The 110,202-nt window shown below is 63.7% G+C and carries 108 protein-coding genes, 1 pseudogene and 1 riboswitch (1 of these 110 running past the window's edge); of the genes and pseudogenes, 46 read left to right on the top strand and 63 right to left on the bottom strand.

The genetic code is table 11. The features are described from left to right. A protein-coding gene (locus tag I6L38_RS17090; protein ID WP_216988768.1) for a penicillin-binding protein activator LpoB crosses the window boundary here: on the top strand, positions 1-490 show its 3' portion. It extends 92 nt beyond the left edge of the window; only the last 490 of its 582 coding nucleotides appear in the window; its start codon lies beyond the left edge, outside the window; its stop codon occupies positions 488-490. A gap of 79 nt (positions 491-569) precedes the next feature. Here the strand turns inward: I6L38_RS17090 and I6L38_RS17085 are convergent, their stop codons facing one another. Continuing rightward, complete coding sequence (locus I6L38_RS17085) at positions 570-986, bottom strand: N-acetyltransferase (RefSeq protein ID WP_208201060.1); 417 nt, start codon at positions 984-986, stop codon at positions 570-572. Positions 987-1,082: 96 nt separating this feature from the next. Beyond that, positions 1,083-1,400 carry a hypothetical protein gene (locus I6L38_RS17080; protein ID WP_005308203.1) on the bottom strand — a complete coding sequence of 106 codons (318 nt, stop codon included), beginning with the start codon at positions 1,398-1,400 and terminating at the stop codon, positions 1,083-1,085. A 330-nt stretch (positions 1,401-1,730) separates the two neighbouring features. Between I6L38_RS17080 and I6L38_RS17075 the strand changes: the two genes are divergently transcribed. After that, a complete protein-coding gene (locus I6L38_RS17075) occupies positions 1,731-2,660 on the top strand; it encodes a sensor domain-containing diguanylate cyclase (RefSeq protein ID WP_017783669.1) in 930 nt (309 codons plus the stop codon). A 436-nt stretch (positions 2,661-3,096) separates the two neighbouring features. Then, complete coding sequence (locus tag I6L38_RS17070; protein ID WP_216988767.1) at positions 3,097-4,371, top strand: amino acid permease; 1,275 nt, start codon at positions 3,097-3,099, stop codon at positions 4,369-4,371. Positions 4,372-4,434: 63 nt separating this feature from the next. Here I6L38_RS17070 and I6L38_RS17065 read toward each other — a convergent pair whose 3' ends face one another. Further along, positions 4,435-5,073, bottom strand: a complete 639-nt coding sequence (locus I6L38_RS17065; RefSeq protein ID WP_005308210.1) for an exopolysaccharide biosynthesis protein — start codon at positions 5,071-5,073, stop codon at positions 4,435-4,437. Positions 5,074-5,286: 213 nt separating this feature from the next. Between I6L38_RS17065 and I6L38_RS17060 the strand changes: the two genes are divergently transcribed. Continuing rightward, the gene (locus tag I6L38_RS17060; RefSeq protein WP_024942172.1) at positions 5,287-5,907 is read left to right on the top strand and encodes an outer membrane beta-barrel protein; all 621 of its coding nucleotides are present in this window, start codon (positions 5,287-5,289) and stop codon (positions 5,905-5,907) included. 5 nt (positions 5,908-5,912) lie between these two features. Then, the gene (locus tag I6L38_RS17055) at positions 5,913-6,458 is read left to right on the top strand and encodes a GNAT family N-acetyltransferase (protein ID WP_216989601.1); all 546 of its coding nucleotides are present in this window, start codon (positions 5,913-5,915) and stop codon (positions 6,456-6,458) included. On the opposite strand, the gene I6L38_RS17050 is transcribed toward I6L38_RS17055, so the two are convergent. Further along, the gene (locus I6L38_RS17050; protein WP_017764631.1) at positions 6,439-6,744 is read right to left on the bottom strand and encodes a monooxygenase; all 306 of its coding nucleotides are present in this window, start codon (positions 6,742-6,744) and stop codon (positions 6,439-6,441) included. The genes I6L38_RS17055 and I6L38_RS17050 overlap by 20 nt on opposite strands. A gap of 121 nt (positions 6,745-6,865) precedes the next feature. On the opposite strand from I6L38_RS17050, the gene I6L38_RS17045 reads away from it, so the two are divergent. Next, entirely contained in the window at positions 6,866-7,231 is a 366-nt protein-coding gene (locus tag I6L38_RS17045) for a helix-turn-helix domain-containing protein (RefSeq protein ID WP_216988766.1), read from the top strand. Here the strand turns inward: I6L38_RS17045 and I6L38_RS17040 are convergent. The 7 genes from I6L38_RS17040 to I6L38_RS17010 all read right to left on the bottom strand — a co-directional run bounded on the left by I6L38_RS17040 (position 7,228) and on the right by I6L38_RS17010 (position 14,751). Then, positions 7,228-7,662, bottom strand: a complete 435-nt coding sequence (locus I6L38_RS17040; protein ID WP_216988765.1) for an N-acetyltransferase — start codon at positions 7,660-7,662, stop codon at positions 7,228-7,230. The two genes, I6L38_RS17045 and I6L38_RS17040, sit on opposite strands and share 4 nt — an antisense overlap. Before the next feature lie 125 nt (positions 7,663-7,787). Beyond that, positions 7,788-8,360: a hypothetical protein gene (locus I6L38_RS17035; protein WP_005308223.1), complete on the bottom strand. Its 573-nt coding sequence runs from the start codon at positions 8,358-8,360 to the stop codon at positions 7,788-7,790. A gap of 127 nt (positions 8,361-8,487) precedes the next feature. Further along, positions 8,488-9,525, bottom strand: a complete 1,038-nt coding sequence (locus I6L38_RS17030) for an acyltransferase (protein ID WP_216988764.1) — start codon at positions 9,523-9,525, stop codon at positions 8,488-8,490. 176 nt (positions 9,526-9,701) lie between these two features. After that, positions 9,702-10,322, bottom strand: a complete 621-nt coding sequence (locus tag I6L38_RS17025; RefSeq protein ID WP_216988763.1) for a PepSY-associated TM helix domain-containing protein — start codon at positions 10,320-10,322, stop codon at positions 9,702-9,704. Between the two features lie 65 nt (positions 10,323-10,387). Then, positions 10,388-12,430 carry a TonB-dependent siderophore receptor gene (locus I6L38_RS17020; protein ID WP_216988762.1) on the bottom strand — a complete coding sequence of 681 codons (2,043 nt, stop codon included), beginning with the start codon at positions 12,428-12,430 and terminating at the stop codon, positions 10,388-10,390. Between the two features lie 227 nt (positions 12,431-12,657). Further along, entirely contained in the window at positions 12,658-13,569 is a 912-nt protein-coding gene (locus tag I6L38_RS17015; protein ID WP_005308231.1) for an ABC transporter substrate-binding protein, read from the bottom strand. 117 nt (positions 13,570-13,686) lie between these two features. Beyond that, on the bottom strand, positions 13,687-14,751 hold the full coding sequence (locus I6L38_RS17010) for a porin (protein ID WP_010635316.1): 1,065 nt from the start codon (positions 14,749-14,751) through the stop codon (positions 13,687-13,689). A gap of 220 nt (positions 14,752-14,971) precedes the next feature. Between I6L38_RS17010 and glpX the strand changes: the two genes are divergently transcribed. Next, complete coding sequence (glpX, locus tag I6L38_RS17005) at positions 14,972-15,982, top strand: class II fructose-bisphosphatase (RefSeq protein ID WP_005308234.1); 1,011 nt, start codon at positions 14,972-14,974, stop codon at positions 15,980-15,982. A gap of 170 nt (positions 15,983-16,152) precedes the next feature. After that, positions 16,153-16,404 carry a YkgJ family cysteine cluster protein gene (locus I6L38_RS17000; RefSeq protein ID WP_005308237.1) on the top strand — a complete coding sequence of 84 codons (252 nt, stop codon included), beginning with the start codon at positions 16,153-16,155 and terminating at the stop codon, positions 16,402-16,404. 184 nt (positions 16,405-16,588) lie between these two features. Here I6L38_RS17000 and I6L38_RS16995 read toward each other — a convergent pair whose 3' ends face one another. Genes I6L38_RS16995 through hemC form a run of 4 tightly spaced genes read right to left on the bottom strand, consistent with a single transcriptional unit; the run spans position 16,589 to position 20,546 of the window. After that, entirely contained in the window at positions 16,589-17,752 is a 1,164-nt protein-coding gene (locus I6L38_RS16995; RefSeq protein WP_005308239.1) for a heme biosynthesis HemY N-terminal domain-containing protein, read from the bottom strand. 10 nt (positions 17,753-17,762) lie between these two features. Beyond that, entirely contained in the window at positions 17,763-18,839 is a 1,077-nt protein-coding gene (locus tag I6L38_RS16990) for a uroporphyrinogen-III C-methyltransferase (RefSeq protein ID WP_043171497.1), read from the bottom strand. Further along, complete coding sequence (locus I6L38_RS16985; protein ID WP_043171517.1) at positions 18,836-19,570, bottom strand: uroporphyrinogen-III synthase; 735 nt, start codon at positions 19,568-19,570, stop codon at positions 18,836-18,838. The genes I6L38_RS16990 and I6L38_RS16985 overlap by 4 nt, the downstream gene beginning before the upstream one ends. 46 nt (positions 19,571-19,616) lie before the next feature. Next, positions 19,617-20,546 carry a hydroxymethylbilane synthase gene (gene hemC, locus I6L38_RS16980; RefSeq protein ID WP_155292470.1) on the bottom strand — a complete coding sequence of 310 codons (930 nt, stop codon included), beginning with the start codon at positions 20,544-20,546 and terminating at the stop codon, positions 19,617-19,619. 322 nt (positions 20,547-20,868) lie between these two features. On the opposite strand from hemC, the gene I6L38_RS16975 reads away from it, so the two are divergent. Further along, positions 20,869-23,403, top strand: a complete 2,535-nt coding sequence (locus tag I6L38_RS16975) for a class I adenylate cyclase (RefSeq protein WP_010635310.1) — start codon at positions 20,869-20,871, stop codon at positions 23,401-23,403. A 124-nt stretch (positions 23,404-23,527) separates the two neighbouring features. Here I6L38_RS16975 and I6L38_RS16970 read toward each other — a convergent pair whose 3' ends face one another. Together I6L38_RS16970 and cyaY are read right to left on the bottom strand one after the other, a co-directional pair. Continuing rightward, entirely contained in the window at positions 23,528-24,181 is a 654-nt protein-coding gene (locus tag I6L38_RS16970; RefSeq protein ID WP_043171498.1) for an alpha/beta hydrolase, read from the bottom strand. After that, the gene (cyaY, locus tag I6L38_RS16965) at positions 24,178-24,492 is read right to left on the bottom strand and encodes an iron donor protein CyaY (RefSeq protein ID WP_201882412.1); all 315 of its coding nucleotides are present in this window, start codon (positions 24,490-24,492) and stop codon (positions 24,178-24,180) included. Before cyaY ends, I6L38_RS16970 begins: the two co-directional genes overlap by 4 nt. A 73-nt stretch (positions 24,493-24,565) precedes the next feature. Here cyaY and I6L38_RS16960 point away from each other — a divergent pair, with 73 nt between their 5' ends. From I6L38_RS16960 to I6L38_RS16935, 6 genes are all read left to right on the top strand, one after another. After that, positions 24,566-24,742 carry a lipoprotein gene (locus I6L38_RS16960; protein WP_115599465.1) on the top strand — a complete coding sequence of 59 codons (177 nt, stop codon included), beginning with the start codon at positions 24,566-24,568 and terminating at the stop codon, positions 24,740-24,742. Between the two features lie 20 nt (positions 24,743-24,762). Next, positions 24,763-26,013: a diaminopimelate decarboxylase gene (lysA, locus tag I6L38_RS16955; RefSeq protein ID WP_005308254.1), complete on the top strand. Its 1,251-nt coding sequence runs from the start codon at positions 24,763-24,765 to the stop codon at positions 26,011-26,013. 65 nt (positions 26,014-26,078) lie between these two features. Then, complete coding sequence (gene dapF / locus I6L38_RS16950; protein WP_005308255.1) at positions 26,079-26,909, top strand: diaminopimelate epimerase; 831 nt, start codon at positions 26,079-26,081, stop codon at positions 26,907-26,909. 79 nt (positions 26,910-26,988) lie between these two features. Beyond that, complete coding sequence (locus I6L38_RS16945) at positions 26,989-27,669, top strand: DUF484 family protein (protein WP_017779784.1); 681 nt, start codon at positions 26,989-26,991, stop codon at positions 27,667-27,669. After that, on the top strand, positions 27,662-28,639 hold the full coding sequence (gene xerC / locus I6L38_RS16940) for a tyrosine recombinase XerC (RefSeq protein WP_302055687.1): 978 nt from the start codon (positions 27,662-27,664) through the stop codon (positions 28,637-28,639). Before I6L38_RS16945 ends, xerC begins: the two co-directional genes overlap by 8 nt. Before the next feature lie 38 nt (positions 28,640-28,677). After that, on the top strand, positions 28,678-29,388 hold the full coding sequence (locus I6L38_RS16935) for an HAD-IA family hydrolase (protein ID WP_043171500.1): 711 nt from the start codon (positions 28,678-28,680) through the stop codon (positions 29,386-29,388). A 98-nt stretch (positions 29,389-29,486) separates the two neighbouring features. On the opposite strand, the gene I6L38_RS16930 is transcribed toward I6L38_RS16935, so the two are convergent. Both I6L38_RS16930 and I6L38_RS16925 read right to left on the bottom strand, forming a co-directional pair. After that, the gene (locus I6L38_RS16930; RefSeq protein WP_043171502.1) at positions 29,487-29,888 is read right to left on the bottom strand and encodes an STY0301 family protein; all 402 of its coding nucleotides are present in this window, start codon (positions 29,886-29,888) and stop codon (positions 29,487-29,489) included. A gap of 41 nt (positions 29,889-29,929) precedes the next feature. Next, positions 29,930-31,456, bottom strand: coding sequence for a mechanosensitive ion channel family protein (locus I6L38_RS16925; RefSeq protein WP_043171504.1), 1,527 nt, complete (start codon positions 31,454-31,456; stop codon positions 29,930-29,932). A 115-nt stretch (positions 31,457-31,571) separates the two neighbouring features. Here I6L38_RS16925 and I6L38_RS16920 point away from each other — a divergent pair, with 115 nt between their 5' ends. After that, on the top strand, positions 31,572-31,985 hold the full coding sequence (locus I6L38_RS16920) for a hypothetical protein (RefSeq protein ID WP_017783688.1): 414 nt from the start codon (positions 31,572-31,574) through the stop codon (positions 31,983-31,985). A gap of 9 nt (positions 31,986-31,994) precedes the next feature. On the opposite strand, the gene I6L38_RS16915 is transcribed toward I6L38_RS16920, so the two are convergent. The 3 genes from I6L38_RS16915 to I6L38_RS16905 all read right to left on the bottom strand — a co-directional run bounded on the left by I6L38_RS16915 (position 31,995) and on the right by I6L38_RS16905 (position 35,718). Further along, positions 31,995-32,765, bottom strand: coding sequence for a gamma-glutamyl-gamma-aminobutyrate hydrolase family protein (locus tag I6L38_RS16915; RefSeq protein WP_206219338.1), 771 nt, complete (start codon positions 32,763-32,765; stop codon positions 31,995-31,997). Positions 32,766-33,126: 361 nt separating this feature from the next. Continuing rightward, positions 33,127-33,936: a sugar-phosphatase gene (yidA, locus tag I6L38_RS16910; RefSeq protein ID WP_216988761.1), complete on the bottom strand. Its 810-nt coding sequence runs from the start codon at positions 33,934-33,936 to the stop codon at positions 33,127-33,129. 111 nt (positions 33,937-34,047) lie between these two features. Beyond that, positions 34,048-35,718, bottom strand: a complete 1,671-nt coding sequence (locus I6L38_RS16905) for a DUF342 domain-containing protein (protein WP_017779778.1) — start codon at positions 35,716-35,718, stop codon at positions 34,048-34,050. 249 nt (positions 35,719-35,967) lie between these two features. Between I6L38_RS16905 and I6L38_RS16900 the strand changes: the two genes are divergently transcribed. The 3 genes from I6L38_RS16900 to I6L38_RS16890 all read left to right on the top strand — a co-directional run bounded on the left by I6L38_RS16900 (position 35,968) and on the right by I6L38_RS16890 (position 39,249). Further along, positions 35,968-36,942, top strand: coding sequence for an HlyD family secretion protein (locus I6L38_RS16900; RefSeq protein ID WP_082970161.1), 975 nt, complete (start codon positions 35,968-35,970; stop codon positions 36,940-36,942). Then, on the top strand, positions 36,935-37,864 hold the full coding sequence (locus I6L38_RS16895; protein WP_216988760.1) for an ABC transporter ATP-binding protein: 930 nt from the start codon (positions 36,935-36,937) through the stop codon (positions 37,862-37,864). The genes I6L38_RS16900 and I6L38_RS16895 overlap by 8 nt, the downstream gene beginning before the upstream one ends. A 290-nt stretch (positions 37,865-38,154) precedes the next feature. Then, positions 38,155-39,249 carry an ABC transporter permease gene (locus tag I6L38_RS16890; RefSeq protein ID WP_043171512.1) on the top strand — a complete coding sequence of 365 codons (1,095 nt, stop codon included), beginning with the start codon at positions 38,155-38,157 and terminating at the stop codon, positions 39,247-39,249. 91 nt (positions 39,250-39,340) lie between these two features. Here the strand turns inward: I6L38_RS16890 and I6L38_RS16885 are convergent, their stop codons facing one another. Both I6L38_RS16885 and I6L38_RS16880 read right to left on the bottom strand, forming a co-directional pair. Next, the gene (locus I6L38_RS16885; protein ID WP_201882422.1) at positions 39,341-40,486 is read right to left on the bottom strand and encodes a CinA family nicotinamide mononucleotide deamidase-related protein; all 1,146 of its coding nucleotides are present in this window, start codon (positions 40,484-40,486) and stop codon (positions 39,341-39,343) included. A gap of 58 nt (positions 40,487-40,544) precedes the next feature. Then, positions 40,545-41,783 (bottom strand): HD-GYP domain-containing protein, encoded by a 1,239-nt coding sequence (locus I6L38_RS16880; protein WP_005308285.1) that lies wholly within the window; start codon positions 41,781-41,783, stop codon positions 40,545-40,547. 144 nt (positions 41,784-41,927) lie between these two features. On the opposite strand from I6L38_RS16880, the gene metA reads away from it, so the two are divergent. Then, entirely contained in the window at positions 41,928-42,875 is a 948-nt protein-coding gene (gene metA / locus I6L38_RS16875; RefSeq protein ID WP_005308287.1) for a homoserine O-succinyltransferase, read from the top strand. Here the strand turns inward: metA and I6L38_RS16870 are convergent, their stop codons facing one another. Further along, positions 42,876-43,394, bottom strand: coding sequence for a cyclin-dependent kinase inhibitor 3 family protein (locus I6L38_RS16870; protein WP_216988759.1), 519 nt, complete (start codon positions 43,392-43,394; stop codon positions 42,876-42,878). It abuts the gene before it with no gap. 149 nt (positions 43,395-43,543) lie between these two features. Here I6L38_RS16870 and I6L38_RS16865 point away from each other — a divergent pair, with 149 nt between their 5' ends. Further along, positions 43,544-44,014: an Lrp/AsnC family transcriptional regulator gene (locus I6L38_RS16865; protein ID WP_005308292.1), complete on the top strand. Its 471-nt coding sequence runs from the start codon at positions 43,544-43,546 to the stop codon at positions 44,012-44,014. A gap of 57 nt (positions 44,015-44,071) precedes the next feature. Here I6L38_RS16865 and I6L38_RS16860 read toward each other — a convergent pair whose 3' ends face one another. Continuing rightward, positions 44,072-46,036 carry an LTA synthase family protein gene (locus I6L38_RS16860; RefSeq protein WP_201971520.1) on the bottom strand — a complete coding sequence of 655 codons (1,965 nt, stop codon included), beginning with the start codon at positions 46,034-46,036 and terminating at the stop codon, positions 44,072-44,074. 259 nt (positions 46,037-46,295) lie between these two features. Here I6L38_RS16860 and I6L38_RS16855 point away from each other — a divergent pair, with 259 nt between their 5' ends. The 3 genes from I6L38_RS16855 (at position 46,296) to I6L38_RS16845 (ending at position 50,511) form a co-directional block, all read left to right on the top strand. Beyond that, positions 46,296-46,553, top strand: coding sequence for a DUF2442 domain-containing protein (locus I6L38_RS16855; protein WP_010635292.1), 258 nt, complete (start codon positions 46,296-46,298; stop codon positions 46,551-46,553). Positions 46,554-46,798: 245 nt separating this feature from the next. Continuing rightward, positions 46,799-48,766 (top strand): TonB-dependent copper receptor, encoded by a 1,968-nt coding sequence (locus I6L38_RS16850; RefSeq protein WP_216988758.1) that lies wholly within the window; start codon positions 46,799-46,801, stop codon positions 48,764-48,766. A gap of 125 nt (positions 48,767-48,891) precedes the next feature. After that, complete coding sequence (locus tag I6L38_RS16845; RefSeq protein WP_216988757.1) at positions 48,892-50,511, top strand: alpha-amylase family protein; 1,620 nt, start codon at positions 48,892-48,894, stop codon at positions 50,509-50,511. Positions 50,512-50,561: 50 nt separating this feature from the next. On the opposite strand, the gene I6L38_RS16840 is transcribed toward I6L38_RS16845, so the two are convergent. Both I6L38_RS16840 and I6L38_RS16835 read right to left on the bottom strand, forming a co-directional pair. Continuing rightward, positions 50,562-51,095 carry an MgtC/SapB family protein gene (locus I6L38_RS16840; protein ID WP_216988756.1) on the bottom strand — a complete coding sequence of 178 codons (534 nt, stop codon included), beginning with the start codon at positions 51,093-51,095 and terminating at the stop codon, positions 50,562-50,564. A gap of 24 nt (positions 51,096-51,119) precedes the next feature. Then, positions 51,120-52,562: a RimK family protein gene (locus I6L38_RS16835; RefSeq protein WP_216988755.1), complete on the bottom strand. Its 1,443-nt coding sequence runs from the start codon at positions 52,560-52,562 to the stop codon at positions 51,120-51,122. Between the two features lie 186 nt (positions 52,563-52,748). Here I6L38_RS16835 and I6L38_RS16830 point away from each other — a divergent pair, with 186 nt between their 5' ends. The 3 genes from I6L38_RS16830 to I6L38_RS16820 are packed head-to-tail and all read left to right on the top strand — an operon-like array spanning position 52,749 to position 54,273. Continuing rightward, the gene (locus I6L38_RS16830; RefSeq protein ID WP_216988754.1) at positions 52,749-53,228 is read left to right on the top strand and encodes a GNAT family N-acetyltransferase; all 480 of its coding nucleotides are present in this window, start codon (positions 52,749-52,751) and stop codon (positions 53,226-53,228) included. Beyond that, positions 53,225-53,470 (top strand): DUF3624 domain-containing protein, encoded by a 246-nt coding sequence (locus I6L38_RS16825; RefSeq protein WP_216988753.1) that lies wholly within the window; start codon positions 53,225-53,227, stop codon positions 53,468-53,470. Before I6L38_RS16830 ends, I6L38_RS16825 begins: the two co-directional genes overlap by 4 nt. Positions 53,471-53,526: 56 nt before the next feature. Then, the gene (locus I6L38_RS16820; protein WP_216988752.1) at positions 53,527-54,273 is read left to right on the top strand and encodes an SDR family oxidoreductase; all 747 of its coding nucleotides are present in this window, start codon (positions 53,527-53,529) and stop codon (positions 54,271-54,273) included. Between the two features lie 60 nt (positions 54,274-54,333). Here the strand turns inward: I6L38_RS16820 and I6L38_RS16815 are convergent, their stop codons facing one another. Further along, positions 54,334-55,806 carry a C69 family dipeptidase gene (locus I6L38_RS16815; protein ID WP_216988751.1) on the bottom strand — a complete coding sequence of 491 codons (1,473 nt, stop codon included), beginning with the start codon at positions 55,804-55,806 and terminating at the stop codon, positions 54,334-54,336. A 465-nt stretch (positions 55,807-56,271) separates the two neighbouring features. Between I6L38_RS16815 and I6L38_RS16810 the strand changes: the two genes are divergently transcribed. Both I6L38_RS16810 and I6L38_RS16805 read left to right on the top strand, forming a co-directional pair. Beyond that, the gene (locus I6L38_RS16810) at positions 56,272-56,724 is read left to right on the top strand and encodes a hypothetical protein (RefSeq protein ID WP_005308316.1); all 453 of its coding nucleotides are present in this window, start codon (positions 56,272-56,274) and stop codon (positions 56,722-56,724) included. Between the two features lie 167 nt (positions 56,725-56,891). After that, positions 56,892-58,067 carry an iron-containing alcohol dehydrogenase gene (locus I6L38_RS16805; RefSeq protein WP_216988750.1) on the top strand — a complete coding sequence of 392 codons (1,176 nt, stop codon included), beginning with the start codon at positions 56,892-56,894 and terminating at the stop codon, positions 58,065-58,067. Between the two features lie 117 nt (positions 58,068-58,184). Here I6L38_RS16805 and I6L38_RS16800 read toward each other — a convergent pair whose 3' ends face one another. The 3 genes from I6L38_RS16800 to I6L38_RS16790 form a co-directional block, all read right to left on the bottom strand. Then, positions 58,185-58,814: a glutathione S-transferase family protein gene (locus I6L38_RS16800; protein WP_162518696.1), complete on the bottom strand. Its 630-nt coding sequence runs from the start codon at positions 58,812-58,814 to the stop codon at positions 58,185-58,187. A gap of 109 nt (positions 58,815-58,923) precedes the next feature. Further along, a complete protein-coding gene (locus I6L38_RS16795; protein ID WP_017781004.1) occupies positions 58,924-60,192 on the bottom strand; it encodes an O-acetylhomoserine aminocarboxypropyltransferase/cysteine synthase family protein in 1,269 nt (422 codons plus the stop codon). A gap of 130 nt (positions 60,193-60,322) precedes the next feature. Next, positions 60,323-60,499 (bottom strand): hypothetical protein, encoded by a 177-nt coding sequence (locus tag I6L38_RS16790; RefSeq protein WP_080760934.1) that lies wholly within the window; start codon positions 60,497-60,499, stop codon positions 60,323-60,325. Positions 60,500-60,599: 100 nt separating this feature from the next. On the opposite strand from I6L38_RS16790, the gene sgrR reads away from it, so the two are divergent. From sgrR to I6L38_RS16775, 3 genes are read left to right on the top strand one after another with little or no spacing between them, the layout of a single operon-like run. Further along, on the top strand, positions 60,600-62,333 hold the full coding sequence (gene sgrR / locus I6L38_RS16785; protein WP_216988749.1) for an HTH-type transcriptional regulator SgrR: 1,734 nt from the start codon (positions 60,600-60,602) through the stop codon (positions 62,331-62,333). Positions 62,334-62,368: 35 nt separating this feature from the next. Further along, complete coding sequence (locus I6L38_RS16780; RefSeq protein ID WP_005308329.1) at positions 62,369-62,764, top strand: thioesterase family protein; 396 nt, start codon at positions 62,369-62,371, stop codon at positions 62,762-62,764. Positions 62,765-62,795: 31 nt separating this feature from the next. After that, complete coding sequence (locus tag I6L38_RS16775) at positions 62,796-63,509, top strand: hypothetical protein (protein ID WP_043170985.1); 714 nt, start codon at positions 62,796-62,798, stop codon at positions 63,507-63,509. Positions 63,510-63,573: 64 nt separating this feature from the next. Here the strand turns inward: I6L38_RS16775 and I6L38_RS16770 are convergent, their stop codons facing one another. Further along, positions 63,574-64,317 carry a lipase secretion chaperone gene (locus I6L38_RS16770; protein ID WP_216988748.1) on the bottom strand — a complete coding sequence of 248 codons (744 nt, stop codon included), beginning with the start codon at positions 64,315-64,317 and terminating at the stop codon, positions 63,574-63,576. Beyond that, the gene (locus I6L38_RS16765; protein WP_005308335.1) at positions 64,314-65,225 is read right to left on the bottom strand and encodes a triacylglycerol lipase; all 912 of its coding nucleotides are present in this window, start codon (positions 65,223-65,225) and stop codon (positions 64,314-64,316) included. Before I6L38_RS16765 ends, I6L38_RS16770 begins: the two co-directional genes overlap by 4 nt. Positions 65,226-65,516: 291 nt before the next feature. Between I6L38_RS16765 and I6L38_RS16760 the strand changes: the two genes are divergently transcribed. Continuing rightward, positions 65,517-65,942 carry a hypothetical protein gene (locus tag I6L38_RS16760; protein ID WP_065018381.1) on the top strand — a complete coding sequence of 142 codons (426 nt, stop codon included), beginning with the start codon at positions 65,517-65,519 and terminating at the stop codon, positions 65,940-65,942. A 21-nt stretch (positions 65,943-65,963) separates the two neighbouring features. Beyond that, a complete protein-coding gene (locus tag I6L38_RS16755) occupies positions 65,964-66,578 on the top strand; it encodes a superoxide dismutase (RefSeq protein WP_201882446.1) in 615 nt (204 codons plus the stop codon). A gap of 53 nt (positions 66,579-66,631) precedes the next feature. Here I6L38_RS16755 and I6L38_RS16750 read toward each other — a convergent pair whose 3' ends face one another. From I6L38_RS16750 to I6L38_RS16740, 3 genes are all read right to left on the bottom strand, one after another. Then, a complete protein-coding gene (locus I6L38_RS16750; protein ID WP_201882448.1) occupies positions 66,632-67,555 on the bottom strand; it encodes a vancomycin high temperature exclusion protein in 924 nt (307 codons plus the stop codon). 166 nt (positions 67,556-67,721) lie between these two features. Further along, a complete protein-coding gene (locus tag I6L38_RS16745) occupies positions 67,722-70,469 on the bottom strand; it encodes a collagenase (RefSeq protein WP_201882451.1) in 2,748 nt (915 codons plus the stop codon). Positions 70,470-70,962: 493 nt separating this feature from the next. Next, on the bottom strand, positions 70,963-71,286 hold the full coding sequence (locus tag I6L38_RS16740) for a hypothetical protein (RefSeq protein ID WP_019841007.1): 324 nt from the start codon (positions 71,284-71,286) through the stop codon (positions 70,963-70,965). Positions 71,287-71,379: 93 nt separating this feature from the next. Beyond that, a riboswitch (cyclic di-GMP riboswitch) is annotated at positions 71,380-71,465 on the bottom strand. Positions 71,466-72,432: 967 nt separating this feature from the next. Between I6L38_RS16740 and I6L38_RS16735 the strand changes: the two genes are divergently transcribed. The 6 genes from I6L38_RS16735 to I6L38_RS16710 all read left to right on the top strand — a co-directional run bounded on the left by I6L38_RS16735 (position 72,433) and on the right by I6L38_RS16710 (position 78,408). Beyond that, on the top strand, positions 72,433-72,978 hold the full coding sequence (locus tag I6L38_RS16735; protein ID WP_139431249.1) for a fimbrial protein: 546 nt from the start codon (positions 72,433-72,435) through the stop codon (positions 72,976-72,978). A 99-nt stretch (positions 72,979-73,077) separates the two neighbouring features. Beyond that, the gene (locus I6L38_RS16730; RefSeq protein ID WP_043169438.1) at positions 73,078-73,467 is read left to right on the top strand and encodes a hypothetical protein; all 390 of its coding nucleotides are present in this window, start codon (positions 73,078-73,080) and stop codon (positions 73,465-73,467) included. 67 nt (positions 73,468-73,534) lie between these two features. Next, positions 73,535-76,069, top strand: a complete 2,535-nt coding sequence (locus tag I6L38_RS16725; RefSeq protein WP_201882465.1) for a fimbria/pilus outer membrane usher protein — start codon at positions 73,535-73,537, stop codon at positions 76,067-76,069. Between the two features lie 10 nt (positions 76,070-76,079). Then, positions 76,080-76,811: a molecular chaperone gene (locus tag I6L38_RS16720; protein WP_201882467.1), complete on the top strand. Its 732-nt coding sequence runs from the start codon at positions 76,080-76,082 to the stop codon at positions 76,809-76,811. A 5-nt stretch (positions 76,812-76,816) separates the two neighbouring features. Beyond that, positions 76,817-77,845 carry a fimbrial protein gene (locus I6L38_RS16715; RefSeq protein WP_005308359.1) on the top strand — a complete coding sequence of 343 codons (1,029 nt, stop codon included), beginning with the start codon at positions 76,817-76,819 and terminating at the stop codon, positions 77,843-77,845. 11 nt (positions 77,846-77,856) lie between these two features. After that, positions 77,857-78,408 (top strand): fimbrial protein, encoded by a 552-nt coding sequence (locus I6L38_RS16710; protein ID WP_017783618.1) that lies wholly within the window; start codon positions 77,857-77,859, stop codon positions 78,406-78,408. 2 nt (positions 78,409-78,410) lie between these two features. On the opposite strand, the gene I6L38_RS16705 is transcribed toward I6L38_RS16710, so the two are convergent. The 7 genes from I6L38_RS16705 to I6L38_RS16675 all read right to left on the bottom strand — a co-directional run bounded on the left by I6L38_RS16705 (position 78,411) and on the right by I6L38_RS16675 (position 87,017). Further along, the gene (locus I6L38_RS16705; RefSeq protein ID WP_005308366.1) at positions 78,411-79,646 is read right to left on the bottom strand and encodes a winged helix-turn-helix domain-containing protein; all 1,236 of its coding nucleotides are present in this window, start codon (positions 79,644-79,646) and stop codon (positions 78,411-78,413) included. Positions 79,647-79,947: 301 nt separating this feature from the next. After that, entirely contained in the window at positions 79,948-81,354 is a 1,407-nt protein-coding gene (gene menE, locus I6L38_RS16700) for an o-succinylbenzoate--CoA ligase (RefSeq protein ID WP_201885220.1), read from the bottom strand. A gap of 10 nt (positions 81,355-81,364) precedes the next feature. Beyond that, positions 81,365-82,294 carry an o-succinylbenzoate synthase gene (gene menC, locus I6L38_RS16695; protein ID WP_201882599.1) on the bottom strand — a complete coding sequence of 310 codons (930 nt, stop codon included), beginning with the start codon at positions 82,292-82,294 and terminating at the stop codon, positions 81,365-81,367. Next, positions 82,294-83,142, bottom strand: coding sequence for a 1,4-dihydroxy-2-naphthoyl-CoA synthase (menB, locus tag I6L38_RS16690; protein ID WP_019841092.1), 849 nt, complete (start codon positions 83,140-83,142; stop codon positions 82,294-82,296). Before menB ends, menC begins: the two co-directional genes overlap by 1 nt. Before the next feature lie 4 nt (positions 83,143-83,146). Beyond that, on the bottom strand, positions 83,147-83,917 hold the full coding sequence (menH, locus tag I6L38_RS16685) for a 2-succinyl-6-hydroxy-2,4-cyclohexadiene-1-carboxylate synthase (RefSeq protein WP_201882597.1): 771 nt from the start codon (positions 83,915-83,917) through the stop codon (positions 83,147-83,149). Further along, entirely contained in the window at positions 83,907-85,637 is a 1,731-nt protein-coding gene (gene menD / locus I6L38_RS16680) for a 2-succinyl-5-enolpyruvyl-6-hydroxy-3-cyclohexene-1-carboxylic-acid synthase (protein ID WP_201885219.1), read from the bottom strand. The genes menH and menD overlap by 11 nt, the downstream gene beginning before the upstream one ends. A gap of 33 nt (positions 85,638-85,670) precedes the next feature. Continuing rightward, entirely contained in the window at positions 85,671-87,017 is a 1,347-nt protein-coding gene (locus I6L38_RS16675; protein WP_201882594.1) for an isochorismate synthase MenF, read from the bottom strand. A 207-nt stretch (positions 87,018-87,224) separates the two neighbouring features. On the opposite strand from I6L38_RS16675, the gene I6L38_RS16670 reads away from it, so the two are divergent. Together I6L38_RS16670 and I6L38_RS16665 are read left to right on the top strand one after the other, a co-directional pair. Then, positions 87,225-88,130: a 1,4-dihydroxy-2-naphthoate polyprenyltransferase gene (locus I6L38_RS16670; protein WP_005308387.1), complete on the top strand. Its 906-nt coding sequence runs from the start codon at positions 87,225-87,227 to the stop codon at positions 88,128-88,130. Between the two features lie 99 nt (positions 88,131-88,229). Further along, complete coding sequence (locus I6L38_RS16665) at positions 88,230-88,445, top strand: DUF6500 family protein (protein WP_010635255.1); 216 nt, start codon at positions 88,230-88,232, stop codon at positions 88,443-88,445. Between the two features lie 68 nt (positions 88,446-88,513). Here I6L38_RS16665 and I6L38_RS16660 read toward each other — a convergent pair whose 3' ends face one another. Further along, positions 88,514-89,911 carry a PepSY domain-containing protein gene (locus I6L38_RS16660; RefSeq protein WP_043169425.1) on the bottom strand — a complete coding sequence of 466 codons (1,398 nt, stop codon included), beginning with the start codon at positions 89,909-89,911 and terminating at the stop codon, positions 88,514-88,516. 274 nt (positions 89,912-90,185) lie between these two features. Here I6L38_RS16660 and I6L38_RS16655 point away from each other — a divergent pair, with 274 nt between their 5' ends. Continuing rightward, positions 90,186-90,587 carry a hypothetical protein gene (locus I6L38_RS16655; RefSeq protein ID WP_043169424.1) on the top strand — a complete coding sequence of 134 codons (402 nt, stop codon included), beginning with the start codon at positions 90,186-90,188 and terminating at the stop codon, positions 90,585-90,587. A 120-nt stretch (positions 90,588-90,707) separates the two neighbouring features. On the opposite strand, the pseudogene I6L38_RS16650 reads toward I6L38_RS16655, so the two are convergent. The 4 genes and pseudogenes from I6L38_RS16650 to dbpA all read right to left on the bottom strand — a co-directional run. Further along, a pseudogene (locus I6L38_RS16650) lies at positions 90,708-90,830 on the bottom strand (YkgJ family cysteine cluster protein); the annotation flags it as partial. Positions 90,831-90,837: 7 nt separating this feature from the next. Beyond that, entirely contained in the window at positions 90,838-90,975 is a 138-nt protein-coding gene (locus I6L38_RS16645; protein ID WP_156141315.1) for a hypothetical protein, read from the bottom strand. Next, positions 90,972-91,253 (bottom strand): YkgJ family cysteine cluster protein, encoded by a 282-nt coding sequence (locus tag I6L38_RS16640; protein ID WP_017765205.1) that lies wholly within the window; start codon positions 91,251-91,253, stop codon positions 90,972-90,974. The genes I6L38_RS16645 and I6L38_RS16640 overlap by 4 nt, the downstream gene beginning before the upstream one ends. Before the next feature lie 72 nt (positions 91,254-91,325). Beyond that, positions 91,326-92,702 carry an ATP-dependent RNA helicase DbpA gene (gene dbpA / locus I6L38_RS16635; protein WP_017765206.1) on the bottom strand — a complete coding sequence of 459 codons (1,377 nt, stop codon included), beginning with the start codon at positions 92,700-92,702 and terminating at the stop codon, positions 91,326-91,328. A gap of 563 nt (positions 92,703-93,265) precedes the next feature. Between dbpA and I6L38_RS16630 the strand changes: the two genes are divergently transcribed. Next, positions 93,266-94,471 carry a NupC/NupG family nucleoside CNT transporter gene (locus tag I6L38_RS16630; protein ID WP_005308404.1) on the top strand — a complete coding sequence of 402 codons (1,206 nt, stop codon included), beginning with the start codon at positions 93,266-93,268 and terminating at the stop codon, positions 94,469-94,471. A gap of 70 nt (positions 94,472-94,541) precedes the next feature. Here the strand turns inward: I6L38_RS16630 and I6L38_RS16625 are convergent, their stop codons facing one another. From I6L38_RS16625 to I6L38_RS16610, 4 genes are all read right to left on the bottom strand, one after another. Continuing rightward, on the bottom strand, positions 94,542-95,042 hold the full coding sequence (locus tag I6L38_RS16625) for a metal-dependent hydrolase (protein WP_216988747.1): 501 nt from the start codon (positions 95,040-95,042) through the stop codon (positions 94,542-94,544). 91 nt (positions 95,043-95,133) lie between these two features. Next, positions 95,134-95,691 carry a cytochrome b/b6 domain-containing protein gene (locus I6L38_RS16620; protein WP_005308410.1) on the bottom strand — a complete coding sequence of 186 codons (558 nt, stop codon included), beginning with the start codon at positions 95,689-95,691 and terminating at the stop codon, positions 95,134-95,136. 48 nt (positions 95,692-95,739) lie between these two features. Next, the gene (locus I6L38_RS16615) at positions 95,740-96,009 is read right to left on the bottom strand and encodes a PepSY domain-containing protein (RefSeq protein ID WP_017785821.1); all 270 of its coding nucleotides are present in this window, start codon (positions 96,007-96,009) and stop codon (positions 95,740-95,742) included. Positions 96,010-96,128: 119 nt separating this feature from the next. Beyond that, positions 96,129-96,581, bottom strand: coding sequence for a YaiI/YqxD family protein (locus I6L38_RS16610; RefSeq protein ID WP_005308419.1), 453 nt, complete (start codon positions 96,579-96,581; stop codon positions 96,129-96,131). A gap of 105 nt (positions 96,582-96,686) precedes the next feature. On the opposite strand from I6L38_RS16610, the gene zntB reads away from it, so the two are divergent. Then, on the top strand, positions 96,687-97,679 hold the full coding sequence (gene zntB / locus I6L38_RS16605; protein ID WP_065018365.1) for a zinc transporter ZntB: 993 nt from the start codon (positions 96,687-96,689) through the stop codon (positions 97,677-97,679). 9 nt (positions 97,680-97,688) lie between these two features. Beyond that, complete coding sequence (locus I6L38_RS16600) at positions 97,689-98,207, top strand: mechanosensitive ion channel domain-containing protein (RefSeq protein WP_216988746.1); 519 nt, start codon at positions 97,689-97,691, stop codon at positions 98,205-98,207. A 42-nt stretch (positions 98,208-98,249) separates the two neighbouring features. Here the strand turns inward: I6L38_RS16600 and I6L38_RS16595 are convergent, their stop codons facing one another. From I6L38_RS16595 to I6L38_RS16550, 10 genes are all read right to left on the bottom strand, one after another. Further along, complete coding sequence (locus I6L38_RS16595; protein ID WP_005308429.1) at positions 98,250-98,498, bottom strand: hypothetical protein; 249 nt, start codon at positions 98,496-98,498, stop codon at positions 98,250-98,252. A gap of 63 nt (positions 98,499-98,561) precedes the next feature. Further along, entirely contained in the window at positions 98,562-99,143 is a 582-nt protein-coding gene (locus I6L38_RS16590) for a DNA-J related domain-containing protein (protein WP_216988745.1), read from the bottom strand. After that, on the bottom strand, positions 99,140-100,927 hold the full coding sequence (locus I6L38_RS16585) for a sodium:proton antiporter (RefSeq protein WP_010635247.1): 1,788 nt from the start codon (positions 100,925-100,927) through the stop codon (positions 99,140-99,142). Before I6L38_RS16585 ends, I6L38_RS16590 begins: the two co-directional genes overlap by 4 nt. Positions 100,928-101,095: 168 nt before the next feature. Then, positions 101,096-101,617 carry an MltR family transcriptional regulator gene (locus tag I6L38_RS16580; protein WP_005308438.1) on the bottom strand — a complete coding sequence of 174 codons (522 nt, stop codon included), beginning with the start codon at positions 101,615-101,617 and terminating at the stop codon, positions 101,096-101,098. A 113-nt stretch (positions 101,618-101,730) separates the two neighbouring features. Beyond that, on the bottom strand, positions 101,731-102,876 hold the full coding sequence (locus tag I6L38_RS16575; RefSeq protein ID WP_054544001.1) for a mannitol-1-phosphate 5-dehydrogenase: 1,146 nt from the start codon (positions 102,874-102,876) through the stop codon (positions 101,731-101,733). 37 nt (positions 102,877-102,913) lie between these two features. Continuing rightward, positions 102,914-104,836 (bottom strand): PTS mannitol transporter subunit IICBA, encoded by a 1,923-nt coding sequence (locus tag I6L38_RS16570; RefSeq protein WP_216988744.1) that lies wholly within the window; start codon positions 104,834-104,836, stop codon positions 102,914-102,916. A 454-nt stretch (positions 104,837-105,290) separates the two neighbouring features. Then, a complete protein-coding gene (locus tag I6L38_RS16565; protein ID WP_216988743.1) occupies positions 105,291-106,337 on the bottom strand; it encodes a DUF418 domain-containing protein in 1,047 nt (348 codons plus the stop codon). Between the two features lie 21 nt (positions 106,338-106,358). After that, positions 106,359-106,952 carry a TetR/AcrR family transcriptional regulator gene (locus I6L38_RS16560; protein ID WP_043169404.1) on the bottom strand — a complete coding sequence of 198 codons (594 nt, stop codon included), beginning with the start codon at positions 106,950-106,952 and terminating at the stop codon, positions 106,359-106,361. Between the two features lie 191 nt (positions 106,953-107,143). Further along, positions 107,144-109,165, bottom strand: coding sequence for an exoribonuclease II (locus I6L38_RS16555; protein ID WP_043169402.1), 2,022 nt, complete (start codon positions 109,163-109,165; stop codon positions 107,144-107,146). An 86-nt stretch (positions 109,166-109,251) separates the two neighbouring features. Next, positions 109,252-110,151, bottom strand: a complete 900-nt coding sequence (locus I6L38_RS16550) for a LysR family transcriptional regulator ArgP (protein ID WP_017765214.1) — start codon at positions 110,149-110,151, stop codon at positions 109,252-109,254. Between the last annotated feature and the right edge of the window lie 51 nt (positions 110,152-110,202).

Here is a 110,202-nt window from a genome sequence, read left to right as displayed (position 1 = left end):
GCCGGATGCCCCCGTGGTGCAGCCGGACAAGCCGGTGACCAAGCCGGATACCGGGGCGCCGCTGCCCAAGCCGGTGGCGCCGACCGGGCTGGCGCTGGCCATGGCCGATGCGTTTGTGCAGGCCCCCGAGGTGCGGGAGCTGGCGCAAACCGGTCAGCCAGTGCTGCTGCTCACTCCGCCCCAGAACGGCACCGGCGAGCCGGTTGATACCCGAGCCATGGCGGCGGCCATGAGCAAGCGCATCCAGAGCAAGAGCGGTTTTCGCTTTGTCGACCCGGGTCAGGTGGCGGCCATCACCGGCCAGCTTGAGTATCAGCAGGGCAGGATGAACCCGGCCTCCCTGGTGCGGCTCGGTCGCCAGACCGGCGCCGGTTACATGCTCTACGGGGATCTGGTGGCCGAGGGCAGCCGCTATCGGCTGTCGATGACCCTGATGGAGCTGCGCAGCGGCGAGCTGCTCTGGAGCGGCAGTCGCTCCGCCAGCCACTGATCAGCGAGCGACCGATCAAAAAGAGGGTTGAGTGCCTGTGCACTCAACCCTCTTCTTATTCCAGCCCTGCTGGCAGGGGTCAGGACTCCATCTTCCTCAAAAAATAGGTGGTATGCCCCGGCGGCATGTCCGGCAGTTCGCCAAAGACCTGGTAACCCTGCTTCTGGTAGAAGGGCAGTGCCTGGAAGCTGGTGGTTTCCAGATGAAAGTTGCTGATGCCCTTGCTGCGGGCGTACTGCTCCATGGTGGCGAGCAATCGACCGCCCCAGCCATCCTGGCGGATGCGCTCGTCAATCCAGAGCCAGTCCACGTGCAGCCAACCCCACTTGAGGTCGGCGGTGATGCCGCCGTGCACCTTGCCCGCTTCATCCTTGATAAAACTGGCGATGTGCTCGCGCAGGTGGGTGCCGGCCTGGCTGATGTTGTAGCCCGACAGGCCGATGCGCAGCGCGTCGACATCCTGCTCGGCAGGGGGTTGGGGTTGGGTCAGGTACATGGTCTCTCCAGAGCCGGGTAAAGGGCCTCTATCAATAACCGTTCAGACTCAATCTGGTCAAGCTATTACCCCTTCCCGGCTGCCGCCGGCCCGGCGTCACAGCTGCGGGAAGTAGCAGGCGGCCATGTCGACCGGGTGATCGGGGCTGCCGGGCAGGTAGAAGTGCCAGCCCGCATCGGTGAAGGCGCGCAGCTCGCTCTCCACGAACTTGAGGGCGAGGCTGAGGGCCTGCAGGGCATCGACGCCATAGATGAAGGTCTTGTTGCCAAGGCCGTCGAGCTTTACCTTGCAGCGCCAGTCGCCTCCGGCGGACTTGGGGTCCGGCTCGGGGGCTCCGATGGCAATCTTCACGGTCAGCTGTTCTCCCTCGATGCTGATGGCATCGAAGCGCGCTTTCACTATGGCTCTCTTCATCTGGACGATCCTTTTCCGGGGCCGGCGTCTGCCTGGCCGGGCTGATGGGGGGTGAGTCGGCCGGGAGGGCAGACTCAGGAAGGTCAGCCTAATGGATGCAGGCACCGCAGACAACGGGCGCAGCGGCGGCTTGTGAGGTGGCTTGAAGATCCGTGATTGCTGCTCTTTTGATCAGCGGGTGGCGGGGCAAGCGCTATTTTCCCGCATTGCTTGATGCGCATCCATGAATGGCAGGATTCGCTGCTGGTTCGGCGCCGCGCCCAGCATGATAATTGGGGCAGGCGGCCAGCCCGGCGTGCGCCTCTCGTCCCCCGGATCCAAGGAAACCGCATGGCACTTTCGGTCGAGCAATTATATGAAGTGATGGCCCAGCTGCCCGATCCCGTCTTCATCCTGAGCGAAGATGGCTACTACATCGAATACATCGGCGGGGTGGAGCAGCAATCCTATCAGGATGGCAACCCGCTGGCGGGCAAGCGACTGGCCGATGTGCTGCCCGCCGACATGACCCGCTGGGTGATGGATCAGGTGACCCTGGCGCTGGATTCGGGTCAGGTGCAGGTGGTGGAGTACGAGCTGGCGGCGGTGGAGGTAGAGGGGATCGACGCCTCGGTCGGGCCGCAGGGGATGCAGCGCTTCGAGGGCAAGATTGCCCCGCTGCCCTCCCGCTACGACGGCAAGCGGGCGGTGGCCTGGGTGACCCGCAACATTACCGGCCAGCACGAGCTGCAGCAGCGGCTCAAGCTGCAGAGCGAAACCGACCAGCTGACCGGCCTCTACAACCGCCGCTATTTCTTCGAGCACTGCCGGCAGCGGCGGGAGAGAGAGGCTCCCTGCAGTCTGGTGATGCTGGACATAGACCACTTCAAGCAGATCAACGATCGCTTCGGCCATCAGCAGGGCGACCGGGCGCTGCAGCGCTTCTGCGACTGCGTGGCCGCCCAGCTGCGGGCGGACGATCTGTTCGTGCGCAGCGGCGGCGAGGAGTTTCTGATCCTGCTGCCCGGCATGAGCGAGCCGGATCTGCAGGCGTTGGCGGAGCGGATCCGGGCCGCCGTGGCGGCGCTACCGGCGGATCCGGTGGCCTTTACCGTCAGTCTGGGCACCACCCTGGTGCAGCCGGGGGAGGAGATCAACCAGGCGCTGGCCCGCGCCGACGAGTGGCTCTATCGGGCCAAGCGGGCGGGTCGCAACCGGGTCGCTCACTGCCCTGCGGATGGCCAGCGCAAGGGGGCAAAACAGGGGAAGCCAACCCCCTGATATATGGCGGCAGGACCGGCACCAATATATCGGCGGCGGCCTGGGCCATTCATTGCATAATTGGCTGATATTGCCGGGCTGATGCTGTTAATATTAACGGGCCACTCTCTGGCCTTATTCAAGTTGTTGAGCAACTCATCGAGGTTTTGTCGTTATGTTATCAGACGGAGCTGAATTGATTATCTTGAGGCCAAAATGACACATCTTATTTCCTTTTGAAACAAGCTGATTCAAACAGTCATGAATTATTAACCTTGACCTTTATGGCGATTTCAACGATGGTAGCGTGGCATCCCCGTTTCCTCTTGGTGATCATGTTGATCGCAGGCGGGCTTGTTTTTTCTACGATCCGGTCGATATGCCGCGGCATGTCGCCACGCCTAATTACACGGGCCAATAAAATATAAGATGACAGATTAATAAGGTGTATATCGCAATGAGTGTTGCTATTGCTGAGAAGAGTAATTCCGCATCAAAGTTGAAATGGGAGAAAAGTGATTCGGTATGGACCATGGGCTTATATGCCACTGCGGTCGGTGCCGGTACACTGTTTCTCCCAATTACCGTTGGCAGTAATTCGCCGGTTATTTTGCTGTTTATATTATTGATGGCATTTCCGCTTTCTTATTATTCCCATCGGGCATTGAGTCGTTTCGTATTATCCAGCTCTCACCGGGAAGGGGATATTACCCACGTGGTGGAAGAGCACTTCGGTGCGCGGGCAGGCAAGCTGCTGATGCTGGTCTACCTGATGGCCTTCTACCCCATCATTCTGGTCTACAGCATCTCCATCACCAATGCGATCCAGAGTTTTGTGGTGCACCAGCTGGGCAATGCCGAGATCCCGCGCGGCCTGCTGGTGCTGGGGGTGATGTTGGGGCTGCACCTGGTGCTGCTGGCGGGCAAGCCGATCGTGGTGTCAGCCATCAGCGTGCTGGCCCTGCCCATGGTTGCCTTCCTCATCGGCCTCTCCATCTATCTGCTGCCCCAGTGGAGCCTCTCCTACTTCAGCGAGAGTCAGGGGGTGGACTGGCGTGATCCGGCGTTCTGGAAATCCCTCTGGCTGATCGTGCCGGTGATGGTGTTCTCCTTCAGCCACGCCCCCATCATCTCCTCCTTCAGTGCGGCGCAGAAGAAGCGCTGTCAGGCGAGCGCCGACCAGCGCGCCAAGCGGATCATCAAGTGCAGCAGCCTGCTGATTTGCGGCAGCGTGCTGTTCTTCGTGGTGAGCTGCGTGATGAGCCTGAGTCAGGCCGAGATGGCGCAGGCCCGCATCGACAATATTTCGGTGCTGTCGGCGCTGGCGAACAAGTTCTCCAATCCGCTGATCGCCTACGTGGGGCCGCTCATCGCCATTCTGGCCATGTCCAAATCCTTCCTCGGCACCTCCATGGGGGTGAGCGAGGGGACGGTGAGCATGGTGAACGGAGCCTGTCAGGGGCTGGGGCTGTCGCTGCGTGAAGCGACCATAGCGCGGGTCTCGTCGGTCATTCTGTTCGTGGTGACCGGGGTGATTACCTACCTCAACCCGAACGTGCTGGAGATCATCGAGAAGGTGAGCGGGCCGCTCATCGCGGTGATCCTGTTCCTGCTGCCGGCCTGCTCCATCTATCGTCTGCCCGCCCTCCAGCGTTATCGCGGGGCGAGCACCCTCTTCGTGCTGGTGATCGGGCTGCTGGCCATCTCGGCCCTTATCTACGATCTGCTGTAACGGCGGATCCCGCACAAGTCAAAAAGGGCGACCATCTGGTCGCCCTTTTTCTTTGGGTAGCCGTTAGCCGAACAGGGTGGAGACGCTCTGGCCGGCCATCAGCAGGCCGATGGCCAGGGCGCTGAACCAGACCAGGGTGGCGCTCACCAGCAGGTAGCCGCTGGCGACGAACAGGCCGTCGCGCTGCAGCATGCCGATGGCCAGCAGCAGGATGGCCCAGGCCGGCATGGCGTTGGTGAAGGGGATGGCGCCCAGCGGCAGCATCAGCAGCAGGGCCGCCAGCATGATCAGCAGGCCGTTGCAGCGGTTGATGGTGCTGCTGCCGGTCAGTAACAGCAGACGCGGGCGGATGAAGCGGTCGATGCGGGCCAGCAGATCCGCCCCCTTGTGCAGGGTCGGCTTGAGCTGATCGGCGGCGAAGCGGCGCTCCATCAGGATGGCGGGCAGCCAGGGCACCCGGTTGAGGGTGATGCCGATGCCGATGAACAGGATCAACAGGCCAAAGGGAGTGCTGACGCCGGGGATGGAGACCGGCAGCAGGAAGGGCACGGTGAGCAGCACGCAAAACAGCAGCATGCCCTGCTCGCCGACCAGGGCCAGCATCTGGCGCAGGCTGATATGGCTATCCTCGATGGCGTGAGCGGTGGCCCGCAGGGTGTCGGAGAGCTTGTTCTGGGGGTCGTTGAGTTGCGCGGCAACCATTCCCTGTGTCCTTCTGGTGAGTGGCACCGGCCCACCATGAGCCGGCTGCCGGCCAGCATACGGGGCAGAGGTTAATCGGGGATGAATAACGGGCGGGACGGCCGAGTGTGATCCTTGCGGCGAAAACGGCGCGATACAGGCTGGGTTTAGGATAGGGGCCAGGGGGCTCTGATATGCTTGACGGGCACTGGTGCAGCGCACGGAGGAGCCGTGATGAAACGAGCAGGGATCATGATGATGGGGCTGTTGTTGCCGCTGGGGCAGGCCTGGAGCGTAGAGGGGGAGGCCACCCCCGGCTGGCAGGTGACGCCGTTCTTCGGTTACAGCTCGGCCATCGACTTCGAGGCCAATGACGACCCCCAACCGACGCCTGTCGCCACCCGGCTGGAGTCCTTGCAGGGGGAGCGCTCCGGCAGCTGGGGCCTGTTCATCAGCAGGGAGGTGGACGACCCAGGCATGATAGAGCTGCTCTACAGCCACCAGTCCACCCACCTCTCCCCCGATCAGCCGGAGCGGTTGACGGTGGATACTCTCCACTTCGCCGGGGCGCTCACCCTGTCGGACAACCTGATGGCCCCCTATATCGGCGCCGGGATCGGGGCGACCCGCTTTGCCGCCTACGACAGCGACGTCGCCCCCTCCATGTCGCTGGCGCTCGGGGTGCAGCCGCGCCTGACCGAGCATCTGGCGCTGCGGGCCGAGGTGCGCGGTTATGGCGCCCTGGTCAACGACAACAGCCAGTTTCTCTGCAACCCGGACCAGTGCGTGTTCAAGGTGCGTGGCGAGCTGGTGACCCAGTGGCAGGCCAATATCGGCCTGACCCTGCGCTTTTGAGCCCCTTGCCCCGCGGCGTCGTGCCACCCCTGCCTCGTACACTGCCTTCGCTGTCGACCCCGCGGCTGCTGCTGCGGGCGCTTGATGCCGGGGACAGCGCCGATCTGTTCGCCATCTACGGGGATCCCCTGGTGATGCGTTTCGTCGGCGAGCCGCCGTTTCCGACCCTCGCCACGGTGGCGCAGATGCTGGTGAGCGTCGAGCGGTTGCTGGCCGCCGGCGAGTCGCTGGAGTGGGGGCTGGTGGCGCGCGACAGCGAGCGCCTGATCGGTACCTGCGGCCTGCACAGCTTTGCGGGAGATGCCGGTCTGCGCCAGGCAGAGGTGGGCTGCATGCTGGCTCGCCGACATTGGGGAGAGGGGTGGATGGCAGAGGCACTGACCGCCCTGATCGCCTATGCCCGCCGGCTCGGCCTTGCCACGCTGCTGGCGGATATCGAACCGGACAATCTACCCAGCCAGCGGTTGTTTGAACGGCTGGGCTTTGTCTGGCAGCAGGATGGCTGCTACCGCCTGGCGCTGGGCGAGGGGATCACAGCAGACCGCGGGTGAGGCGGCTGAGGGGCTCGTTGACGTCGAACAGCTTGAACTGCACCGCGCTGGCGCCCATGGCGAGCACCCGCTGCTCGTGCATGGTGGCGTAGGCGAGGGCGCTCGCCTCATCCTCAAACAGATAGATGCCGCCCGCCTCGCCGGTGCGCGGGTTTTCGGTCCAGATCTTGGAGATGAAGCCCGGCTCCCTGGTGATGGACTCGGCCAGCGGCATGGCCGCGCTCGTGAGGGCCGGCCCCATCAGCTCGGCGGGGAAGTTGAAATGGATCTGCAGCAGGCTGGGCATGGTGCACCTCTGTTGGGTGTTGATTGACGGAATCCGCATCATAGGAAGCCGGCAACTTGGCTGCAAGAAGGCACATTTTCGTGGCATAGTTACCGCAAAGTAACCACTCGCGAGCCATCCCTTGTCCTCACTGCCCTGTCCCGCCTACCGGGTGCTGCGCCTGCTGGCCGGCAAATGGAAACCGGCCATCCTGTTTCATCTGCGCGAGCAGACCCTGCGCTTTGGCGACCTGCGCCGCAGCCTGCCCGAGGTGAGCCAGAAGGTGCTCACCGCCCAGCTCAAGGAGCTGGAGAGCGACGGCGTCATCATCCGCACCCTCTACCCGGACGTGCCGCCCAGGGTGGAGTACAGCCTGAGCCCGCTCGGGGTCGCCCTGATCCCCCTGCTCCAGCAGATGCACGACTTCGCGCTGAGCCACGGCGATCTGCTGGCGCTGAGTGAAGTGGAGGCGGCCCGCGCCGACCCCCATCTCGGCGAGCCCAGTTAATCCTGCGCCGGCCAGACCATTACCCACTCGGCGCAGCCGGTGTGGGGATCCACGGCGTCGGCCGCCACCTGGAATCCTTGCGCGCGATAGAAGTCGCACGCGGTCCGGTTCTGCTGATAGACCTGCAGCCGCAGGGTCGGCAACTGCTGTTTGGCGTGCTCGAGCAGGGCCTTGCCCAGCCCTTTCCCCTGCTGCGCAGGGGCCACGAAGAGGGCGGCCAGGGAGCCCTCGTGCAGGGAGTAAAAGCCAAGCAGCTGGTCACCCAGGCAGAGCACCTGGCTGTCGGCGGCGGGCAGATAGATCTCCCGCATCGGCGCCAGGTTGGCGTGCCAGTAAGCGGGCTCGATGAAGTGGTGGGCCTGCAGGGAGGCCTCCAGCCAGATGGCGAGGACGGCCTCGGTGTCGGCCGGGGTGAAGGGGCGTATCTGCATGAGTGTCTCGTCTGGATTCGTCAAATGAGGGGCATGGTAGCAGCACAGGCTCTGCCGTCACCCGCCAGCGGGCAAAAGTGGAGCCCTCGTAACAAAAAAGGCGACCCGCAGGTCGCCTGTTGCCGTTAGCCGGCGTAGGGGAGGGAGGAGTGGTGCAGCACGATGCGTACTTTGCCGTCGTCCCCCTTCTTGAAGCCCCAGGTCTTGTCGACCGTGGTCTGCTTGTTGTCCCGGTCGGTCAGGTGCACCTTGCCCATGGTGAGGGCCATGTCGCCGTTGATGTAGACGGCGGCATTGCTGTAGTCGTAGCTCTGCCAGTTCTTGAGGGCGAAGCCGCTGTCGGCGGGATATGCCTTGTTGTTGCCGACGAAGTAGGCCAGCGCCCCCTCCCGGTTGATGCGAAAGGTCTGCTCGCCGCCTGCCAGGGTCGGCTTGAACAGTACCGGCCCCTGAGCGTAGCCGTAGGCGCTGTCGAGCACGGCGCCGGCGGTGGCCCTGGCCTTGTCGATGCCGCCGCTGCGGTAGTCGTCGCTGATCTGGATCAGGGCCTTGCCCCAGGCATCCTGGGCGGCCTTGATCTCGGCTTCGGTGATGTTGTTGTTGGCGATTTCGGCGGCGCTGAGGGAGCCGCTGGCGGCGAGCAGAACGAGGACAAGGCCGGCTTGCTTGGTAAACAGGGTCTTGGTGAACAACGTCATGGGATGATGACTCCTGGGTTCGCGTTTAAGGAGTCCCGGAGTTTATCTATCCGCGATGAATAAAAATTGAACCCATCATTCAGCCTCGAGTGGGGAGGGATCTGCCTCCCTCCCATCCTCATTTCCCTCAGCGGGCCCGCAGCAGCCAGCGACTGGCCGCCCCCAGCGCCAGCAACCGATAGCCGAGCAGGGTGAGCGCCAGCAACGCCGGCACCTTCAGCAGCTCCCACCACACCTGCTTGCCCTGCGGGCCGAAGATCATCAGCCACACCACCAGCATCATGTGCAGGCAGTAGAGGCCCAGCACCTTGGGGGCCTGGCGTTCGAGCCAGCTGCCCCGGCCCCAGCCCGGATTGGCCAGCAGCAGGCCGAACAGCCCCAGCGCCCAGGGGAGCGAACCCAGCAGGAAGTCGTGGCGGTTGAGGGGCACGGCGGCCAGGTGCAGCAGCCCTGCAGCCTCCAGGGCGTAGAGCCCCATCCCCGCCATCATCAGCAGGGCGCAGCGCCTGGCATCCGGCTGCCAGGCGCGCAGGCGCAGCTCGGCGCCGAGGGCCACGAACAGCAGCGAGAAGAAGGGGCCGTTGCGGGTCAGCAGGGCCCACTCGCCCCCCAGCAGCGGCGGGCCATAGGAGCCGCCGAGCAGGGCCAGCCCGTAGAGCAGGACGCCCAGCAGCAGGGCCAGCCGGGGCAGACGGGCCTGCTGGCAGAGCCCCAGGATCAGCACCGCCAGCATCAGGGCGGGCAGGAACCAGAGGTGGATCATGCCGCCGACCCACCAGACGTTGAGCGGATCCCCCAGCTGCATCTGCCACTGGCCTGCCATGGCCGGCAGGTAGCCCTCGCTCACCGCCGCGAGCGGGTTGAAGGGGATCAGCAGATAGAGCAGGCTCCACGCCAGCCAGAGCCCCAGCAGGGGGCGGCAGTAGCGCAGCGCCACCGTCAGCGGGCGGCCTGCGGCGAGGGCGGGTTGCAGAAAGTAGCCGGCGCAGAGGAAGAACAGCGGCACCGCGAAGCGGCAGAGCTGGTTGATGATGGCCCCGAGCAGGGGGTAGGGCGTGCCGTCCCACAGGGTGGGATCGAAGGGATTGCTGAAGGGGGAGAGGTGAATGGTCATCACCGCCAGGATGGCCACTACCCGTCCGCATTCGATGCTGGAGATGCGCATGCTGCCTCTTGCCGCTTGGGTTGAGGGCGCACCCTAGCAGCTGCGGGTGGCCCCCATCCAGCCGCCAGGCCGGCAACTGTGAACCCCATCGGCGGCCGGTTACCCTTTGTTACCCGAGGTGCAGGCAAGGTTACTGCCGCCGAGAGGCCGATCCCGTTTTGTCGTCGGTAAACGCCCTAGAGCAGGGCCACCAGCACGGTGACCAGGGCGCCCAGCAGCAGCAGGGCGATGCCGCGCGCGGCCGGGCCGTGCAGCTTGTTCCACATCAACAGGCTGGTGAGGGCCAACAGCAGCATGGCCAGCGCCGCCAGATCCCCCACCAGCTGCCACGGCAGGCCGGTGCCCATGCCACGGTGCAGCCGGTTGAGGCTGGCGGCGAAGTTGGCCTGCTGCAGTTCGGTGCGCACCAGCAGGGTGCCTGCCACATAGCTGGCGGCCAAGCTTTCGCTCAGGGTGACGCCGCGCATCTCCCAGCGGGCCGGCAGGGTGAGCGGGCCGTCGGGGGTGGGCAGGGTCTGGGGCGGGGTGAGCTGGACGCGCCCCTCCTCGAACCCTGCTGCATAGCGTTGTTGCAGCAGGCTTTTCAGCTCATCCGGGCTGGCCAGCGGCGCGCTCAGTACTATCTCTTCACTGGATTTATCGGTGTGGGGGCCGGGCAGCGGCAGCACGGCCCTGTGTTGCAGCCAGAGGCCGGTGAGGCCGTAGAGCAGCATCAGGGTGAGGGTGGCAAAGCCGGCCCAGGCGTGGATGCGGCGCACCCACTTGTTGTTGTGCAGGGGGAGTTTTCTGCGTCTCATTGCTCGGTGCTTCATAAAAATCTGGCCAGCAGGAGCTGGCCAGAGGGATCGGGAAAAGGGAGGGATCAGAAGCGGTAGGCGGCGCTCAGATGCAGCTGACGGGGTGTGCCCGGCATGATCTGGGAGGCGCTGGTGGCACTGACGAAGTAGTCGTGATCGCTCAGGTTCTCCACGCTCAGCTGGGCTTCCCACTGCTGCCAGCGGTAGCCGGCACGGGCGTCGAAGCGGGCGTAACCGGGCAGGGTGGTGGTGTTGGCGTTGTCGGCGAAGCGATCGCCCACCGCGGTCACCCCGGTCTCGCCGAACCAGCCCTGCTTGCCGCTCTGATAGCCGGCGAACAGCTCGCCGTTCTGGCGAGAGACGTTCATCGGCCGCTTGCCCTGCAGATCGGCGTCCGCCTTGACCTGCTCGGCATCCTGGATGGCGATGCCGCCGCGCAGGTAGAGCTCGTCGGTCAGCTGGGCACGGGCACTCAGCTCGATCCCCTCGGTGCGCTGCAGGCCGGTGAGGATCACCTTGGTGGGATCCAGCGGATCCTTGCTGCGCTTGTTGTACATCTCCAGCCGGTAGAGGGAGAGGGTGGTCGCCAGGCGGCCATCCAGCCAGTCGCTCTTCACGCCGCCCTCGTACAGCCGGGTGTGCTGGGGATCCAGGTTGTTGTTCTTGTCGCCCGGGGTGATGCCAATAAGCTCGCCACCCACCGGGGTGAAGGTCTTGCTGTAGGAGGCGTAGAAGGCGTGCTCCTCGATCGGGTTCCACACCAGGCCCAGGCGCGGGCTCAGGCTGCTGACCGAGACGGTCTCCTCCTTGTTGAGGTCGTTGCGGCGGCTGGTGACGGTGAAGTCGTCGCGGCGCAGACCCGCCAGCAGGTGCCAGTCGCCCAGGCTGAGCTGATCCTGCACATAGAGGCCATAGCCGCGCACCTTGTGGTTGGCGTCGCTGGAGAGCTTCATGGCGCCGTCGTAGGTGGGCAGGGAGCCCGGATCATAGAGGTTGCCGGCCGGGATCGCGGTGGCGTTCTGGTAGAGCTTGGGGGTGCGCTCCTGCCAGTTCTGCTCGAAGCCCACCAGCAGGCGGTGCTCGACGGGGCCGGTCTGCAGCTGGCCTTCGACCTCGGTGTTGCTGATCAGGCTGCTGGCCTTGAGATCCTGTTGCCAGCGGGCGCGGGTCACCTTGTCACCCTTGACGCTGGTGACATAGGTGTTGTCGAACTGGCTGTCGAGGCTGGTGTAGCCCAGCTGCTGGCGCAGTTGCCACTGATCGTTGATGTCCCAGCTGAGGCGCGAACGGGTGGACTGGGCCACATCGTCGATGAAGTCGCGGCGGGTATCGCTGTAGACATACTCCTTCGGCACGTCGGCCGGGCGGCCGTTGATGCCGGGGATGCCGCGATCCGGGGTGCGGTCGTGCTCGTTGCGCTCGTACTGCAGCAGCCAGTTCAGCTTGTCGTTGATCTCCCAGTTGACGGAGGGGGCCAGCAGGGTGCGTTTGCTGGTCACGCCGTTGCGAAAGCTGTCCTTGTCTTCCTGAGCCAGGTTGAGACGCACCTGCACCTGCTCACCCGCTTCACCGTTGAGGTCGGCAGCCAGCCGGCGGCTGTCGAAGCTGCCGACCTGGGCGCTGACGCTGGACTCCAGCCCCTTCTGTGGCTTCTTGCTGACCCGATTGACGATGCCGCCTGTGCTGCCACGGCCGTAGAGCACCGACGCCGGTCCCTTGAGCACTTCGACCCGTTCTGTGTTGCCAAGGTCGCGGGTGTACTGCATGTCGTCGCGAAAACCGTCCAGATAGAAGTCGTTGCTGGCGCTGAAGCCGCGGATGTTGACCCCGTCGAAGCGGGTGTCACCGCTGGCGTTGACGCCGGGGATGCCGGTCAGGGCTTCGCTCAGGGTGGGCTGGCCGAAGGCGGTCAGCTCGCTCGCCTTGACGCTGTCGATGGCCTGCGGCACCAGCTTGGCCGGGGTGTTGGTACGGGTCGCAGTGGCGACCTCTTCATGTTGGCTGCGTTTGCCGACCACTGTCATGGTCTCGTCTTCGGCGTGTGCGCCGGCGCTCAGGGCCAGCAGGGCGACACTCAGCAGAGTGCGCGGGTGGTGAGGTGTGTGCATGTTGCGTGTTGACTCTTGAAGAAGCGACCTGATGGTCTGAACTTATTGATTTATTTGTAATTATTTTGTTCTCTCTCATTTGAGAGGATGCTAATGATATTGATTTTCATTAGCTGTGCAATAGAAACATGTTTTGACGATGGGGCTGGGTATCGGATGACTCGCCCTGCCGGCAGGGGGCCCTGTCGGCAAGGTAACGGGAGGAGAGAAGAAGGGGGATGAGGGGCTCAGTGGTCGGCGGCGGCGGGGGCGATCCCGGCCAGCTGCTTGCCCAGCACCAGCCGCGGCGCCGGGTCGGTCTGCAGCGGGATATCCTGCAGCGGGGTGCCCTGCAGGTTGCGGTGGATGATGTTGGCCGCCATCCGGCCGAGGGCCTGATAGCTGCTGATGGTGCCGATGGTGCAGCCGTGCTCCACATAGAGCTCGGCGCTGCAGATGGTGGGGATGCCCGCCTCGTTGAGGGCGGCCAGTAGCTCGGGGGCGATGGAGAGCAGGTAGCTGTCGGCGGCGAGAAACACGATGCTCTCTTTGGCGTCGCGCTGCAGCCGCTTGAGCTCGTTGGCCAGTCGCCGCTTGTCCGGTGCGATGCGCCAGGTGGTGAGTTCCCACTGGTAGCGACGGGCCTCGCGCAGCAGCATCTCGCCGGTCAGCAGGGTGTTCTGCTCGCGCGGGTTGAACGGCAGCAGCAGCCCCTTGCTGGCGGGCAGATAGCGGCGGGCGTTGGCGAGCTGCAGCGCCATCGGCACCATGTTGCTGGTGCCGGCCACCATCCGGTTTTCCGTCTTGTCGTCGGACAGGAAACCGGCCCCGACGGGGTCGGACACTATGCTGAAAATCAGCGGCTTGCGGTTGCCCACCAGGCTCTTGACCATGGCCGTGGCGGTGGTGCCGAAGCAGTAGATGTAGTCGTAGTCGGCGAGGGAGGGCAGCAGCTGCTGGCGCAGCAGGGTGGCCAGCGCGGTTCTGTCCTGATTGGCGTTGAAGGTGACGAAGGTGGGGTGATGACCGAGCCGGTTGAGCTCGTCGCGAAAGCCGCGCTCGGCGTCCGTTTCGCCGCGCCACAGCACCATGGCGATGGTCAGCGCCTGAACGGGCAGGGCGCAGAGCAGGCAGCAGCAGATGAGCAGGCGTAGCGGCATGATGATCTCCTCGTCTTGGCTCTGTTGAGCCTAGATCATGGAGGGCCGGGCGCGTCGGGGCGGACCAAAAAGAGCGCGCCGGCATCAGCCGGCGCGCGCAGAGCAGAGGGGCCCGACTTAGAAGTCGTAGCGGGCCGCCAGCTGGAAGTCATCCTTGACGTTGAGCTTGCCGCTCTCTTTGCTGTCGAGGTTGTTGATGCGGTACTCGCCGATGACGCGCAGGTTCTTGTTGAACTTGTACTGGGCGCCCAGGGTGTAGTAGTCGATGGAGTCGTAGTCGGCCTTGCCGGACTGCTCCACCTTCTGCTTGTTCCACAGCGCCATCAGGCCGAAGCCGTTCTCGAAGTTGTAGCCCAGCGCCCCTTCCCAGCCGGTGTGATCCTTGCCGGTGGCCAGGAAGTCACTGCCGTCCGCATAGCTCAGGGCGGCGTAGACGGCCTTGTTGTCGTACTTGGCGGAGAGCAGCCACAGCTTGGCATCCTCTTCCCCGTTCTTGTCGCGGATACCCACGTTGTAGGCGGTACCCAGTGCCAGATTGAACGGGAAGGTGTAGGCCACGGCGGCGCCGTAGGCGGCATCGCTGTCCTTGCTGGTGGTCTCTTCGGTGTCACCGCCGTCGAACTTGTAGCTGGTATCGATCTGGAAGCCGTTGAACAGACCAGAGTACTTCAGCACGGAACCGGCGCGGTTGGTGGCGAAGGTATCGGTCTTGGCGCCGAGGGCCTCGTTGCCGTAGCCGTCGGAGAGGGAAACGTCAGTCCAGTCGGCCAGGAAGCCAGGGGCCCCCTTCTGGCGACCGAAGGTGATGTTGCCCCAGTCGGCGCCGACACCGGCGAACGCCAGACGGGTGCGCAGGTTGTCGGAGTTCTCGCTGATGGTCTTCTCGCTGTCGTTGATGTACATCTGCACTTCGTACTGGGCCAGCGCCTTCAGTTGGCTGTTGATCTGGCTGTCGACCTTGGCGCCGAAGCGGACGAACTGGTTGGCGCCCTGCTTGTCGCTGTACTCCTGGGTTCCGTTCGGATGGGTGCTGTCGACCCCTTCCTTCTTGTCACCGAAGAACTGGCCGGCATAGATGCGGCCGTACAGATCCAGGGTGGTGGTGTCATTCTTGTAAACTTCAACGGCTTGAGCCTGGAAGGCCGCGGTGAGAGCCAGTGCCACTACAGTCAGCTTTTTCATCTTAATCCCTTGTGTTGCAAGCTTTGTTGTAAAAGACGGGGGCCATGCTAGGCAGGGGGGATGACAGCGGGGTGACACTCTCGTGAAGTGTCAGTGGCGGTTTGATGTCAAATTGGTGAAAGGGCCGTGTTTTGTGTGACGAACCGCCACTTTTGCGCGCAAAGGTTTGCCCTTGTGGTAGAATGCCGCCCGTTTTCGAGCTCCAAAGGTTGGATATGCGATGAGACGTGAACTGGCAATCGAGTTTTCCCGAGTGACGGAAGCGGCTGCACTGGCTGGCTACAAGTGGCTCGGACGTGGTGACAAGAATATCGCCGATGGGGCGGCCGTTGCGGCCATGCGCCATATCCTCAATCAGATCCAGATCGATGGTGAGATTGTTATCGGCGAGGGTGAAATTGACGAAGCTCCCATGCTCTACATCGGCGAGAAGGTGGGCACCGGCATGGGCGACGCGGTGGACATCGCGGTCGATCCCATCGAGGGTACCCGCATGACCGCCATGGGTCAGGCCAACGCCCTGGCCGTGCTGGCCGTCGGCGACAAGGGCTCCTTCCTCAAGGCCCCCGACATGTACATGGAGAAGCTGATCGTGGGTCCCAAGGCCAAGGGTGCCATCGACCTCGATCAGGCCCTCGAGCTGAACCTCAAGGCCGTGGCCAAGGCGCTCGGCAAGCCGCTCTCTCGCCTGACCGTGATCACCCTGGCCAAGCCGCGTCACGACAAGGCGATCAAGGAGATGCAGGGGCTGGGTGTGCGGGTGTTCGCCATTCCCGACGGCGACGTGGCCGCCTCCATCCTCACCTGCCTGCCGGACAGCGAAGTGGACATGCTGTACGGCATCGGTGGCGCACCGGAAGGGGTGATCTCGGCGGCGGTGATCCGTGCGCTGGACGGTGACATGCAGGCCCGCCTGGTGCCCCGTCATCAGGTCAAGGGCGACAGCCCGGAAGTGCGTGCGCTGGGCGAGCAGGAAATTGCCCGCTGCGAGGCGCTCGGCATCGACGTGAGCAAGGTGCTCAAGCTGGAAGACCTGGCCAAGAATGACAACGTCATCTTCTCGGCCACCGGCATCACCAAGGGTGATCTGCTGGATGGCATCACCAGCGACGGCGTCATGGCGACCACCGAGACTCTGCTGATCCGTGGCAAATCGCGGACCATCCGCCGCATCAAGTCGATTCACTTCCTGGATCGCAAAGACAGCGTGGTGCGCGACATCATCCTCTAATCAGGATGCGCGCGGGGCAACCTGCATGGTACCGGCAACAAAAAGCCCGACGCTGTCGGGCTTTTTGTTGTCTGTTGGCAAGGGCACTATTTCATGGCAGGGCCGGGATAACAGTGAGGAAAATCCCCGCCCTTTGCTACACTGGCGCACCCTGCCGAGGAAAGCATTACATGGAATGTCGTCAAGGTTGCGGTGCCTGCTGCATCGCCCCCAGTATCAGCAGTGCCATCCCCGGCATGCCCGACGGCAAACCGGCCGGCGTGCCCTGTGTGCAGCTCGATGCGCGGCTGGGCTGCAAGATCTTCGGCCAGCCCGAACGCCCGGCGGTGTGCAGCGGCTTTCGTCCCATGCAGGACGTGTGCGGCTACCACAGGGAAGAGGCCATCTGGCTTATCGGTGAGCTGGAACGAATGACGGCCTGAGGCTGACCCTCTCCCTCAGGGAGAGGGTAGGGTGAGGGTGGTAGCTGGTTCCCCCTCATCCCCGACCCTTCTCCCGCGAGGGGAGAAGGGAGGGCAGCCATCCGTAGCAATCCCAATAATCCCAATAATCCCAATAGAAAGAGGCCGCAACTGCGGCCTCTTTTTATTTTGCGACGAACGGACGTCAGACGTCGGCCAGCTGCAATGCCTGGCGGTAGTACTCGTTGGCCTTGTTGGTCAGCCGGCGCTTGTCCATTACCTGACCGAGGGCGTGGTAGACGGCGGCATTGGGCGCCTTCGCCACCTCCTGCTCCAGCAGACGCTGGGCCTCGTCCAGCTGACCGGCCAGCAGGTAGACCTGGGCCAGCGCCGCGTCGACGCCCGGCTGATCCTGGATCTTCTGCAGCAGGGTCAGCAGGGGCTGGTAGCTGTCGAGCCTGAGCTTGGGCAGGCGGGCCAGCAACTGGGGTGAGACCTGCTTGCGCAGCGCATCCAGCCACAGCTCGGCCGCTTCATTGTCGGCCCCCAGCTGGCGCAGGCGATCGCCATAGGCGGCCAACAGCTCGGGATCCTGGCGCAGCTTGCGCGGCAGCGCCTGCCACACCGGGCGCAGGGTATCGAGGGCGCCGCTGGCGGCGCTGAGGCGGCCGCGCCAGGCCTGTTGCAGCAGATCTTCTTCCTGTTTGGGGGTGAGCTTGCCCACCTTGTGCAGCGCCGGAATGAGGTCGATGAGGGCGGTCCAGTCCTCGCGGGCCAGGTGCACCTGGCGCAGCTGGTCCAGCACCATGGGATGGCGCGGGTTGAGGGAGTAGACGGATTCCAGCATGGCCAGCGCGGTGTCGTACTGGCCCTGCTCGATCTGCAGCTGGGTCTGGGTCAGGGTCAGCGCCAGCTCGGCCTTGGGGTTCTCCTCCTGCGCCTTTTGCAGGTATTGATCCCGGCGCACGTCATCGCCGCGGGCCTGGGCAGCCTTGGCGGCGCTCAGGTAGTTGAGCAGCGGGGTGTCGCTGTTGCTGGCGCCCTTGAGCATCAGCTTCTCGGCCTGGCTGTAGTGCCCCTCGGCCATGGCCAGGGTGGCGGCCACGGTCTGCTGGTTGGCCTTGCGACGCCGGCGCGAGCCATACCAGCCCAGCGTCTTGCGGCGCAGGCCGAATACCCGGCCCAGCACCCACTCGACAATGAGCAGGAGACCGTAGAACAGCACCGCCAGGATCACCGCGCTGGTGACCGAGGACTCCACCGTGTAGTTGCCCAGCGAGATCAGCACATAGCCCTTGTTGCCGGAGGCCTGCGGGCCGAAGATGAGGCCGGCCACCATCACGGCCACCAGTACAATCAGACGAATCATGGTGCCCTCCTCAGTTGCTGGCCAGAATGCGCTGCAGGCGCTCGGTCAGCACCTCTTCCAGCATGGCCTGGGTCTTGAAGCGATCCGGGTAGTTGAACTGGATCTGCTCCCCCTTGAGCTTGTCCAGCTCGGACTGCATGTAGTGGGTGGCGCTGTTGTCGGTGTCGAAATACTGGGTCAGCCAGCGCTGGGCCTTGTCCAGGCTGTCGTCATAGAGGGCCTGCTGCTCGCGGTAGACGGCGAGCTGGGCCTGCAGCAGCTTGGTCTTGAGGTTCTCGCGCAGGAAGATCTCCTGCTGCGGGGAGAGCAGGGCCTCCACCGCGCCGTCGCGACGGCGGATGGTGATGAAGTTTTCGGTGAACTTGACCCAGTTCTTCTTGAGGTTGCTCTCCCACTCGTCCGGGTTGGTGCTGACGGCCTGATCCGGTTCGGCCTTGGCTTCCGGCATGCTGACGGTAGAGAGCGGCAGCAGCTCGATCTGATCGGAGAGGGCGGCCAGCTTCAGGGTCAGCCCCTCGCGGTCGATGCGCGGCATCCCCTTGAGCTGGGCGATGTCTTCGGCCAATGCCTTGCGGATGGGCATCAGGCTGGGATCGTTGAGGGCCCTGATGCGCTCGTCGGCATTGCCGAGCAATGTGATGGCGGAGACGAGGTCGTGTTCCAGCCACAGCTTGCGACCGGCCATCCGCACCAGGTATTCGGATTCGGCCAGCATCCAGTCGTTGGGGCGCTTGTCGTTGAGATCCAGCACCCGGGTCTGCAGACCCTTGAGCTCGTCCTGCAGCAGTTGTTGCTGCTTGCCGAGGGCGGCCAGCTGTTCGCCATCCTTGCTGTTGCTCTGATCCAGTTTGGCCATGGCGTCAGCCAGCTGCTGCTTGAGGGCGCCAAGTTCGGCCTGCTGGGCCACCGCGTTCTGGTGGCCATGCAGATAGAGTCCGCCGGTCAGGCCGAGAGCCAGCAGGATGGCGATACCGCCGAGCACTGCACCCGAGCCGCCCTTCTTGTTATTGGTGACCTGCTGGCCGGGTTGCTTGTTGTCGGCCACGGAGGCCGCGGCACTCGGCTGGACTTCTTGCTGTTCAGTCATTCCATCTTCCTCAGTTCCAGAGCGGCCGTCAGGGCCTGGTTGGATGCACCCTGGGCAATCGTGATATGGGTAAAGCCCGCCGCCGCGGCCATCTCGGCCACCCGCGGGCTGGGGACCACCAGCAGGCAGTCGTGCAGCCAGGGCTGCTGTTGGTCCGGGACCAGTTCCAGCAGCCGTTGCAGCAGTTCGCCACTGGTGACGAGCAGGCTGTCGAGCCCGGCCGCCTGCCAGTGGCGGGTCAATGCGCCCCCGTCCAGAGCGGGGTAGTGGCGCTCATAGGCCGCACAATAGTGCACCAGTGCGCCGCGTGAGGCCAGCGTCCGGGCGATGAGATCCCGGCCACCATTGCCGCGCAGGATCAGCACCCGCTTGCCGTTTACCTGTTGCAGGCCGGGCAGGGCCAGCAGCCCTTCGCTGCGCGGATCCTCCGGGCAGGCTGCCGTGATGCCGACGGCCGAAAAGGCGTCCGCGCTGGCCTGGCCGACTGCAAAGTAGTCAATATTTGGCCAGGTCTGACCAGTTTGCAACAGAAAATGATGAGTGAAATTAACTGCATGCATGCTGACGGCGATGACGATGTCGGCCTGGGGCAGCAGTTCGGGCAGGCGCTGCAGCTCGCCGCCCGCCACGGTTTCCAGCAGCGGGCAGCAGAGTGGTGCGTGGCCGTGCTGGCGCAGCAGTGCCACCAGTTCGGCGGCCTGGGCGGCCGGGCGCACCACCAGCGGGACCATCAGGGCTGGCTCCGGCATGGCGGCCATGCTTCGCACCGGCCCGCACTCATGCCCGGTAGACCTCGGCCAGGATGGCATCGGCACCATCGGCCAGCAGGCGCTGGGCCAGGGTGTGACCGAGGGTTTCGCCGTCGGCCAGCGGACCGCGGATCTCGTCGCGGATGACGCGGCTGCCATCCGGGCTGCCCACCAGGCCGCGTAGCCACACTTCTTCTCCCTCTACCAGGGCGTAGGCCCCGATGGGGACCTGACAGCCCCCCTGCAGGGCACGGTTCATGGCGCGCTCGGTCAGCACCCGGATGCGGGTCTCGGGGTGCTCGAGCGGTGCCAGCAGGGCGTGCAGCTCGTGATCGTCGAGGCGGCACTCGATGCCGACCGCGCCCTGGCCATTGGCGGGCAGGCTCTGTTCCGGCTCGATGAAGGCGGTGATGCGGTGCGCCATCTCCAGCCGTTTCAGGCCGGCGGCGGCGAGGATGATGGCGTCGTATTCACCGGCGTCCAGCTTGGCGAGACGGGTGTTGACGTTGCCGCGCAGGTCGCGAATGACCAGATCCGGGCGTGCTGCGCGCAACTGGCACTGGCGACGCAGGCTGGAGGTGCCGACCACGGCGCCTTGCGGCAGCTCGTCAATGGCAGTGAAGCGGTTGGAGACGAAGGCATCGCGCGGATCTTCGCGCTCGCAGATGGTGTGCAGGCCGAGCCCCTCGGGGAACTCCACCGGCACGTCTTTCATGGAGTGCACGGCGATGTCGGCCCGTCCCTCCAGCATGGCCGTTTCCAGCTCCTTGACGAACAACCCCTTGCCGCCGACCTTGGCGAGCGGGGTATCCAGGATCTTGTCACCCTGAGTGCTCATGGGGACCAGCTCGACCTGCAACTCGGGGTACAGGGCTTCCAGCCGGTCTTTGACGAAGTTGGCCTGCCACATGGCCAGGGGGCTCTTGCGAGTGGCAATTTTCAGGGTTCGGGCTGCCATATCAATCAGTTGTTTCATCTTTAGAAGGAAAACGATCTTACCACCCTTTGCAGGGGCTTTCATGGCACAGCCGGCAAAAGCGGGGCCAAGCTCAAAAACAGCGGCTGAAAATGATTTTCATTAAACTAAAATGCAAGGTTAATTGATTGAAATTTAAAAAAATTATTGCTTTCCAATGATACTGTTTAGTGACTTGTCATAAATAATCCGGCGATTGTGTGCGGGCTTGTTTACCACCGCTGTTTGCATTGTTAACATGATCACACTTTTTTGACGTCTCCCCGTTTTGGTGCGTCATTTATCACCTCGTATAGGCAGGGCATTGCTGGTAAAACTCGACACGCTGGTGGCGCGCTACGACGACATCAATCGTCTCAAGACGCAGCGGGCGTTAGGTCTCATGAGTCGCTACGGGCAGCAGGTCTTCCAGCTGTTACCCGTCATGCTGCACTTCAATCACCCCCTGCTGCCCGGTTATGTGGCGGGGGATGTGCCGCACGGCATCTGGAGTTTTACCGCCAACGACGCCCAGCAGGCCTTCATCGAGGATCTCTGCCAGAACGCCAACTGCCAGAACGGCCTCACCACCCATGACAAGTCGATCCAGGGGCTCTACTCCATGGGCAGCACCTCGTCCATCGGTCAGTGCTGCCACTCGGATCTCGACATCTGGGTCTGCCATGTGGCCGGTCTGTCGCAGGAGCGGCTCGCGCTGCTGGATCTCAAGTGTCAACAACTCTCCAAGTGGGCCGAGCAGCGGGGGGTCGATCTCAATTTCTTCCTGATCCCCGAGGACAAGTTCCGCCAGCGCAACGACGCCCAGATGCAGGGTGAGAGCTGCGGCAGCGCCCAGCACCTGCTGCTGCTCGACGAGTTCTACCGCAGCGCCATGCACATCGCCGGCAAGCGGCTGCTCTGGTATCTGGTGCCTGCCGAGTATGACGATCACTACGATGACTACGTCAACGGCCTGTTTGCCCACGGCAAGCTGAGCCAGGATGACTGGCTCGATCTGGGGGGCTTCAACCGCATTCCGGCCGAGGAGTACTTCGGCTCCGCCCTCTGGCAGCTCTACAAGGGCATCGATTCCCCCTACAAGGCGGTGCTTAAGTCGGTGCTGATGGAGGCCTACTCCCACGAGTACCCCAACACCCGCCTGTTGTCGGTGACCAGCCGCGACTGGTTCCAGCACAACGAGGGGATGCACTACCGGCTCGACAACTACTGCCTGATGCTGGACAAGGTGACCAACTACCTCAAATCCATCGGCGACATGCAGCGGCTCGATCTGGTGCGCCGCTGTTTCTATCTGAAGGTGTGCGACGGCCTGAGCCATCCGAAAGAGGATCACTCCCCGGCCTGGCGCCGCGAGCTGATGACCCAGCTGGTGGACTACTGGGGCTGGAGCCGGGAGCGGCTGCAGCATCTGGATCACCGCCAGGAGTGGAAGGTGGAGGACGTCAAGGTGGCCTACGCCGAGCTGCTGGAGGCCCTGATGCAGAGCTACCGCAACCTCATCCAGTTTGCCCGGCGCAACAACATCAGCGAGTCCATCAACCCGGAAGACATCGGCATACTGTCGCGCAAGCTCTATGCCGCGTTCGAGAGCCTGCCGGGCAAGGTGCAGCGCATCAACCTCAAGATAGCGCCGGACCTGAGCGAGCCGGATCTGAGCTTCGTGCAGGTGCCGCACGGTCGCCTGAACCGCGCCGGCTGGTATCTCTACAAGCATTCACTGGAGCCGGTGGACATCATAGGCCGGGCGCCGCTCGAATATAACGGCTACATCAGCAAGCTGGTCTCCTGGGCCTACTTCAACGGCTTGCTGACGCCCCAGTCCCGGGTGCACCTGTTCAACCAGGGCTCGGATCTGCACATCGACAACCTGCACCAGTTCTGTCGCGATCTCTCCGGCACCTTCCCGGTCAAGTATCCCCGTGCCACCAACCTGGCGCTGAGCCGGCCGTGCGAAATTCGCCAGCTCTCCATCTTCCTCAACCTGGAGACGGACCCGACCAGCCACTGGGTGGGCCAGGTGATCGAATTCGACGCCAACGCCGCCGACGTCTTCTCGTTCGGCCGCAACCTGGAGTGTCTGGTGGGTTCGGTGGATCTCGTCTATCGCAACTCCTGGAGCGAGATCCGCACCCTCCACTTCCAGGGGGACGAAGCCGTGGTGGACGCCCTCACCACCATCCTCGGCAAGATGCACCAGGATGCCGCCGCCCCCGAGATGATCGAGGTGTTCTGCTACAGCCAGCACTTCCGCTCCCTGGTACGCAGCCGCTTCCAGCAGCTGGTGGCCGAGTGCATCGAGCTGCGTCTGGCCCGCGACAAGCAGCAGCTGGTCAAGACGCTGGCGCTCGGCAAGGAGAAGTACGGCATCTTCTTCGAGCGGCGCGGGGTGTCGGTCAAGAAACTGGAGAATGCGGTCGACTTCTACCGCCACATCTCCCACAACAAGCTGGATCACCTGCCGCTGCGGCTCGACAAGACCCACAGCCAGCACCTGCCCGGCATCGTCGACGCCTACGCCAGCGAGGGGCTGGTGCAGTTCTTCTTCGATACCCGGGACGCGGGCACCAACATCTATATCCTGGACGAGGCGAACCGGGTGGAGATCTACCAGCACTTCGCCGGCAACAAGGATGAGCTGGTGCAGGGGGTGAACCGTTTCTACACCTCTAGCCACGAGCGCTTCAGCGACGCGGGTCAGTTCAGCAACTTCAACCTGCCCCAGTACTACGAGATAGTGCAGATCAATGGCGAGCTGGAGGTGATCCCCTACCGCAGCCAGGGTCAGCTGCGCGATGGCGGTCAGGGGCGCGAGCTCGGTTCCGCCGCCGGCGCGGGGTAGGGCAGGGGCCCGCCCGGCGTGCGCGCAAGCGCCCCGGTCTCGGCCCCCTGCTGCACAGGATCATCGCCCATATCGAATGAAAACGGCCTGCATCTGCAGGCCGTTTGGCTATTCGGGAACTGGCTCAGTCCGCGAGGCGAGCCAGCAGCCACTGGCGGATGTCGTCGAGCTGCGGGCGGCAGATCTCGTGGCGCATGGGGTACTCGTGCCACTCGGGGGAGAGTCCGGCCGCTTCCAGCCGGTTCTTGGCGTCCCAGCCCATGGAGAGGCTCACCACGTCGTCATAGATGCCATGCATGTAGCAGATGGGCAGGCTGCGGGCGGCCTCGCTCATCTCACCAAGCAGGGCGTCGGGCGCCGCCAGATAGGTGGACATGCAGAGCAGGCCCGCCAGCCGCAGCGGCAGGCGCAGGGCGGTGAAGGAGGCAATCACGCCCCCCTGGGAGAAGCCGGCCAGCACGATGCGCTCGGGGGCGAAGCCCTCGGCCACCAGTTGCTCGATCAGCGCGGCGATGCGGGCCGCAGACTCCCTGACATGGGACTCCACGGCGCGATCCGCCGGATCCTCGAAGCTTCTGATGTCGTACCAGCCGCGCATCTTGTAGCCCATGTTGATGGTGATGGGCCGCTCGGGCGCATCGGGCAGCAGGTGACGCACCGGCAGGTCGGCGGGCAGGGCCAGCGCATCCACCAAGGGGGCCAGGCCGGCGCCGGAATCCCCCAGCCCGTGCAGCCAGATCACCGCATGACGGGCATCGGCAGGGTGCAGGTCGATCATGGGAACTGGACGGGCTCGCCCGCCTGGGAGCTACAGGCCTGGCTCAGCAGGCTCTTGAGCTCGTGGCCGAAGCGGTTGTCGATCCAGCTTTCCCCTTGCAGCTCGAAGTGGAAGCCGTTCTCGCGGGTGGCGACCCAGATCTGGTGCAGGGGCTCCTGCTTGTTGATGATGACCTTGGTCTTGTTCTCGAAGCTCAGGGTCAAGACCCCGCCAGCGCGTTCGCAGTCGATATCCGGATACCCCTCGTCGATGGTGTCTTCCACATACTGGAAAAAGGCGTCGGTCAGGGCGTGATACTCGTGATCCTTCATCGGTTTATCCTGTTGCTTTTAACAATGTGAGTGCGATTATAGAGGGCCAAAAATTTTTTCGCAGCGAACCATTATGATTACCCAGCTTACCAAGTGTCTGCTTGCCACTCTTCTGTCTCTTGGTTTGGCCGCGTGTGGCCTGACGGGACCGCTCTACATGCCACCCCCCGAGCAGCCCCAGACCCAGAGTACACCGCAAGCACAGACGCCTGCGACCGCCGAGGCAGCCCCAGAGGCCGCGCCGCACTAATTTAGGAAGGAACCGCCCCCTTGGATCACTTTAACTACGACGCCGACGGCCAGCTTCAGGCCGAACACACCTCGCTGCAACAACTTGCCGAGCAGTATGGCACCCCGCTGTACGTCTACTCCCGCGCCACCCTGGAACGTCACTGGCACGCCTTCGACAAGGCGGCGGGCGACATCCCCCACCTGATCTGCTACGCGGTCAAGGCCAACTCCAACCTGGCGCTGCTCAACCTGCTGGCCCGCCTGGGTTCGGGTTTTGACATCGTTTCCGGCGGCGAGCTGTCGCGGGTGCTGGCGGCGGGCGGCGATCCGGCCAAGGTGGTCTTCTCCGGCGTCGCCAAGAGCGAGGCCGAGATGCGCCTCGCGCTGGATAAAGAGATCCTCTGCTTCAACCTGGAGTCGGAAGCCGAACTGGAGCGTCTGAACCGGGTGGCGGGCAGCATGGGCAAGAAGGCCCGGGTGTCGGTGCGGGTCAACCCCGACATCGACGCCGGTACTCATCCCTATATCTCCACCGGCCTCAAGCAGAACAAGTTCGGCATTCCCATCGAGCTGGCGCCCGCCATCTACCGCAAGGCGGCGGCCATGGCCAACATCGAGATCGTCGGGGTGGATTGCCATATCGGCTCGCAACTCACTGAATTGAATCCCTTCATGGAGGCGGCTGACAAGCTGCTGCGGCTGATCGACGGCCTGGCGGCGGAAGGCATCCACATCCACCACCTGGACGTGGGCGGGGGCCTGGGGGTCAACTACGGCGCCGAACAGCCACCCCATCCCAGCGAATATGCCGAGGCGCTCAAGCAGAAGCTGGCGGGCCGGGATCTGACCCTGCTGTTCGAGCCGGGCCGCGCCATCGTCGCCAACGCCGGCGTGCTGCTGACCCGGGTCGAGTACCTCAAGCCGGGCGAGAGCCGCAACTTCGCCCTGATCGACGCCGGCATGAACGATCTGCTGCGCCCCTCGCTCTACGGCGCCTGGATGAACATCATCGAGGTGGACAGCCGCGCGAGCCACGAGCAGGCGGTTTACGACGTGGTCGGCCCGGTGTGCGAGACCGGCGACTTCCTCGGCAAGGAGCGTACCCTGGCGATCGCCGAGGGCTCCCTGCTGGCGGTGCGTTCCGCCGGTGCCTACGGCTTTACCATGTCCTCCAACTACAACACCCGTCCGCGCGCCGCCGAAGTGCTGGTGGACGGAGCGCAGTCGTTCCTCATCAGAGAGCGCGAGCAGTTGGCGGATCTCTGGCGCGGTGAGCATTTGCTGCCCTGATGGTTGATGGATTTCTCTAAGCGTTCCTCCGGGTGAGAGCGTGAACAAGGGTACAGGAACGCACGATGTTGATAGATTTTTCCAAGATGCACGGCCTCGGGAACGACTTCATGGTGGTTGATGGCGTCACCCAGAAGGTGTTTTTCAGCAATGACGTCATCAAGAAGCTGGCGGATCGCCACTTCGGCATCGGCTTCGACCAGCTGCTGCTGGTGGAGCCGCCCTATGATCCCGAGCTCGACTTTCACTACCGCATCTTCAATGCCGATGGCAGCGAGGTGGAGCAGTGCGGCAACGGTGCTCGCTGTTTCGCCCGCTTCGTCCGCCTCAAGGGGCTGATCAACCGGGATCGCATCGCGGTGAGCACGGCGCGTGGCCGCATCGTGCTGCAGCTGGAGGGGGAGAACCAGGTCACGGTCAACATGGGGGTGCCCCAGTTCGAGCCGGGCAAGATCCCGTTTCGGGCCCAGAAGGCGGAAAAAACCTACCTGCTGCGGGCCCAGGAGCATACTGTGATGTGTGGGGCCGTCTCCATGGGCAATCCCCACTGCGTCATCGAGGTGCCCTCGGTGGCCGATGCGCCGGTGGAGACCCTGGGTCCCATCATGGAGCGTCATGAACGCTTTCCCGAGCGGGTCAACGTCGGCTTCATGGAGACGGTCAACGCCAGCGAGATCAAGCTGCGGGTGTTCGAACGCGGGGTGGGCGAGACGCTCGCCTGCGGCACCGGCGCCTGTGCCGCCGTGGTGATCGGCATCAGCCAGGGCAAGCTCAAGGAGCGGGTCACCGTCACCCTGCCGGGTGGCAAGCTGACCATCGCCTGGAAGGGGCCGGGTCAGCCGGTCTACATGACCGGGCCGGCCGAGCACGTGTTTGACGGCCAGATAGAGTTATAGGCACGGGCGGGGAGCCCCCGCACAGCCAAGCACTAATGTCGGGGCCCTTGGCCCCTTTTTCGGATGGACCAACCAAGTTATGAGCGAACTCAAACGGCAGGAACCACTGGTGGATGAAGCCACAGTGCTGGAGTACCTGGCCCGTTATCCCGAGTTTTTCCAGCGCCACGCGGCCATGCTGGACCGGATCCGCATTCCCCATGAACAAAAGGGCGCCATCTCCCTGGTGGAGCGCCAGCTTGACCGCCAGCGCGAACGCATCGAGCAGCTGGAGCAGGAGATCACCGAGCTGATGGGGATCGCCAGCGAGAACGAGCGGATCTTCCGGGTCTATGCCGATCTCTACGGCGAGTTGTACGGCTGTCAGAGCCTGTTCGAGGTGAGCGCCGTGATGGGCAAGGCGTTCGTGCAGCGGCTGAGACTGACCGGCCTGCGGCTCTGGCTCAGCCCGAAAAAATTCCAGCTGAGCGGCCCCGAGCAGAAGTTCATGGCGGAGGGCAAACAGCTCGAACAGCTGCTGGGTCAGCGCCTGCCTGGGCAGGATTATTACTTCGGCCGGCTCAACCAGAGCGAGAAGCAGGCGCTGTTCGGTCACGACGTGCTGGTCAACTCGGTGGCCCTGATGCGGCTTGGCGATCTCGGCGTGCTGGCCTTCGCCAGCTCGGATCCGAGTCACTTCACTCCCCACAACGACACCCTGCTGCTGGGTCAGCTCGGCCGCCTGCTGCAGCTGCGCCTGCCCGAGCTGGCCCGTGGCTAAGGCGCCGGCCAGCCCCTCCACCAAGGCGGCGCCTGCCGCCGAGCCCCTTCCGGCCGCGCTGGCGGGGGAGCTCGCGGCCTTCATCGAATACCTGCGGGTCGAGCGCCAGCTCAGCCCCCACACCCGCAGCAACTACCAGGCCCATCTGGAAGCCATGACCGCCGAGCTGGTGAAGCTCGGGGTCGATGACTGGGCCCGGCTCGAGGCGAGCCAGGTGCGCAGCCTGGTGACCCGGATGCACAAGGCCGGGCTCGCGCCCCTCTCGCTCGCCACCAAGGTCTCCGCCCTGCGCAGCTTCTGTGACTGGCAGGTGCGCCAGGGGCGGCTGGTCGCCAATCCGGCCCGGGGCATCGTCACCCCCAAGCAGGGGCGGCCGCTGCCCAAGAATCTGGACGTGGACGAGATGTATCAGCTGCTCAACATCACCGACGAGCAGGATCCGCTGGCGGTGCGGGATCGCGCCATCATGGAGCTGATGTACTCCTCCGGCCTGCGGCTCGCCGAGCTGGTGGGGCTCAATCTGGCGGACGTGAAGCTCGACGAGCGCCAGCTCAGGGTGACCGGCAAGGGCTCGCGGGAGCGGGTGCTGCCGGTGGGGCGAATGGCGGTGGAGTGGCTGCAAAAATGGCTCAAGCTGCGCCCCCTGCTGGCAGGCGACGAGCAGGAGGCGCTGTTCGTCTCCAAACGCAAGCAGCGCCTGTCGGCCCGCTCGGTGCAGGAGCGGCTCGACGGCTGGGGCAACAAGCAGGCGCTCAACGCCCATGTCCATCCCCACAAGCTGCGCCACAGCTTCGCCACCCACATGCTGGAGTCCTCCGGCGATCTGCGGGCGGTGCAGGAGCTGCTGGGGCACGCCGATCTCTCTACCACCCAGATCTACACCCACCTCGACTTCCAGCACCTGGCCAAGGTGTATGACAGCGCCCACCCGCGGGCGAAACGGGATCCCGCTACCCCGGACGACGAATGACGAGGGCCGGGTAGCCGGCCCCGACAAGAGGAGAGACCATGCAGTTCTATCGCCGCTGGCAGCCGGTGGCCGCCATCTCGTTTGACCTCGACGACACCCTCTATGACAACGGCCCCGCCATCGAGCGAGCCGAGCAGTGGATGCTGGCCCACCTGCGCAGCGAATACCTGGCCACCGCCATGCTGGACAAGCCGCGCTGGCTGGAGCTCAAGCGCAACCTGCTGCTGGAACAACCGGCGCTGCGCCACGACGTCAGCCTGGCGCGCCGGCACGGCATCCAGGCCGCGCTGATGGCCGGAGGCATGGCCGAGACCCGCGCCGCGCAGGAAGCTGAGTCGGTGTTCGCCGCGTTTCTGGCCGAGCGCTCGAAGATAGAGGTAAGCGACGAGACCCATGCCCTGCTGGCCCGGCTGGCGGTACGCTACCCGCTGGCAGTGATCACCAACGGCAACCTGGATCTGGCCCAGGCTGGCCTCGCGGATTACTTCACCCTGGTCTGCAAGGCTGGTCTTGGCAGCAGAATGAAGCCGGCGCCGGACATGTTCGTGCAGGTGCAAAAGACCCTGGGGCTCGCCCCCGACCGCATTTTGCACGTGGGGGACCACCCGCAGACCGACGTGCTGGGGGCCAGGCTGCACGGCTTCAAGGCCGCCTGGCTCAACGAGCATCAGCAACCCGGAGAGCGGCTGCAACTGCTGCCGGACGTGGAGCTGGCCGCGCTGGGCGAGCTGGCCGACCTGCTGCTCTAGTCAGACCTCAACAGCCGCCAGTTCACAGCCGACATGCATTCCTTGTCGGCCGCTCATTCACTGTTGGTCGAAACCGTCACACGGTCATGCCGGAGCGGTCACTCGCTGCGGCAAATCAGACCACGGAGATCGTAAGGGGCGGGCTGGTTGACCCGGCAGTAGCCTAACCCGGCGGGCAGCGCCTGTTGCAGGGTGATGGCCGTTTCCTGGTAGTGGCAGACCAGATAGAAGGGGCGCGGATTGTGGCGATCCAGGCTCCAGTAGTGGATGGCGTGGCTGTCGCCGTTGTCCGGCTTGAGCTGGGCGCGCTCGTCGGGGTCGCCGTCGAACAGGGCCAGGTTCTCCAGCCGGTGGCGAAGAGGCTGGTGCTGCTCCCCTAGCTCGTTGGGGGTGACGGCCTGCCACCCCTGGGTCGTGCCCAGCAGTTGCTGGCGGGTCTCGATGGTGGCGGGGCAGTCAAATTGCAGGGTGGCGCTCAGGGCCAGCGCGGTCAGCAGCATGAAACACGTCTCGAATGGAAAGTATGGGCTCCCATGCTACGTCATCGCCCGCCAAACAGCGCCATCAGTTTGTCCAGCAGATCCCGTGGCGGGGCGATCTGCTTCATGGCTTCTGCCTCCCGCGCCAGCAGCTCCTGCTGCTCCTGCTGACGGGCACTCAACACCTTGTAGAGCGGCTCGAGCAGGGAGCCACGCTGGGCCACCAGCTCCTGGAACATGGCCTGATTGATACGATAGGTTTCGACGGTCCCCTGGGCCCGCACCGTAAACGGGCTGGGCTCGCCGGTGAGCAGGCTCAGCTCGCCGAAGAAGTCGCCGGCATTGAGGGTGCCGAGCGGCAGCTCGCGCCCCTCCACCTCCACCAGCATCTGGGCATCCCCCTTCACCAGCACGAACAGCCAGCCGGAGACCTCCCCCTGGCTCAGCATCCGATCGCCGTTGACGAAGGGGGCGAACTTGACCTGATCCGCCAGCCGCAGCAGCTCCTCCTCCTGCAGCATGGCGAACAGCGGCAGGCGGCGCAGGGTGTCGGTGCGCTCGGCGGTATGGCGCTTATGGCGCTGATCCTTGTGATCCTGATCCGAGGTCATGAAGACGTTGAAGATGGGCGGGGTGAGGCGCCGGTCGTTGCGGCGCAGGGCGGCATCGATCAGGGTGCGCACCGCCGAGTCGGTGGGGTCGTCCACCGCCAGATCGGTGAGCCAGTAGCGCACCGCGTAGCGGGCGATGCCGTTCTCCACGTTCATCAGCAGGCAGTCCGGCTGCGGGCTGGCGGAGACGTTGCGGATGCGGGTCTCCCGCAGTGAGTGTTCCACCAGGGCGATGATCTGGGTGGGCAGGGTGTCCAGAGTGATGTCGAACCAGACCCAGCGGCGCCATTGCAGGGGGGCGTCGCGGCGCCGCCCGAGCACGGTGAAGCGCTGCTTGAGCAGGTGGCTGTTGGGGATCACCACCGTCTCCCAGTTGCGGGTCTCTATGGTGGTGGCGCGCCAGTTGATCTCCACCACCCGGCCCTGGGTGGTCTCTACTTGCAGCCAGTCGCCGATGGCGATGGAGTTGTCGAGCTGGATCGAGACCCCGGCCAGCAGGTTGCCCAGGGTGTCCTGCATGGAGAAGGCGATGACGGCGGTGATGACGGCGGAGGTGGTGACGATCTCGCCGAGGGCCATGCCGGAGGCGTAGAGACGGAACAGGCACCAGCCGATGTAGCCGACCGTGATGACGATGTCGGCGATGATGCGCGGGATGCGGATCTGGCACAGGGGCAGCAGAAACTGGAACAGCAGGATCCCCCAGATCTTCACCAGCACCAGCCCGGCCAGCAGGCTGGAGATCTCCACCAGCCAGTGGCGGGGCAGGGGCAGGCGAAACCAGCCGCCTTCTAGCTGGATCAGCAGGATCACCACCAGGCTTATCATCACGAAGCCGAGCTCGCTCACCAGCTCACGGCGGCGACCCGGGCTGCGCAGGAAATGGGTGAAGAGCAGGAACAGGGTCAGCAGGGTCCAGAACGGGTGGTCGCCAATCCACAGCAGGGTAGGTAGCGCAACGAGGTTATCGCCAAACATAGCAGCCCCTTATCATTGGTTATTTCCAGCATAGTTGGTTTCAATCCGCTAAATGGGTGCGGGGTCGAGGCAATTTCTTTATGCTGGGCACCTGTCTGACAAGGGAGTGGAGCGCGTGCGCAAGTGGAGCAAGGTGGCCTGGATTGCCGGTGCCTGGCTGCTGGTGGGTTGTGATCAGCTGGCCGACAAGTATCGGGTCGAGTTTCGTGATGGATCCTGGCGCGAGATCGCCATCACCCCCTTTTCAGACGAGGCGCGCTGGCGCGAGGGGTGCGCCACCGGCGAAGTGCTGAGCGACATGACGCTGCCGCTCAAGCGCGGCAAGACGGTCAACGGCCGTGAGCAGCTCTTGATCGGCGGCGAGCTGTTCGAGCTGGACGACAACGCACTCTACCGCAGCAACGGCATGGTGTTCGGCCACACGCCGGATCACATCCAGCGCGGGCTCAAGGGAATGGATGTGTGCCGTACCCTGCGCCCGTCTCGCGGTGCGCTGCCCAAGCTCAAGGCGCGCGGGTTCGGCGACTAGCCGGCGTCGTCAGACGCCGCTCAGGCGGGCCCGGCAGGCGTCGCCAAAAGCCTCGAAGATCTTGATGGAGTGAGGGTTCTGGCTCGCCTTCCACTCCGGATGCCACTGCACCGCCAGCAGGAAGGGGGAGAGGGCGGGGGCGTGGATCGCCTCGATCAGCCCGTCTTCGGCATGGGCCAGCGGCACCAGCCCCTTGGCCAGGGTCTTGATCCCCTGCCCATGCAGCGAGTTGACCGGGATCGACGGCTGTCCCATCAGCTCCGCCAGCCAGCTGTCCGGCACCAGTGTCACCTGATGGCTCTCACCATACTGGTCGTCCACCGGATCGTCCGCATCTTCCCGATGATCGTCATAACCCGGCTCGCTGTAGACCTTCTGGTGGATGTCTCCCCCCAGTGCCACGTTGATCTCCTGCATGCCGCGGCAGATGCCGAGGATCGGCAGACCGCGGTCGAGGGCGGCGCGAACCAGCGCCATGTCGAACAGATCCCTGTCTCTGTCTTGCTGCTTCTCCGGGGTGAGGTTCTCTTGGCCGTAGAGGGTTGGATCTATGTTGGATCCGGCGCCGCTCAGATAGACCCCATCCGCCAGATCCAGATATTGCGCCAGATCCTCGGTGCCGCAGCAGGTGGGCACCAGCAGGGGGACGCAGCCGCTGATCTCTACCAGTGGTTGAATGTATTTGTGGGTCATCACCTGATAGGCGTGCCCATTGCGGGGCTGGGCGCCCATGGTCATCAGTACGACGGGTTTACGCGGGGTGTGGGTGCTGCGAGTCATGATTCACCTTGGCTGTCCTTAGCGGTCCTGCGCCTTGGGCAGACCCTTGCCGGCGCAAGGGCATGCCTCAAGGCATGGTCGTGGGATCGGGGTCGTGCCGCAGTGCCAGAATCGTCGGTCAGCCTGGGCAACGACAGCCTGGATCCTGATCCCAGTCTGCCAAGGCCGTTCAATATGTCAAACGAAATGATGCCAAAATGTTAAATATATTCTGCGCTCGGCTGGCTTGAGTCCCATTAAAAGGGGGCTTTAGCGAAGGGGAAGCGAGGGGAGGGTATTGTTGTGGTGGATATATTAAACATGTGGCCCCGTAGCCAGACAGACCCGGACAGCAAAAGGGGCCCGCAGGCCCCTTGTCGCGTCAGGCGTTCAGGATGAAACGCTCGATCACCTGGGCGACCCCGTCTTCATCGTTGCGCCCCGTGGTGTGCTGGGCCAGCGCCTTGATGTCGTCGGTGGCGTTACCCATGGCCACCCCCAGCCCGGCGTACTCGATCATGTGGTGATCGTTGCCTGCATCCCCCACCGCGATGACCTGGGAGGCATCCAGCCCCAGGTGCTCGGCCAGGGCGGCGACGCCGGTCCCCTTGTTGCTCCGCTTGTTCATGAACTCGAGGAAGTAGGGGGCGCTGCGCACCACGGTATAGCGCTGGTAGAGCTCGGCCGGCAGCTTGGCGATGGCGGGGGAGAGCAGCGGCTCGGGATCGATCATCATCACCTTGAGGATCTGCTCGTCGGCGGGCAGGGTGGCGAAGTCCAGCAGCTTGATAGGCATGTCGATGAGGCGGGATTCGTGCTCGGTGTAGGGGCTGACCCTGGGGCTGATGAGCCCCTGGCTGACCGAGAAGCCGTGCACGTTGACGCCCAGCTCGTCGGCCAGGGCGGCGATGGCGCTGGCGTCGCTGCCGGTGAGCAGCTGGCTGCGGATGATGCGCTGATCGGCCACCTGCTGCACCAGGGCGCCGTTGTAGCAGATGACGTAGTCATCCTGGCCGGTGAGGCCGAGCTCGGCCAGATAGCGGCTCATCCCCTCCAACGGGCGGCCGGAGGCCAGCACGACCGTGACTCCCCTGGCGCGGGCGGCGGCGATGGCCGCATGGGTGCGGGGGGAAATCTGGCCCTGGGAGTTCAACAGGGTGCCATCCATATCCAATGCGATCAGCTTGTACATCTCTCACTATCCTGCAGTCTGGCTGGCCCGCACTATGGGGCCAATGGGAGAGGGAGTGTAGCGAAATTCACCGTCCGGATCACGGCCGGAGGTGTACGACGGCGGCGGCGCTCACTTGTGGGGTTCGTAAGGGGTCAGCTGCAGCTGATCCTCGCGGATGGCGAAGTGGATGGGGCCGTGCTCTATGTCGACCCGGTAGTGGTGGTGGGCCATCTCCACCTCGACCCCGGGGAAGGCGTGCTGGGTGGCGATGATGTCCATCTCCGCCATCAGTTTCTGCAGCTCCTCCTGCGCCGCCTCCAGCTGCTCGTCGAGCTGCTTGCTCTCCTCGAGGCGCTGGACCCGGATCAGTTTGATCTTCTGCAGGGTCTGGGGATTGCGCTTGTCGCTCGGCAGCTGCAAGAGCTTGAGCAGCAGATCCTGCAGCTTGTCCAGCTGCTCCCGGCACTCCTGCTTGCGCTGGCGCAGCGCCTGCTCCTGCTCCTTGTGGGTGAAGTAGCCGCCGAGGATCTGCAACCGGGTCTGGTTGTGGGCCGAGGCCCCCAGGATCGGCGCCATGATGAGGCGGTTGGCAATGCTGATGCCCCCCAGCAGGTGGCCCTTGCGCATGGCGCTGTCGCCCACCTTGAGGTCCTGGCCGCTGCGGCTGTAGCTGTGGCTGAGCTGGGTCAGGACGTGGATGTCGCCGCCGGCCTCCAGCTTGGCGTACTGGGCATAGCTGGCGTGGATCTCCCCCTGGGCGTTGAGGTGGCAGAGGTACTCGTTGCTCTGCTCCAGCTTGCGGCCGATGACGCCGTTGCGCACCGTGATGGTGCCGCCCGATTCGATGTAGCCCCCCTCCACGAAGCCGCCGATCACCACGTCGCCGCTGGTCTTGACCTTCATGCCGGGGGTGACGTCCCCCGCCACGATCAGCGCCCCCTCGAAGATGATGTGGCCGTGGCGGATATCCACCTGCTTGACGCTCAGCACGTCGTCCACCTTCATGCCGCTCTTCTCCTGGCGGGGCAGGCCCGGGCGGCTGGCCAGCAGCAGATTGGGGTCATCCGGCGAGATGAAGGTGCCTTCGCCGGCCACCATGGGGCTCTCCTTGCCATGCTTGGCGGGCAGCTCCTGGCCGGTGACGGTGAAGCCTGGCACGCCGGTGGTGGCCGGGTGGCGGCGCATCAGCTGGGCGCCGGCCTTGACGGTGAGCATGGTGCCGAGGTCGCGCATGTCGACCCGGCCGTGATCCAGCTCCTGGGGCTTGAGAATACGCTCGGCCGGGGTCTCCACCAGCCGCTCGAAGCGGGTGTCCTGACCGTTGACGGCGGCCTTGCCCTGCGCCACCGGCAACCTGAGCAGGGTGCCTGGCGTCGCCTCCTTGGCCGCCAGCACGGCGGCGGCGATGAGCTGGGGTTGTACCCCCTGCTTGATCTCGCTGGCCTGGATCGCCTGCTCCAGCTGTTCGCTGGTGAGGTATTTGCCACCCCAGTCGGCGGTGATCTGGGCGGTGGCGCTCATCCGATCCTTCTCCACCAGCAGCAGGACGCTGGCATCGTGGCGCTGGGCGATGGGCACCGGGTTGCCGGGCAGGGGGGCGGCCGGATCATTGAACAGGGTGTTGAGCAGGCTGATGGCCTGCTTGATCCCCTCCGCCAGCGGCTGATAGCGGCGGCAGTTGGAGGCCAGCAGCAGGGCCTGGATATCGTTTTCCGAGATGGGTTTGGTCAGCCCCGGCGCGATGCGCAGGCAGGCGTATTCCATATCGGCTGACAACAGTAACCACTCTGTGCTTAACACCGGATCCCTTCCCTCGCTGGCATCCCTGTCGGGATGGCTGCCTGTTTCCAGTTAATCGGCATCTTGTTAAAAATGCTAATCATCAACATAGTGCTGGTCTGCAGTATCCAGACATTTCTCCTTTTTGGTCAATGAGCTAAGCACAAATGGGTGAACTGGAGCGAGGAAATGAAAAGTAACAGCGAGTATGCTGACGGCACCGGGAGTCCGTCTGCAGGCCACCACTGGCCGTCGCCCACCGCGAAAGGAGTGTCAACCTTGCGTCATTGTCTGCTGCCTCTGGCCCTGACGGGCCTGCTCAGTGCCTGCCAGCCGCAGGCCCCCGCCACCGCCCTCGGCACCCTGGAGCGGGATCGGGTGCTGCTCACCGCCACCGCTGGCGAGATCATCCGCGCCCTGCCGGTGGCAGAGGGCAGCCAGGTGCAGGAGGGCACCCTGCTGGCCCGCCTTGATGACAGGCGCCAGCAGGCGGTGCTGGCCCAGGCGCGGGCGCGGGAGGCCCAGGCACGGGCCGCCCTCGCCCGGTTGACCAATGGCGAGCGGCCGGAAGACATCGCTGCCGCCCGGGCCAGCCTCGACAAGGCGCAGGCCGCCGTCAGGGAGAGCGAGCGCAACTTCGAGCGCGTCGACCGGCTGGTGCGCCAGAAGCTGGTGAGCCCGGCGGATCTCGACAAGGCCCGCGCCCAGCGCGACAGCGCCCTGGCCGAGCAGGACGGCGCGCGCCAGCAGCTCGACAAGCTGACGCGGGGCGTGCGGCGTGAAGATATCGACGAGGCGCAGGCCGCCCTGCAGGCCGCCACCGCCGAGGTGGCGCTGGCCGAACGGGAGCTGGCGGATCTCTCCATCGTCGCCACCCGCAGCGGCCGGCTCGACAGCCTGCCCTATCACCTCGGCGAGCGGGTGGCGGTCGGTGCCGTGCTGGCTGCGATCCAGGCGGACCAGGCCCCCTATGCCCGGGTCTATGTGCCCGAGCCCTCCCTCGCCGGCTATGGCGTCGGCAATTCTGTATTGGTACGAGTGGACGGGGTGACCGAGCCCTTCACCGGTCGGCTGCGCTGGATCTCGAAAGAACCGGCCTTTACCCCCTATTACGCCCTCAATGAGCGGGATCGGGCCCGGCTGGTCTACCTGGCGGAGATCGATCTGCCGGCGACGGCGCAGGATCTGCCGAGCGGTCTGCCGCTGCAGGCCGAGCCTGCCGGTGCAGGGGCCGGCCATGAGTGAGCTGGCGATCCGGGCAGAGGGAGTTAGCCGCCGTTTCGGCCAGTTTCTGGCGGTGGACGGGCTGGATCTCTGCGTGCCCAAGGGGCAGATCCACGGCTTTCTCGGCCCCAACGGCTGCGGCAAGTCCACCACCCTGCGCATGCTGACCGGCCTGCTCACCCCTTCGGCGGGGGAGGTGGAAGTGCTGGGGCTGAGCATCCCCCGCGAGGCCGAGACCCTGCGCCGGCGGATCGGCTACATGACCCAGAAGTTCTCCCTCTATGACGAACTGACCGCCTGGGAGAACCTGGAGTTCATGGGGCGGATCCACGGCATGGGCGGCGCCGGGCTGGCCGCCCGTCTGCACGAGCTGCTCGCCACCTATGAGCTGGCGCCGCTGGCACGGCAGCGGGCCGGTGCTATGAGCGGCGGCCAGAAGCAGCGGCTGGCGCTGGCGGCGGCGGTGATCCACCAGCCGGCGCTGCTGCTGCTCGATGAGCCCACCTCTGCGGTGGACCCGCAGAACCGACGCGATTTCTGGGAGAAGCTGTTCGACTTGAGCGAAGGGGGCTCCACCATTCTGGTCACCACCCACTACATGGACGAGGCGGAACGCTGCCACCAGCTGGCCATCATGGAGGCGGGCCGGGTGCGGGCCCAGGGGGCGCCACAGGCGCTGATGGATGCCATGAGCACCCGGGTGGTGGAGGTGCAGGCCGCCGATCTGCGGCTGCTCAAGCAGCAACTGGTGCAGCTGGCACCGGTGCGCTCCGCCGCCCAGCTCGGCCAGCGCCTGCGGGTGCTGGTGGACAAGGCGCTGGCGGAGCCGGTGGACTGGTTGCAGCAGGCCTGTCCGGCGCTGGCTGGCGCCAGCCTGGCGCTGGTCAGGCCGAGCCTCGAGGATGTATTCGTCAGCTGCACCGGTCAGGAGCCGAGGGCATGAACGGCTGGCAAGGGCTTTGGGCCATGACCCGGCCAGTACTTCGCCAGCCTGCAGGAGCGAATCGATGAACAATCTGCGACGGCTCTGGGCCATTACCCAGAAAGAACTGCGCCAGCTGGCCAGAGACAGGCTGACCTTTGGTGCGGTGGCGGTGATGATCCCGGTGGGGGGGAATCGATGAACAGTCTGCGACGGCTCTGGGCCATCACTCAGAAAGAACTCAGGCAATTGGCACGGGACCGACTGACCTTTGGTGCGGTGGCGGTGATGATCCCGGTGGGGGGGAATCGATGAGCAGTCTGCGACGGCTCTGGGCCATTACCCAGAAAGAACTGCGCCAGCTGGCCAGAGACAGACTGACCTTTGGCATGGTGGTGATGATCCCGTTGATCCAGCTGCTGCTGTTCGGCTACGCCATCAACACCGACGTACGCCAGATCCCGGTGGGACTGGTCGACATGAGCCAGAGTGTGCCGGGCCGGCTGCTGGTGGAGGCGGTGAAGGCGAGCCAGGTGGTGCACATCAAGCAGCAATATGTCGGGGTGCAGCAGGCCGAGGCGGCGTTGACCCGGGGTGAGGTGCGCGCGGTGCTGGTACTGCCCGCCGATCTGAGTCGTCGGCTCAGCGCCGGCGAGACGGCGGGCCAGTGGCTGGTGGATGGCTCGGACACCATGATCGCCGGCGCCCTGCTCGGCCTTCGCAATATGCCGCTCTCGGATCTGAGGCCCGACCTCAAGCCGGTACCGCCCACCTTCGAGACCGTGCTCTACTTCAACCCGGCGCGCCGCTCGGCGGTCAACATAGTGCCCGGTCTGCTCGGGGTGATCCTCACCATGACCATGATCATGTTCACCTCGGCGGCCATAGTGCGGGAGCGGGAGCGCGGCAATCTGGAGCTGCTCATCACCACCCCGGTCAGCTCGATGGAGCTGATGCTGGGCAAGATCCTGCCCTATATCGGGGTGGGGCTGATCCAGGTGGCCATCATCCTTGGCCTCGGCCACTTCATCTTCGCGGTGCCCATCAACGGCGCCCTGAGCCAGGTGCTGCTGGCGACCCTGCTGTTCATCGCCGCCAGCCTGACCCTGGGGCTGCTCATCTCTACCCTGGCGCAGACCCAGTTGCAGGCGATGCAGATGACGGTGTTCATCCTGCTGCCCTCGATCCTGTTGTCGGGCTTCATGTTCCCCTACGAGGGGATGCCGCTGCCGGCCCAGTGGATTGCCGAGGTGCTGCCGGCCACCCACTTCATGCGGCTGATCCGGGGCATAGTGCTGCGCGGTGGCGAGCTTTCCGAGCTGCTGCCGGACGTGCTCTGGCTGGCGGGTTTCACCCTGCTGGTGCTGACCCTGGCCGCCCATCGCTTCAAGAAGAGTCTGGATTGATGCCCCGCGAGGAGTGAGAGCCTGGCTGCTGGCTGCTGGCTGCTGGCTGCTGGCTGCTGGCTGCTGGCTGCTGGCTGCTGGCTGCTGGCTGTTAACGGCTGGCGGTGCGGGTCAGGGTGCGGTAGTCGCCGAGCACCGGCAGCCCCAGCAGGTGGCGGCGCAGCATGTCGAGGGCGGCGAAGGCGAGGATCCGGCGGCCGCTGTCGGGATCCGGGTGGCTGACCTTGAGGGTCTGGCCGTGCAGTTGCCCGTCGGCGCAGAGCAGCAGCGGCACGCCGTCCGGGCCTGCCCGGCCCAGGGTCAGGCTCAAAGGGGCCGCAGGCGCCGCCAGTTGCATCAGGTCATCGCTCAGGGTGTGGCTGAAGCCGGCCGCCAGGGCCGGGTGCTCGTGACACATGGCCAGCAGGGCGCCCCGGCTCTCCCCCTCCAGCAGCGTCAGCGTTCTCTCTCCCAACAGATCCAGGATCTGCCGTGCCGGCTCCTCGTCTCCCCGTCCCACCAGCCAGGGCTCGATGGCCGTGAGCAGCCGTGCCTCGGCGGCGTCCATGTCCGCCGTGCTGGCGCCGTGGCCGATGAGCTTGAGCTCGATGAGGGGCATGGAGGAGCGGTAGCCCAGCTCGATGCCGGCGGGCCAGGGGGCGGCATCCAGCATGTCGCTGAGGGCCGACTCCGAGACGCCAAACGTGTAGAAGCGGCGCAGCTCGGTGTCACTCTCTGCACCGGCCAGCGCCTTGAGGCGCGGCAAGATCTGTTCGCGCACCATCTGCTTGAACTCGAACGGCACGCCCGGGGTGAAGAAGAGCCGGCTTGGGCCCGCCTGCACCAGGAAGCCGCAGGCGGTGCCCACCGGGTTGTCGAGGATCTCGCACCCCTGCGGCAGCCAGGCCTGCTTGGCGTTGCTGGCGGGCATGGGCCGGCCACGGCTGGCGTAGCGCGCTTCGATAGTGGCGAGCCAGTCAGGGTACAGGGTGAGCGGCTGGTCAAAGGCCTCGGCGGCGGCCTGGGCGGTGAGGTCGTCGGCGGTGGGGCCGAGCCCGCCGCACACCAGCACCACCTCGGCGCGGGCGGCACTCTCTTGCAGCACGGCTTTCAAATCGTTGAGGTTGTCCCCCACGGTGACGCGGCGGCGCACCTGCCAGCCCTGCTCCAGCAGGAGGGCGCTGAGCCAGGCGGCGTTGGTGTCCACCACCAGGCCCGTCACTATCTCGTCGCCGGTGCTGATGATTTCGATGCGCATGAAAGGCTCCTCGGGGCTGGCGGTGGGGTTGGGGTGGCCACCTGGGTGGCCGGCTCCATCAGGGCTTGTTGTGTTCGAAGTAGTAGCTGATGCGGGTGCGCGGGTTGAGGTACTCAAACACCGCTGGCGGCAGTCGCTTGGGGTGGATCACCTTGGCGATGGAGAGCTCGGCCTGCTGCAGGTCGATGATGGCGGCCTCCTGGCGCGGAATGCGCGGATCGTACACCAGCACCGAGGGGTAGAGCAGGCGAGAGGTGTTGACCGACATCACCAGCCCCACCTGACCGTTGGAGAGCTGCACCACGCTGCCCGGCGGGTAGATCCCCATCAGCCGGATCAGCATGCCGAGGTAGTCCGGGTTGAACTGGGCCTTGCGCTGCTTGTAGAGACCGCTCAGGGCCGAGTAGGGCACTTTGGCCTGCATGTGGCAGAGGTTATCGTACTCGTTGATCAGCGACACAATCTGGGTCAGCGGGTCGAGCTGCCCCTTCTTGAGCCCCTCCGGCCCGCTGCCGTCCAGGTATTCGTGGTGGTGCAGCACTATCCCCTTCGCCTCGGCCGGGAAGTCCTTGGCCAGGTTGAGCAGATCCAGCCCGTAGCGCGGGTGCTGGGCCATCAGGTTGCGCTCGGGCTTGGTCAGCGGCTCGGTCTTGCGCAGGATCTGGCTCGGGATCTTCAGCTTGCCGATGTCGTGGAACAGGGCCCCCATGCCGACCCGGCGGATTTCGTCGGCCGACATGTTGCACTCCTTGGCCAGCAGCATGCTGAGCACGCTGACGTTGAGGGAGTGGAAGTAGAGGTTGTTGCCATCCTCGCTATCGGAGACCAGGTGCAGCACCATCTCGTCCACCGACAGCAACTGCTCGGTCATGGCGTTGATCAGCTCCTGCGCCTCGCCGATGGCGTTGAGGGGGCGGGACTGGATCTTGCCCATCACGTTGCGCACCTGGGCCAGCGACTGCTGGAACTGCTTCTCGCACTGCTGCAGGTCGCGGCGATACTGCTGCAACTGCTCGATGCGGCGCTCCTTCTCCTGCTGCATCTCGGCCTGACGCTGGGCCGTGTCTGGCGCCTCCTGCGGCTGGGCCTGAACCTGGTTCAGCGGCTTGGGCGGGGCATCGCTCTTGTCCGGAATGATGGTGACGAGCTTGAGACCGAGCCGGCGAATGAGCTCGATCTCCTCTTCGTTCTTGAGTTTGAAGCTGGAAAACAGGAAGGGGTGTTCGCGCCAGCCAAGTGGCAGAGAGACGTAATTGCCGACTTGCAGCCGGTCTACTGAAATCTTGATACCTGTCATTGTCTTGGATGCGAGAGACACATTGAGCCGTATGCTAGTCAAAGGTGGGGGTGAATACAAAAGGTATCTGATGACAGGGTAGTCGCTTTATTATAGGCTTCTGGATGTCCAGACATATTTACCGATGCAGTACAGGGAGTAAGCATGCCGATCAAGATCCCGGATCAGTTACCCGCCGCCGAAGTGCTGGGGCAGGAGAACATCTTCGTGATGACGGAGTCCCGGGCCGTCACCCAGAACATTCGCCCGCTGCGGGTGCTCATCCTCAACCTGATGCCCAAGAAGATAGAGACCGAGATCCAGCTGATGCGGATGCTCTCCAACTCGCCGTTGCAGGTGGACGTGGATCTGCTGCGCATCGACGATCGGGAGTCGAAGAACACCCCTCAGGCGCACCTGGAAAACTTCTATCACGACTTCGAACAGGTGCGGGGCAACAACTACGACGGCATGATCATCACGGGGGCGCCGCTCGGGCTGGTGGAGTTCGAGGAGGTGGTCTACTGGCCGCGTGTCGTCGAGATCATCGAGTGGTCCCATCAGCACGTCACCTCCACCCTGTTCCTCTGCTGGGCGGTGCAGGCGGCGCTGAAGGCTCTGTACGGCATGGAGAAGCAGACCCACGGCGAGAAGCTCTCCGGGGTCTATCGTCACCACAGGCTCGATGAACACGAGCCGCTGCTGCGCGGTTTTGACGATGAGTTCGTGGCGCCTCACTCCCGTTATGCGGCGTTTGACGGAGATCTTATCCGCGCCAACACGGATCTGCAGATTTTTGCCGAATCGGCAGAGGCGGGTGTCTATCTGGCGGCCACCAAGGATTGTCGCCAGGTGTTTGTCACCGGCCATCCCGAATACGATGCGCTGACCCTGGATGGCGAGTATCAGCGGGATCTGGCCGCCGGGCTTGAGCCCGTCATCCCGGTCAACTACTACCCGAACAACGACCCGAGCCAGACCCCGCGCGCCAGCTGGCGCAGCCACGGTCACCTGCTGTTTGCCAACTGGCTCAACTACTACGTCTACCAGCTCACCAGCTATCGGGTGGAGGATATCGGCAAGGTCTTCACCTACGACCAGGGTGGCAAGTAATCAGGCGCACTGATCCAGCCGCTCGGCCAGCTGGTCGAGCCATTGGCGGTGGCAGGCCAGGCTGAACGCCTTGGGTCTGTGAGCCTTGATGGCGGCCATCGCCTCCTGTCGGGGCTGGCCCAGGCTCATCAGCAGAGCCGCCGCCACCAGCCCGGTGCGGCCGCTGCCGCCCTTGCAGTGGATGGCCAGGTGCTGCCCCTCGCGCAGCAGGGCCAGCAGCTGCGGCAGCGTCTGTTGCCAGGCAAGCTCAAAGGTGGCGTCGGGAGCCTGGTCATCCTCGATGGGCAGGTGAAACCAGTGCAAGCCCTCGCGCTCGACCGTCTCGCCCAAGTGGGCCAGCTCGAGGCGGGCCAGTTCGGCGTCAGTCATCAGCGTGATGACAGCGCGGGCGCCGGCCAGCCTGAGCTGATCGAGGGCCAGCGGCAACGCGACCTGCTGGGTGCCGGGGCAGGGGGTCAGCAGCAGCTGGCCGTCGAGGCGCGGCACTTCCTGGCTCCAGAAGGGGTGGGAGGGGTGCATAAAGCTCCTTATGAAGCCAGTGGCGGCGGGCGTGAGCCGGTTTTTGAGTGCGCCAAAGCATAGGGGGCGCGGCCCCGATGTCAATCTGCGTTGTGTTCAGCCCGGTTTACGGGCAGAGTCTAAAAAATTGAGCGGTTCAAGGAGTAAAGATGAGAAACCTGGATCAACTGGATTTGGATATCCTGGCCCATCTGTTTCGCGATGCGGGCATGACCAACAAGGATCTGGCCGCGCTGGTCGGGGTGGCACCGTCCACCTGTCTGGAGCGGGTGCGCAAGCTGCAGCAGGATGGGGTGCTCAAGGGCGCCCACTGCGAGGTGGATTACCAGGCCCTCGGCGGTCACATCCAGGCCATGGTGTCGCTGCAGCTGGCCCGCCACAGCCGCCAGATCATCGATGCGTTTCGCGATGCCATCCTGGCGCTGCCCGAGGTGATCAGCCTGTTCCACATGGGGGGCAAGGATGACTTCCTGGTGCATCTGTGCGTCTCTGACACCGAACACCTGCGCAACTTCGTGTTCGATCACTTCACCTCCCGCGAGGAGGTGGTGCACCTCGAGACCTCGCTGGTGTTCGAGCACAAGTTCAGCCGCTCGCTGCCCTGCTTCCTCAACACCTGATTCCCCGTTTGACCCCAACAAAAAACCCGCCAATCGGCGGGTTTTGTTTTATGGCGCTCAGTTCAGCACGGTGCGGGTGTCCGGCGCCGTCCGGTAGAGCCCCTGCTGATAGGCGAGGCTGCCCCAGAGCGCGAGGCCGAGGGCCGCATCCTTCATGGTGGCCGGCTGCGGCGCCGGGGTGAGTGTCTCTGTCGCATCCTCATAGATGAAGCCTTCCGGCGCTCGTTCCGGCTGCAGGATCACCACGTCCTTGCCGCGCATCAGGGCGAAGTTCTTGTCGTACTGCATGATGGCGCGGCCCGGCCAGTCGGCGGGCATGCGGGTCAGATCCTTGCCGAGCATGGGGTAGTCGGCGCTGATCCCCATCAGGGAGAGCAGGGTAGGTGCCATGTCGATCTGGCTGACGATGCGCGGATCCTGTCTCGGCGCTATGCCGTCACCCACTATGACCCCCGGAATGTGGAAGCGGGGGATGGGCACCAGGCTGGCGCCGCTGACCCGGCTGTCGTGATCGGCGATGACCAGGAACAGGGTGTCCTGCCAGTAGTCCGACCGCTTTGCCTTCTTGAAGAACTCGCCGATGGCGTAGTCCGCATACTTGGCTGCGTTGTTACGGGTCTGCTTGGGCTGCTCATAGAGGGCGATGCGATCGTCGGGAAACTCGAACGGATCGTGGTTGCTCGAGCTGAACACCAGGCTGAAGAAGGGTTTTCCCTGTTTGTGCAGGGCCTGGAAGGTCTGGTCTGCCTTGGCCATCAGATCTTCGTCAGAGGCGCCCCAGGAGCCCTCGAACACCGGGTTCTTGAAGTCCTTCTGCTCGACTATGGTGGTGAAGCCGTTGCCGAGGAAGAAGCTGCGCATGTTGTCGAAGTGGCTCTCGCCGCCGTAGATGAAGCTGGTGTCGTACCCCCGCTGCTTGAGCAGATCGGCGATGGTGAAGAAGTTGGTCTGGCTCTTGCCAAGCTTGACCACGGCCTGGGCCGGGGTCGGCGTGAAGCCGGTCAGCACCGCCTCGATGCCGCGTACCGAACGGGTGCCGGTGGCGTAGAGCTGCTCGAACGCCCAACCCTGTTTCGACAAGGCATCGATGTTGGGGGTGAGCGGCAGGCCGCCGAGGGAGCCGACGAACTGGGCCCCCAGGCTCTCCTGCAGCAGGATCACCAGATTCTTCGGCTTGCCGCCGTAGCTGGCCTCGTTGAAGGTCTGGCTGGGCAGGGTGTCGGAGCTGAACTCATGGGATTCGCGGCCGCTCTCCTGGCGTACCAGATCCAGGATGCGCTGGCGGGGCAGCTCACCGTAGAATTGGCTGGCATCCTCCTCGGCCCGCATCTGCTTGATGGCGAAGAAGAGGGAGTAGGAGGAGTTGACGGTGAGCGCATTGACCAGGGGATCGCTGGCAAATGCCACCATGGCCGGGTTGAGGGCACGGTGGCCCAGGCTGGAGCGGGCACCGAGAAAACCGATGGCCAGGATCAGCAGGGCAAACGCCGGACGCAGATACCAGCGCGGAAAGCTGATGCCGCGCAACAAGCGGCCGCTCAGCCACCAGCCGCCCGCCAGCACGGCGCAGCTGAACACCAGCGCCAGCAGCAGCTCGCCCTTGCGGCCGGCCCACAGCATGGCGAACACCTCTTTGGGATAGATGAGGTACTCCACGTAGAGGCGGTTGGGCCGCACCCCGTACTCGGTCACGAAGGAGGGGGTGGAGATCTCCAGGAAGAGCAGCAGCCAGAGTCCCAGGGTCAGCCAGACCCGGATGAACTGCAGCCAGGCACGGCCCACGGCATGGGGGCCGGCCAGCAGCAGGGTGAACACGGCGGGCACGCCCCACAGCCAGCAGAGGGTGGCGAAGTCGACCCGCACGCCCTGCAGCAGCATCTCCTGCCAGCCGGCGACGGCGTCGACCCGCTCCAGCTGCCAGAGGCCGAGGGCGAGCCGGCTGATGGAGAGAGAGACGAGCGCGATCAATGAAAAAACGGCGATGGGCCAAAACGGTCCCAGCCATCGTCTGATAGTGGTCATTGTTGTTCCTACAAGCCTGTTTGCACCCGTCCACGGGCGCATTGTTTTTATATTGCAGGGTTATGACAGTGGTGGCGGGCAAAGGTTGCGTCGGGAGCGTGCGAAAGCTCAACTTTTGGCACGTTTTATGATTTTTCTGTGATGGCGGACAAGGGTTGCAGACAGCAGAAACGACTGGAAAAACTGTGATCCTGCCTGCAAAGCGAGGGCGGGGGCTTATCTATAATGGCGCCGATTTTTCTCAATCGGAGCCGAAGGGATGCCGGTCTTTATCGATGTGGAATATTTGCAGGGGTGGAGCCTGTTCGTGGTGCTTTCCGACGGTACCACGGGGGCGCTGGATCTCGCCCCCTGGCGCACCCAGCCGCTGTTTGCGGCGCTGGATTCGGAGCGGCGCTTCGCCCGGGTCTTCATCAATCGTCACCATCAGCTGGAGTGGCCCGCCGGCTGTACCCTGTCGGCTCACGAGGTCTATCACCTGATCAAGCCCATCGACGAGCGGGAGGCCTTCAGCTAACTCCCTGTTTTTGTGAGCCATCACAAGATTCCTGTAACAGGAATGTTTGAGCGTTTGCCTTCCTCACCCAATTTGGGTAAAACCTGCGCAACATTTTGCCAACCCTAGCCTGGTTTCGCCTCTGAGGGCTTGCCGCCACCGTGCCGCAGGCCTTTTTTGCAGCCTGACGGCAAACCTTCCAGCAGCTGAATGGTTTGGTGATTGGAATTAAAACAACAAAATAAACAGAGAGATAAGGAAAGAGTATGGCTTGTCATATGCGCACCCCGCTGGCCCTGCTGGTGGGTGGCCTCGCCTGTCACGGCGCCGCCGGCCAAGAGCCGGTTCAGCAACTGGAACCCATGGTGGTGGTCGCCAGTCGCCCCGCCAGCACCCTGGAGGTGACCCTGGATCCCAAGAAGCCGGGCTCCCCCATGCCGGCGGCCGACGGCGCCGGTTACCTCAAGAACGTCACCGGCATGAGCATGGTGCGCAAGGGGGGGCTGGGCGGCGATCCCGTGCTGCGGGGGATGGGCATGTCCCGCCTCAACGTGCAGATGGATGGCGGCATGCTGGCCGGTGGCTGCGGCGGCCGGATGGATCCCCCCACCGCCTACGTCTTTCCTCAATCTTTCGACCGGATCCGGGTGCTGAAGGGGCCGCAATCCCTCGAGCAGGGGGCCACGCTGGCGGGGACCGTGCTGTTCGAGCGGGACAGGCCCGAATTCACCGCCCCTGGCGTCAAGGCCGAGGCGTCGGCGCTCTATGGCAGCTTCGGGCGCGACGACCAGATGCTGGATGCCACCGTGGGGGCGCCACAGGGTTATCTGCGCGGCCAGTTCACCCACTCCGACAGCGATGACTACCGTGACGGCCACGGCGACAAGGTGCGCTCCTTCTACCGGCGTGAGAACGGCACCGCCCAGCTTGGCTGGACGCCCAGCGAGCACACCTGGCTCGAACTCACCGCCGAGCGCAGCAACGCCCGCGCCGCCTATGCGGATCGCACCATGGACGGTCCCATGTTCGACCGCGAATCCTTCGGCCTCAAGCTCAGGCAGGAGCAGATCACCACCCACTGGCAGCGCAGCGAGCTGACCCTGTGGGACAACGACATAGACCACATCATGGACAACTTCAGCCTGCGGCCGAACAGTGGCATGAAGATGCTCTCCAACCCGGATCGGCGCAACACCGGCGGGCGCTGGGCCAACGACATCGCCCTGCCGGCCGACTGGCTGCTGACCGCCGGGTTCGATGCCAACCGGGATCAGCACAGGGCCCGCAGCGGGGTGGACTACGCCAGCCAGCCACGCCAGCGCACCCTGCGTTTCGAGCAGCAGGGGGGCTTTGCCGAGCTGGGCCGCCAGCAGGGGGCCCACAGCTACAAAGGGGGCTACCGGCAGGACAGGGTCGAGACCACCCGTTACGGCGCGGGGGATCAGACCCTCTACAGCGATACCCTGACCCTGGACAGCGGCTTTGGCCGCTACGAATATCAGTGGTCGCCGGCCTGGTCGAGCTACCTGGCCTGGGGTCAGGCCATGCGTGCGCCGGACTACTGGGAGCGCAGCAAGGACAGCGTGCCCTTCACCCTCAACCCGGAGCGCAGCCGCCAGTGGGATGCGGGGCTGGCCCTGCGCAGCCGCGATCTGGACCTGACCCTCTCCCTGTTCAGCGCCGACATTCAGGACTACCTGCTCTATAACAACAAGTCGAACAAGGTGCGCAACATCGACGCCCAGACCCGCGGCGGCGAGCTGGAGGGGCGCTGGCTGTTTGCCGAGCAGTGGCGTCTCGATGGCGGCCTGGCGGTGGTCTATGGCGAAAACCAGAGCGACAACAAGCCGCTGGCCCAGATGCCGCCCCTCGATGGCAAGCTGGCGCTGGGTTGGCAGCCGGCCGAGGCGTGGAACCTGACCCTGCTGGGCCGCGCCGTGGCCGCCCAGGATCGGGTGGATGTGGGTTCCGGCACCGTGGCCGGCCAGGATCAGGGGGAGACCCCGGGCTTCTTCACCATGAACCTGAGCGCCGCCTGGCAGTTCCACCCGGGCTGGCAGCTGTCGGCCGGGGTGGACAATCTGTTCGACACCTTCTACTACGAGCACCTCTCCAAGTCGGTGCACGCCAGTCAGGCCGGGCTGGGCTACGAGCAGGTGGGGCGCATCCCGGAGCCGGGCCGTGCTTACTGGCTCTCCCTAAGCTATCGCTTCGCCTCAGCCGGCGTGCTCTGAGCGGGGATTAGCTAACCGGCTGAATCGGGTAACGTTTTCAGTCACAGACCCGTGCGGGCTGGGCCGCTATCATGGCCCCAGTGCGGCGCTTTGGGCGTCGATACCACCACAGCGGGAACATAACAATGAAACAAGGAACGTTGCGTCGTGGCGGCCTCATCGGGGCCGCCCTGTTACTGACGGCTTGCGGCAGCGGAGGCGGGAGCGGTTCCAGCGAGCCCCAGCAACCCCCGGTCACCAACCCGCCGCCGGCCACCGCCAGCCGCGCCTGCTACGGCGATGATCAGCCGGCCTGCAACCTGCGCACCTACCAGGTGATGGTGGAGTCCTTCGTCGATGGCGACGGCAGCGCCAACTACGGCGTCGGCTACGGCCCCTCCCAGCACAACGGCGATCTGCAGGGGATCATCGACAGCCTCGACCACATCAAGAGCCTCAACGTCAACGCCATCTGGCTGACCCCGGTGTTCGACTCCTGTGCGGGGCAGGGCGGAGACGACAGGCTGGATGCCACCGGTTACTTCGCCTGCGACTTCTTCAACGTGGACCCCAACTTCGGCAGCAACGCCCAGCTCAAGAAACTGGTGGACGGGGCGCATCAGCGCGGTCTCTACGTCTTCCTCGACGGGGTGTTCGGTCACGTCAACAGGGTGGGGGTGAGCAAGCCCTCCCCCGCGGGGCGCCTGCCCGCCCTCAAGAGCGGCGGTGCCGGCTACCCGGGCCAGCTGGTGGATTACAGCCAGCCAGAGAGCCTCGCCTACTTCAAGGAGGTGGCCCGCTACTGGGTCGAGCAGTACGGCATCGACGGCTGGCGCCTCGATCAGGCCTATCAGCTCGATCTTGACGACTGGCGCGCCATTCGCAGCGAGGTGGAGCGAGCCAGCGCGGCGCGCAAGGCCGCCGGCCAGCAGTGGGGCACCCTCGGCTATATGGTCGGGGAAGTGTGGAAAGGGGCCGACGAGATCCGCGCCCAGGCGTATGGGCCGAGCGACAACCCGGCGCTCTCCTCGGCGTTCGACTTCCCGCTGCGCTACGGCCTGGTGCAGGCACTGGCGGTGGAGGAGTCCGGCAAGGGCGGGCAGGGGGCCAGCGTGCTCGACGCCAGCTGGAACAAGGTGGAGAACTACCCGGACCACGCCATGCCCAACCTTATGCTGGGCAACCACGATCTGGTGCGCTTCGGCGATCTGCTGGAGCGGGGCAACTTCAATCCGGCGGATTACTGGCTGCGCCACAAGGCGGCCTTCAGCTTCCTGGCGGCCCGCTCCGGTCCCATCACCCTCTACTACGGCGAGGAGTTTGGCGACGAGGTGCCTGGCTTTGCCAAGCAAGTGGGTGGCGACTGCGCCGCTCAGGGGCTCTGTGACGATCACGTGGCCCGCAGCGATGGCAAGGTGCCGGGTGCCACCGGCTTCGTGCCGAGCAGCGAGCAGAGCGAGCTGAAACAGTGGCTCAGTCAGCTGCTGGCCCTGCGCGCCGCCCACCCAGCCCTCTATCAGGGGGAGCGGGTCAAGCTGGTGGCCGAGGGCAGCGTTTATGGCGACATCAAGCAGACGGCGGGCGAGCAAGTAGTCTACCTGCTCAACGTCTCCACCACGCCCCAGAGCTATGCGGTGCCGGCCAGCAAGTTGCGCAGTGGCAGCGCCCTGGTGGATCTGCAGAGCGGCGAGCGCCTGGCCATCGGCGGCAGCAGCGTGACGGTGGACTTGCCGCCGCTCACCGGTCGCTTCCTGCTGGTGCGCTGAGGCTGGTAAACAACAAGGGCTCCTAGATGGAGCCCTTGTTCATTGGGACGTTACTTCTCGATGCCGCTGCCGAGCTCGTCCTGATGGGGGGTGGCCTGACCGTTGCCATTGCCGTGCCGCCAGCTCTCCAGCCGGTTGTGTACCCCGCGGCGCAGGCTCTTGAAGCTGGTCTCCAGGTAGTCCACCCCCACCAGGATGGAGAGGGTGACACCGGTGAGCAGCAGCGCCTGGTGCAGCATCTGCATGCCGATGAGGGCGCCGAGGGCCGCCAGCATCCAGACGGTGGCGGCGGAGGTGACCCCCAGTACCTGGCCATCCCGGGTCATCATCACCCCGGCGCCGAGAAAGCCGATGCCGGTGATGAGCTGGCCCAGCACCCGCGCCTGATCGGCGCTCTGGGGGCTGACGGCGGCACCGATGGCGAGAAAACAGTAGGTGCCGAGGATGATGAGCGAGGAGGTGCGGATGCCGACCGGCTTGCCGCGCAGCTGCCGTTCCAGCCCCACCAGGGTGCCGCACACCAGACAGACCAGGATGTTCTCCCAGCCAAGGGGCGCTATGTCCCACCAATCAGTCGTCATCATATCCACCTCTGCTCTCGATGCTTGTTATCCGGCCGCGCTCTGCCCCCGGTTTTCCAGCCGCTGGCGGAAGGCCCGGGCGAGGCGCTCGTAGAGGTCCTTTGCCTCTCTGTCCTCAATATCGCCACGTATCCAGGGATTGTCGATGATTTCCAGCAGCACGCAGTCACGCCCCTGCTGGCGCAGATCGACCCCGAACAGGCCGTTGCCGAGCTGATGAACGGCGCGGCGGGCGGTCTGCAACACCCGCTCCGGCACCTCGTTGAGCGGCAGTGCCTCGATGCGGCTCATGTCGAGGGGGTGTTTGCGGCGGCGGATGCGGTTGCCGGGCTCGGGCCGGAAGCGGCGGCAGGCAAACAGCGGCGAGCCGTCGAGAAAGCCGATGCGCCAGTCAAACTCGGCGGGGATCCGGCTTTGCACCAGCAGCAGGGCGGAGCGACTCAGCCCCTCGTCCAGCAGGCGGGCCAGCTGCTGCTCATCGCTGGCCATGGCCAGATCGCGCCCCTGCGCCCCATCGGGCACCTTCACCATCAGCGGCAGGCCGAGTCGCTGCACCAGTTCGTCCACGTGGTGGCGGCCGCGGCGAGTCACCACCATGGTGGGGGGCATGGGCACGCCGCTGCGCACCATCAGCTCGTAGAGGTAGAGCTTGTTGCTGCAGGCGAGGATGGCGCGGGAGCTGTCGATCACCGGCATCTTGAGCTGCTCGGCGCGGCGGGCAAACTCGAAGGTGTAGTGGCCCACCGCCGTCTCGGATCGCAGCCAGAGAGTGTCGAACTCCGGCAGCCGCTCGATGGCAGACGGCGCCAGGATCTCGGCCCGGATCCCCTGGGCCGCGGCCGCCTGGATGAAGCGCTCCAGCGCCAGCGTATCGCTGCTGGCGCGACCGTCGTTGGGGTCGACCAGGATGGCGAGCTGGTAGAGCGGCGCCGCCTGCTCCTCGTCACCCGTGCCCACCAGCGCCTGGGCGTGGTGCAGCATCAGCGTCTGCTCGCTTGGGCTCAGCTCCAGCGGCGACAGGCTCTGCTGCTGGCGCACCGACCAGCCGTGACGGCCGCGCTTGAGAGTCAGCTCCTGCAGCGGCAGCTGGCTGAGGCCGTAGTAGTAGCGGGCCAGGCCGGCCAGCTCGCTCTGCTCGCACTGGCCGAAGATGGCGCGCACCCGGATCCGATCCTCGCTCTGCTGGGCCAGCCAGCCCTGCAGCTTGCGCCACAGCTTGGCCGGCGGCTGCTGGGGTTGCAGCTGGCTGATGGCCTGCAGGCCCGGCAGGCAGTGGTGACCGCGGGCCTGGGCCAGCAGCGAGCAGTAGTAGCCGGCGCCGAGGTGCTCCAGATTGCGGCAGAGGTTGATGATGCGGGGACGGCCGCCGGTGGTGGGCACCCCGTGTTGCAGGTAGGTGCGGGCGGTCAGCAGATAATCGGCATGGCAAGGCCAGTCGCCCAGCTCTTCGACGATGACGTAGGTACTCATTTTTTCGGCTCCACAGATGAAACTGCCTTAAGCGGCAGGATCCCCAGTGGGCTTCGATGCACCGACAAGCACGACAATGGCGCGAGGGGAAACAAGAGGTTACAGTGCCTAATATGCCGCCTTGGTAACTTGTGATACAAGTCGCATTTTTGGTGATGAAGATAAATAACCGAACAAGGATTCCCCGTGTTGACCGTGCGCGCGGCCCGGACCGATGATCTGGGCGCCATCGTTAAGCTGGAACGCTACTGTTTTCCCCCCGAAGTCGCCTTTGGCCGCAGCCGCTGGCACTATCTGCTGACCCAGGCCAAGGGGCGCACCTGGCTGGTGCTGGACCAGCAGGAGCAGCTGATGGGCTACCTCTGTTTGCTGGAGCACAGGGGCTGGGATCGGCTGATCATCCAGACCCTCGCCATCCGCTGGACCATCCGCCGCCAGGGCTGGGCCCGCCGCCTGCTGGAGCAGGTGATCCGGGAGGGCAAAGAGGCAGGCTGGGGGGCGATCCGGCTGGAGGTGGGCGATGCCAATGAAGAGGCGCAGGCGCTCTACCGCGGGCTGGGTTTTCGGCCAAGGCAGAAGCTGCTGGATTATTATGGCCACGGTCAGCATGCCCACCGGCTAGTGCTGCCGCTGGCCGGAGAGAGGAGAGAAGAGGAGAGGGGATGAGCTGCGACAACTGCCTCGCCACCGCCATCAGGGCCAAGCTGGGGCGCTGCCCGGTCTGCGCCGGCCAGACCTTCGCCATCGGCCTGGTCGGCTGGCTGGTCTGGTGGTGGTGTGGCGCCGACACCTCGGTCAACGCCCTCACCGGCCTGCTGTTCGCGCTGGGGGGCTCGGGCCTGTTCCTGCTCCACCTGCTGGTGTTCATCTGGCGCAGGGCGAGCGGGAGTGAATTGAGCGACGAATAGATAAGATTGATTTCAAACAGATAAATAACAATAGCGCTGTAGAAATGGAGGTTCAGATGATTGCAATGGTAACGGGCGCCTCGTCCGGGTTTGGTGAATCCATCAGCCGTCAGCTGGTGCAGGCGGGCTACCGGGTGATCGGCACCGGTCGCCGCGCAGAACGGCTGGCCGCCCTGGCCGACGAGTTGGGCGCCCAGTTCCTGCCGCTGGTGTTCGACGTGCAGGACAAGGCGGCCACCCGCGCCGCCATCGACGGGCTGCCGGCCGAGTGGCGCGAGGTGGATCTGCTGGTCAACAACGCCGGGCTGGCGCTGGGGCTGGAGCCGGCCCACAAGGCAGACCTCGAGGACTGGGAACAGATGATTGCCACCAACATCAGCGGTCTGACCCTGCTGACCCGCCTGTTGCTGCCGGGCATGGTCGAGCGCAATCGCGGTCACGTCATCAATATCGGCTCCATCGCCGGCACCTACCCCTATCCGGGCGGCAACGTCTACGGCGCCACCAAGGCGTTCGTGAAGCAGTTCAGCCTCAACCTGCGCGCCGATCTGGCGGGCACCGCCATCCGCGTCACCAACGTGGAGCCGGGTCTGTGCGGCGGCACCGAGTTCTCCAACGTGCGCTTCCACGGTGACGATGCCAAGGCGGCTACCGTCTATCAGGGGGTGCAGGCGATCCAGCCGGAAGACATCGCCAATACCGTGCTCTGGATCAGCCAGCAGCCGGCCCACGTCAACATCAACAGCATCGAGATCATGCCGGTGGCGCAGACCTTCGGCCCGCTCCATATCAGCCGTCGCTGATGGTTGCTGCGGATGAAATAAGAGAGGCTCCCCTGGGAGCCTCTCTGTTTTGGGGCCTGTTTACAGGCTCATGATCTTCTTGAACTCCTCCGGCGAATACTTCTGCTCGGTGCGTTTGGTGAGATCCGTCATCAGCTTGTAGCGCAGCTCCCTGGCCATCTGATAGCTCTTCTCCAGCTGGCCATAGGAGTAGTCGGATGCCAGCCCGATGGCGGTGGCCTTGTCGCCGGCATAGGCCTGCTTCAGGTTCTGGTCGAGCAGGGCCACCTCCTTGTAGAGCTTGCTGCTCTCCTTGCTCCAGACGCCGCGCAGCAGCGGCAGGTATTTGTCCGGATCGGCGCTGGCCAGCGCGGTCAGGCTGCGGAACTGCCAGTAGGCGGAATCATCGGAGTAGCTGTCGCTGCCGGAGCGATAGGGCAGGGGATAGGACTCCAGGGTGTTGTAGAGCGGCACCATCACGGATTCGGCCAGCACGCCGTAGCTCTGCCAGATGAGCCCCTGCAGCTCTTTGGGCATCTCCTTGCGCAGTTGGATGACGTGGGATTCCAGCTGGCGATCGATGCGGATCGGCCGCTCCGCCTTGCCCGCCAGTGGCGTGCCGTCATAGGTGGCGCTCAGCAGCCTGGCCACGTCCGGCACGGCGATGGGGGCATCCGGCTTCATAAAGAGCGGGTACTGCGCCTGGCGGGTTGGCTGCTTGTGAGAGGCCGTCAGCATTTTCTGGCCGAGCCACTCCCGATCCACGTTATACGGGTCAGCGATGACCCCGAACGCCTTGGCGAAGTTGAACTCTTTCGGGTCGGCGTTATCCAGCAGTTTGTGTTCGCGTACAAACTCCAGCAGCTTGGGCGAGTGCAGCACATCGGCGCCGTCGAGATTGACGCCGTGGATGCGCAGGCCGTTGGCCACCATGGCGTAGCTGTCGTCCGGCACCCGCACTGCGATCCAGTGGTGGCCGGAGCCGATCTCCATCAGCCAGGCCTCGTTCACATCCGCCAGATAGAGGCTGTTGCCCTCACCGGCGCCATATTGCTCCACATAGCGGCCAAGCAGCTCGACTCCCTCTTTGGCCGTCCTGGCCTGCGGCAGGATCAGGGTCGGGATGATGGCTTCAATCACTCCCTTCTCGATCAGCGGATCGGCTTTTTGGGCCTTGTCGTTGACCTCGGCACTGGTGGTGGCTGAAATGGCGACGTTGGCCTCGTTGATGCCGCGCTCCTCGTAATACTTGCCGTCCGGGTCGCTGGCTGTGGCATCCCAGTCACGAATGGCGGAGTAGGCGAAAAACGCCTTTGGCATCGGCACTTCCAGTCCGTTGCCCAGCTTCCAGACCTTGCCCTCGTTCTGCTGCGCGGGCCGGAAGGCGAGGTACTTGTTCCAGTTGTTGACGCCAAAATCCTCGTTTCTGGCGATCATCACGCTGCCATCGGCACTGGCCCCCTTGCCGACGATGAGGCCGGTACAGGCGTCGGCACTGGTGCCAAGCAGGGTGAGCAGGGTGGCGGAGAGAAGACTCAAGGTGTGTTTTTTCATAGTTATGCCCGAAAGGTTGCGGTGGATGCGCGTCAGGGGGCGGGAGAAGCGGCCGGGAGTAACCGGACTGGGTCGGGGATCCGACGGTAGACAGGTCTGCATCTGGTTGAATTCGCAAACATATCATCCATAACGCTGCTTGCTTGCCCGATGGTGCGCCAAAATTGTATGCCGCACTGGTTGTTTGTTTTGTGATCGGCAAAGCGTTCCTGCTGTTTATGTGGTGCGGAGTTTTTGAGGTAGTTGTATGTGTCGGAAATCGGGATAAAAGCAGCGGATGAGTCATGATTCTGACGCTGTGTCTGGGCCGTGACCGGCTGCGGGCTCGCCACGGTGGGGATCTCGCCCACCCTGACAAGTTGGCCTGCAACTTGCTGGTTTTATTGCCAAAGATGGGGCCAGGCGCCTCATATCATCGAATCAGCGACCTCGTCATGCCGGTTTGGCATGCAGACTGGAGCCCCCATGGATATCAAACCCTACAGCCAGCAGCTTGCCCAGAGCGCCTCCAACAACCGCGCCCTCGCCACCCTCAGCAGCGCCGACAGCGGTCAGGGTGGCGGCGGCTGGGAAGATCTGGTCAACCTCTCCTCCCAGCGGATAACCGGCCAGGCCCAGCAGGCGCTGACCTATGAACACCTGGCCAAGAACAGCAAGCTGCCGCCGGCGCTCGACATGAGTTCCGACAAGGGGGGCGTGCTGCAGCAGCTGGTGGACAAGGCGCTCGGCTTTGATCGCAAGCAGTTCAACGAGATAGAAGAGAAGCTCAAGGCGATTGCCGACAACAAGCAGCTGAGCGCCGAGGAGCGGGCGGAGCAGAGCAAGCCGTTGAACGAGCAGCGGGACGCCATGCTGCAAGACGCCATGGACCGCCTCACCGGCAAGAAGAGCAGCAAGGAAGAGAGCAAGAGCGCCTGAGCAGCGGAATGACTCGAACGGCAATCCATGGTCAGCGGGGGCAAGCCCTTGCCCCCGCTGACCACAGTGGATGAGCGGCCCTGCCGGCAACCCGCATCCGCGGTGCAATGTGAGGGCGTGCCCGCGTTCTTTGACCTGTGGGGGCCACAGGCGCACAATCCCTCTGCATGCATTCAACCGAGGGCTCTGCCGTGTACAACTTCCAATATGCCAATCCCACCCGCGTCTGTTTCGGTGAAGGCCAGATCGCCAGCCTGCCCGAACTGATCCCGGCCGGCAGCCGCCTGCTGGTGCTCTACGGCGGCGGCAGCATCAAGCAGAACGGGGTCTATGACCAGTTGACCCAGGCGCTGGCAGGCCGGGAGTGGCTGGAGTTCCCCGGCATCGGCGCCAATCCCCAGTACGACCAGCTGATGGAGGCGGTGGATCTGGTCAAGCGCGAGCGCATCGACTTCCTGCTGGCGGTGGGTGGCGGCTCAGTGGTGGACGGCAGCAAGTTCGTGGCCGCCGCGGCCCGCTTCGAGGGGGACGATCCCTGGGAGATCCTGCTGCACAAGGCCCCCATCAAGGCGGCGCTGCCGCTCGGCTGCGTGCTGACCCTGCCGGCCACCGGTTCGGAGAGCAACCCGGCCGCCGTGGTGAGCCGGGGGGAGGCGAAGCTCTCCTTCATGAACCCGCTGGTGCAGCCGGTGTTTGCGGTGCTGGATCCCACCACCACCTACAGCCTGCCGCCGCGCCAGGTGGGCAACGGGGTGGTGGATGCCTTCGTCCACATCCTCGAGCAGTACCTCACCTTCCCGGTGGGGGGCGAGGTGCAGGACCGGTTGGCGGAAGGCCTGCTGCAGGTGCTGGTGGACAACGGCCCGCGGGCGCTGGCGGAGCCCACCAACTACCAGGTGCGCGCCAACCTGATGTGGGCGGCCAGCCTGGCCCTCAACGGCCTCATCGGTCGCGGCGTGCCTCAGGACTGGTCCACCCACGCCATCGGTCACCAGCTCACCGCCCTGCACGGACTGGATCATGCCCAGAGTCTGGCGGTGGTGTTGCCCTCCCTGCTGCGGGAGCAAGCGGCCCAGAAGCAGGAGAAGCTGGCCCAGTTCGCCGAGCGGGTGTGGCACTCCAGCCGCGAGGACAAGGCGTTGCGCATCGAGGAGGCGATCATCCGCACCGAGCAGTTCTTCCAGCAGATGGGGGTGGGCACCCGTCTCGCCGACTATGGCCTGGATGCGCGCTGCATCCCGGGGATCTGCTCCAACCTCAAGCTGTTCGGCCTGACCGCCCTCGGGGAGCAGCAGGACATAGATCCGGACAAGGTCGCCAGGATCCTCTCCCACACGCTGTAAGTCATCCTGGCAACCATAGTGGCGCGGATCCTCTCCCACGTCCTCTGATCACCGGCTGGTCAACGGAAAAGAAAACGCCCCGATCATCGGGGCGTTTTGCATGGTGGCGCCGGGCGCTTATTCGGCGCTGCGGTCCAGCTCGCGCTCCAGCGCCGCCGCCTTCTGGCGGGCCGGATGAGTGTTGAGCCGCTGCCAGTAGGCCTGCAGGTGCGGGAACTGGGCCAGCTGGCCGCTCTGGGCCAGCAGATCCACCAGGAAGGAGTTCAGGATGTCGGCGCCGGTGAGGCGATCGGCCACCAGATAGCGGCGGCTTGCCAGCACCTCGTTGAGATAACCCAGCACCTTGGCGCACTCGGCTTTGGCGTAGTCCGGCAGGAAGCGCATCGGGCTGCCGTCCTTGCGCACGAACATGTCGAGCAGCAGCGGCAGAATGCCCGAGCTCTCGGCGAAGTGGAGCCACTGCAGGTACTCGGCATAGTCCGGGCTGTCGGCGGCAGGTGCCAGCCGGTCCGGGGCGTGGCGGGCGATCAGGTATTCGGTGATGGCACCGGATTCTGCCAGTACCCGGCCGTCAAACTCGATGACCGGCGACTTGCCGAGGGGGTGGACGGCCTTGAGCTCGGGCGGTGCGAGAAAAGTGGCGGCATCGCGCTGGTAGGCCTTGATCTCATAGGGCAGGCCCAGCTCTTCGAGCAGCCAGATGATGCGCTGGGAGCGGGATTTGTTCAGGTGGTGCAGGACTATCATGGATACCTCGACGCAGTGACAAGAAGCGGTAGTACGCAGTGGCGCGGCGACGGGTTCACCGCTGCAGCTAAAAAAAAGCGGGCTGATGCCCGCTCCCGCACCGTTTGCGTCAGGCCTCCAGCGCCTGATCCAGATCCGCCAGTATGTCCTCGATGGCCTCGATCCCCACCGACAGCCGGATCATCTCAGGTTTCACCCCGGCCTTGGTCTGCTCCTCTTCGCTGAGCTGGCGATGGGTGGTGGAGGCGGGGTGGCAGGCCAGCGACTTGGCGTCGCCGATGTTGACCAGCCGCTTGAAGATCTTGAGCGCATCGTAGAAGCGCACCCCTGCCTCGTAGCCCTCTTTCAGGCCGAACGAGAGGATGGCGGAGGGGCGGCCGGCCATGTACTTCTCCGCCAGCAGGTAGTGGGGGTGACCCGGCAGCCCGGCGTAGCTGACCCAGGCTACCTTGGGATGGTGCTTGAGGTGGTGGGCGACCTGCAGGGCGTTGTCCACGTGGCGCTCCATGCGCAGGCTCAGAGTCTCCAGCCCCTGCAGCAGCAGGAAGGCGTTCATGGGGGCCAGCGCCGCGCCGGTATTGCGCAGCGGCACGGTGCGCACCCGCCCGATGAAGGCGGCCGGCCCGAACGCCTCGGTGTAGACCACCCCGTGGTAGGAGGGCTCGGGTTGGGTCAATTGGGGGAAGCGCTCGGCATGATCCGCCCAGGGGAACTTGCCCGAGTCGACCACCACGCCCCCCAGCGAGTTGCCGTGGCCGCCGACATATTTGGTCAGGCTGTGCACCACGATATCGGCGCCGTGCTCGATGGGTTTGCACAGCACCGGGGTGGCGACCGTGTTGTCGACGATGAGCGGCACGCCGCGGGCGTGGGCCACCTTGGCCAGGGCGGCTATGTCCACTATGTTGCCGGCCGGGTTGCCGATGCTCTCGCAGTAGACCGCCTTGGTCTTGTCGTCGATGAGGGCAGCGATGGCCTCGGCGCTGTCATCTTTGGCGAAGCGCACCTCGACCCCGAAGCTTGGCAGCATGTGGGCGAACAAGGTGTAGGTGCCGCCATAGAGCTGGGGGGTGGAGACGATGTTGTCGCCGGCGGCGGTCAGCGCCTGGATGGCGTAGGTGATGGCGGCGGAACCTGCCGAGACCACCAGCGCGGCGATCCCCCCTTCCAGCGCGGCCATTCGCTGCTCCAGCACATCGTTGGTGGGGTTCATGATGCGGGTGTAGATGTTGCCAGGCACCGCCAGGTTGAACAGATCCGCCCCGTGCTGGGCGCTCTCGAACTCGTAGGCCACCGTCTGGTAGATGGGTACGGCGACGGCCTTGGTGGTGGGGTCGTTGGCAAAGCCGTGGTGCAGGGCCAGGGTCGCATCTTTCATCACACACTCCTTGTTGGATGTTGCTGGATAGCAATCATAGATGGATAGACGTCCAATCTATCAGGCCCTTGGCCGATGTAAACCATCAGATCCGGCAAAGCAATCTCGTCGGGGCGTGGGGGAGGCCGTCTCAGAGGCGGCGGCGATACTCCCGATCGTCGATCTGGTGCATGTCCCACTGCATCAGACGGTTGAGCTGACTCATGGGATCCTCGATGAGCGGCAGCGGGCGGGGCAGGATCCGCTTGAAGTAACGGCGCAGGATCTGCTGGATCCGGTTCGGTTTGATGGGGTTGGCGTGGCTCATGATGGTGCTCCTGTGCTGTGGTTCTCACGTTCGCCAGCAGTATTGAGCTAAAATGCGGAAGTAAAAACTGATGACTTTCAGAGCAAGGATTTCCTCTTTTATGCCCACCAGCCGCCTCTACCAGCAATTCCAACGGCTCGCCCAGCAGCTCGGCTGCGACGAGCGGGAAATAAGCCTCGCCGAGGTGGCGGATCTGCTCTGCTGCACCCCGCGCAACGCCCGCCTGCTGCTGCGCCGCATGCAGGAGCAGGGCTGGCTCGGCTGGTCTGCCGAGGCCGGACGGGGGCGGCGCTCCCGCCTCACCCTACTGGACAACCAGGAGAGCCTGACCCGGCGCCGACTGCGGGAGCTGCTGAGCCAGGGCCAGCTGGCTCAGGCGGTGCGGCTGGCGGAAGATCGCCTCGATCTGCTCACCCCGCTGCTTATCGAACAGCTCGGCCAGGCCACCCGGGCAGGGCGCCAGATCCTGCGGGTGCCCTACTATCGGCCACTGCCCCAACTGCTGCCCACCGGCCCGCTGCGCCGCTCCGAAATCCACCTGAGCCGCCAGATCTTCAACGGCCTGACCCGGCGAAATGAGGAAAATGGGGAAATCGAGGGGGATCTCGCCCACCACTGGGAGTGCCTCGGCCCCTGTCACTGGCGCTTCTACCTGAGGCCGGCGGTGCGCTTTCACCACGGCCGCGAGCTGGTGGTGGAGGACGTGACGGAGAGCCTGCAGAGCCTGCGGGATCGTCCGCTGTTCGCCCATCTGGCACGGCTGGAGAGCCCCTGGCCGCGCACCCTGGATCTGCACCTCGACAGCCCGGATCCCCTGCTGCCTCACCTGCTGGCCGAGCCGGTGGCCGTCATCCTGCCGCGCGAGCTCAAGGGGGAGGCGGGCTTTGCCCTGCAGCCGGTGGGCACCGGCCCCTATCGGGTGACCGCCAACGATCCCATGCACCTGTGCCTGGAGGCATTCGACGACTACTTCGGTCTGCGCGCCCTGCTCGACGAGATCGACATCTGGATGCTGCCGGAGCTGGCGGAGCGGCTGGAGAGCCACCTGCAACTGGGGCGCGACAGCCCGGAGCTCGGCACCATGCGTGGCGAGTCCGAGCTCGAATCGGGCTGTTACTTCCTGCTGCAGGATGAGCGCTCCGGTGCCCTGCAGGATCCCGCCCTGCGCCAGTGGCTGGCCGGCCTGCTCAACCCCATCGCCCTGATGGCGCGGGTCGCCCCCGAGCTGCAGCGGGGCTGGACCAGCGCGCTGGGTCTCTTGCCCCACTGGCGCGAGGCGCAGCCGGTCCCGTTGCCGGCGCCGGCCGGGCGGCCGCGTCAGCTGGTGCTGGCCTGCTTCAACCAGCACCTGGAGTTCAACGAGTGTGCCAACGCCATGAGCAGCCTGCTGGCCGAGCAGGGCATCGATCTCGAGGTACGCACCCTGGATTACGGCCGCTGGGTGAGCGGGGCGGACGAGGACGTGGATCTCTGGCTCGGCACCCTCAACTTGGAGCACGAACACGCCTTCGCCCCCTACGCCTGGTTGCAGGGGACCCCGCTGCTGCGCAAGGTGTGGGGCGGCCAGTATGGCCTGTGGCAGGGGCTGACGCAGTGGCGTGCCAGCGGCGAGGAGCCGGGGCCGCGGGCGCTGCTGGCAAATGTGCAGCGGCGGGGCTGGTTTGTGCCGCTGTTTCACCACTGGCTGGAGCTGGAGAGCCGGGTCGGCGTGCACGGGGTACGGATGACGGCGCTCGGCTGGTTCGATTTTCGCAGCGCCTGGCTGCGCCCGGAGCTGGCCGTCGGCTCCGGAGAGGGGATGGAGGAGCTTGAGTCCAGAGGCGGGCCGCGTTAGCCTGAGCGCGGTCCAACGACAAGGAGTCGATATCCATGCTGGAAATGCAGATCCAACCCCGTTTTCAAGAGACAGATGCCCTCGGCCACATCAACAACACGGTGCCGGCGGTCTGGTTTGAATCGGCCCGCGACCCGCTGTTTCGCATCTTCTCCCCCGAGCTGGATGTGCACAACTGGCATCTGATCATCGCGGGCTACACGGTGCAGTTCAAACGGGAGCTGTTCTACGGCCAGCAGGTATTGATCAAAACCGGGGTACGCCGCATCGGCTCCAGCTCCTTCACGCTCTGGCAGGAAGCCTGGCAGGAGGGCGAGCTGGCGGTGACCGCCGAAACCACCCTGATCCATTTTGACTACCAGTCCCGCCAGTCCATCCCCCTGGGCGATCGCCACCGGGAGGAGCTGCGGGCCTGGCTGATAGAAAGCTAACCTTGGCCCTTAGGCCAATCACAGGACACTTATGCGCAATACCGTGATCGCCCTGAGCCTCGGCCTGGGACTGGGGCTCTGCTCCCTGCCTTCGATGGCGGCCTCCCTCGCCGAGCAGTTCTCCCTGATGGAAAAGGGGGCCGAGAGCGCCCTCGATACCCGTCTGTTCAGCCACGACAGCATAGACATCAAGGCCTGGGTGGATGGCGCTCCCGTCATCATCGCCGTGCCCATCATGAACGAGCAGGGCAAGCAAGAAGGGGAGAGCCGTTACTACTTCAAGGGCGGCAAGCTGTTCGGGGTGAAGGAGCCCGCCGCCCAGTTCGCCTTTGACGACGGCGGCAAGCTGACCCGGTGGCTGGACGAGAAGGGCCAGCCCGCCGAGTTCGTCAGCAAGATGAGCATGCAGCAGCGAGAAGCCTGGCTCACCAAACGGGCGGCCGAGCTGGGCCAGCTGTTTGCGCCGAGCGCCGCCGAACAGAAGGCGGCCAAGGGGGGCGTCAAGCTCAAGGGGGCGGAGCTCGCCCACTGGCTCTGCAACGGCAAGCTGATGACGCTGGCCGGGGGGGACAAGGTGACCTTCGAGCCGGCCAAGCTCAAGAGCAGCGCCGAGGGCATCGAGGGGGAAGTCTCCCTGCGCCGTGACAAGGGGTGGCAGGACCTGAGCCTCAAGTGCAAGGTGCAGGGACCCCAGGTGACCCGCCTCACCTGGCAGCCGCTGCCGGGTGCCAACAAGCCGCAGTAAGCACGGCAGTATCAAAGCAAGGGGCCCAGATGTGGGCCCCTTTTTATTTTGGTTATTGTGGCGGTCACTCGCCCAGCCTGAGCCGGGTGAGGGCTTCCACCCGTCGCCACTGGCCGGGCTCGAACCAGCGCGCCAGGATCTCCGACTGCTGCTCGGCCCGCCGCTCGGCGGGCAGGGGCTTGAGTTCGGCCAGATAGCCGGCCAGCTGCTGCTCGAACCCCTGCTGACTCTCCGCCAGCTGGTGCAGCCGGTCCGCCGCCTCCGGTCCCAGCTGCTCGCGCAGCACGGCGTCGCGCTCGGCCGCCGGCAGTCGCTCCAGACTCTGCAGATCGCCGAGCAGGCGGCTGTTGGCCTCCGCCTCCCGAAACCACTGGGGCTGCTCCGCCAGCCAGAGCTCGAGCTCGCTCGCCAGCAGCGGCTTGTCGGCATCGCTGGCCTCCGCCAGCGCCTTGCGGCGCAGGGTCCACTGCTCCATCAGCCGATCCTCGGCAAACAGCTGCTCCTGCTCGGCCGGGGTGAAGCTCTGCTGGCGCAACTGCTCGCGCTCGTCGAACAGTACCTGCAGGCTGGCCAGGCCCGGGTCGGTCGGCACCGTCAGGCTGCTTTCGGCGGCAAGAAAGGCCTCATAGCGAGCCTGCAGCGAGTGCTCATCGGGCGAGGGGGCCACCTGCCGAGCCAGAGGGGAAACCGGCCCGGCCTCTTGCCCCATGGGGGCGGCCGAGTCGGGGCTCGGGGCGGGCCACAGCTGCCAACCCCCCAGCAGCAGGGCCGCTCCCAGCAGAGCGGCCATCAGCCATGCCTTGTTCATAACCCCAGTCTCTGCAGGCGGTTGGCGTGCTGGCGATAGAGGCCGACCGGGTCGGTCTCGAACAGGTGGCGAATGCCGAACGACTGGTTCACCTCGTCCAGATGGTTCATCCGGTAGTCGGTGCCGATCACCTTGCCGAGGTGGCTGCTGCACACCCCGACCAGGCCGTCGTTGGGCTCCTTGAAGAAGCTGCCGGTCAGCGCCAGCGCCGGATCCACCGGATCCAGGATGTTGGTCATGGTGCCGCGCCCGCTCCAGGAGAAGTAGTAGACCCCGTTGGCAGCCTGCATGGGCCCTTCGCCGCAATACTGGCTGGGCAGCCCTTCCGGATAGCGCTGGTTGAAGCGCTGGGCGCCAGCGCTGGTGAGGGCATCGAGGGCGGCGAGGGGATCCTGTGGCAGCTGGCTGCCCCCGGAGAGCAGCGAGATGACCCCGGACAGGGCCGAGGCGGCGGCCACCGCCAGCTTCTCGGCCACCGAGCCCGGTGCCACGTTGGCGCGTACCAGATCGGCGATCTCCGAGCCGTAGTTGACCCCGCCCACGCTGGTGGCGGAGGCGACCAGCTCAGGGGCGACCGAGGCGACGTAGCGAATGGTGGGGCCGCCGTGGGAGTGGCCGATGAGGTTCACCTTCTCCGCCCCGGTGATGGCGAGCACCTGCTGTACCTGCTTGAGTAGCTGCTCACCGCGCAGTTCCGAACTCTGGGTGGCGGAGACCTGGGCCACGTAGACCCTGGCGCCATCCCGGGTCAGTGCCTGGGGAATGCCGTAGAAGTAGTCGACCCCGAGCAGCTTGTCGAAGCCGAACAGGCCGTGCACCAGCACTATGGGGTAGCGGGTCTGGGTATAACCTGCCGCCTGGCCCAGCATGGGCAGGGCGCACAACAGCACCAATAGCCATTTTTTCATCTTGTCCATCCTTGTGAAGAGAGACTGCCGCAGCGGCAGCCACCGGCATCATGCCGATACCGACCAGCATGGCGGAACGGGACGTTTGCATCTGTGCAAATGATCACCAAACAGACAGATTCAAAAAAGCCCTACCCATATGGGCAGGGTTGTTGGCTGTGCCGGCACAACTATCCCTTGTGTTCGCCCCTCATATAAGTTAAATAATAATTATTATCATTTGTGGTGTTGGAGCCTATGTCGGCAAGCTGGGTAAGAGGTTGGGTAGGGACGGGGGAGAGCGACAGCAGCATGGTGCACTGGAAGGTGCAGACCATGAGCGGCAACCGCCATTTCGATGCCGGTGAGCACGCCAAGGCGCTCTCCTGCTATCAACAGGCGCTGTGGTTGGCCCGCCAGCAGTTTGCCGACTGGCACGATGTGGACGAGGCGGTGGCCGCGCTGGTGGTGGCCCACCACAACCTGGCGGATCTGCTGGTGGCGATGGCGCTGCCGGAGCGGGCCGCTGACCTGCTGTGTCACATCCACGACTGCCTGCTCGCCACCAGCCAGTCCCCCGCCTGCTCCGGAGCCCTGCGGGATGCCGCCCTGCGCCACACCCGCAGCACCCATACCGAATTGCTCGCCTTCGTGCGCAAGCACGGCAGCCACGACGGCATCCGCCGCTGCCTCGGCCAGTGTCTGTGTCAGACCGAGCCAGCCCCGCAACTGCATTAATCACAATAAACAGAGGTGACCATGAGCCATACCCTGCCTGCCCTTGCCTATGCCTACGACGCACTGGAACCCCATATCGACGCGCTGACCATGGAGATCCATCACAGTCGCCATCACCAGACTTACATCAACAACCTCAATGCGGCGCTGGCCGATCACCCCGAACTGGCGGCGTTGCCGGTGGAGGCGCTGCTTGCCCGCTTCGACAGCCTGCCTCTCCAACTACAGGGGGCGGTGCGCAATCACGGCGGCGGTCACGCCAACCACAGCCTGTTCTGGCGGGTGATGAGTCCCCAGGGCGGTGGCGAGCCGGCCGGCGAGCTGGCTGCGGCGATCCAGCGGGATCTGGGCGGGTTGGAGGCCTTCAAACAGGCCTTTACCCAGGCCGCCCTGAGCCGTTTTGGCAGCGGCTGGGCCTGGCTGGTGGTCGATGGTCGCAGCAAGCTGCAGGTAGTGAGCAGCGCCAACCAGGACAGCCCCCTGCAGGATGGGCTGGTGCCCATCTTGGGGCTGGATGTGTGGGAGCACGCCTACTACCTCAAGTATCAGAACAAGCGCCCCGACTACATAGCCGCGTTTTACAAGGTGATCGACTGGAACGAGGTGGCACGGCGCTACGCCGAGGCGCTGGCCTGATTGCTGGAAATACCAAGTCCAATAAAAGAGACCCGCCGGATGGCGGGTCTCTTTTATTGAGGGGTCAGCACACTGCTGGTTGGCGGCGCCGCACTGGTGGCAGCCGGATTATCCACGGGCGTTGCCTCGCTCGGCACGGCGGCACTGCTGGTTGGCGTTGCTGCACTGGTGGCGGTTGCAGCGCTCACTGCCGCTGCCGGCTTGGCCTTCGGCTGATGAGAGGGCGGCTTGATGGGCAGGCAGGGCTGGCTCGCCCCTATGGTGCTCAACGCCTGGCAGGGAACCGGGCCGCCGATGACGATGGGCTCGCCGAGGAACTTGGGCCCCTTGTCCAGCACGTAGAGGTCGAGCAGCCCCATCAGGCGGGCGAACACCTCGCGTACCCGGGTCTTGATGCCCTGATAGGCGCTGGGATCCACGGCGTTGAAGCCGACCGCCTCGATGCCGAAATGGCGGGCGATGAAGATGGCGCGCTCGTTGTGAAAAGCCTGCGAGACCACGGTGAAGTGGGCCTGGCCGAACACCTCCTTGGCCCGCACGATGGAATCCAGAGTCCGGAAACCAGCGTAGTCGCTATAGATGGCGCTGGCCGGAATACCGGCCTGGATCAGGGCCCGCCGCATCTGGCGCGGTTCGTTGTACTGCACGGTGGCGTTGTCGCCGGAGACCAGGATGTAGTCCACCTTGCCGTTGTTGTAGAGCTCGGCGGCGGCCTTGATCCGGTATTTGAAGTAGTGGTTCGGGCTGCCGCCAATCAGGTACTTGGAGGTGCCGAGCACAAGGGCGACCCGGTTGTAGGGCACCGCGTTGACGTCGTCATAGGTGTAGTGACGGGCGTCCGAGACGGTCCACTCGCTGTAGCCAAGCAGGGCGGCGGCAGAGGCCAGCAACAGGCAGAGGCAGGCGAGCAGGATCTTGGCAAACTTCTTCATGCGCGGTGCGGTTCGGGTCTGAAGTAAGAGATGACAGGGGGTCATTCTATTACAAGTTGCCGCCGCGCGTCAGGCTTGATGACCGCAGATGGCGTCACTCGGGCAGAGGTTGTCGCATGGCGGGAATGGCTAACTGATTGATCCTGTGCTGCTTATCATCTTCCAATAAAAAGGGCGGCCATGGCCGCCCTTGGGTATTGATGCCAGCGTCTCAGTGGGAAGAGTCGTTGGCCTTGCACTCGTCGGAGTCCTTGTTGGCCTCCCACCAGGGCAGCAGCTCGCGGCCGAGCCACTGCTGGTAGGCCTCGCTGTCATTGGCAATCAGCTGGTCCAGCTCGGCTTCGAAGGCGCTCATCGCCTGCTGTTGATCCGGGTTGCGCAGGGCCTGGGCCATGGCCAGCCAGCTGGCGCCGCGACCGGTCTCGTTCAGGAAGCGATGCACCGTGTAGGACCAGGAGTAGACCATCTCGCCGCCCTTGTCGTAATCCAGGTGCAGGATGTCGGCCAGGGCCGGACGATCCCCTGCCGGGCGGCCGGCGACGTTGTCCAGACCGCGGGCGAAGCACTGGCCGTGGGCGATGAATTCCGCCAGCCCTTCCGACCACCAGGTGGTGCGGTTGAGCGGGTAGTGGCCGAAGCTGCCGTACTGGTTGAAGCGGCCGTCCAGGTAGTGCACGTACTCGTGGCGCAGGTTCCAGACCTGGAACGCAGGGCGCTTCCACTCCGCCTCGTAGGCGAAGAAGCGGGCCTGGTTGCCGGGGCGAGCCGGATCTCCCTCAATGTAGATACCGCCGTTGTCGGTGGAGACGCCGCCAAACAGGGCGCTGCCGTAGCGTTTCCAGTCGGCGGAGGAGTCGAAGATCACCAGCTCCAGTGCCTCGTTGTGATCGTCTGCCACCGGCTGCCAGCCAGTTTCCATCTGCTGATGGAACTGCTGTTCTTCGGCGCCCAGTTCACGGCAGATCCCCTCGGCCTGATCCATGGTCAGATCCTGGGCTCGCAGGCGCAGGGTCGGCGAGCAGGTGTGCTCGAACGGCAGCACATCCTCCACCCGGATCGGGGTGCAGAGCCCGGCGAAGTCACCGCTGATGCAGGCTTCGCTGGTGCGGTCCGTGTAGGTCAGGTAGTAGGTGGAGAGGGTCAGCGACATGTCTTCCAGCAGATCCTGGCTCTGCTGACCACCGGGGATCAGGTCGTGGTGGCGAACGAGGGTGATGACGGAGTCATCCAGCAGCCTGCGGTAGCCGTCGAGCTCGTCCGGGCGGGTATATCGGGCGACCCGGTAGAGGCGGGTGTAGGCATCCAGCACGTTGTTGAGCAAGAACAGATCGGCGCCATCCCGCCCTTTCCACAACGCGAGTTCGCTCATGCCGAGGGCGTGCAGCTGCTTGCGCAGCTCGCCATCCTGCTGGCGGAAGTCGCTGGCGAAGGGATCGCTGTAGTCGCTGGCGAAGTCGAGGAAGTTGAGCAGATCGAACAGGCCGGTCGCCCAGGCGTGCTGGCCGTTGATCTCGCTGGCATGGCGGGTGCTGTAGGCCAGCATCTGGTTGAACTCGCCGAGCAGGGTACCAAAGCGGCTCTGTACTGCCGGGCTCTTGAACTGGCCGTGCAGGGCGATGCTCCAGGCACCGATCACGTAGCCCACCTCATCGGTGGGTTGCTCCGGGAAGAGCAGCGGATGGGCACCCAGCGCGGTCAGCGCCTCGGCCAGCGCCTCGGCGGCGGCCGGACCGTCTTCCTTGTGCTTGCCGTAGTTGTGGTAGTTGTGGGCACGCACGTATTCCAGCAGCAGCTTCATGGCCGGATGGGCCGGCTGATTGGCCGCCAGCAGGCTCTGGATGCCGCGGGACACGGCCAGCAGTTTGGCATCGTCGTGACCATAGTTCTCCTGCCAGACAGGGGCGGGCTGGCCACTGGCATCCTGCACTATCCTGGCCGCTTCGGCGTCCAGCAGATCGGTATCGGGCAGGTCCGGCTCGGAGCAGGCGCGGCCGTCGGCACGGCGGCAGTCGAGCTGCTCCTCCTTGCTGGCCAGCATGATGGGGCGATTGAGCACCCGGCTCTCCTGCCATTCGGTTGTCTCCGGCAGGGTCTGCCATTCGCTGCCCCCCACCGGGTATTGATAGCCGGTGTCCTTCAAGACCACCTGTACCTCGCTGCCGGCGGGCAGGGTCTGACGGCACACCCGGTAGCTGATGGTCTTGTCCCCTTCCTGACGGGTCTGGGGTTCATCACACTCCTGTTGGGTCTTGGCCTGTTCCAGCAACCAGGTGTACTGGCGCCAGACGTGCAGCTCGCTCACCTGACGGGCGGCCTGGCTGCCCGCAACCGGCTGCAGACGGAAGAAGATCTGCTCGAGGCGGCCATCCCGCTCGTTGGGGGTCTCTTCCAGTACCTTCAACTGTTGCCAGTTTTGCGGCTGGTACTGCCATGCCTGCTCGGCGCAGCGCCCCTCGGCGTTGAGCTCGCAGCGATCCAGCTCCTGCTCGCTGTGACCCAGGATGACCCGCTCCGCCAGCGGCAGACGGTCCTGACGCGGCGCGGTCGGGGTGCCTGCCAGTGGCTCCCAGCGGCCCTGTTTCATGCCGTAGCCAAAGTCATAGCTGCTGGCCGGGACAGCCTTGCCGGCCGGCACCACCTCTTCACAGCTGAGGTAGCGGATCTGCCAGCCCTGCTCGATCTTGAGCTGGGGTTCGCCGCACTGCTGTTCTGCCAGTGCGGCCAGGTTGGCTTCGCTCCAGTCGAAGCGACGATACACCCTCAGCTGTTGATAGGGGGCGTCGCCACTGCGGGCGCTCAGCTCGTAGGTCACTTCGGTGAGCTGATCCCCCAGCTGACGGCTGGATTCACCTTTGAGTTGATACTGTTGCCAGTCGGAGGGGGAGTAGTTGGCCAGCGCCGAAGTGGCAAGCAGGCCCGGTGCTGCCAGCAGCAGCAACCTGGTACCCAGATTGTTCATTTTTATCCCTTTGCTTGATTGTCTGCGTGATTGACGCGTGCAATCTATTCAGCTCCAAAAGGATATCAACCCACCAATCAGGCCATATAAATCATTTATTTAGATTGAATCAAAACAAAGTGAGCCCCATTGGGGGCCTGGTTGATAGCAAGGACTCATCTGCCATCTGGGGGGGATCTCAGTCTGAGGCTGGCAACTGTGATCAAAGTCTCGTTTGAGATGTGCTGGTCATGTGGCGTCGCGACAATGCGAAGCCGGCAAACCCGCAGAAAAAGCGCTGACTTGTCTGAGCAGAAAGTTGGGGGCGTAGTGAGAAGGCCGCTGGCTGAGCTCGGTATGGACGCAGAAAAAATAGGAGGAAAAGTGATGGGGAGTCGCGGGCAGGCGTTATCAGCCGCTGCCTGAGCATGGCAGTGGGTGCTCACCCTTCACGGTGCGAGCAGATCCGCCCGAGGCAATGAACAACCTCGGGCGGGTGACGGAAGTGACGGGATCAGAGGTAGCTGACGGTCACTATGGCCATGTTGCTGCTGCCGGCAGCCAGCTTGTACTGCATGGTGCTGCTGATGGTATTGAGGCTGCCGGCTTGCTGCAGGCTGGCCAGATCCATGGTCTGACGCTGGGTGCCCGAGTAGCAGGTCACGCTGTTGTCGGCGAAGTCACAGGGGGCTTCGTAGATGGTACCGGTGAAGGTGATGCTGCCATCGTAGGCGGAGGCAGTAGCTGGCAACAAAGCGGCACCCAGCAGCATGGCTGCGGCGGCAGAAGAGGCAAAACGGATGGCGCTGTTGCGAACGGAAGTGGTGGAAGTGTTCATTTTTATGTCCTTTTCGTCACATGTCGTTGTACGAAAAGGGCAACGCAATCAAAGAGAATGACACAGATACAGCTGATGACATCGCTCTTCTCAGATGGCAGCTCCGCTGTCTTAGGTTATGAACCCTTAGACCGGTGGCTTTGCGTCCCGACCTTTCGATCGGTTTGCCCTTTACTCTATGTCTAGATGATAACATCGCACTTTGAGAAATCAATCACCATAAAAAAGTGTGAGGTATGGGTCACAAATAGTTTTTTATTCTCCGCGGTCCAGGATAAACGGCTGGTTTTCCTTAATGTTTTTTTGAATGAATATCCTGAAAAATTCATTCTTATCTCCCTTGCCATTATGAATAACGGGCGAACTCAGTATTTTTATGTCGATCACAAACATGGTTCAGCATGACCTTGGGAGTGAACAAGGGGATAATAAAAGGAAGCTTGTTGGTGTTTCCCTGCACAAGTGGAACCTGGTTAGAATGATTACCTGATTACCTGATTACCTGATTACCTGATTACCTGATTACCTGATTACCTGATTACCTGATTACCTGATTACCTGATTACCTGATTACCTGATTACCTGATTACCTGAGCTGTTTTATGTATGACGTCAGGGGTATTCAAGAAACAAAAAACGTGATCTGGAATTATTTTGTTGTTGAGTTTTTGTTAATTGCTGTTAAGCGGTTGAAGTTGTCTGATTTAAAATAATCCAATCCGTGTTTGCTATATGAACGATATTTATTTTACGGCATTCATAAATGTGTCGTCATGGCTATAAGTAATTGTTTTTTATGTGTTTATAAAAGAATTTATAAAAATCAAAATGTATTTGATGTGCATCATATGAGTCGTTAATTTGTTCATCAAGCAAAAGCGGAGCACGGCTTTCTGCACAGACGACAGGGATGTATGTAGTTGTGCAGTTGAGGTGTAGCGGGAACTGCTCCTTATGCGGTGAGCTGCTTTTGCTTATTTAGATAAACCATAAAGGCACAGCAAGTTATTGATGTCGCCTCTCACCGGCTTAATGAGAGAACAGGCACCGGCATGCTGTGCAGTATATCGCGGCATCACTGAAGATCGTGACTCCAGCATGATTGGAGTGATGCAGTACAACACACGTTAATGTAGGTATAAACGAATGAAAGCTAACAAAATTCTGGTTGCTATGGGTGTTGGTTCCATGCTGCTGTGCGGCACCGCTTTTGCTGCTGGCAACACCGGTTCAGGTAAAGTCACCTTCAACGGTGAAATCATCAACGCTCCTTGCTCCGTTGCTCCTGAGTCTGTTGACCAGGTAGTTGAAATGGGTCAGATCAGCACCAAAGAGCTGGCCAACGGTGGCGAGTCCAACTCCAAGCCGTTCAGCATCAAGCTGCTGAACTGTGAAATCTCCGATACTGAAGATGCCGTCAAGGTCACCTTCAGCGGTGCCAAAGACCCGGTAGATTCCAGCCTGCTGGTTATTGGTGGTGGTGACGCCGCTGGTGCCGGTATCAAGATGACCGCCCCTGGCACTGGCGCTGCTATCGTGCTGGGTGAACCGACAGCCGCCTTCGGTCTGGTCAACGGTGACAACGAGCTGCCCTTCAGCGCCGTGCTGAAAGGTTATGCAAGCCAAGACACCTACCCGCTGAAAGCTGGCGCTTTCACCGCAGTGACCAACTTTACTCTCTCCTACGAGTAATCGACTGCCTTAACGTGTGACCAGGGTTGTGGTGGCTGATGCCACCACAACTTCACACCTTCTGTCTCCTCACATCGAACCTTGATCATGAAAACTTCAATGATGGCAGCCATGGTGCTGCAGCTGGTGATGATGGCGGGATCAGTCCACGCCAACGAGATTTCGGATGGGCTGGCCGAGTCGGGCTGTACCCTGGACGTGCAGCGCAGCATTCCTTTGCAGGCCAGGCAACCGGGCACGTTGAAAATCAGCGGCTGTCAGGTTGAAGGAGCAGCAGAGGCATCACTGCCTTTTATTTCCATGTCCGTGCGCGGTGCCATGAGTGATGAGCTTGGCATTCTCAACAACGGCCAATATCACAAGGTATCCGGCGAGAGATTTATTATTTCGGATATCGTCAACAGTGATCTGGAATTCAATTTGGGTCTGACCAGCAGTCAACTGTTTTTTCCTAACAGTACGACGCTGTTTGAACTCAATTATATGTAAGCAAGCCAATTGCTTAGTGTAGATACCTCATTACGTGAGACCGTTATGCAATTCCTAGAGTAAATATATGAGCGTTTCAACATCAGACTCTGTGAGAAAAAAACATTATTCCAAAATGGCTTTTATGCTGTGCGTGCCCGGCCTGATGGCGGTGGCGAATCATGCATGGGCAGAGACGGAGTTTAATATTGATGCGCTCGATCTGGACGAACGGACCAAGATCGACCTCTCCCAGTTTGCCGACGAAGGCTACATCCTGCCCGGCGACTACTACCTCGAGATCGAGGTCAACAAGAACAAGCTGCCCCTGCAGAAAATCCCCTTCTACGAGACCGACACCGGCAAGGGGAAGGGCGGGGTGGCCTGCCTGCCGCAAGAGGTGATCCCCAAGCTGGCGCTGACCGACGAGGCCATCGCCAAGATCGACAGCTGGCACGACGGTCAGTGTGCCAACCTGCTGGCGCTGGACGGCGTGGTGATCGCCAACGATATCGGCAACGGCCTGCTGCACATCGCCGTGCCCCAGGCGTGGATGAAGTACAGCGATCCCAACTGGATTCCGCCCGAGCAGTGGGATGAAGGGATCCCGGGGATGATGCTGGACTACAACATCAACGCCCAGATCAACGAGGGCGATGGCTACTCCAACCGTAACATCAGCAGCTACGGCACCCTGGGGTTCAACTACGGTGCCTGGCGCCTGCGCGGCGACTATCAGACCAATGCCTACTGGGGCGACAACGATCGGACCACTTCCGAGCTGAACCGCATCTACGCCTATCGTCCGCTGCCGAACATGGCCGCCAAGCTGACGGTGGGTGAGCAGCAGCTCAACTCCCAGCTGATCGACGGTTTTCGCTATACCGGCGTCAACCTGGCCAATGACGAGCGCATGCTGCCGCCGAGCCTGCAGGGCTATGCGCCGGAAGTGAGCGGCATCGCCAAGACCAATGCCAAGGTGACCGTCTCCCAGTCCGGTCGCATCCTCTATGAGACCAACGTACCGGCCGGTCCGTTTCGCATCCAGGGGCTGGACAGCTCGGTGCGCGGCCGTCTCGATGTGCGGGTGGAAGAGCAGGATGGCAGCGTCAACTCGTTCCAGGTCGACACGGCAACTGTGCCCTATCTGACCCGTCCCGGTTATGTCAGATACAACCTGGCGGTCGGCGCCCCTTCCGAACAGACGGACTCGGTGCACGACGTGCACGGCCCTGCCTTCGTCACCGGTGATTTCTCCTGGGGGGTGGCAAACTCCTGGTCGCTCTATGGCGGCAGTCTGGTTGCGGGTGAATACAACTCCATGGGGCTGGGTATCGGTCGTGATCTCTATGCCTTCGGTGCCATTTCCGCCGACCTGACCCAATCCATTTCCAAGCTGCCCGGCTTGTCGACCAAGATTGGCCAGTCGGTGCGGGTGAACTACGCCAAGCAGTTCGATGAATACAACAGCTCGATCACCTTCGCCGGCTATCGCTTCTCCCAGCATGACTTCATGACCATGTCGCAGTTCCTCAATAACAAGGATCGGCTGGAGAAGAACGAGAACACCTCGAGCGATGACTACAACAACTGGGGTGACAAGGAGCTTTACACCATCACCGCCAACAAGACCTTCTGGGCGGATGATGCGGCCAAGGCGCTGACCGTCTACCTGGACTACACCCACAGAACCTATTGGGAACATGACGCCGAGGATCGCTACGGCCTCACCATCAACAAGAACGTGAATATCGGCAGCTTCAAGGATGTCTCCGTCTATGTGTCGGCCTACAAGACCAAGACCGAGAACTACGAGGATGACAAGAGCGTCATGCTGACCCTGAGCATGCCGATCGGAGACCGAAAGAGCGCGGGATACAGCGTGCAGTCCTCCAACGGCAAGGTGACCCACCTGGCCACCTATCAGGACTACAGCCGGCCGGATGACACCTATCAGCTGGGGGCGGGCGTGCAGAGCAATGGTCACGCCGTGGCGCGGGGTTACTACAACCACAACAGCGACATCGGGGCGGTCAGCCTCAATGCCTACAGCGTGCAGAGCGAGTACACCTCGGTCGGTGCCAGCCTGCGCGGCGGCCTGACGGCGACCGAGCACGGGGCGGCTCTGCATCAGGCGACCCGTCGTGGCGGCACCCGCATGATGGTGGATACCGACAAGACCTCCGGCGTCTCCTTCAACAACGGCCGCGCCGTGACCAACCGCTTTGGCGTCGCGGTGATCAGCGACATGACCGACTATCGCAAGAGCGACACCCGGGTGGACGTGGATCAGCTGAGCGACGACATCGATGCGATGAACGCCATCAAGCAGGGGACCCTGACCGAGGGGGCAATTGGGTATAATGCCTTCGAAATCGCCGAAGGGTTCAAGCTGCTGGCCAACGTCAAGCTGTCCGATGGCTCAGTGCCGCCGTTTGGTGCCACCGTCGTCAGGGATTCCGGCCGTGTGCTCTCGGTGGTGGATGAAGATGGCCTGGTCTATCTGACCGGGGTGAAACCGAATGAAGCGTTTGAACTCTCCTGGGGCGGCGCCCGCCAGTGCAAGATAGTGGCACCGCAACAAGTAACCGATCTGTCGATGAAGACTCTCACTTGCAAGTAATGGGATACCGATGAAAAAGCTGCTCTCTTATACCTGTCTGGCCGTGCTGGGCATGACCTCGCTCAACGTCAGCGCTGCCATCGTGCTGGACCGTACTCGCGCCGTCTATCCGGGTGGTGCCAAGTCCATCAGCCTCAACATCAAGAACGAGAACCAGAAGCTGCCCTATCTGGCGCAGTCCTGGATTGAAGATGCCCAGGGGCAGAAGATCTCTTCACCCTTCGTGGTGCTGCCGCCGGTACAGCGGGTGGATGCCAACCAGAAGTCCATCGTGCGCATCGCCAGCGTGCCGGCCATCGACAGCCTGCCCAAGGATCGCGAGTCGATCTACTACTTCAACCTGCGCGAGATCCCGCCCAAGAGCGAGAAGAGCAACGTGATGCAGATTGCCGTGCAGTCCAAGATCAAGCTGTTCTACCGCCCCGAGGCCATTTTGCCCGAGCGCGGCGCCATCTGGCAGGATCAGGTGCTGATCACCAAGCAGGGCAAGGCCCTGCAGGTGAACAACCCCACCCCTTACTACATCACCTACGTGGGCCTCGGCCATCCGCAGGGCAAGGGGAGAACCGCCATCAAGGGCTTCTCCGCCTTTATGGTGGCACCCAAGTCCGAGCAGACGGTCAACATCCCGGAAACGCTGGGCAATGAATTTGTGATCAGCTACGTCAATGACTACGGCGGATATATGGATATCAAATACCAGTGCACAGGCAATGCCTGTAAAGCCGTGAAGAGCGAGTAAGGCCTATGCTACGTTCCATCTTCTGTTCAAGCCTTATGCTGTTTGCAGGAACGGCATTGGCAAATGGTTATGTGACGCCCAACCCAACCCATGATTACTATATATCGTTGGATAAGGCTGATATTCAAAACAAACCTGGTTTTACTACCAAGGCGTTTGAGTGGAACTTGGGGGGGCAATATTCGGGTATCGTTACCTGCCCGGATAGAAGCATTCCACAATCTCCAGTGTACTATAAGGCGACCATGACGGATGGCTTGCCTCAAGCAGGTGATGGTTTTGTAAAACTAAATGACTTTCTGGATATGAAGGTCGAAATTTGGATAGCTGGTTGGAAGAAAAAGTTTGTTACGGCCCCATTTCCGAATGAAAGTAATGATTACCCAAATTACTCTTGTACTAAGGGAAAAGAGACAAGAATAAATAATTTCGAAAGTGGTAGCCGTGGGCGAGTAACCTTCCGTGTAAGAAAACAAATAATTAATGGTGTACAAATATCGGATCGTCAAGTCGTAGAGATGTATGGTCGCCTAGGGTCTACCACTACAGATTTCAATAATTTGCCAATGTCTCGAATTACGATTACATCTGCAATTTTATATGTACCAGAAGAATGCGTAATTAACGGTGGGCAGACTATTGAAGTAGAATTTGGTGATTTGCCAGGATCTGGATTGGATGGGAATAATTTTGAAAAGACGGTCCCTCTGACATTTCAATGTCGTGGTGGTGTTTTTGAAGGGGATGCCTTGAAGATCAATCTTGGTATTTCTGGAAAACCAACCTCTTTCAACCAAGACTATCTGCGGACAACTCGGGATGGCTATCAAGGTGGAAATGTCATTTCCGATTTGGGCATAAAGTTCAAGCAGCTGGATGGTTCTCAGCTGAATTTGAATACATTTTATCCGGTTTCCATGCAAGGAAACATTGGTGACTGGGGCTTTATTGCCGCGCCGATAACACCGGTAGGTGCTGATATTCCTGCGGGTGACTTCTACGCCACCGCAACCATAGTTGCCGAATTTCAGTGAGGAGTTGTCATATGTTGCGGACATTGTGGATAGGCCTGGCGCTGTGCCCGCTGTTGGCGGTAACGGCGGCTCCCCGTGCCGGCGATGACTTGGAGTTGCTTGGCAACACGGTCCACCTCCATGGCCGGATCATCGATCAGCCGTGCGAGATTGCTCCCGAATCCATCGAGCAGGAGGTCGAGATGGGGGTGGTCGACGTGAAGGAGCTCTATGCCAACGGGGCCGGGGTCCAAGTGCCTTTCTCCATCCGGCTGACCAACTGCAAGCCGGGGATCTTTCGCATGGCCAAGGTGACCTTTACCGGCTCGCAGGATCCCCAGCTCAGCGGCGGGCTGGCGTTTACCGCCGGGATGGCCAAGGGCGCCGGGATCCGCCTCTATGACGTGACCCAGTCACCACTGGATCTGGGCACCCCCTCCCGCGGTTATCTGCTGGGCGGTGCGGCGGACAATGAGCTGCAGTTCTTTGCCCGGGTGGAAGCGCATCCGGACGCGCTGGCTGCCAAGACCATCCAGCCCGGGGATTATTCCGCCGTGGCCAACTTTATCGTTGCCTATGAATAAGGTCAGAAGTCATTGCGCTGAATGACCTTTGAATTACCCAGACTGGGCCAGTTGATAACGCCACCCAGATAACTGGAGAGGTAAATGCCCCCCGGCAACTGCACAAACTGTGCTTTCTGTTTAGGGGGGGTCAAGGCGGCCACCAGGGTTGCTACCATGCCGTTATTGGTCAGTGCCTTTTGATCGATGTAATTGACGATGGTATTTTTTACCTCTACCGAAATATCGCCATCATCCCGCTCCAGATCCCCGACGGAATCCAGATTGAATAGCGTCTGACCCTGGCTGTCGGTAGCTATAATGGTTGCCACGACTATTTCACGGCTCAGTGTAACAATGAACTTGTTCTTTCTGGTCAGCTCAACCCAGTTGTCCGGCGCCTGGCAATTGCTGTGATATCGAACTGTGGTGTCGGTATTGTTGTAATAGTTATGGGAAACATTCTTTCCCTGCTGAGCCATGGTGGAAATAACGCATTGCACCTCTTCGGCAAGCGGATGACCATTGCGCAATAAAAAGACATTTTCTGACAGCTGGCGACTGTTGTTGTCGATGGAAAAATAGCTGATGGCTTCTTTTCCGACCAGCAGGGATACCTGTTCATCATCCTTGCGCGAAATTTTCTGGACCAACGGTGAGAGCGCATCGATCTTTACCTTCAATGCTTGCTCGGTATCACTGGTCATATAAAGAGAAACATGGCCAAGATTGATGGTGCGCAGCGTATTGGCCGTGGCATAGTGATATATGCTGATGACCAGCGCGGTCAGCGATACCAGCAAGAGTGCAACCAGCAAAATACGCTGCGGGCTGAAATAGCGATCATATTTACGGCGGGTATATTGCCGTCTGACCTGGGGCACATTGGCGGTTGCGACCGTCTGAATTTCTTCATTCGGCACTGCCTCCTCGGTCTCTCCGGCCACTTCAATGGGGGCGCAGAAGATATATCCCACCCGCGGGATAGTATCGATCGCATCCATCAAACCGAATGATTCCAGCTTTCGTCTCAACGAGAGGATCTGCCGGTTCAGGTTGGTGTCGGTATTGTCCTGGTTCGGCCACAAGGCATCCTGCAGCTTGCTTCTGGCAATGACAGTACCTGCCTCATCACACAGCATCTCGAGCAGCTCGGCTTCCTTGTTGCTGAGCTTGATGTCCTTGTCTCCTTTCGAGAGTCGGAATATTGCAGCGGAGAAAAAGATATCCTCTGCAATTTTATAATTTTTGTTACTCATGTGTGACTCGTCTTACTGCCAAGGAGAGCATTTTACCACCATGCAGTCTTTGTTCAAATAATGGGAAATTAGCAATATCTTTAACTATCAACTAGTTACCTTTGCGTTTAAATGCATGGCGGGGAATATGGTACTACAGGCGGCTCGTTCAGTTCAAAAAACACACAAAAAGAGGGTCGTGTATGTAATCGTTCTCACTTCCCCCTGCCTGTGAGGGGTATTTTGACGCCGCCAGCATTTTCTTTCGAATAAAGTGTGTATTTGGATGGCTCCACCATGTCTGAAATTGTCGCATGGCTGATCACTGTTCCTGCAGCATGCGTTGATATTGCCTGCGCTGCGGCTTGAGTTGCCCCCCGAGATCGGGCCAGGGATGCCATTGGTCCGGCACCATGAAGCCGGGCAGGGTCTGCCGGATCCAGGTCGCCAGCTCGGCATAAGGCCGCGGCTCGCCATGCCAGTCGATGAAGGCGGCGGGCCTCTGCCCCCACTCGTCGCTCGGCACCGGCACCACCAGCGCCTGTGCAACTGCGGGGTGATCCACCAGCCGCTGCTCTATGGTCTCGGGCTGAATGTTCTCGCCCCCCGAGATGAAGAGGTTGTCGAGCCGCCCCTCCACCACCAGTTCGCCATCCGCGTTGAAATGCCCCTTGTCGCGGGTGTGGAACCAGCCGTCCTCGTCGAGCGGCCGCGCCAGCCCCCCTTCCTTGAAGTAGCCCGCAAACAGCGTCTCGCCGCGCACGCAGATCTCCCCCTGGCGGATGCAGACCTCCCGCCCCGGCAGCGCCTTGCCCACCACGCCAGCGGCGGCCGGCCGGCCGGTGCAGACCTGGCTGCCCATCTCGGAGAGGCCATAGCTCACCTTGGGCACCAGCCCCATGGCGGTGAGCCTGTGCACCAGCGGCTGGGGGATGGCGGCGCCCCCGAGCAGCAGCTCGCGCAGCCGGGTTCGAGCGGGATCGAAGCCCTGCGCCAGCAGTCGCCAGAGCTGGGTCGGTACCAGGGATAGATGGGTGATGGGTTGTTGTTCGAGCCGCTCCCTGAGCGGGCGGGCGCGATCGTCCAGCACCAGGGCTGCGCCCGCCAGAAAGACCCGGAACAGAATGGCGTAACCGCCGACATGAAACAGCGGCAGGGAGAGCAGCCAGCCACAACGCTCATCGAGCGGGATCTGGCTGGTGGAGCCTCGCGCCGAGGCCAGGTGGTTGGCCAGCCGGTGCACCACGGCCTTGGGCGTGCCGCTGGAACCCGAGGTGAGGATCATGTTGTTGAGCCGGGCAGGATCCAGCATGCAGTCGCCTTCGTCCGCCACCAGCTCACGAGTGAAGTCGAGCCGTAGCGGTTGCCAGCTGCCGGCCGGGATCTCGCTCGCCGACCAGCAGGCCCTGACGTCGAGCAGGGTCGCGAGCTCCGTTTGCCGGGTCAGCGGAAAGGCGGGGTTGAGCGGGCAGAAGACGATGGCGCTGCGCACGCAGGCCCAGGTCAGCAGCACATCTTCCAGCGCACCGCGTACCACGGCGGCGAGGCGATCTCCCGGTTGCAGGCCGGCCATGGCCAGCTGCTGGCACAGGCTGTTGAGCCTGGCGTCCAGTTGCCGGTAGGTGAGCGGGACGGTGGCGTGAATGGCGATGCGAGCGGGAGCGGATCGCGCCCAGTGACGCACCGGGCAGGGTTCGGGATGGGAGTGATGGTCAGACAAGGGTGGCATGCAGGCCCCTTCAATCGTGGTGAAACAGGGGCTCCAGCAGGCTTGGATCGGGTTTGCCGGCGGCGTCCAGCAGATCGGCGGCCAGCCAGCGCCGGGTATCCAGGCCGGGGGCCTGTTCCGGTGCCCATTCGCCGGCCAGATGGAACAGCTGGTTCAGACCGACGCCGGATTCGAAACAGGAAGAGACGATCACCTTGAGGCGCAGCTCGTGGGCCCGGGTCACCAGTGCCTCGCAGTGGGCCAGCGAACCGAGCAGGGTCGGCTTGAGCACCAGGGCGCGCAGCTGGGGAATGGGTTCCCACGGCTTGCCCTGGGCCAGCAGCTCGTCGATGGCCACCGGCATGCCGGTGCGATTGGCCACGAAGGCGATGTCGGCAAAGTCGGCGCAGGGGTCTTCCAGATATTCGATCCGGTTCGGGTCCAGATGACCGCAGAAGGCCCAGGCCTCCTCGCGGGTCCAGCCCTGGTTGGCGTCCAGCACCAGCTTGAGGGTGGGAATGCGGTCGCACAGCAGGCGGATCAGCGCCAGCTCGTCGCGCATGGGGTAACGGGCCACCTTCAGCTTGGCCTTGTTCGGGGTCTTGTGAAGCCAGTTCTTCCAGTTCTTCAGCAGCTCCTGGGGGGAGCCCTGAATAAGGGGATAGGGTTCGGGCAGCGGGGCTGTCTGGGCTGGCCAGCAGCGGCGGGCACAGTCCAGCCCGAATTGCACCGAAGGGAGCTGCGGGGCTATCTCCTGCCCCGCAGCCAGCCGCTCCAGACTGGCGATGGCTTCGGCTTGCGCCTCGGCCATGCTCTCGCGGGAGAAGCCGGGCAGGGGGGCTATCTCCCCCCAGCCGTCGTCAACGCGGACCAGCAGGCCCTCTCGCGCCACCTCCACCTTGCCGTGAAAGGTCAGGGGCTGGGTAAAAGGCAGTTGGTAGCGATAGAGAGCGAGTGTCATCAGGGATTCCGCTTGTATTTGGAGAAGTCGGGACGGCGTTTCTCGTTGAACGCGTTGCGCCCTTCCTGACCCTCTTCGGTCATGTAGAACAGCATGGTGGCATTCCCCGCCAGCTCCTGCAAGCCGGCCTGGCCGTCGCAGTCGGCGTTGAGGGCGGCCTTCAGGCAGCGCAGCGCCATCGGGCTGTTCTGCAGCATCTCGCGGCACCAGCGCACGGTTTCACGCTCCAGCTCTGCCAGCGGCACGACGGTATTGACCAGCCCCATGTCGAGGGCTTGCTTGGCATCGTACATGCGGCAGAGGAACCAGATTTCGCGGGCCTTCTTCTGGCCGACGATGCGCGCCATGTAGGAGGCACCCCAGCCGCCGTCGAAGGAGCCCACTTTCGGGCCGGTCTGGCCAAACTGGGCGTTGTCGGCGGCGATGGTCAGATCGCACATCATGTGCAGGACGTGGCCGCCACCGACCGCATAGCCGGCCACCATGGCAACGACCGGTTTCGGGCAGGTGCGGATGTCGCGCTGGAAGTCGAGCACGTTGAGGTGATGGGTGCCCTCGTCATCGCGATAGCCACCGTAGTCGCCACGGATCTTCTGGTCACCGCCGGCGCAGAAGGCTTTTTCACCGAAGCCGGTCAGGATGATGGTGCCGACCTGATCGTCGTAGCGGGCATCGGCCAGCGCCTGCAGCATCTCTTTGACGGTGCGGGGGCGGAAGGCGTTGCGCACCTGGGGGCGGTTGATGGTGATCTTGGCAATGCCATCGCCGGACTTGTGATAGAGGATGTCCTCGTAACCGGCGGAGCAATCACGCCACTCGACGGGGGCATAGAGTTCCGCTTCAGTCATTGCTTCAATCATGACGCTTCTCTTCTTGTTGTTGGTTGACCCACTCCGCGAGGAGCCGGGCAAAGGCCTCAGGCTGGTGGGCATGCAGGTTGTGGCCGCCATCCAGCTCCAAGTGGTTGATTTTGCTCTGCTGACTCGCCATGAGGCAAGCCAGCTGATGGAATTTGTGATCCCGCCTGCCGCTCACCCAGGTGACCGGCAGCGTGCCTTGCGCCAGCCAGGGGGCCAGGTTCGGCTGCTTGCCAAGGGAGGTGGCACGCAGCATGGCGGCCACGGCCTTGCCGTCGTTGCCAAGGCGGCGGGCTATCTGGCGGGCGCGGGAATGATCGTCCAGATCGGCGAACACCCCTTGCCGATACCAGTCCGCCAGCACGCTCGCCAGGGGCTCCTGCTCGAAGCGCCGGGCCCAGCTTTCGTCGTGGGTCAGGCGCGCAGCGCGCTCTTCGGCGGGCAGGCCGGGGTGGCAGTTTTCCAGCAGCAGGGCCTGCAGCCCCACCGGCGTCTGGCTGGCGTGATAGAGGGCGAGCCGCCCCCCCAGCGAATAGCCCACCAGTTGGTAGCGACCGATGCCGCGCGCGGCCAGCTCGTCGCACAGCCAGCGATGGGCCTGGTCAAAACCGCTCACCCGCACAGCCTGGTTGCTGCCGTGACCCGGCAGATCCAGCGCCAGGCTGGGGAGGTCGGCCAGGGCTGCCTGTACGGGTTGCCAGTCTTGGGCATCGCCGAGCAGGCCGTGCAGCAGCACCAGCGTCGGCTGGTCGGCACTAGCTGCCACGGATCGCGCTTCCCAGTGCCTTCAGATCCTCGGCGACTTCGCTGCTGGGGACCTTGATTTCAATCAGCGTTACCCCCTTTTCCAGTGCGGCGGCGTAGTCCCGCTCAAAGTCGGCGAGGGTGGCCGGCGCCCGGTAGTGGAGGCCAAACATGGCGGCGGCGTGCTCGAAGTGCAGGCCGTGGGGCAGGCAGTAGTAGGTCTCCAGCAGTGCGTCCTGGGTCGGCACCGGCAACATGCGAAAGATGCTGCCGCCATCGTTGTTGAGCAGGATCACCACCAGCGGCCGGCTCGCCTTGCCGAGCAGCGCCAGGCTGTTGAGATCGTGCAGGGCGCTGAGATCCCCGAGCAGCAGGGTGGTGGGCTCGTCGCTGCCTGGCTCGATCGATTGCGCGAAGCCGTAGGCGGTGGCGATGAGACCGTCGATGCCGGAGGCGCCGCGGTTGGTCATCACCCGGCTGGGGCCCTTGCCCGCCTCGCCGAGCATGTCCATCAGCCGGGCCGGCATGCTGTTGCCGACAAACAGCTGACCCTTGATCAGCTGATTCAGACGGTGGCACACCCCGAGCTCGGAGAAACGCTCGCAGGCGCTGCGCACCTGCTGGCTGACGGACTGCTGGCGCTCCGCCAACCGGTGCCAGGGCAGGTGCGAATGCGCCACCGGATGGGCGGCGGCAAAGGCGCCGGGTTCGCACAGCAGGCGGCGGCGCAGCCGGTAGTCCGGGTCGAGCCGGGCTGGCTGCGGGTCGATGAGCCAGTATGCCTGCCAGGGCTGCTGCTTGATGAACTGGCCGAGTCGCTTGGAGATGAGGCGGGCGCCAAATTGCAGCAGCACCTCGGCCCGGGCCAGCTCGGCCACGAAGCCGCTGTGTTGCAGGGCGAGATCTGCGTGCACCAGATTGCGGCCATCGAAGCGCAGCTGACTCTGCAGGTCTGCCAGCAGTGGCCAGCCGAGCCGCTCGGCCAGCGCGGCGACTGCCTTGGCCTGGGCGGGATCCTGAATGCGGCCGGCGACGATGAGGCCGCGCTTACCCTGCAGCTCGTCCCAGTCGGGCTGACACGGGCAGGGGGCCTGCGCCAGTTGCCAGGGGCTCCAGGGCTCGGACGAGCGGAGCCAGTCACCGAGGGGGGCCAGATAGGCGGAGAAGTCCAGATAGGCGTCGCCCGGATAGAGGGGCTCCGGGTACATGCAGTTGAAGTGCACCGGCCCCGGTGTGCGTGCCTGCTGGGCCAGCGCCTGATCCACCGAGCTCAGCACGAAGGCGGCCGGGATGGTGGCGGTGGGGCTCGGCAGGTTCTGCTGATAGACGGGGTAGCGGCCGAAGATCCCCTGCTGATCGATGGCCTGATTTGCCCCGTTGTCGATGAGCTCGGGCGGCCGGTCGGCCGAGAGAATGATGAGCGGCACGCCGGTGAGCTGGGCCTCGGCCACCGCCGGCCAGAGGTTGGCCACCGCGGTGCCCGAGGTCATGATCACCGCCACCGGGCGCCCACTGCCCTTGGCCAGCCCCAGCGCCATGAAGCCGAGGCCGCGCTCGTCAAAGTGCAGATGGCGGCGAAAGCCGGGGTGGGCGGCGGCCGCCATGGTGAGCGGCGCCGAGCGCGAGCCGGAGGCCAGTGCGATGTCGCGCACGCCGAGGCGAAAGAGTTCCTCCAGCAAGAGGGAAGACCAGACGTGGTTGAAGGTGGCATGGTGACTGGCGAACGCTTGGCTGGCAGACATGAGGCTCTCGTGGTGAGGAGTCGATGAGAAACGCTATCCCAGCAGGGAGAGCACATTGGCGATCTTGTTGTCGAGTTCGGCCCACTCGGCGGCAGGCTCGGAACCCGCGACGATACCGGCGCCGGCAAACAGGGTGATGGCCTGCGCCGTGATGCGGGCGCTGCGGATGGCGACCGAGAACTCGGAGGTCTCCCGGCTCAGCATGCCGCAGGCGCCGGCATACCAGCCGCGATCATAGGGCTCGCGTTCGCGGATGAAGGCCAGCGCCGCCTCGCGCGGAGCGCCACCCACCGCCGGGGTGGGGTGCAGCGCCTCCAGCAGTTGCCAGTCGCAGACGCCGGGCTTGAGTTCGGCCTCGATGTCGCACTTGAGGTGCTGCAGCAGCCGCAGTTTGAGAATGCGCGGCTCGGTCAGGGTGGCATCCGTGGTGAGCGGCGCCAGCCGGCTGAGGATATCGGCGTGCACCAGCCGGTTTTCCAGCCGGTTCTTGCTGTCGGCCAGCAGCTCGGCGGCCAGCGCCGCGTCGGTCGCCTCGTCGCCGGAGCGGCGGATGGTGCCCGCCAGCGCCTCGGTGAAGAGGTGCTGCTGTTCACGACGGTAGAGTCGCTCGGGGGAGCAGGCGATGAAGCTCTGCTCGGGGGAAAACTGGAAGCCGAAGTGAAAGCAGTCCTGACCGTGCTGTGCCCAACTGGCCAGCAGCGACCAAGGGGCGACGGCCTGCGGCTCGGTGGCATTCGTCGCACCCTCATGGGTGAGCCGGCTCTGGCGCGACAGCACCACCTTGGGGGTGTGGGCCTGGAAGTCGGGGGCGGTCACCTGCTCGACCAGCGTCTGCCACTGGGGCTGGCTCGGGCAATCTTCCCGCTGCCACGGGTGGCGGGCCAGCGGGGGCAGGGGCGACTCCGGCTGGAGGGCGTCGAGGGCGGCGGCGGCGGCCTGCAGTTCGGCCTCGAAGGCGTCGCCACCGGTCTGCTCCGGCAGCCAGAGGTTGAGGCAGAGGGTGATGCACTCGCCACGGTGCACCAGCTCGATGCGGGGCAGCACGAAACGGCAGGGGCCGAACCCCTGCCAGCCGGGCTGGGTCGGGTCGAATGCCAGTCCGCCATAGTAGCGGGGGCTGTCATCATGGGGCTGGCTGGTGTGCTCGCAGACCTGGCGGATCGCCCTGGGCTCGGTCAGCTCGCGCAGGCAGCCCAGTGCCACGTATTCGGGTTTGTCCTGTCCTCTGGCATGCCAATAGATGCGGGGATAGAGAGTCTGCGCCGCCAGCCAGCCCAGAAAGGAGCGAACCTCGATCGCGACGCGCAGTCGCACGAAGCCGCTGGCATTGCCATGACGCAGGGCGTCCAGTTGTTGCTTGATATGGGTCTGAGCCAACATGGATTTCGTCTATGAGCCGATAGTGACGGTCCATCCTGCAGAAGGATGCCGTTGGTTTATGCCAAAGGAGCGATTATTCCTATATATTATCTGCCCATTCGTCCATGTAAATCGCCCGGGGAGCCAACTCCCGAGGGGCCAAGTATACCGAAATCCGGTTCGATAACCCTTAACACGATCAATATCTGATTGTTTGGCCATCACAATATGACAAATACCTTATCTATTTGGTTGCTGGCGGCGCGTTTGCGAACGTTGCCGCTGGCGTGCTCCTCCATTTTGCTGGGATCCGGGCTGGCGGCCAGCCGCGGCGCCTTCGACGGCACCATCATGGCGCTCTCCCTGCTGACCGCCATTTTGCTGCAGATCCTCTCCAATCTGGCCAATGACTATGGGGATGCGGTATCCGGGGCGGACAATGGCGAGCGGATCGGCCCCCAGCGCGCCGTGGTCTCCGGCCTCATCACCCGCAAGCAGATGTGCGTGGCCATGGCGCTGACCGCGCTGGCCGCCGTGGTCAGCGGCCTCGCCCTGCTGGGCTGCGCCTTCGGCGATCAGTGGTTGCAGATCCTCACCTTCGTGCTGCTGGGCGGTGCCGCCATCGTGGCCGCCGTCACCTACACGGTGGGCAAGACCCCCTACGGCTATCGCGGCTTCGGCGACATCTCGGTGTTCCTCTTCTTCGGTCTGCTGGGGGTACTCGGCTCCTACTACCTGTTCACCAAGACCCTGCAGTGGGATCTGCTGCTGCCGGCCACCGCCTGCGGCCTGCTGGCGACCGCCGTGCTCAACATCAACAATGTGCGCGACATCGAGACCGACGCCGCCAGCGGCAAGATCACCCTAGCGGTGCGGCTCGGCCGCAACCGGGCCATCGCCTATCACTGGGTGCTGCTGGGAGCGGCGCTGCTGGCGACCATCGCCTTCATCCTGACCCAGCCTGCCAGCTTCTGGCCCTGGATCTTCCTGCCTGCCATGAAGCCGCTCACCGATGCCGCCAGAACCCTGCGCCAGAGCTTCGACGGTGAGGTGCTGACCGGTTCGCTCAAGAAGACCGCCATCAGCGCCTTCCTCTACAGCCTGCTGCTCTCCATCGGGCTGGCGCTATCCTGACGACCTTGTCTGGCAATGAAGAAAGGCTCCCGCAGGGGAGCCTTTTTGCTGGTTGGGGTATGCTGTCCGGCCATTCACTCATCGGCCAGGAGGGCCGCCATGCGCGACTCGCTCAAGCAGAAAATCATCCAGGTGTGCCAGCAGAAGATTGCCCAGAAGGGGGAGACGGTCGGCGTCTCCTTCTATGCGTTTTTTGCCAACCGCAATGACGACCCCGAGCTGCTGATGGAGGCGGCGACCTGGTGGATCCAGACCCAGCGCCTCGATCACTTCGAGAAGGCGAGGAAGATCCTCCAGCTGGTGGAGCAGGAGTAAAGACGGGTTGAAAACCAGCGGGCTCCCATTCGGGAGCCCGCTTGTTGGTGCGTCAGGTTGAGGTAACGCTAGCTGGCCCGTGCCAGCTTGGGAGCCCGACGGCGGGCGAAGAGCAGGCTGTCCAGCAGCCAGATCACCAGCATGGAGCCGCCCACCAGCGGGAAGCAGATGCCGAGCAGGATCAGCAGGGCAAGGGCGCCGCGCATGGGGGGCAGGGTGGTCGGCAGCGGCGGGGCGGCGAGGCGGCCCTGCGGACGACGGCTCCACCAGATCCAGAGCCCGCTCACCGAGCTCAGCAGCACCAGCAGGCAGATGAGCAGCATGGCGAGCTGATGCGGCCAGCCGTAGAGTTTGCCCATGTGCAGCATGACGCCGGTTTCCACCGTCTTGGCGACCGGGCCGTAGTCTTGCCAGCGCACGTCGGCCAATACCTTGCCACTGTATTGATCGATGTGCAGGGTGGCGTCGTTGCGCGGATCATCGGCAAAGATGGCGATGGTGTAGACACCGCTCGCCCCGGCCGGCGGCGTGATGCTGTAGCCCGGCGTGACCCGGCGTGCGGTGGCGATCTCCACCACCTGCTGCAGCGGGATGCGGTGCTCCGCCATCACCATGCCGTCATGCTCGCCACCGTGTCCCATGGCGCTGTGGTCGTGGGCCTTGGGCTCGGCCGAGCTGGGGATGGGGGTGTTTTCCACCGCCCAGGGCACGGTCTGCTGGTGGGCATGGTTGAGGCTGCGGGCCAGGGGCGCCGACTTGGGCACCTCGTTCCACATGGCGGCCGGGAAGCGGTTCCAGACGGCGGCAAACTGATCGCCCCAGAAACCGGTCCAGGTCATGCCGCTCAAGAGCAGCAGCAGCAGGAAACCGGCACCCCAGAAGCCGACCACGGCGTGCAGGTCACGCCACCAGAGCCGCCCACGCTGGCTCCAGCGCGGCCACAGGATGCCGCCAACCCCTGGCCCCTTGCGTGGCCACCAGAGATAGAGCCCGCTCAGGAGCAGCACTATGCCCCAGCCGGCGGCCAGCTCGATCAGCCTATCTCCGGTGGTGCCGAGCAGCAGATCGGCGTGCAGGGAGCGCGCCACCGCCTGCAGATTCCACTTGTTGTCCATGGTGCCGAGCAGGGCGCCGCTGGCGGGATCGAGGAACAGGGTCAGCTCGCTGCCCCCCTGGCGGACGATGAACTGGGCGCTGGCCTCCGGGCCTGTGGGGGGCAGGTATTTGCTCAGGCTGGCGTCCGGCATGGCCGCCATCGCCTTTACCAGCAGCTGGTCGGCGCTGAGCGGTTGGCTGACGGAGGCGACCTTCATCAGCTCGGGATACATGAGGTTGTCGAGCTGGGGCTTGAACAGATAGACGATCCCGGTCAGCGAGAGCAGGATCAGGAAGGGGGCGACGAAGAGACCCGCATAGAAGTGCCAGCGCCAGATGCGCTGATAGTGGTTCGCGTCCCGATTTTTCATCTCTGTTCCTTGCGCCTTGGGTTAACGTTTCAGTTGGTGGAATGTTGGTGGCGGCGCGGATGATAACAGCAACGTTTTATTAACTGCAACAGAACATGAGGGCTGTCCGTGGAGGTAGCCGAGTGCATGCCGAACCGGTTTGCCGCCGGTCAGAAGGTGGCGCAAACCCCTCTAGGCGAACCTTGTCAAAATGGACTTTTGGCAGAGAGATCATTACCTTGTTGCAACATAAGAGAGTGCTTGCACGGCGAAGAATCCAGGGAAGGAGGCAGACGTGAAGTTGCGACCCCACGGCCATTTCGAGATGCAGCGACAGGGCCAGGTGCTGATCTGCCGGCCGAGCGGCCCCTTCAATCTGGCGGGGGCCATGGCCTATGAGGCGCAGTTCAGCCAGCAGATCGCCAGCCTGAGTGCCGGGCCCTGGGGCATAGTCGAGGTGGCGACCGAATTCGAGGCGGCAGGGCCCGAGGTGCTTGCCCGTTTTCGCCGTCAGTTCGAATGGTGCGCCAACAACGGCTGCGCCTTTCTGGCGGTGGTGCTGGCGGGCAGTTTCAAGCAGTATCTGGCGGATCAGGTGTTCAGCGGCTTGCCGTTTCAGGGGATCCGTTACTTCGAGCAGACCGACGAGGCGCTGCACTGGCTGGAGCAGCAACTGGCCGGGCTCAATCCAGTCTGATAAACCACTTGTCCCGCTCGTCGATACAGTCCGGCTCACCCATCTCGAATTCACGGCAGATCAGGGGGCGCACCTCATGGATGCGGCACATCATCGCGGTGAGTGCGATCGAGGGGCGGCTCAATCCAGCCTGATAAACCACTTGTCCCGCTCGTCGATACAGTCCGGCTCACCCATTTCAAACTCACGGCAGATCAGGGGGCGCACCTCGTAGATGCGGCACATCATGGTGTTGCGATCGAGGGGCGGCTCAATCGAGCTTGATAAACCACTTGTCCCGTTCGTCGATACAGTCCGGCTCACCCATCTCGAACTCACGGCAGATAAGGGGGCGCACCTCATGGATGCGGCACATCATCGCGGTGAGTGCGATCGAGGGGCGGCTCAATCGAGTTTGATAAACCACTTGTCCCGCTCGTCGATACAGTCCGGTTCACCCATCTCGAACTCACGACAGATCAGGGGGCGTACCTCGTAGATGCGGCACATCATGGTGTTGCGATCGAGCGCCGCGCACCAGCCATCTTCCAGCCGGTGCATCACCGGCACTTCACCTTCCCGCTCTTCCACATAGCGATCCGGTACGCCGGTATCGGTAAACAGCATCACTTCGAGGCGGCAGCAGCAGGCCTCGCAGTTCTGGCAGCTCACTTCTGGGGTCGTCATGGCACCTGCCTTGTTCTCATGGGCACGGATAAATATGAAACAGGCGCCGCTGGGGCGCCTGTGGTCTGAACCTTAGCCCAGTTTGCGGGCACGGTAGCTGCGACCCTTGATCTTGCCTTCCTGCAGTCGCTTGAGCGCCGTCTTGGCCACGCCCTGCTTGACCGCCACGTAGGAGTACTGCTCGGCGATCTGGATCTTGCCAACATCGGCCCCGGCAATGCCGCCTTCACCGGTCAGGGCGCCCAGGATGTCACCGGCGCGCACCTTGCTCTTGCGGCCCGCATCGATGGAGAGGGTCACCATCTGCGGGGCTATGGGTTTGATGGCGCGACCGATGCTGTCGAGATCTCCCAGCGGCAGCGGGGCCTGCTGGTACTCCTCGATGATGTTGACGCGCTGGGCCTCGTTCGGCTGATAGAGGCTCAGGGCCAGGCCCTGCTGGCCGGCGCGGCCGGTCCGACCGATGCGGTGCACGTGCACCTCGGGGTCATAGGTGAGCTCGTAGTTGATGACGGCGCCCAGCTCCTTGATATCCAGCCCGCGGGCGGCCACGTCGGTGGCCACCAGTATGGTGGCGCTGCCGTTGGCGAAGCGCACCAGCACCTGGTCCCGCTCGCGCTGCTCCAGATCGCCGTTCAGCGCCAACGCCGAAAAGCCCTTGGCGGCCAGATGATCGGCCACGTCGTTGCAGGCGCGCTTGGTGTTGCAGAACACCACGCAGGAGCCCGGCTGATAGTGGCTGAGCAGCCAGCCGAGGGCCTCGAGGCGCTGACCGGCCGGCACTTCATACAGCTTCTGCTCGATGGCGCTCTCCTCGTGCAGGGACTCCACGCTCACCTCGACCGGGTTGCGCTGCACGCCGCGGCTCATCTGGGCGATCCCCTCCGGATAGGTGGCGGAGAAGAGCAGGGTTTGCCGGTCGCGCGGGGCGTGGCTGATAACCCGGTTGATGTCTTCGCCAAAGCCCATGTCCAGCATGCGATCCGCTTCGTCCAGCACCAGCGTCTTGAGGCTGTCGAGCGCCAGGGTGCCCTGCTCCAGGTGCTTGAGGATCCGGCCCGGGGTGCCGACGGCGATGTGGGCACCGAAGCTCAGGGTGGCCGATTGCGGTGCGGTCGGGGTGCCGCCACACAGGGTCACCAGCTTGACGTTGGGCAGGGTGCGGGCGAGACGACGGATCTCGGTGGCAACCTGATCCGCCAGCTCGCGAGTCGGGCAGAGCACCAGCGCCTGTACCTCGAGCCGGTTGACGTCGAGGCGGGAGAGCAGGCCGAGGCCGAAGGCCGCAGTCTTGCCGCTGCCGGTTTTTGCCTTGGCGATCAAGTCTTTGCCGTCGAGTACCAGGGGCAGGCTCTGGGCCTGGATCGGGGTCATCTGCAGATAACCCAGGCTGGCGAGGTTCTCGAGCAGGGCGGGGGAGAGGTTCAGGCTGCTAAATTCGTTGTTCACAAAAGGACTCTATATGGGAGAAAACGGGCTGCGCCGGGCGCAAGGGCGCGCATTGTACCAGAATCCGCCGTTGGATGTGCTGCAAATTTGAGCGGCTGCTTCTGTTCGTGACTGTCAGCCCGGCGGCAAGGGGTCGGCTCACCGCAGCCCCCTGGCAATCCGGAGCAGTAGTTCGCGGTCGCGGAAATATGTATTTGGCTCCGCCTACATTCATCGCAAATAAGATAAACGTTTTTCAACCTGCCTTGATTAAATAAACTTGTCGTAAATTTGTTCTGACCACTTCTGCGTGGCCTTGCGAGTATTGAGTGAATGTAATTAAGCTGTGAAAACAGGAGTTTACAAATACCTGATTTATTTTTAAGTGATTGTTTATATTGTACTTTGTTATTTATTAAACAATGATTGGATGCTTGTATGAGCGTTTAATTAATTTAAAAACGTTTGTATTATCCAACATGCATATTTTTACCGCAGATTGTGATGGCTATCTGAATTTTTAAATATGCAAATGTCTATGATGGCGCCGGTCAAAAATTACAATTCACTCAGGTGCTACAGGTATGGAATACGTTCACTTTGTGCTCGGACTCGTCATGGTCCTCGCTCTGGCGTTGCTGGCAAACCGCCGCAACTGGAAACTGATCAAGCCGCGCTATATCGGCCAACTGCTGGTGGTCGAACTGGCGCTGGCCTGGTTCATGCTGAACTCCGAAGTGGGTCTGGCGGTAGTGGGTGGCTTTGCCGCCGGCTTCACCAAGCTGATGGAGTTTGCCAAGCAGGGGACCGACTTCGTGTTCGGCGGCCTGGTCAATGAAGGGGCCTTCTCCTTCTTCCTGATGGTGCTGATGCCCATCGTCTTCATCTCTGTGCTGATCGGCATCCTGCAGTACATCCGTCTGCTGCCGCTGGTGATCCGCGGCATCGGTACCGTGCTGGCCAAGATCAACGGCATGGGCAAGCTGGAATCCTTCAACGCCATCAGCTCCATGATCGTCGGCCAGTCCGAGAACTTCATCGCGCTCAAGAACATACTGCCGCACCTGAACGAGAAGCAGATGTACACCCTGGCCGCCACCGCCATGTCCACCGTCTCCATGTCCATCGTCGGTGCCTACATGCAGCTGATCGAGCCGCGCTACGTGGTCGCCGCCCTGGTGCTCAACATGTTCAGCACCTTCGTCGTGCTGTCGCTGATCAACCCCTACGAGCCGGACAATACCGTGACCGACGCCAAGGCGCTGTCCGAGGGTGACGAGCACCACACCCCGAAGAAAGAGAACTTCTTCGAGATGCTGGGCGAGTACATCATGGCCGGTTTCACCGTGGCGGTGATCGTGGGTGCCATGCTGGTGGGCTTCATCGCCCTGATCGCCCTCATCAACTACCTGTTCGAGATGGCATTCGGCGTCAACTTCCAGCACGTCATGGGCTACATCTTCTACCCCATCGCCTGGATCCTGGGTATCCCGGGCAGTGAAGCGCTGCAGGCCGGTTCCATCATGGCGACCAAGCTGGTGACCAACGAGTTCGTGGCCATGATGGATCTGGGCAAGATCGCGGCCCAGCTCTCTCCGCGTACCGTCGGCATCCTCTCCATCTTCATGGTGTCGTTCGCCAACTTCAGCTCCATCGGCATCATCGCCGGTGCGGTGAAGGCGCTGAACGAAGAGAAGGGCAACATGGTCTCCCGCTTCGGTCTGAAGCTGGTGTACGGCTCCACCCTGGTGAGCCTGCTCTCCGCCGTGATCGCCGGTGTGATGCTGTAAGTCATCCACCCGCCCTCACCACGACAAACCCCTGCCTCGGCAGGGGTTTGTTTTTTTGGCGGCCGACCACCTAGCCAGGCCAGTGGGCCCAGTAACCGGCGGCCAGCAGGGTGAGGGTGCAAAAGCCGGTCTCGAGGGCGCCGCCGCTTCTGAGCGGCCAACCCGGCAGCCGGTAGCGGCGCTTGCTGGGCCAGAAGAGCTGGATGCCGGCCGGGGTGAGCCAGTCCCCCAGCAGGTGGCTGAGGTAGCCGATGATGAGGGCATCCTTGACCCCGACCGGCAGAGTATCGGGCGGCAACTGCTGGTTGAGCCCCCAGATGGCGACCGCCACCGCCAGCAGGCTGTGGGTGAAGCCGCGATGACCGAACAGGCGAGAGAGGGGTTTCGAGATCCAGGGCAGCCGCTGCCCCAATACCGACTTGGGGTGGTCGAGGTCCGGCAGCAGGGCGCTGGCCAGGGCGGCGGGTACGGTTTGCCACAGGCTGGCGTCGGCCAGGGCCGGCGTCAGCTGGAGTTTGTGGGCGACCAGGGTGCAGGTAACGGAAAACAGCAGGTGCCCTTGGGCGGTCATGATGGCTACGACATGGGAAAATGGCGGCGCATCTTACCAGTGTCGCGGGCCATTGCAGCAAAAAACCGGGGCCCGGCGGGCGGCCCGGTCATTAACTGCGCGGATCTTCCACCTTGGTGTCGGCGGGCACCCGTTTTTTGCCCAGCACCATGGCGCGCACCAGGTCGCTGCGGGTGAGGCGATCGGTCAGGATCACCACGGCCGCATGGACACCGACGGCGGCCATCAGGGTGTTGGCGAGGATGCCGTGCAGCTCCTCCAGCCAGTCCTCGCCCCAGAAGGCATCCCAGGTGGTGAGCCAGCCGGTGACCACGGTGCCGACCAGCGACAGCAGCAGCAGCCAGATCATCAGGGCGCCGACCGGGTTGTGGCCGAGGTAGTAGGGGTGATGCCCGCTGGCCAGCTGGCGCAGGTAGTAGCGCACCCGGGCCGGGGTCGGCCACCACTGGCCGAAGCGGGCGTAATGAGGGCCGATCAGTCCCCACAGCAGGCGGATGATGAGCAGGATGCCCACCGCGTAGCCGGCGTACTTGTGGAGCTTGCTCCCCTCTTCCAGGATGAAGAAGTTGAGCAGGCAGAGGGTGACGGTAGCCCAGTGAAACACCCGGATGAGGGGATCCCAGACTTTCACTTCAGAGGTAGGGGTCATGGCAAGGCTCCAAGGCTGGGGCCGGCGCATTGCCGGCCCAACGCGGCGTTATTCGTCGATCTCTTCTTTCACTTTCTTCAGATCGGTCGGGTCGAAGTAGATCTCGACCTTGCGCTTATCCTTGTCCCAACCGTAAATCTCGTAGCAGTTGGTCTCGGTGACCTTGAACTTCTTGATGTCATAGCCCATCGCCTTGATCTGCTGCTGGGCGTCGGCTTCGCTCATCCACTTGCTCTTGTCGGCCTGGGTACATTGGGGATCGGCCAGGGCTGCGCCGCTCAACAGAGGGATCAGTAACAACAGGGGGGTCAATTTCATTGCTTGCTCCTTGCGGGTGGTTGGGTCAACAGCCACAAGGTTAGTTCAGCTCCCTTAAGAAAGAATTAAGCGCAAAAGGAAATGAATGGGTCTCCCCGGCAGGGCGCCGGAGAGCGGGCTCAGCTCAGCTTGCCCCTGACCAGCCACTTGTCCAGCGCGTTGGCGAAGCGCTGCTTGTCGGCCGCGTTGAGGGGGGCCGGGCCACCGGTCTGGACCCCGGCCGAGCGCAGCTCCTCCATGAAGTTGCGCATGCCGAGCCGCGCCTTGATGGTCTCGCGGGTGTAGATCTCGCCGCGGGGATTGAGCGCCTCGCCGCCGGCATCGATCACCAGGGCGGCGAGGGGGATGTCACCGGTGATCACCAGATCGCCGGGTTTGACCTGCTGGGCGATGACATGATCTGCCACATCGAAGCCCTTCTCCACCTGCTGGGTCTTGATGAAGGGGGAGGGAGGCACCCGCAGCCCCTGATTGGCCACTAGCGTGGTCACCACCTGGGCACGGTGGGCGGCACGGTAGAGGATCTCCTTGACCGGAATGGGGCAGGCATCGGCATCAACCCAGATGGGCATGGCATGGTTTCCTGTGTCTGAAACGAGTGGCGCATCTTAGCACGGCCGGGGGCGGCCGGCTGCCCCGGGGCTGAGTCGGGTCCGGCTTTGGTGTAAGCTGGGCCGATGAACATGAGCGAGAAGGACGAGCAGATGGATCGGGTGCCCAGTGACGTGATTTATGGCCTGACCCTGGATGGCAGGGGGGGCATGCAGCCGCTGGCGGCGGGCAGCGAGATTCCGGCAGCGCAGCCAGGCTGGCTGCATCTGGACTATGGCAACCCGGAGGCGGCGCGCTGGCTGTTGCAGACGCCGCTGCTGGGTGATGCGGCACGCGAATCCCTGCTCGGCCAGAGCAATCGCCCCAAGCTGGTGCGGATGGGCGAGACGGTGCTGCTGATCCTGCGCGGCATCAACCACAACAAGGATCACAGGCCCGAAGAGATGGTGGCGCTGCGGATCTTCATCACGCCGGATCTCATCATCAGCAGCCGGCGGCGGCCGCTGTTGTCGGAAAAAGATGTCTTCGAGCAGCTGAAGCTGGGGGGCGGCGCCGACACCCCGGCCGACTGGCTGGTGGAGATCTGCGACGCCCTGACCGATCGGGCCGGGGAGTTCGTCGAGGAGCTGCACGATCAGATCCTGGATCTGGAAGAGCAGGTGCTGATGCGCGACCTGCCCGCCAACGGCCGGCTGGCGCTGATCCGCAAACAGCTCATCATGATCCGCCGCTACCTCTCCCCTCAGCGGGATCTGGTGGCGCGCCTCGCCAACGAGAAGATCAGCTGGCTGGACGAGGACGACAGGCGACGCCTGCTCGACATCGCCGATCGGCTGCGGCGCTGGCTGGACGATCTGGATGCCGGGGTGGCGCGCACTGCCGTGCTGGCGGACGAGATCAACAACCTGATGGCGGAGGCGACCAACCGCCGCGCCTATCAGATGTCGGTGATGGCGCTGCTGTTCCTGCCCGCCAGCTTCCTGACCGGCCTGTTTGGCATCAACCTGGGAGGCATTCCCGGGGCCGAGAGCCCGACCGCCTTCTGGATCTTCTGCGGATCCCTGGTGGCGCTGGCGACCGGGCTGGCGGTCTGGCTCAAACACAGACGCTGGTGGTAAGGAGCCGACATGACCACATGGGAATCTTTTGGCGTGACCCTGCTGCTGTTGCTGGGCCATACCCTCGTTCGCGGCCTCATTCACAAGAGCCTGATGGCCCTCGGCCAGAGCCGGCAGGTGAGCGAGAACCGGGTGCTCTACGTGGAGCACGTGTTCCACTTCCTGCTCGGCTGCGCCACCCTGCTGATCCTGGCCGGGGTGTGGGGGCTCGACTTCTCGCGGCTGGTGGTGCTGGCCTCCTCCTTCTTCGCGGTGCTGGGGGTCGCCATGGTGGCGCAGTGGTCGATCCTCTCCAACATCACCGCCAGCATCACCATCTTCTTCGCCTTCCCCTACCGGATTGGCGATCGGATCCGGATCCTCGACAAGGATGACTCGGTCACCGGCGTCATCACCGAGATCGGCCTCTTCTATGTGCGGGTACGCGATGACAACGGCGATCTGGTCACCTATCCCGCCAACCTGATCCTGCAAAAGCCGGTCAGACGGCTGGAGGGCAAGGGGGCTGATCCCCTGCAACCGGAATGAGAAAAGGCTCCCGTGGGAGCCTTTTTTGCGCCTGCCAGTTTCTCAGCGTTCGAAGAAGCGGTAGAGGTGCTCGATCTGGATCGGGCAGTCCGCCACCAGATGCACATGCTGGCGGGCCTCTTCGACCGAGCCGAAGCTGAGGGGGCAACCCAGGGTGTCGGTCATCTCGTACAGTTTGCCGTCCTGTCCCCTGAACTCCACGATCCAGCCGGGCAGGATGGCATCCTGCAGGATCTCGGCTTCCTTGAAGGCTTGTTGCTGGTAGAGCAGACGAAGTTCATTGACTGTCATGACATCCTCCCGTGACGCTTGATGCCACTTCAAGTCTAGTGGTTGCGGCCGCCATCAGGCGGCTCATTTGGCCGTCTTGAGGTGTTCCCAGGCCCAGCGCAGGCGGATGAAGGTGTCGGCGTCGCCCCCCCGATCCGGATGGTGTTGCAGTGCCAGCTCACGCCAGCGGCGGCGAATGGCGTCAGGCCCCGCCCCGGCCGGCAGGGCGAACAGGGTCAGTGCCTCGGCCCTGTGTTCATCCCGTGCGTAGGCCCGCCAGAAGCTGCCGAGCAGGGCCTCCACCTCCTCCCGGTCGGTCTGCCAGAACACCTGCCAGTCGAGGTAGTAGCTGCGCAGCGCCTCGCCCCGGGCGAGGGCGCTTGTCGTGTTGCGAGGGGAGAGCGGTTCGAGCCGGATATCCAGGGTGCTGATCACCAGCCACCACCCTTCATCGTGGAGCTCGGCCTGCAGCTGGTAGAGGGCGTTCATGATGAGGAAGTTGAGCCGAAACAGCTGCTGCTGCTCGTCCCCCGGCAGAGGCGGGATGAGCTCCCGGCGGCGCAGCTCGGCCAGCAGCTCGTGCACCTTGTAGCTGCCGCTGGCCTGCCTGAGCAGTGCCAGCAGCGGGGCGAGCAGCGGGTTGGCGGTCGATTCGGCAGAGTTCACTGGCCGGCCCCCTCTTTGGGGGGCTGCAGGGCGATCAGCAGCTCCCCGGCCAGCGGCTCGACGGGGCCGGTGACGATGCGGGTCCGCCCCTTGCCATCCAGCACGAACAGCGGGATGGCGCCCGGGTTGGCCTCCTGGTACTGGGCCCAGTCGAACGCCTCACTCAGCCGGGTTGCCTTGATCTGGCCACCCCGACTCAGCAGGCCGCTCAGCCTGGCGTAGTTGATGTCGGGGCCGAACAGGTTCTGACGGGCGCGGAAGGTGGCGCTCTCCCGGTTGGCCTTGCCGTGCTGTTCGCTGGAGCGCAACGAGTAGACCTTCTCCTCGCCGTAGAGGTGGGCGAAGTGCAGCACGCCGAGGGCGTTGTTGTGGCGGTTGGGGGAGAGCGCCAGCACGGTACTGATGCTGGTGAGCGGCAGGTGCAGCTCGGCGTGCTCGGATTGCGGGTTGCCGAAGTAGCAGGGCAGGTTGCTCATCCGTGCCTGACGGCAGAACTCCCAGGCCGGATCGCAGAGCTGGACCGGCACCCCCTGGTCCGCCAGTGCCCGGCCGATGGCTCGCGCCACCGAGTTGGCCCCGATGATGAGCCAGGTGTTGGGGGCGCTCTGGCGCATCTTCAGCAGACCGGCCAGCGGCGCCGAGGTGAGGCTCTGCAGTACCACGGTGGAGATGATCACCGCAAACACCAGGGGGACCAGCTTGTCCGCATCGGCAATGCCGGCCTCATGCAGGCTGATGGCGAAGGAGGCGCTGACCGCCGCCGCCACTATGCCGCGCGGCGCGATCCAGCCGAGCAGGGCACGGGCCCGCCAGGAGAGATCGGATCCCCAGGTGGAGACCAGGATGCAGAGCGGGCGTGCCACGAACTGCACCACGCACAGCAGCGCCAGCACCATGGGGCCGAGCTGCCAGAGCTGGGCCAGATCGAGGCGGGCCGCCAGCAGGATGAAGAGGGAGGAGATGAGGATGACGGCGAGATCCTCCTTGAAGGCCAGCACCTCCTCCAGATCCAGCCCCTCCTGATTGGCGAGCCAGATGCCGAACACGGTCACTGCCAGCAGGCCGGATTCGTGGCTGAGCCAGTTGGAGAGACTGAAGGTGACCAGCACCAGCGCCAGCACGCCGAACTTGTGCAGGCTGACCGGCAGCCAGTCCTTGCGGATCAGCAGGGTGGTGAGCCAGCCGGCACCGACCCCGATGAGCGAGCCTACTCCCACCGTCTTGGCCAGCGCCAGCAGGGTGTGGCCGACCAGATCCCCCTGGCTGCCGAGGCGCACCGCCTCGAACACCAGCACCGCAAACAGGGCGCCGATGGGGTCGATGACGATTCCCTCCCAGCGCAGGATACGGTCCACCTCCCGGGTCGGGCGGATCACGTTGAGCATGGGGGCGACCACGGTGGGGCCGGTCACCACCAGCACGGCGCCGAGTACCATGGCGACCCGCCAGTCCAGCCCCAGCAGAAAGTAGCCGGCGCTGCCGATGACGGCGAAGCTTACCAGCATGCCGGTGGAGCAGAGGTTGCGCACCACCTTGCCGATCCCCTTGAGCTCGGCCAGGTGCAGGGTGAGCGCCCCCTCGAACAGGATGATGGCGACCGACAGGGAGACCAGCGGAAACAGCAGGTCGCCGAGCAGGGCATCGGGGTCGAGCAGGCCGCCGACCGGCCCCAGCAGCAGGCCGGTGAGCAACAGAAACAGGATGGCGGGCACCCGCAGCGACCAGGCGAGCCACTGGGCCAGCACTGAGACCAGGGCGATCCCGGCCAGGGAGAGAGCGATCATGCAGACCTCGGTTGGGGCAATGGACCTGGAGGAAGTGTAGTGGGGAAGATGGTCAGATTGACACCAGCCGGCGGCGGGAGCAAGGGGGGACGCGGGTCGCGCGACAGCGGGCGTCACGGTTGCGGGGAAGGTGAGGCAGGGGGCCGCAGGCTACGGCCACCAGCCGGATTAGATGGGGCTCTCTTTGTGGAGCTCGGTGACGCAGTCGGCCACCGCCAGCACCAGCGCCGAGCGCACCACCTGATCGAGCCGGTTCAGCTGCATCTGGTAGAAGGGCCAGTCCTCCTCGTTGGCGGGGGCCTCCTGCGGCATCATGCCGCCCTGGCTGACGCCGTGCAGACGTGCCAGCAGATCGCGGATCGGCTTGTCGCTGAAGCGGTAATCCTTGGGGTCGCGTACCAGAAAATCGCGGATTTTCAGGTAAGCCTCGAGATCCTGATAGCGCTCGAGGGAGATGAGGCCGAGGGCGAAGATGAGCTTGAGGCGTACCTCCAGCTGGCCGAGGGGGCCGCTCTGGTTGAGCAAAGGTTCGATGGCGTACTTGACGGCATACTCCTCCTGACGGAACGCGCGTCGCATCAGGGAGTCGACCGCCTCTTCCAGGATGGTCACGACTTCGAGAAAGAAGCCGCGGGGGCCATCCTGCTCGTTCAGTCGTTCCAGTACTTCATCTTCCTGGTGTGTGGTCATAAGTGCATTGGGTCCAGCTGACTGGGAGAGAGTGGGCCTCTCTCCCGGTTTTTATCGTATGAGGCGCTTTGGTGGCCGGCCTGCGCGGGCCGGCACGGTGGCGCCTCATCAGGTCACTTCAAATTGCCATAACGGGTGACGATGGCGCTGACGATGTCGCTGTCGGCGGTCAGGCCGGTGATGCGCGCCAGGGCCTGGGCCGGGCCCAGCTCCGCCAGCAGCTGTTGCAGCTCCACCGCCTGCGGGTCATCGGCATTGCGATAGTGCAGCGCAGCGGCGATCCCCTCCTGCAGGTGATCGCTGGGTAGGCCGTACTCCAGGGTGCCGAGCAACGGCTTCACCAGCCGATCCCCCGCCGCCAGCTTGCGCAGCGGCTGACGGCCGACCCGGTCAATCTCGTCCACCAGATAGGGGTTGGCGAAGCGGGCCAGGATCTTCTCGATGTAGGCGGCGTGCAGGCGCGGGTCGAAACCGTAGCGTTGCACCAGCACGGCGCCGCTCTCCTCCATGGCGCGACGCACCTTGCTGCGGATCAGCGGATCCTCGATCGCCTCGCGAATGGTGCGATAGCCCCTCAGCTTGCCGAGGTAGGCAGTGACGATGTGGCCGGTGTTGAGGGTGAACAGCTTGCGCTCGACGAAGGCCATCAGGTTGTCGGTGGGCTCCATGCCCGCCACCTGCGGCAGCTCGCCCTTGAACTGGGTCTGGTCGACGATCCACTCGCTGAAGCTCTCCACTGTCACTTCCAGCGGATCATCGTTGGCCGCCGCCGGCGGGACGATGCGGTCCACCGCCGAGTCGACGAAGCCGATGCAGGCGTCGAGGGTGGCATGATACGCGACCGGCAGGTACTTGAGTACCTCCTGCTTGAGGTGGCTGGTGCCGCGCACCATGTTCTCGCAGGCGATGACGTTGAGCGGTGTCAGGTTGCCGGCATCGAAGCGGGCCTGCAGCCCCTGGGCCAGGGTGCTGGCAATCTTGTCCAGAATGTTGGGGCCGACCGCGGTGGTGACCAGATCGGCGGTGATGATGCGGGCGATCACCTCGTGGCCGGCGGAGCTCACCGCCGCCACGTTGCGCACCACGTCCAGCTTCTGATCCGCTCCCACCACGTGCACCTTGTACTCCTGGCGGTGGTTGAGCTGGTCGATCAGGGTCTCGTTGACGTCGGCGAAGGTGACCTGATGGCTGGCATCCGCCAGCAATTTTCCGATGAAGCCGCGACCTATGTTGCCGGCACCAAAATGCAATGTTTTCATGATATTAACCTCTTGAACCAAAGACGATGAAGGACGATCAGGCAGCCTGTTCGGCACCCAGCAGATCCAGGAACTCCTGGGGATCCTGAGTGCTGGCCAGCCGGTCGATGAGGCCGGGTTCGTCCAGTGCATTGGTCAGGCGGGTTATCACCTGCATGTGTTCGTCGTTGCGGGCGGCGATGGCGATCACCAGCCGCGCTACTTCATCGGCCGCCTCGCCGAAGGCAACCCCGGCCGGGTATTGGCAGATGACGATGCCGGTGCGCTTCACAAACTCCTTGGCGGCGATGGTGCCGTGCGGCACGGCGATGGATTCACCGAGGTAGGTGGAGACCAGCTGTTCGCGCTCCAGCATGGCGTTGACGTAGTCGGGCGCCACGTAGCCCCGCTCCGCCAGCAGCTTGCCGGCAGCCCGGATGGCGGCCTCCTTGTTGTCGGCCTTGAGCCCCAGGTGCACGTCATGGCGGCTCAGGGTGAACACTTCGGCGGCCTGCGGCTCATAGCTGTCGTCGTTGGCGGCCACCAGCAGCTGCGGGTTGGCGACGTCATCGTTGGCGGCCTGGGTCAGGCTCTGTACCAGCTCCTGATAGAGACCGTTGTCGAGGAAGTTGGTGAGCGAGATGTGGTGGGCGTGCGGCGCGTGGCGACGGGCCCGCTCGGTCAGATCCTTGTGGGTGATGACCCAGTCCACCTGATCGTCGAGCTGATCGATGGCGCGGTTGGTGACGCTGATGTCGAGGCCGGCGGCCTGCACCCGCTTGCGCAGCAGGCCGGCGCCCATGGCGCTGGAGCCCATGCCCGCATCGCAGGCGACGACGATGTTGCGTACCGCCATCAGTTCACCGCCCGGCTTCTTGGCCGCTGCGGTCTCGGGCTTGGCACCCTTCATGGCTTTCATCTTGCGAGTGGCTTCACCGAGGGCATCGGCCTCGTCGGCTTCCGGCTGCTGGGCACGGACGAACACGGCGGCGACCAGGAAGGAGACCAGGGTGGCGCTGATGATGGAGAGGGCGACCCCGATCAGGGAGGCTTTCGGTGTCATCAACAGCACGGCGAAGATGGAACCCGGTGAGGCGGGGGAGACCAGACCTGCGTTGAACAGGGTCAGGGTGAACACCCCGGTCATGCCGCCGGCAATCACCGCCAGAATGAGGCGCGGGTTCATCAGCACATACGGGAAGTAGATCTCGTGGATGCCGCCGAAGAAGTGAATGATGGAGGCACCGGCAGCGGACTGCTTGGCGGCGCCGCGACCGAACACCATGTAGGCCAGCAGCACGCCCATGCCCGGGCCCGGGTTCGCTTCGATCAGGAAGAAGATGGAGCGGCCGTGCTCGGTGGCCTGCTGGATCCCCAGCGGCGAGAAGATGCCGTGGTTGATGGCGTTGTTGAGGAACAGGATCTTGGCCGGCTCGACGAAGATGGAGGTGAGCGGCAGCAGGTTGTTGTCCACCAGGAAGCCGACGCCACCGGCCAGTACGCCGGAGAGCACCTTGACGAAGGGGCCGATCACGAAGAAGGCGAGGATCGCCAGCAGCATGCCGATGAGGCCGGCGGAGAAGTTGTTGACCAGCATCTCGAAGCCGCTCTTGACGCGACCTTCCATCGCCTTGTCGAAACGCTTGATGGCCCAGCCACCGAGCGGGCCGACCATCATGGCGCCCATGAACATGGGAATGTCGGTCCCCACGATGACGCCCATGGTGGTGATGGCACCGACCACGCCGCCGCGCTCACCGCCCATCAGCTTGCCGCCGGTATAGCCAATCAGCAGCGGCAGCAGGTAGGTGATCATGGGGCCGACCAGCTTGGCCAAGGTTTCGCTCGGCAGCCAGCCGGTGGGGATGAAGAGGGCGGTAATAAAGCCCCAGGCGATGAAGGCGCCTATGTTGGGCATGACCATATTGGACAGGAAGCGTCCAAAATTCTGTATCTTGACTTTGGTATCCGGTGATAACATGTCGGGACCCCGTTTTAAGCCTGTTTGATTAAAAGTGGTAGTCGGGCTGGCCGGTTTTGCCGAACCGCCATCCCTGTCGTCTAAGCAACTTCAATCTACCAGCTTGTGATCAAATTAGGCTGAAAACGGGGTGTCTTGTGACGCAGCTCTCAAATACCTCGACCTCCCCCCTCCCTTCATAGTGATGTGGATCACATCAACTCTCTGTATTTCGGCTACATTTCGCTCTTTGCTGCCGCCAGCATCGTTTTTATGTGATGCAAGTCACTCTTTGTTGTTTGCGCAAACCTGATGTCAATGTGATCTATTTCTCATTTTCATTATTTGTATTCAAATGGGGCGATCCGTCCGACCTGAAAAGTGAGGGTGTTGACGATGAATTGCTTGAATCCACATTAAAATAACCAATGAATCAATTATTTTGTAACCTACTTTCAGTTTTTCATGATGCTCTTCAGCCGCAGAGCCGGCGCATCAGCCACTCCAGCGGGCCTCGCTCGAAGCGCTGACTCCAGAGATTGGCAAACAGCAGGGCCGCCAGGGCGAAGAGGCCGGCGGCCAGCACCACCTCGGGCAGATCCTGCCCTTGCAGCCAGCCGATGGCCTCCAACATCCCCATGCCGAACATGATGTGAGCCAGATAGAGGGTCAGGGTCTGCCGGCCGACAGGCAGCCACACTCGCCACCAGCGGGCCTCGGGCAGGGTACGGCTCAGCCAGAGGCAGAGGGCGATCAGGGTGCTGGCCGCGCCCATGCCGAATAGCAGGTAGAGCGGCGCCGGGGGAATGGGCTGAGTCGCCAGCAGCGGCGCCAGCTCAGGGTTCGGCAAGAGGGTTGGCAACCAGAGTGACAGCCCCCTTGCCAACACCATGGCGCTCACCCCACCGGCCAGCAGCCAGCGCTGGGTGACCGGATTGGCCAGAGACTGGCGGCTCAGCCAGAGGCCGTAGAGCAGAAAGCCCAGCCAGGGCACCACAGGGTGCCAGCCGTTGAACAGCAGATTGCGGACGAAGCCGGCCAGGGTCCAGAACTCGGGATAGCTGAAGCTGTGCCACTGCCAGCCCCGATCATAGTCGAGCAGGAACAGCAGCCCCACGAAGCTTGCCGCCAGCAGCGGGATCAGGGCCAGCAGCCAGGGGGAGGGAAGCCGGAGACAGCAGGCCCCCAGCAGAAAGTAGACGGCGTAGTAGTGGATGATGTCGGCCGGAAACACCAGGTAGTTGAGCAGCCCCACGATCAGCAGAAACAGGGCCCGCCTGGCGATGTGGGTCATGGCCGCCGACCACGCCAGCTTGCGGGTCGACAGTCCGAGCCCGATGCCGGCCAGCACCACGAAGCTGGCGGCGGAGCGCCCCTCCAGTGCATCCAGCAGGGGCTTGAGCCAGGTCGACCCCCCCGCCAACACCCCCATGGCGATGCGAAAATTCACCAGCACCATGCCGAGCAGGGCCATGGCACGGGCCAGATCCAGTCCTTCCAGTCGATTGTGCGGGGTCGTCATGGTGGTGACTCCTTGGGGTGATCAGCGGGCCGGGCCCAGCAACTGGTCCAGCAGGGACGGCAACCTTTGTTCCACCGGTGCCTGCTCTGGATGCAGGGCCAGGGCGTGGCGCACCGCCTGCCCCTCCAGTGCGTCCAGCAGCAGCTGGGCGGTGAGATCCGGCTGCAGGTGGGCGGCCAGCTCCCCCGCCTGCTGGCCACGGCGCACCGTCGCCGCCAGGGCATCGCACAGCTGGCGCTGGTTGCTGGCGAAGGTGGCCGCCATCTCGGGATGGCGGGTCAGCTCGGCCAGGATCTCGGTGCCGAGCAGCAGGTTCTCCGGGGTCAGCGACCAGGCGAGGTAGCCGGCGGCGAAGCGGGCCAGCGCCGCCCGGGCCGGCCCCTGGACCAGCTCATCCAGCAAGGGTTGCAGCTCGGCCGCCTCCAGCGAGGCGATGTGGGCGATCAGCTCCTCCTTGCGGGCGAAGTGGTTGTAGAGGTTGCCAAGGCTCACCCCGGCAGCGGCGGCGATGTCGCGCATGCCGGTCTGGTGGAAGCCCCGCTCGATGAAGCAGCCGAGCGCCGCCTGGATGATCTGCTCGCGGCGCTGCTCCAGCCGCAGGTTGTTGGTGGTCATGGGGATGCCTCTTGCCTGAACACTCTTTATGAGCGAACGTTCGTTCATTCATTTGTGGATTCACTCTATGCCCGTGACGAGCCACTGGCAAGCCAGGGGCGTACAAAAAGTGATCTTCTGACCAGGCGGGCGGCATGACCCAATAAAAAAGCCCGCAGGGTGCGGGCTTTTGCAAGGAGGGAAGGCCTGGCTTATTCGGCCTTGGGCGCTTCCGCCGCCGGTGTGGCCTCGGCTTCGCTGGCCGGGGCGACCGGCGCCGGGCCCGGCACCAGCTCTACCGCCGGCTTGGCGATGAGGGAGCGGGTCTCTTCCACCGCTTCGGTCAGCTTGACCTCGATGATCTGGCCGAGCTCGTAGACGACCTCGGTCTTGTCCAGATAGACGCGGCCGTTGTCCCAGTTGCACTCCAGCCGCTCCTTGTTGTCGAGGATGTGGCGGGCGGGCATGAACACCACGGCACCGTTCTCCTGCAGGCGCAGCTTGAGGCCGGCGCGCATCACGTCGATGATCTCGGCGTTGAACACCTTGTCGGTACCTGCATCGGCTTTCAGGTAGCGAACATAGAGCCAGTCGCCGATGTCGCGCTCCACCATGCGGTGCAGGCGGCGGCAGGCGGTCAGGTGCTCGGTGAGCTCCAGGCTCGGACGCTCACCCGGGGTCTTGCCGGCGATGACGGCCTTGAGCAGGCGATGGTTGACCATGTCGCCGTATTTGCGGATGGGGGAGGTCCAGGTGGCGTAGGCATCCAGCCCCAGGCCGTAGTGGGCGCCCGGCTCGGCGGACATCAGCGCATAGCTCTGGAAGCGGCGGATCTTGCCGTCCAGCCAGCGGGTGTCCAGGCTGTCGATCCAGCGGCGCAGGGCGCAGAAGCCGGACAGGCTGGCGATATCGATCTTCTCGAACGGGGCCTCGGCGCTTTTCAGCAGGTCGATGGCGCCGTCGAGGGACTCCTCGTCAAAGCCGGTGTGGACGTTGAAGATGCCGTAACCGACGCTCTTGCCCAGCACGCGGCCGGCGCAGATGTTGGCGGCGATCATCGACTCTTCCACCATGCGGTTGGCGATGCGGCGCGGCTCGACGTGGATGGCCAGCACAGCGCCGTTCTCGCCCAGCTCGAAGTCGTAGTCGGGGCGGTCCGGGAACACCAGGGCGTGTTCGGTGCGCCACTTGATGCGCGCCTCGGTCATCGCCTTCATCAGCGGCAGCTGGGCCAGCACGCCTGCGTCGATATCCAGCGCTTTGCCGTGTTCGGCCCAGTCGGAGACATCGTCATAGTTGAGGCGGGCGTGGGAGCAGATGCGGGCGGCGAAGAACTCGGTTTCCTCCAGCAGCAGGCCATCTTCGGCGATCAGCAGACGGGCGCACAGGGTGTTGCGCTCCTCGCCCTCTTTCAGGGAGCAGAGCTCGTCGGAGAGGGTGCGCGGGATCATCGGCACGTTGCGGCCCGGCATGTAGACGGTGAAGGCGCGCTGGGCGGCCTCCTTGTCCAGCTCGCTCCCTTCGGCCACATAGGCGGTCGGGTCGGCGATGGCGACCAGCAGCTCCCAGCCGTTGTCCAGCTTGCGGATGGCCAGCGCATCGTCCATGTCCTTGGTCTTGGCGCCGTCGATGGTGAAGAAGGGGGTCGCGGTCAGATCGGTGCGGGGCAGCTCTTCCTCTTCGATCACCTTCCACTCCGGCAGATCCGCCGGCTCGACCTGGGCCAGGTTGTGGCGCGCCAGCACCACCCACCAGGGCACGTTGTGATCTTCCTGGGCGGCGATCTTCTGGGTGATCTCGGCGGAGAAGTTGCCGTCCACCAGGGCGTGACGCTTGAGGGTGGCGACCACCCAGTCCCCTTCCTTGAACTCTTTTTCGTCCAGACCCTTCTTGACGCGGGCCTTGATGGCATCCTTGATCAGCGGATGATCGGCCACCACGTTGAGGCGGTCGCGGAACATCTTGACCCGGGCCACGAAGCGGGTGACGGACTGCTCCAGCAGTTCATCCGGCTCGGCCACTTCCTTCTCTTTCTCGGTGCGGATCAGGGCGGTCACCCGGTCACCGTGCATCACCTTTTTCATGTAGGGAGGCGGCACGAAATAGCTGGTCTTCTCATCGACCTCCAGAAAGCCGAAGCCCCGATCGGAGGCGCGGATCACACCCTCTTTCTTGGGGATGTTTTCGCGGATTTGTTGCTTGAGCTGGGCCAGCAGCGGATTGTCTTGGAACATAAATGGGGAACCTGAGTGGAGACCTGGTGGTTAATCGCCCAGCACTATACGTTTTTACCCCTCCAAAGCCAAGGTGAATGGCCCTGTCAGGGGCGTTGCAGCGCTCGGCGACCCTGCTCGATCAGGCGCTGGGATATCTGTTTGTGCAGCCCGCGCTCCAGCACCCAGCGGTGCCAGTAGAGTCGCTCTATCAGGTGCTGTTCCGGGTTGAGATCGAGCAATGACCCCTCCGCCAGCTGGCGACGGATCTGCAGTTCCGGGATGAGGCAGCAGGCCAGCCCCTGCTCGGCCATGGCGACGAAGGCCTCGGAGGAGCGGACCGTGTGGCAGGGGTAGCCGCCGGGCTCCAGCCCGAAGTGGCGGGCCATGTAGCTGACATGCATGTCGTCGCGCTGATCGAAGGCCACCGCCGGCGCCTTGGCCAGCGCCGCCAGGGTCAGCCCCTGCGGGAAGTGGCGCTCGACGAAGGCGGGGCTGGCGGTGAGCAGGTAGCGCATCTCGCCGAGCTCGTCGACGCAGCAGCCCGCCAGTGGCTGGCCGTGCAGGCTGACGGCACCGAACGCCTGCCCCTCGCGCACCCGATCCAGGGTGCGGCTCTCGTCATCCACCAGCAGGTTGAGCTCGATGGGGTGCTGTTCCAGCAGCGGCGCCAGGGCGGGCAGAAACCAGGTGGCCAGACTGTCGGCATTGACGGCAATGCTGACCCGGATCGGCGCCTGGGGCTCGGCGGGAGAGAGCTCGCCGGCCAGCTCCAGTTCCAGCTGGCGTACCTGGCGGTAGTGGGCCAGCAGCTTCTGACCGAGCGCGGTGGCCTGCAGCGGCTGGCCGCGAATGATCAGCGGCTCGGCAAACTGCTGCTCCAGCTGCTTGATGCGCTGGGAGATGGCGGACTGGGTGATGTGCAGGCGCTGGGCGGCGCGCTCGAAGTTCTGCTCCTGCATCACCGCATCCAGCGCCAGCAGCAGCTTGTAGTCCAACGCCTTCATCAGCATTCCTTATCAGCAGGGAGATTGAGAAGGGATGCTACTCAAGTGGTG

The sequence above is a fragment of the Aeromonas sp. FDAARGOS 1408 genome, assembly GCF_019048665.1.
GTDB classification, from domain to species: Bacteria; Pseudomonadota; Gammaproteobacteria; order Enterobacterales; family Aeromonadaceae; genus Aeromonas; species Aeromonas dhakensis.
Note: the sequence above shows the minus strand (reverse complement) of the source record. Positions and strands in the feature narration are given on the sequence as shown.

Bases quoted from the DNA above. Each gene is read 5' to 3' on its own strand.
- I6L38_RS17085 (WP_208201060.1), bottom strand. From the start codon at position 986: ATGTACCTGACCCAACCCCAACCCCCTGCCGAGCAGGATGTCGACGCG.
- I6L38_RS17080 (WP_005308203.1), bottom strand. From the start codon at position 1,400: ATGAAGAGAGCCATAGTGAAAGCGCGCTTCGATGCCATCAGCATCGAG.
- I6L38_RS17075 (WP_017783669.1), top strand. From the start codon at position 1,731: ATGGCACTTTCGGTCGAGCAATTATATGAAGTGATGGCCCAGCTGCCC.
- I6L38_RS17070 (WP_216988767.1), top strand. From the start codon at position 3,097: ATGAGTGTTGCTATTGCTGAGAAGAGTAATTCCGCATCAAAGTTGAAA.
- I6L38_RS17065 (WP_005308210.1), bottom strand. From the start codon at position 5,073: ATGGTTGCCGCGCAACTCAACGACCCCCAGAACAAGCTCTCCGACACC.
- I6L38_RS17060 (WP_024942172.1), top strand. From the start codon at position 5,287: ATGAAACGAGCAGGGATCATGATGATGGGGCTGTTGTTGCCGCTGGGG.
- I6L38_RS17050 (WP_017764631.1), bottom strand. From the start codon at position 6,744: ATGCCCAGCCTGCTGCAGATCCATTTCAACTTCCCCGCCGAGCTGATG.
- I6L38_RS17040 (WP_216988765.1), bottom strand. From the start codon at position 7,662: ATGCAGATACGCCCCTTCACCCCGGCCGACACCGAGGCCGTCCTCGCC.
- I6L38_RS17035 (WP_005308223.1), bottom strand. From the start codon at position 8,360: ATGACGTTGTTCACCAAGACCCTGTTTACCAAGCAAGCCGGCCTTGTC.
- I6L38_RS17030 (WP_216988764.1), bottom strand. From the start codon at position 9,525: ATGCGCATCTCCAGCATCGAATGCGGACGGGTAGTGGCCATCCTGGCG.
- I6L38_RS17025 (WP_216988763.1), bottom strand. From the start codon at position 10,322: ATGAGACGCAGAAAACTCCCCCTGCACAACAACAAGTGGGTGCGCCGC.
- I6L38_RS17020 (WP_216988762.1), bottom strand. From the start codon at position 12,430: ATGCACACACCTCACCACCCGCGCACTCTGCTGAGTGTCGCCCTGCTG.
- I6L38_RS17015 (WP_005308231.1), bottom strand. From the start codon at position 13,569: ATGCCGCTACGCCTGCTCATCTGCTGCTGCCTGCTCTGCGCCCTGCCC.
- I6L38_RS17010 (WP_010635316.1), bottom strand. From the start codon at position 14,751: ATGAAAAAGCTGACTGTAGTGGCACTGGCTCTCACCGCGGCCTTCCAG.
- glpX (WP_005308234.1), top strand. From the start codon at position 14,972: ATGAGACGTGAACTGGCAATCGAGTTTTCCCGAGTGACGGAAGCGGCT.
- I6L38_RS17000 (WP_005308237.1), top strand. From the start codon at position 16,153: ATGGAATGTCGTCAAGGTTGCGGTGCCTGCTGCATCGCCCCCAGTATC.
- I6L38_RS16995 (WP_005308239.1), bottom strand. From the start codon at position 17,752: ATGATTCGTCTGATTGTACTGGTGGCCGTGATGGTGGCCGGCCTCATC.
- I6L38_RS16990 (WP_043171497.1), bottom strand. From the start codon at position 18,839: ATGACTGAACAGCAAGAAGTCCAGCCGAGTGCCGCGGCCTCCGTGGCC.
- I6L38_RS16985 (WP_043171517.1), bottom strand. From the start codon at position 19,570: ATGGTCCCGCTGGTGGTGCGCCCGGCCGCCCAGGCCGCCGAACTGGTG.
- hemC (WP_155292470.1), bottom strand. From the start codon at position 20,546: ATGGCAGCCCGAACCCTGAAAATTGCCACTCGCAAGAGCCCCCTGGCC.
- I6L38_RS16970 (WP_043171498.1), bottom strand. From the start codon at position 24,181: ATGATCGACCTGCACCCTGCCGATGCCCGTCATGCGGTGATCTGGCTG.
- cyaY (WP_201882412.1), bottom strand. From the start codon at position 24,492: ATGAAGGATCACGAGTATCACGCCCTGACCGACGCCTTTTTCCAGTAT.
- I6L38_RS16960 (WP_115599465.1), top strand. From the start codon at position 24,566: ATGATTACCCAGCTTACCAAGTGTCTGCTTGCCACTCTTCTGTCTCTT.
- dapF (WP_005308255.1), top strand. From the start codon at position 26,079: ATGTTGATAGATTTTTCCAAGATGCACGGCCTCGGGAACGACTTCATG.
- I6L38_RS16945 (WP_017779784.1), top strand. From the start codon at position 26,989: ATGAGCGAACTCAAACGGCAGGAACCACTGGTGGATGAAGCCACAGTG.
- I6L38_RS16935 (WP_043171500.1), top strand. From the start codon at position 28,678: ATGCAGTTCTATCGCCGCTGGCAGCCGGTGGCCGCCATCTCGTTTGAC.
- I6L38_RS16930 (WP_043171502.1), bottom strand. From the start codon at position 29,888: ATGCTGCTGACCGCGCTGGCCCTGAGCGCCACCCTGCAATTTGACTGC.
- I6L38_RS16925 (WP_043171504.1), bottom strand. From the start codon at position 31,456: ATGTTTGGCGATAACCTCGTTGCGCTACCTACCCTGCTGTGGATTGGC.
- I6L38_RS16915 (WP_206219338.1), bottom strand. From the start codon at position 32,765: ATGACTCGCAGCACCCACACCCCGCGTAAACCCGTCGTACTGATGACC.
- yidA (WP_216988761.1), bottom strand. From the start codon at position 33,936: ATGTACAAGCTGATCGCATTGGATATGGATGGCACCCTGTTGAACTCC.
- I6L38_RS16895 (WP_216988760.1), top strand. From the start codon at position 36,935: ATGAGTGAGCTGGCGATCCGGGCAGAGGGAGTTAGCCGCCGTTTCGGC.
- I6L38_RS16890 (WP_043171512.1), top strand. From the start codon at position 38,155: ATGAGCAGTCTGCGACGGCTCTGGGCCATTACCCAGAAAGAACTGCGC.
- I6L38_RS16885 (WP_201882422.1), bottom strand. From the start codon at position 40,486: ATGCGCATCGAAATCATCAGCACCGGCGACGAGATAGTGACGGGCCTG.
- I6L38_RS16880 (WP_005308285.1), bottom strand. From the start codon at position 41,783: ATGACAGGTATCAAGATTTCAGTAGACCGGCTGCAAGTCGGCAATTAC.
- metA (WP_005308287.1), top strand. From the start codon at position 41,928: ATGCCGATCAAGATCCCGGATCAGTTACCCGCCGCCGAAGTGCTGGGG.
- I6L38_RS16870 (WP_216988759.1), bottom strand. From the start codon at position 43,394: ATGCACCCCTCCCACCCCTTCTGGAGCCAGGAAGTGCCGCGCCTCGAC.
- I6L38_RS16865 (WP_005308292.1), top strand. From the start codon at position 43,544: ATGAGAAACCTGGATCAACTGGATTTGGATATCCTGGCCCATCTGTTT.
- I6L38_RS16860 (WP_201971520.1), bottom strand. From the start codon at position 46,036: ATGACCACTATCAGACGATGGCTGGGACCGTTTTGGCCCATCGCCGTT.
- I6L38_RS16855 (WP_010635292.1), top strand. From the start codon at position 46,296: ATGCCGGTCTTTATCGATGTGGAATATTTGCAGGGGTGGAGCCTGTTC.
- I6L38_RS16850 (WP_216988758.1), top strand. From the start codon at position 46,799: ATGGCTTGTCATATGCGCACCCCGCTGGCCCTGCTGGTGGGTGGCCTC.
- I6L38_RS16845 (WP_216988757.1), top strand. From the start codon at position 48,892: ATGAAACAAGGAACGTTGCGTCGTGGCGGCCTCATCGGGGCCGCCCTG.
- I6L38_RS16840 (WP_216988756.1), bottom strand. From the start codon at position 51,095: ATGATGACGACTGATTGGTGGGACATAGCGCCCCTTGGCTGGGAGAAC.
- I6L38_RS16835 (WP_216988755.1), bottom strand. From the start codon at position 52,562: ATGAGTACCTACGTCATCGTCGAAGAGCTGGGCGACTGGCCTTGCCAT.
- I6L38_RS16825 (WP_216988753.1), top strand. From the start codon at position 53,225: ATGAGCTGCGACAACTGCCTCGCCACCGCCATCAGGGCCAAGCTGGGG.
- I6L38_RS16820 (WP_216988752.1), top strand. From the start codon at position 53,527: ATGATTGCAATGGTAACGGGCGCCTCGTCCGGGTTTGGTGAATCCATC.
- I6L38_RS16815 (WP_216988751.1), bottom strand. From the start codon at position 55,806: ATGAAAAAACACACCTTGAGTCTTCTCTCCGCCACCCTGCTCACCCTG.
- I6L38_RS16810 (WP_005308316.1), top strand. From the start codon at position 56,272: ATGGATATCAAACCCTACAGCCAGCAGCTTGCCCAGAGCGCCTCCAAC.
- I6L38_RS16805 (WP_216988750.1), top strand. From the start codon at position 56,892: ATGCATTCAACCGAGGGCTCTGCCGTGTACAACTTCCAATATGCCAAT.
- I6L38_RS16800 (WP_162518696.1), bottom strand. From the start codon at position 58,814: ATGATAGTCCTGCACCACCTGAACAAATCCCGCTCCCAGCGCATCATC.
- I6L38_RS16795 (WP_017781004.1), bottom strand. From the start codon at position 60,192: ATGAAAGATGCGACCCTGGCCCTGCACCACGGCTTTGCCAACGACCCC.
- I6L38_RS16790 (WP_080760934.1), bottom strand. From the start codon at position 60,499: ATGAGCCACGCCAACCCCATCAAACCGAACCGGATCCAGCAGATCCTG.
- sgrR (WP_216988749.1), top strand. From the start codon at position 60,600: ATGCCCACCAGCCGCCTCTACCAGCAATTCCAACGGCTCGCCCAGCAG.
- I6L38_RS16780 (WP_005308329.1), top strand. From the start codon at position 62,369: ATGCTGGAAATGCAGATCCAACCCCGTTTTCAAGAGACAGATGCCCTC.
- I6L38_RS16775 (WP_043170985.1), top strand. From the start codon at position 62,796: ATGCGCAATACCGTGATCGCCCTGAGCCTCGGCCTGGGACTGGGGCTC.
- I6L38_RS16770 (WP_216988748.1), bottom strand. From the start codon at position 64,317: ATGAACAAGGCATGGCTGATGGCCGCTCTGCTGGGAGCGGCCCTGCTG.
- I6L38_RS16765 (WP_005308335.1), bottom strand. From the start codon at position 65,225: ATGAAAAAATGGCTATTGGTGCTGTTGTGCGCCCTGCCCATGCTGGGC.
- I6L38_RS16760 (WP_065018381.1), top strand. From the start codon at position 65,517: ATGGTGCACTGGAAGGTGCAGACCATGAGCGGCAACCGCCATTTCGAT.
- I6L38_RS16755 (WP_201882446.1), top strand. From the start codon at position 65,964: ATGAGCCATACCCTGCCTGCCCTTGCCTATGCCTACGACGCACTGGAA.
- I6L38_RS16750 (WP_201882448.1), bottom strand. From the start codon at position 67,555: ATGACCCCCTGTCATCTCTTACTTCAGACCCGAACCGCACCGCGCATG.
- I6L38_RS16745 (WP_201882451.1), bottom strand. From the start codon at position 70,469: ATGAACAATCTGGGTACCAGGTTGCTGCTGCTGGCAGCACCGGGCCTG.
- I6L38_RS16740 (WP_019841007.1), bottom strand. From the start codon at position 71,286: ATGAACACTTCCACCACTTCCGTTCGCAACAGCGCCATCCGTTTTGCC.
- I6L38_RS16735 (WP_139431249.1), top strand. From the start codon at position 72,433: ATGAAAGCTAACAAAATTCTGGTTGCTATGGGTGTTGGTTCCATGCTG.
- I6L38_RS16730 (WP_043169438.1), top strand. From the start codon at position 73,078: ATGATGGCAGCCATGGTGCTGCAGCTGGTGATGATGGCGGGATCAGTC.
- I6L38_RS16725 (WP_201882465.1), top strand. From the start codon at position 73,535: ATGAGCGTTTCAACATCAGACTCTGTGAGAAAAAAACATTATTCCAAA.
- I6L38_RS16720 (WP_201882467.1), top strand. From the start codon at position 76,080: ATGAAAAAGCTGCTCTCTTATACCTGTCTGGCCGTGCTGGGCATGACC.
- I6L38_RS16715 (WP_005308359.1), top strand. From the start codon at position 76,817: ATGCTACGTTCCATCTTCTGTTCAAGCCTTATGCTGTTTGCAGGAACG.
- I6L38_RS16710 (WP_017783618.1), top strand. From the start codon at position 77,857: ATGTTGCGGACATTGTGGATAGGCCTGGCGCTGTGCCCGCTGTTGGCG.
- I6L38_RS16705 (WP_005308366.1), bottom strand. From the start codon at position 79,646: ATGAGTAACAAAAATTATAAAATTGCAGAGGATATCTTTTTCTCCGCT.
- menE (WP_201885220.1), bottom strand. From the start codon at position 81,354: ATGCCACCCTTGTCTGACCATCACTCCCATCCCGAACCCTGCCCGGTG.
- menC (WP_201882599.1), bottom strand. From the start codon at position 82,294: ATGACACTCGCTCTCTATCGCTACCAACTGCCTTTTACCCAGCCCCTG.
- menB (WP_019841092.1), bottom strand. From the start codon at position 83,142: ATGACTGAAGCGGAACTCTATGCCCCCGTCGAGTGGCGTGATTGCTCC.
- menD (WP_201885219.1), bottom strand. From the start codon at position 85,637: ATGTCTGCCAGCCAAGCGTTCGCCAGTCACCATGCCACCTTCAACCAC.
- I6L38_RS16675 (WP_201882594.1), bottom strand. From the start codon at position 87,017: ATGTTGGCTCAGACCCATATCAAGCAACAACTGGACGCCCTGCGTCAT.
- I6L38_RS16670 (WP_005308387.1), top strand. From the start codon at position 87,225: ATGACAAATACCTTATCTATTTGGTTGCTGGCGGCGCGTTTGCGAACG.
- I6L38_RS16665 (WP_010635255.1), top strand. From the start codon at position 88,230: ATGCGCGACTCGCTCAAGCAGAAAATCATCCAGGTGTGCCAGCAGAAG.
- I6L38_RS16660 (WP_043169425.1), bottom strand. From the start codon at position 89,911: ATGAAAAATCGGGACGCGAACCACTATCAGCGCATCTGGCGCTGGCAC.
- I6L38_RS16640 (WP_017765205.1), bottom strand. From the start codon at position 91,253: ATGACGACCCCAGAAGTGAGCTGCCAGAACTGCGAGGCCTGCTGCTGC.
- I6L38_RS16630 (WP_005308404.1), top strand. From the start codon at position 93,266: ATGGAATACGTTCACTTTGTGCTCGGACTCGTCATGGTCCTCGCTCTG.
- I6L38_RS16625 (WP_216988747.1), bottom strand. From the start codon at position 95,042: ATGACCGCCCAAGGGCACCTGCTGTTTTCCGTTACCTGCACCCTGGTC.
- I6L38_RS16620 (WP_005308410.1), bottom strand. From the start codon at position 95,691: ATGACCCCTACCTCTGAAGTGAAAGTCTGGGATCCCCTCATCCGGGTG.
- I6L38_RS16615 (WP_017785821.1), bottom strand. From the start codon at position 96,009: ATGAAATTGACCCCCCTGTTGTTACTGATCCCTCTGTTGAGCGGCGCA.
- I6L38_RS16610 (WP_005308419.1), bottom strand. From the start codon at position 96,581: ATGCCCATCTGGGTTGATGCCGATGCCTGCCCCATTCCGGTCAAGGAG.
- zntB (WP_065018365.1), top strand. From the start codon at position 96,687: ATGAACATGAGCGAGAAGGACGAGCAGATGGATCGGGTGCCCAGTGAC.
- I6L38_RS16600 (WP_216988746.1), top strand. From the start codon at position 97,689: ATGACCACATGGGAATCTTTTGGCGTGACCCTGCTGCTGTTGCTGGGC.
- I6L38_RS16595 (WP_005308429.1), bottom strand. From the start codon at position 98,498: ATGACAGTCAATGAACTTCGTCTGCTCTACCAGCAACAAGCCTTCAAG.
- I6L38_RS16585 (WP_010635247.1), bottom strand. From the start codon at position 100,927: ATGATCGCTCTCTCCCTGGCCGGGATCGCCCTGGTCTCAGTGCTGGCC.
- I6L38_RS16580 (WP_005308438.1), bottom strand. From the start codon at position 101,617: ATGACCACACACCAGGAAGATGAAGTACTGGAACGACTGAACGAGCAG.
- I6L38_RS16575 (WP_054544001.1), bottom strand. From the start codon at position 102,876: ATGAAAACATTGCATTTTGGTGCCGGCAACATAGGTCGCGGCTTCATC.
- I6L38_RS16570 (WP_216988744.1), bottom strand. From the start codon at position 104,836: ATGTTATCACCGGATACCAAAGTCAAGATACAGAATTTTGGACGCTTC.
- I6L38_RS16565 (WP_216988743.1), bottom strand. From the start codon at position 106,337: ATGACGACCCCGCACAATCGACTGGAAGGACTGGATCTGGCCCGTGCC.
- I6L38_RS16560 (WP_043169404.1), bottom strand. From the start codon at position 106,952: ATGACCACCAACAACCTGCGGCTGGAGCAGCGCCGCGAGCAGATCATC.
- I6L38_RS16555 (WP_043169402.1), bottom strand. From the start codon at position 109,165: ATGTTCCAAGACAATCCGCTGCTGGCCCAGCTCAAGCAACAAATCCGC.
- I6L38_RS16550 (WP_017765214.1), bottom strand. From the start codon at position 110,151: ATGAAGGCGTTGGACTACAAGCTGCTGCTGGCGCTGGATGCGGTGATG.